Below are 115,343 nucleotides of genomic sequence, written 5' to 3'. Positions count from 1 at the left end.
ACCGGTGTGATCAAATTGGGATCGCTGAGAAAATGTGCTCTGGTCAGGTGGGAAAGACTCTCATATACCTGAAAATACCCATGTGCTCCGGAACCTCGCGCATGGACAATGCGCTCCGGTATACGTTCGTGGTCGAAATGGGTGAGCTTTTCCCGGAAGATGAAATCCTCCATCAGGGTAGGACCGCGCCGTCCGGCCTTGAGGGAGTCATCGGTGTTGTGTATGCCAACCCCCTGGTTGGTGGTGAGATAACCGCTGTCATGGCTGACTCTGTCGGCGTCGAGTCCAAGATACTTTTGATTTGATTTGCCTGTCTCCATAGAATGCCTCCTTAGAGTTTTTAGTAATAACTGTACTATTCCCTAAAACAGGTAATACATGCAAAAAAGTGCGACTCTATATAGATGATTTTATGTAAAGGCAAAGAAGCCGATTGCTTTATACAATCGGCTTCTTTCGGCAAAAATTATAATGCACCTGACTGGATTCGAACCAGCGGCCTTTCGCTCCGGAGGCGAACGCTCTATCCACTGAGCTACAGGTGCTTATGTCCGGCAAGAATAATTCTCCGGCTGCCTCAGACTATGCTATTATATACTATCTAAAAAGCAAAGTAAAGTAAGATTCACTATTTTCTTGATAAATTTCATCTGGATTTCAATTGAGGACAAAACAGGCCTCAAGGTAATAGAGATATTTTTCTTCACCTGTAGTTTAAAAATCTTTATGAGTATTTCACTTTTCCTATTGGGCGTTTTGGAGAACAGAACCTCATATGGCCGGGTTACAGGGCTTTCGAGCTTATTTGACAGAATACAGCATCCATATTTTTTACGGACCACATTTTTGTCAGCGAGACCCAGTAAATGGATTAAAATATCATAAATATTACAAAGATATTAAATCCTGTTACGAAAAAATGAAATATATAGGTTGATTTTTTCTTTTCTTTTTGGTAAAATAGGAGCAGTGAACATAGAAATATTACATAGAGCAGCATTTTACCGGGGACAATTTTCAGGGAAGCAGTGTAAGGAGACTATAATGAAGCTTAAATATAAAAAGATAATGTTATTAACTACAATGAGCACGATGGGAATTGGAATTCTTACCTTATCCGTCAGTCAGGATCGGCCCAGGGCTGAGGAAAGGGAGGCAAGAACGGCAATCAGCGCAGAGGTTCTTCCGGATGCGGAAGGAGATGTGAGTACACAACAGCTGCCGAAGGCAGCGAATACTGCTCTTGCAGCATCTCTGCTGGAAGCGACATCTACACCCACGCCGATTCCCTCTCCCACTCCAATACCGGTATATCCCATAGAGCAGGCCGGAACGTATCCGGTTATTGATACTCTTTTTGATTCTTATTATGATGCCAAGGAAAATTGTGATATTGATGCCATGAAGGAAATTTTGAGTGATCCGGAGATGGTATGCACGGAGGAGCTGCTTCAGACTAAGACGGAATATATCGAGGACTACCGCAACGTCAAGACCTATACGAAGAAGGGTATGATAGACGGAACCTATATCGTTTATGTATATCATGAGATTAAATTCACCAGCATTAATACGCCTGCTCCGGGACTTGCCAAGTTCTATGTAATAACGGACGGAGAGGGTAAGCTTAAGATTTTTTCCGGAGATATGGATTATGAAATAAGGGCATACTATGACGAGAGAGACGGAGATGAGGATGTGATTGCCCTTGTTGCCATGACGGATGAGAAGAGCACACAGGCTAAAGCAAAGGACCAGGATCTGAGCAATTTCTGGGAGAAAATTGATGCTATGACGGGCAAAGACGTCAGCGGCGAGGAAGAGACTTCTGCTGAATAATGATCCGCAAAAGCAGCGCCTTTTATCAGAAGTATAAAACTACTTCTGATAACTTATACTATCAATAGCGGAGCCGGGCTGGAATGAATTCCGGCACGGGCTTAATGGGAAAGCGGATATGCTTGATTAGTATAAGGAGTGTTGTGTATGATTGAAAATGTAGATCTGGATTTGCTGGAGAAGACCTATCAGAATGCCTCCATGGGGATCACGGCCATTGAAACCGTACTGGATAAGGTGAAGGATCAGCAGCTTAGTAATGACCTGCACAGGCAGTTGAAGGATTATCAGGAGATCGCATATAAGACAAGGCGCCAGCTGCGCATGAGCGGAGCCAAGGCGAAGGATGTTTCACGGTACAATAAAGCGGTCATGACGGGTAATGTAAAGATGAACATGCTTATTAATTCCTCGGACAGCCATATTGCCCAGATGGTAATCCAGGGCAGTACCATGGGAGTGACCCAGATGACCAGGCTGCTTCATGCGAATAAGGATGCGGATGGTTCCTGCACCAAGATAGCAGAAGAGTTTGTAAAAAAAGAAGAACGTAATATAGAGGTAATGAAGAATTATCTTTAAAGGTTATTGCTTTTTAGATAGTTATACTCTATTATTGAGAAGGATGGTAGCGTTTTACCGGTTGTGCCGGGAAGAAGCTTGTCATCCTTCTTTTAAGAGAGAAAGGAAAAGGGAAGGACAGGGTATGGCAAAGAGAACAAAACGGCTGACTGCTCAGGAAGAAGAGAAGGAAGAGGTCAGAATAAATAAATTTCTCAGCGAGGCGGGGGTTTGCTCCAGAAGGGAAGCAGACCGGTATATTGGGGAAGGAAAGGTAATGATCGATGGTGTTCCTGCGCAGATGGGCTCTAAGGTGACCAGGGATAACGCGGTTACCTTCTGCGGTAAACCGGTGCAGCAGGAAAAGAAGCTGGTGCTGATTGCCTTTCATAAGCCGGCAGGGATTGTATGCACCACGGATCATGACGAACCGGATAATATTATTGATTATATAGGCTATAATATGAGGATTTACCCCATCGGAAGGCTGGACAAGGATTCCGAAGGATTGATTCTTCTGACCAATGACGGTAACATTGTGAATAGGATTCTGCGTGCCGAGAATAATCACGAGAAAGAGTATATTGTCTCGGTCAATAAGGAGATTACGGCAGATTTTATTAAGAAGATGGGAGAGGGAGTGCCAATTCTGGACACTGTTACGAAGCCCTGCAAGGTGAAGCAGATTGATAAATATACCTTCAGCATCATCCTGACACAGGGGTTGAACCGGCAGATTCGCCGTATGTGCGAATACCTGGGGTACCGGGTGGTCTATCTGAGGCGCATACGGATTATGAATATCCTGCTGGGAAGGCTGAAGACGGGGGATTACCGCAATGTAACAGAGAAGGAGATAGAAGAGCTGAACCGTCTGCTTCGTGACAGCGGGAGCCGGCACAGGGCGTGAGAGGAGTATGGAGCGATTATGAATATCAGGAAAGAGATCGAGGAATTAAGAAGACAGATACAATATCATAATGACCGGTATTATAATCAGGATGACCCGGAAATTTCCGATTATGAATATGATCAACTGTCCCTGCGATTGCGCAAGCTGGAGGAAGAGCATCCGGAGTACGCAGATGCGGATTCTCCTACCCGGAAGGTGGGGGGGAGCGCAAAGCGGGAAGCCGGAGTCCTTGTAAAGCATAATGTTCCCATGCTTAGCCTCCAGGATGCATTTGAGCGGGAGGAAGTATACAGCTTTGTGGAGAAGGTACGGAAGGAGTATGGTGACCCGGTCTTTGTGGTGGAGAAGAAAATTGACGGCTTGTCCATAGCCCTTCGATACACGGACGGGATTCTGACCATGGGTGTGACCCGGGGAGACGGTATTATCCAGGGAGAAGATGTGACGGAAAATGTGAAAATGATCCGGGATGTGGTTACCCGGTTGAAGGAGCCGGTTCCTTATATCGAGATCCGCGGTGAGGTGCATATGAGGCTGGCGGATTTTGAAGAGGTAAATGAGCGGCTGGAGGCGGCAGGGAAGAAGCCCTTTGCCAATCCGCGCAATTGCTCTGCGGGCAGCCTTCGTCAATTAGATCCGGAGATCGTAAGGGAGCGTAAGCTGTCTCTTTTTGTATTTAATATTCAGGAGGCCAGGGGGATCGAGTTCAAGACGCATTCGGAAGGCCTGGAATGGCTGAAGAAGCAGGGAATTAAGGTGGTGGAAGGATACCGGCTCTGCAGTACGGCGGATGAGGTATGGGAAGCGATTCAGGAGATAGGAGAATCCAGAGGCAGCCTGGCATATGATATTGACGGTGCGGTAGTCAAGGTGGACAGCCTGGCAATACGGGAGCAGCTGGGTGCAACCTCTAAGGTGCCCCGCTGGGCCATTGCCTATAAATACCCGCCGGAGGCAAAGGAAAGTGTGGTCAAGGAGATACGCCTCACAGTGGGGCGCACAGGGAGAATTACGCCTACGGCCATTTTTGAGCCGATTCGCCTCTGCGGAACCAATGTGGAAAGGGCAACCCTTCACAATCAGGATCGCATTGATGAACTGGATGTGAGGGTTGGGGATACGATTTTAGTCAGAAAAGCGGGAGAGATTATACCGGAGGTTCTTTCGGTAAACAAAGAAAAACGTCCGGAAGGCACCATACCCTTCCGTATCTCTGACACCTGCCCCAGCTGCGGTGCTCCTACGGTTCGGGATGCCAATACGGCGGATACCAAATGCACCAATATCAACTGCCCGGCCCAGCTCAGCCAGCATATCATTAATTTTGTGGGCCGCAACGCCATGGATATCAAAGGCTTCGGTGAGGCTTATATTGAGGTTTTGATCCAGGAGGGGTATTTGAAGGACGTGGCGGATATCTATGATCTGAAGAATTACCGTGAGGAACTGATTGAAAAGGGCCTGATCGGAAAAGAGAAGAATACGGATAAACTGCTGAAAGCCATTGAAGACAGCAAAGAGAACGACATCGACCGTTTGATTACGGGACTTGGAATTAAAAATATAGGAAGGCAGGCAGGAGCTCAGCTGAAGAAGCGCTTCCGTTCCCTTCATGAGTTGATGAGCGCTTCCTATGAGGAACTGGTTGCCGTCGATGATGTGGGTGATATCACAGCCCGGTCCATTACAGAATTCTTTCAGCAGGAGGAGAACCGGAGGATACTGGACCGCCTGGAGAAGGCGGGAATGAATTTTACCTCATTGACGGAGGAAAGCAGTGAGAATCAAAGCTTTGCGGGAATGACTTTCGTTATTACAGGAACTCTGCCTTCTATGGGACGCACCGAGATGGAGGAGCTGGTGAAGAAGCATGGCGGCAAGGTATCCGGAAGCGTATCCAAAAAGACCGGCTATCTGATAGCGGGAGAGAACGCAGGAAGTAAGCTGACTAAGGCCCGGGAGCTGGGCGTGACGGTGTTATCGGAAGAGGATGTCCTTACAATGCTTGACAGCAGTCCGCAGCCGGAAGAATAGCTGATTGCTCTCATAGCAGGCAGAATAGCTGCTGGCCGTTGATAGAAGCGGAAAGAATAGTCGGCTTCTTGATTAATGATGGAATTTGTGTTAAGATAAGCTCTATTAACTGCTGTATTCGTGTCTTAGACTACAATAAATCTATAGAAATGGTGATGAATTATGCCCATAAAAGTACAAAGTGATTTACCGGCAAAGAAGATTCTCGAAGATGAGAATATCTTTATGATGGATGAAACCCGCGCGATGCACCAGGATATCAGGCCGCTGAAGATTGCCATATTGAATCTGATGCCGGTCAAGGAGGATACAGAGGTTCAATTGCTGCGCAGCTTATCGAATACGCCGATTCAAGTGGATGTTACCTTCCTGACCACAGGAACCTATGTGGGAACCCATACACCGACCAGCCACCTGGATCAGTTTTATCTTACCTTTGATGATATCAAAAGCCGTAGATTTGACGGTCTGATTATCACCGGCGCACCGGTGGAGCTGATGGAATTTGAAGAAGTAACCTATTGGGATGAGCTGGTCCGTATCATGGAGTGGTCCAAAACCAATGTTACCTCGACCCTGCATATCTGCTGGGGAGCGCAGGCCGGTCTGTATTACCATTATGGGATACAGAAGAGGACCTTGGATAAGAAGATGTTCGGCATCTTTGAACACCGGGTGCGGGAGAGAAAGATTCCCTTTGTCCGGGGCTTTGACGATATATTCTATGCGCCTCATTCCCGGTATACAACGGTAACCAGGGAGGATATCCTCAGCCGGAAGGAGCTGACCATACTGGCAGAATCGGAGGAGGCAGGGGTATTTATCGTAATTGCCGAAGAAGGAAAGCAGATCTTTGTCATGGGACATCCTGAATATGACCGAATCTCCCTGGATAATGAATATAAGAGGGATGTGGCAAAAGGGCTGGAAATTGCGCTGCCCAAGAACTATTATCCTGAGGACCGCCCGGAGGTCAGACCGAACCTTGTGTGGAGGGCGCATGCCAATGCGATGTATACGAATTGGCTGAATTATTATGTTTACCAGGTTACACCTTACGATTTGTAAAGAATTATTAATCCAGGCATCTGCTGTAAAAGCGGGTGCTTGATGCGCTTTTTCCCATGGTAAAGCATTGACGAGCAGTTACAATTGTTATACAATCATAGGTAAGGCAATGGGCCCTTATTCAGAAGAAGATGCTTCTGACCATAAACCGGGGCCTGATACAAGTTGGGAGAGTAGCATATATGGGACTGATGAGTGCTCTGCGAAGCAAGCCTGCGATTTTTCTGGTCTTGATGATAGCTGTTGCCTGCATCTGCATCATTGGGGTTGTTGCGGTATTGCTTTTACGGTTGGAGAATGAAAAGAAGGTTACGAAAGCGGCGGTAGAGCTTAGAAGAATTACGAACAGTATCCGGGCCGGACTGGTGCATTTTAATCTGGAGGATAATGGAAAGATACTGTACGCAAGTAACGGGTTTTACGAATTATTGGGCTACGAGAAGAATGTGGCCAGGGAAGAGAAGAAGGTAAGCCTGCTTGATTTTATTGATCCCAGGGATATTTGTGTTCTGGAGAATATTAAGAAGCAGCTTGACCAGGATTTGATTCGCTGTGATGTCCGTATGGTTGCGAAGGACGGCAAGGTTTTGTATCTGATGATGAATGGAAATTGTGCTGTGGGCAGGGACGGTAAACATACTCTATCTGTGGTTTTCCTGGACATTACAGAGCAGAAGAGGATGCAGGAGCAGATTTTGCTGGAAGGGGAACGTTACCGCATTGCTGCCGAGCTTTCGAAGAATGTTCTGTTTGAATACCTTATCAAAAGCGACGAGATGCAGCTGTCCGAGCGTTTCCGTGAGCTTTTCGGTATTCAGCCTTCGATTGCCCGTTTTTATGGTAATTGTTTGAAATGCGGAGAATTTATTCATCCGGATGATTGGGGTGTTTACCTGGAGTTTTGCGAGGAGCTGGCTGCCGGTAATAATATTATTGAGACAGAGTTTCGGATACGGGATAAGATGGGGGCTTTCATCTGGTGTCAGGTGATGGGCAAGACCATCTATGACGACGATAAGAAGCCGATTCGTGTTATCGGAAGAATGGCGAATATCGATGCCCAGAAGAAGGAACTGGAGGCCATGGAATATAAGGCCACCAGAGATCCGCTGACGGGAGTATATAATAAGGAAGTCACCATAAAGAAGATCGATAAATTCATCGCGGGAAGCAGTTCGGACCGGCATGTTCTGATGCTGGTGGATTTTGATGATTTTAAGAGTGTGAATGATACCTACGGGCATATTCTGGGTGACAAGGTTTTAATTTACGTGATCGGAAGAATCAAAGAAATCTTCTCGGAAGGTGAGATCATCGGGAGAATCGGCGGGGACGAATTTGTTGTATTCACCGGGGATATCACCAATATTGATGAAGTTCTGGCTAAGGCCAGGAAGCTGAACAGTATCCTGGATACCACATATACCAGCGGCAGCCACAGTATTCCCATATCCGGAAGCATTGGCGTGGCAGTCTATCCGGAAGCGGGAATGAATTATGAACAGCTGATGGAGCGGGCTGATCAGGCCTTATACAAGGTAAAGGAGCAGGGCAAGAATAATTTCATGGTCTATTCCTCCACGTGACGGATGGCTGCAGCTGGGGCGAATCTCGCATGCTTTATTGAAAATCTTTTCGGGAAATTGCCTTTGTAATGTATAACAGAGCGATGCAAATGACGCATACTATAAAACAGAAGCTCAGCAGTAAGAGAACTTCGTTTATATGCGTCATTTTTTTTATGTATTCGTAGCTTCTCTTCAGCAGGAAACCGGCCAGGGCAATGATGACTGCCGGCTTAACGATGGAATCCACCCCGTTCATAGAAAAACGGACATTTCGCATAACGGCGAAAGCGTCCAGGCCGGTTACGATTAGCTGACCGATCAGCAGCGCAATGAGATAGCCCTTGATTCCGCGGGAGGGAATCAGAAAGGCCACCAGCAGGATCTTGCAGAGGGAGCTGATGATGGAATTGGCAAAGGTAATATGCGCCTTGCCCAGGCCATTAATGATGCTGCTGAGGGTAGTGGTGAGGTAGATCAGGGGGCATAGCCAGGCCAGGGTCATCAGATAGGAGCCGGCCTGCTCATTATGAAAAATAGTATTTCCCAGATCCTTTCCGAATAACAGGAAAAGCCCGGTGCTGACGATGCCGATCATAAGGCTGTATTTCACTGCGACAGCGGAGGTCTTTCCGATCAGTGTGTCGTTGCTGACCGCCTGGGCTTCCGATATGGTAGGAAGAATCAGCACGGCCAATGCATTGATCAGCGCCGTAGGAAACATAATAAAGGGAATGGACATTCCGTTGAGAATTCCGAAGGTGGTCATGGCTTCCTGGGTGGTGAGGCCGAAGCGGCGCAGCATGGCGGGAATCAGAATTGCCTCAATGCTGTGAAGGATGCTGAGCAGTAAGCGGTTAGCGGAGAGCGGGACGCTGAGGCTCAGGAGGCTTTTGAGAATCTGCCTGGGGCTGTCCGTTTTTGCTCTTGGATCAGGGCCGCCCGGCAGTATCTCGCCGGGGGAACGGCCCCATAGTAAAGAGCAGAGATTGTATAGACTGGAGGCCACTTCTCCGATGACCAGGCCAAAGACGGCCAGGCCCAGTGTGACCTTAGCTTCTCCTCCTCCTGCATACAGTGCCACAAGATAGACAATTACAATGCGGACGACCTGTTCCAGCAGTTGCGTTGAGGCCGGAATCCCTGCCCTTTTTAATCCGTAATAATAGCCGTTGATGCAGGCGGTTACTCCGCAGAAGGGAAATACCACGGCGAGAATACGAAGGGCTTCGGTGCTTCGCGCTTCCATAAGGAAACGTCCGGCGATGAAATCTGCATGGAAATAGACCGTTATGGACAAAATGACTGCCAGGGAGATGGACAGAATCAGCCCGGTCCAAAGAATTTTAGATATATTTTTGGAATTCCTCCGGCCAAGCTCGGCGGCTACCAGCCGGGAGATCGAGGTCTGAATGCCGGTGGCATATATGGTATAGCAGATGGTGTAAACGGGGAAGATCAGCTGGTAGATGCCAAGGAGCTCGGCTCCCATTGAGTTGGATAGAAAGATACGGTAAAAAAAGCCGGCAAAACGGGTGGCAAAACCGGCGGCGGTCAGAATCAGAGTTCCTTTTACCAGGGTGTTCCTTTTCATCTTCCGTAATTCGCTGGCGGTTAGGGGGGTGTGATTCATGGCGGCCTCCGGATGGGATTTTTAGAGGATCAGAATTGCCCATTGATCTCTATTTATGTATATTGCAGATGGGAAGAACTTATGTTAGGACATTGACAGCCTGTGAGAGGATTAACCTAAAATTTATATGTTACAATACACCATTCTGCATTGTAACCTTAATTGATAAAAATTTATTGACAAGGAATGAGGATAGTGCTATGCTTATAACCGAGTAATTTAATAGGAATTAAAATGGTAGGATATAAATTGTTACGATTGAAGAGATCTTCTTTTGTAACCGGCATATACCGGTAGGAAAGATACCGGAGAATGGGTAAGGTGAGAGATATGAAGCTTTCTACCAAGGGCAGATACGGTTTAAGAGCGGTGCTGGATATTGCGGTGCATGCGGATGAAGAAGCTGTGGCGCTTAGTCAGATTGCTGAGCAGCAGGGAGTATCCCTGAATTATCTGGAACAGTTGATTGCCAAGCTGAAGAAGGCCGGAATTGTGAAGAGCATCCGGGGGGCGCAGGGCGGTTATATGCTGGCGGTGCCGATGGAGACATTGTCCATAGGGGATATCCTGAGGGCGCTGGAGGGAGATTTGAGTCCGGTGGATTGTTCTGAGATAAAGGATGGCGAGAGTGCTTGCAGCCACTCGGATTCCTGTGTAACAAAATATGTCTGGAAGCGTATAAGTAATAGTATAAATGACGCGGTAGATTCTATCATGCTGTCGGAGCTTGTGGAAGAGAGCAGGAAAGTACAGTGCGGGACAGGAGCCATGGATACCAAAGCGAAACAGACATGTGGTAAATAATTTTTATTTTAGGAGATGACAACATGGAGAGAAAGATATACCTTGATAATGCGGCGACAACCAAGACAAGACCCGAAGTAGTGGAGGCAATGCTTCCTTATTTCACCGAATTATATGGAAATCCGTCCAGCGTGTACGAATTTGCTACCCAGAATAAGAAAGCAGTTGACGAAGCCAGGTCTGCGATTGCTAAGGTAATAGGGGCTGAGATCAACGAGATTTATTTTACCGGCAGCGGAACAGAAGCGGACAACTGGGCCCTAAAGGCGACGGCGGAGGCTTACGCTGCGAAAGGAAATCATATTATTACTTCCAGAATAGAACACCATGCAATTATCCACACCTGTGAGTATCTTCAAAAGCATGGCGTGGATGTGACTTATGTGGATGTGGATGAGAATGGAATCATCAAGCTGGATCAGCTGGAGAAAGCCATTCGTCCGACTACAATATTGATTTCCGTTATGTTTGCCAATAATGAGATCGGCACGATACAACCGATTAAGGAAATCGGAGCGATTGCAAAGAAGCATAATATATTGTTCCATACGGATGCGGTACAAGCCTTCGGACAAGTGGAGATCGATGTAAACGATCTGGGGATTGACATGCTGAGCGCCAGCGCCCATAAGCTGAACGGGCCCAAGGGTATCGGGCTTCTCTATATCAGGAAGGGTGTGAAAATCCGTTCCCTGATCCATGGCGGTGCGCAGGAGAGGCAGAGGCGTGCGGGAACGGAAAATGTTCCGGGTATCGTTGGTTTTGGAAAAGCGGTGGAAATTGCCGCGGCAACCATGGAGGAACGTACCAGGAAAGAGCTGGCTCTGCGGGATCTGCTGATGAAGCGTGTGATGGAGGAAATTCCTTTTGTGCGCATCAATGGGGATAAACATAGGAGATTACCCAATAATGCGAACTTCAGCTTTCAATTTATCGAGGGAGAATCCCTGCTGATTATGCTGGATATGAATAATATCTGTGCCTCCAGCGGCTCTGCCTGTACCTCAGGCTCTCTGGATCCTTCCCATGTGCTTCTGGCCATTGGTCTGCCTCATGAGATCGCCCACGGTTCCCTCCGCCTGACCCTGAATGATGAGATAACGGAAGAAGAGATTCACTACACCGTTGACCGGATTAAGGAAATCGTGGAAAAGCTCCGTAAGATGTCTCCCCTCTATGAGGATTTTATGAGAAAAAGATAGGAAGACACAGGAAAGAGACAGCATTTTAAGCCAGGATAAAGGCCGGATGAAATGTAAGGAAACAGGCGGATAACTTAACATATGATTATAGTTTGGAGGAAAGATTATGTATACAGAGAAGGTTATGGATCATTTTACCAACCCTAGAAACGTGGGTGAGATAGAGAATGCCAGCGGCGTCGGAACCGTAGGCAATGCAAAATGCGGTGACATTATGAGAATTTACCTGGATATCGATGATGCGGGTATTATCAATGATGTGAAGTTCAAGACCTTTGGCTGCGGTGCGGCGGTTGCTACCAGCAGCATGGCCACCGAGCTTGTGAAGGGCAAGAATGTGGAGGATGCCCTGAAGATCACCAATAAAGCGGTAATGGAAGCTCTGGACGGTCTGCCTCCGGTGAAGGTTCACTGCTCTTTGCTGGCGGAGGAGGCAATTCATGCCGCACTCTGGGATTATGCGGAGAAGAAGGGAATTAAGATTGAAGGCCTGGAAAAACCCAAGTCGGATATCAGCGAAGAGGAAGAGGTTATTGAATATTAAATAGTAATTTCATGGCATCATGGAATTGGTATTTTGGTTGGAGGAAGCGATGGAAAAAGTAGTAGTGGGAATGTCCGGAGGTGTGGATTCCTCCGTGGCAGCCTATCTTTTAAAGGAGCAGGGCTATGAGGTAATCGGGGTGACGATGCAGATCTGGCAGGATGAAGATATCTGCACCCTGGAAGAGAACGGCGGCTGCTGCGGGCTCAGCGCGGTGGAGGATGCGAGACGGGTGGCTTCCGTGCTGGATATTCCCTATTATGTGATGAATTTTAAGCAGGAGTTTAAGGATAAGGTAATCGATTATTTTGTCGGAGAGTATCTGAGAGCACAGACTCCCAATCCCTGTATTGCCTGTAACCGCTATGTAAAGTGGGAATCCCTGCTGAAGCGTTCACTGGATATCGGCGCCTCCTATATTGCCACAGGGCATTATGCCAGTATTGAACGGCTGCCGAATGACAGATATACCATTAAGAAATCGGTAACCCAGGCAAAGGATCAGACCTATGCCCTGTACAATCTGACACAGCATCAGCTCTCCCATACCCTGATGCCGGTAGGAGCCTATGCCAAGGACGAGATTCGCCGGATTGCGCTGGAGCAGAAGCTTCCGGTGGCGAACAAGCCGGACAGCCAGGAGATATGCTTTGTACCGGATAAGGATTATGCCGGTTTTATAGCCGGTTATCTGGAAGAGAAGAATCAGGGAGCAGCTGTCCAGGATCAGGCGGCGGCTTCCGAAGTCTGCACCGGTATGGAGCCCGGCAACTATGTAAATACGGCGGGAGAGATTCTGGGAAGGCATAAGGGACTGATCCACTATACCGTCGGTCAGCGCAAGGGCCTTGGAATTGCTATGGGACAGCCTGTGTTTGTCGTGGAGCTGTGTCCCGAGACCAATGAGGTGGTACTGGGAGGTTCCGATGAGGTGTTCTCGGACAGGCTGTATGCCAACCGGCTGAACTTCATGTCCATCGAAGACCTGGAAGGAGAGCTGGAGGTAGAGGCGAAGATCCGTTACAGCCATAAGGGAGCCCGCTGTGTGATCAGGAAGACGGCTCCGGATGAGGTGCTCTGTATTTTTGAAGAGCCCCAGAGGGCAATCACGCCGGGACAGGCCGTTGTCTTCTACCAGGGAGATTATGTGGTAGGAGGCGGCACGATTCTGCCCATGGCCGGCAGGCGGTCCGGCTAGAGCTTCTCGTAGACCGGCCGGCCCTGTTCAAAGACGGCATAATACCGATAACCCAGCCCCTTCAGCAGATCGGGAATTAGATGGAAATCATAAGCCAGATGCTCCGGTTTGTGAGCATCGGAACCAATGGTGATCAGTTCTCCGCCTAATTCACGGTATCGCTTCAGTATCTCGGCCTTGGGATGGGTATAGCCGGTACCATACTTCAGACCGGAGGTATTTACCTCAATTCCCCTGCCGCAGTCAATAATCGTCCTCAGGGCTTCATCCAGGATATCGGCATAGTCCGCATAGGAATAGTCCGCCTTCTTGCCGTCGGCGGTGGGAACATAGCGTATAATATAATCCAGATGTCCATAAATATTAAAATGCTTCCGGAACAGTCTGCAGTTCTGAGAGATGGAACGGAAATAAGCCAGAAGCCCCTCCTCCTTTGTCCGGTGTTCCCAGAACCGGGGATAATAAGGATCCATATAGTCTATTACATGAGTGGAGCCAATAACAAAATCAAAATGATAGCTTCCCATCAAAGCGTCCAGCTCCGCTCCTATCTGAGGCTGCAAGCCAAGCTCAATGCCGGTCAGTATCCGGATCTGTTTTCCGTACCGTTCCTTTAGCCTTTCCAGCCGGGAGATGTATTCCTCCGGATCAAATACGAAGCAGATGTCCTCCAGATGGGGGTAGTCATAATCCATGTGATCGGTAAAACAAATCTTTTTTAAACCCAATTCAATGGCACGTTCGATTGTCTGTTCCATGGGTGTCTGAGAATCACCGGAAAAATCGGAATGTACGTGGCAGTCAGTGATGATCATCTTGTCAACTCCTTTTATTAGTATGGAAATAAAGTCTCAAGTAAATATGCTTGCATTTAGGCCGGTCGGTCAAGGAACTAATCTGCCTGGGTAATGCCCGTAATATCCGTGGGTGATACCATGGAATAGTTGGTGTAATATACAACAAAGCCGGGCTTTCCGCCGCTGGGCTTCTTAACATTCTTCTTCTGGGTGTAATCAATCTCAGCCTTGTCCGCATCCCTCGCACTGGAATAATATGCTGCAAGCCTTGCCGCTTCTTCAAAGGTACGGTCGGGCAGCTCGTTTCCGGAAGACTTCACGATAACATGGGAACCGGCCTGTTTCTTGGCATGGAACCACCAGTCCCCGCCGTCCGCGAACTGGAAGGTCAGTTCGTCATTCTGGTAGTTGTTTTTGCCGACATACATATGATAACCGTCGGAGGAAATGTAGTGAAGAGGCTTGCTCTTGCTGTTGCTCTTTCCGCGGGAAGCCTTTTTCTCCTTCTTTGCCAGAGAAGCAGTTCTTTCCTGGTTTTTTGAGCCGCTGGTAAAACGCCGGCGGATATATCCGTACTCGGTGAGCTCCTGCTTTAAAGCGGTCAGATCGGCTTCCTCCGTGGCAATATCCAGTGCCGTCTGTATGGACTCCAGGTGGGATAATTCATCCTGTGTCTCCGATAACTGGATAGTAAGGGCATCATAGGTCCGCTTCATCTTATTATATTTTTCAAAATACTGCTTTGCGTTCTCCAGAGGGGTAAGAGTAGGGTCCAGGGGAATGCTGATGTTTTCATTGCTATAATAATTCAATGCATTAAGCAGATTGGCACCCGGTTTCAGCCCATAACCGTAAGTGGTGATCAACTCACCATAGATGCGGAACTTTTCCCGTTTTTCCGTGTCCTGGAGCTGCTTATACTGTAAATCATATTTCTTGCCGGCACGGTCCAGGGCGTTGGAGACAATCTTGCGCAGGTCGGCGGATTTCTGACGGATGCGGGCCGCGGAATCCTTCGAGGCATAAAAGACCTCCAGCAGAGCGGAGATGCTTTCATAATGCTGAACCTCATGATTGGCATAGCAGGTAAGCGCCACACTGGAGAATTCCACGGGGATATTATCTTTGGATACAATGTTTGGTGTAAATTCCCCGGCTTTTACCGTCTCCATCATACGGGTAAAATTATGATACAGATGCAGTCCTGTGACCTCCGTCAGAGTCTCGGTGTAATCCCCGGCATCAATGGAGGAACGGCAGCAGATTTCATTGGCCAGCAAAGGGCTGATACCGGTGAGATTGCCGTAGATTGCCTTGGCAACCGGAAGGGATTTGACTGTGAGAGCGCTCAGGAAGGTCTCATAATCCACCGTAAGGGGATCCAGCTTTGCGGTTGTGACAGGAATAAAGTAATCCCTGCCGGGTAAAACCTCCCTTACAGAGCTTACAAACTGATTAATTCTCTTAATGCTGTCAATGATCACCATGTTCTCATCGCAGAAAATAATATTGCTGTGCTTACCCATTAATTCAATGATCAGATGCTTAATCCGCAGATCCCCCATTTCATTGAGATGCTCCAGCTTGAAATTCACGATACGTTCCAGCCCAGGCTGGGAGATGTCCAGAATCTTAGCGCCGTTCAGATGCTTGCGAAGCAGCATGCAGAAGTTGGGTGCCGTCATGGGGCTGGGTTTATTGACACCGGACAGATAGATCAGGGGAAGGCCTGCCCCCGCAGAAAGCAGAAGACGGTACTGGCCACGTTCCTGCCCCTTAACCGTGAGGATTAATTCATCCTTCTCCGGCTGGGCGATTTTACTGATCCTGCCGCCCAACAGAGTTTTTCTTAATTCATCTATTACATTAGCGATAACAACGCCATCAAAAGCCATAGCTGTAAATCTCCTTTATCAAAGTCCTTCTTATCATGAAGAATTATAGCATACTAGTCTGAAAATGAATATCATTTTTTAAGGAATAAAACCGGAATATAACCTCAGGATATAGATACTATGCAAAATTTTCATAAAAAAGTCTATTGCATTAAAGCGGAGAAGCATTTATAATAGAAAAGACAAATACAAAGGCGCATTTGTTTTTTAAGTGCGCCTTTTTTGTGTATTTTAAAAGACAAGTGAGATACTATTTTAATCAAAGGAGATTAAATATGGGATATGTTGATGAAGTAATTGAATTAGTGGTTAAGAAAAATCCTGCGGAGCCGGAATTCCATCAAGCAGTAAAGGAAGTATTGGAATCTTTACGGGCAGTAGTGGAAGCAAATGAAGAGACCTTTAGAAGAGAAGCGCTCTTAGAGCGGCTGGTTGAGCCGGACCGTCAGATTAAATTCCGGGTGCCTTGGGTGGATGACAGCGGCAAGGTTCAGGTAAACACCGGTTATAGAGTACAGTTTAACAATGCAATCGGGCCTTACAAGGGCGGCCTGCGTCTGCATCCGTCCGTCAACCTGGGTATCATCAAATTCCTGGGCTTTGAGCAGATTTTCAAGAATTCTTTAACCGGCCTGCCCATCGGCGGCGGGAAAGGCGGTTCCGATTTTGATCCGAAGGGTAAGTCGGACAGGGAAGTATTGGCCTTTTGTACCAGCTTTATTACGGAGCTTTACAAGTATATTGGTGCGGATGTGGACGTACCGGCAGGGGATATCGGAACAGGCGCAAGAGAGATCGGTTATATGTACGGCCAGTTTAAGAAGATCAAGGGCACCTATGAGGGCGTATTAACCGGAAAGGGCCTGACCTATGGCGGTTCCCTGGCAAGGAAGGAAGCTACCGGCTACGGTCTGCTGTATCTGGTGGAAGAGATGCTCAAGTGCAATGGGCAGGATATCAAGGGTAAGGTATGTGCGGTATCCGGTTCCGGCAACGTGGCGATCTATGCAATCCAGAAAGCGCATCAGCTGGGAGCTAAGTGTGTGACCTGCAGTGATTCCAATGGATGGATCTATGATCCCGAGGGCATTGATGTTGCTGCTTTGCAGGAAATTAAAGAGGTTAAGAGAGCCAGATTAACCGAATATAAGAATTACAGGCCCAATTCCCAGTACCATGAGGGACGGGGAGTATGGACGGTAAAATGTGATGTTGCCCTTCCCTGTGCAACCCAGAATGAGCTTCTTCTGGAGGATGCTAAGGTATTGGTTGCAAACGGCTGCTTCGCAGTGGCGGAAGGTGCCAATATGCCCACCACTCTGGAGGCTACGGAATATCTTCAGGAGAACAAGGTATTATTTGCTCCCGGTAAGGCGGCAAATGCAGGCGGTGTGGCTACCTCCGCCCTGGAGATGACCCAGAACAGCGAGAGGCTGAGCTGGACCTTTGAAGAAGTAGATACCAAACTGAAGCATATCATGGTTAACATCTTCTGCAATCTGGATGATGCCGCCAAGAGGTACAATGCTGCCGGTAATTATGTAGTAGGCGCCAATATTGCAGGCTTCGAGAAGGTTGCCACAGCCATGATGGCACAGGGGATCTGGTAAAATTTCAGAAATAACATAAGATAACATACGATATAAGGAAAGCTGTCTTGGATAATGCGGTGGAATCAGGAGCCGTAATATCTGTGGCAGCTTTTTTGTTGAACATAAGAGCGGTTCGCAAGACGTGCCACTCATTGTTTTTTTACTTCCCAGGAAAGTTCTCCATAAAATCTCCACAACTTGCTGTTATAGTAATTACAGAAAGCGGTTTAACAGCCGAAAATCTTTAGAAAAGGAGAAACCCATGTCTTCAAAGCTTGTTACAAGAATGCTGATGATCAGTAACATGACCTGTGCCAATTGTGAAAACATCATTGAACAGGAGCTGGGTAAGGTGCCCGGAATACACCGGATCAAAGCGAGCTATTCCAAATCTGCGGTCAGCATTACCTATGATGAGAGTATTGTCCCGCCGGAGGTGATAGAAAAGACCCTGGAACAGGCAGGCTATTTCCTGAAAAAGAATTCCAAACAGATGAAGATTGGCGCTGCAGGGAAAGCGGCTTCTTCCAAGGGACAGACCGATTATACGGATATTGCGGCGGTACTGATTGTTATACTTGCCGTGTATATGATAGCGGAACGTTTTGGCATAGCGGATATCTTCCGGGCCTTTCCCACCGCCAAGGAGGGGATGGGATACGGGATGCTGTTTCTTATCGGGATCCTGACCTCGGTGCACTGTGTGGCCATGTGCGGGGGCATCTGTCTTACCCAGTGCGTGACAAAAGATACCTCTGCTCCCCAAGGGAAAACAATGCGGGAAAAGGGGGGAGTTATGGTTTCCATACGTCCCAGTTTGTTGTATAATCTGGGAAGAGTGATATCCTATACGACCCTGGGCGGAATCGTCGGCGCGATAGGCTCGGTGGTAAGCTTTTCCGGAGTCCTGCAGGGGGCCGTGCAGCTGGCGGCAGGAATATTCATGGTAATCATGGGACTGAATATGCTGAATGTTTTCCCCTGGCTGAAGAAGCTGAATCCAAGAATGCCAAAGAGTTTTGCCCGAATGATCTATTCCAAACGGGGAAGCTCCAGTCCGCTGTATATCGGTATTTTAAATGGACTTATGCCCTGCGGCCCGCTGCAGGCAATGCAGCTGTATGCTTTGTCGACCGGGAGTCCGCTCAAAGGAGCGGCGGCCATGTTTCTCTTCAGCATAGGAACCTTTCCTCTGATGTTTGCCTTTGGAGCGCTGGGCTCCCTTATGAATAAAAAGTTCTCCGGCAGGTTAATGACCATCAGTGCGGTTCTGGTAGTGGTGCTGGGGATATCCATGTTCAGCAGCGGCGCCAGCCTGTCCGGCTTGAGACTTCCCTCCGGGCCGGGGGTCAGCGGTGAACAGGCCGGTTCCGGGGGAGTGGCAAAGCTGGAGGACGGGATACAGATTGTGACCACAGGCCTTTCCTCCGGCAGGTATGAGCCCATCGCAGTGCAGAAGGGAATTCCGGTAAGATGGGTGATACAGGCGGAGAGCGGAGATATCAACGGATGCAATAACAGCATTATTATTCCGAAACTTGGTCTGAGGAAAAAGCTTGCTCTGGGGGATAATGTAATTGAATTTACTCCGGAGGAAAGCGGGATGATTTCTTATAGCTGCTGGATGGGAATGATCCGAAGCAGAATTACGGTAGTGGATGATATTGGAGAATATGGAAAGGAAAGATAACTATGAAAAAGAATAGAATGGATCTGAGAAAACTAATTATATTGGCAGCCGGTGCAATTGTGGCAATAATGCTTTTCCTTCGCTGGCAGGAGGGCACGGGAAGCGTCAATGCTCCCGAAAAAGGGAAGACTGCCTCTAATTCTGCGGTAATCGATGACGATATTGTTATTTCTGTAAAGGATGTGACGGAAACAGCCTCCTTCTATCCGGCTAAGATCAATGGCACAGAACTGGAGGTAATTGCCGTGAAAGCTTCCGATGGTACAGTGCGAACGGCATTTAATACCTGCCAGGTATGTTACAACTCCGGTAGGGGGTATTATAAACAGGATGGGAACCGGCTGGTATGCCAGAACTGCGGAAACCGGTTTGGCATGGATGATGTAGAGATCACCAGAGGCGGCTGCAATCCGGTGCCCATTACCTCTGAATATAAAGAAACCGGCGAAGAGACAATAACCATATCTAAGGATTTTTTGACCGAGGCAACGGTGATTTTCCAGAATTGGAGCAAATAACAGGAGTGGGATGTCTATGAATCACATGGCGAAGAAGATACTGGTAGTGGAGGATGAGGAAAAAATTCTGGAGGTGGTAAAGTCCTTCCTGGAAAGTAAGGGCTTTACTGTCCTTACTGCTCCCAACGGCAGAATTGCGCTGGATATCTTTGAGCAGGAGAGCATCGGGCTGGTGCTGCTGGATCTGATGCTCCCGGAGATATCAGGGGAAGAAGTATGCCGTGCCCTGAGAAAGAAGAGCAGGGTGCCTATTATCATGCTGACCGCCAAATCCCAGGAAGAGGATCTGCTGCAGGGACTTGGGCTGGGGGCGGATGATTATATTACAAAGCCCTTCGGCTTTAAGACGCTGTATGCCAGGATTGAAGCCGTGCTTAGAAGATCCGAGGAGGATCTCTCCGGGATGTTTTCTAAAAAATCCTTCTGTAATGGTGACCTGGTCATAGATTATAGCAACCGTTATGTCAGCAAGGCGGGACGCGAGGTCAGGCTGACTCCCAATGAATATAAGCTGCTGGTTCTCCTGGCCGGACATCCCAATAAGGTGTTCACCAGAGAGGACCTGATTGCAGTTGCTTTAGGGGAGGAGTTTGAGGGCTATGACCGTACCATTGACAGCCACATCAAGAATTTGAGGCAGAAAATCGAAAGTGATCCGAAGACTCCCCGCTATGTCAAAACAATTCATGGAGTGGGGTACCGGTTTGACATTGAATAGACAGGGAGGTCCGCATGAAACGTAGCTTAAAATCCAATGTATCCTCCGCAATCCTGATTCTTGTTCTGATTACGGTGGGAATCATCAGTCTTTTAGCCAATGCTTTGATAAACAGGCGGTTCACCGATTATATCAGCAGGCAGCAGGAGCTGAAGGCCCATATCATAACCTCAAGCATCAGCCAGCAGTATGATGCATCCACCGGCCAGTGGAACATGGACTATGTTCATGCCATCGGCATGTTTTCCCTGTACGAAGGCTACATTATCAAGATATACGATCAGCAGGGAAAGACCTTATGGGATGCGCAGGCTCATGATATGGGGCTGTGCAATCAGATTATGGGGGAGATATCGGACCGGATGAGAATTGAGTATCCCCAGTTGGACGGCGAATTCACCTCTGTGTCCTATGAGCTGGAGCAGGGCGAGATGGCGGTGGGAAGTGTGAGCATCAGCTATTTCGGCCCTTTCTTTTTAAATGAAAATGAATTCAAATTCCTGTACTCCCTCAACAAGATATTGCTGGGTGTGGGAGGGATCTCCTTGCTGGTGTCCCTGTTGGTGGGACATCTTCTGGCTAAACGCATCAGTCGTCCCATATTAAAGACAGTGGAAGCTGCCGGGGAGATCGCGGGAGGCAGATATGAGGTGCGCCTGGAAGAGAAGAGCGATACCAGGGAGCTTCATTTGCTGATATCCTCTGTTAATCATCTGGCAGAGTCCCTGGAAACCCTGGAAAAGCTTCGTAAACAGCTGACAGAGGATGTGGCCCACGAACTGCGTACGCCGATTACTATATTGCAATCCCATCTGGAGGCCATGACAGAAGGATTTTGGGAGGCTACTCCGGAGCGTCTCCAAAGCTGCTATGATGAGGTGGTACGGGTCGGCAATCTGGTGGGGGATCTGGAGAACCTGGCCAGTCTGGAGAAGGATAATCTAAATCCGGACAAAAAGAAAATGGAGCTGAGGACGGTGATTGAGCAGACCGTGGCCTCCTTTGAAGCAGAGCTTCTCCATAAGGAGCTCCAAGTGACGGTGCAGGGACCCCGTATTGAATTAATGGCGGATGTCAGCCGTATCAAACAGGTGGCGGTTAATCTTCTCGGCAATGCGATAAAATACTCCGGGACGGGAGGCAAGATCACGGTCGAGCTCCTTGAACAGCAGGATATTGCCGGATTTTCTGTTACCGACAATGGAATCGGAATTCCGAAGGAAGAGCTGCCCTATATCTTTGAACGGTTTTACCGGGCGGATAAATCCCGCAACCGCATGACCGGAGGCACGGGAATCGGATTAACCATTGTACAGTCAATCGTGCAGGCACATGGCGGCAGAGTAGAGGCGGAAAGCGAGCCAGGGAAGGGAAGCACCTTCCGGGTATACTTGCCGAAGGAATAAACCGGTGATATATTAAAATAAAGATTGACATATAATAGCGTATGATATATAGTATTATTAATATCAAATATACTAATTAATAAATACTATTATGCAATGAATAATAGTATGAAGCTTTACTAGAATATCTTTCTGCATGACCTTACTGAAATGGAAATATTTTAGTTGATTTTAATTAGAAAAAAGATATGATAATATTATAAGGAAGGAGGTTGTATTATGGAACAGAAAAAATTATATCGGTCAACCAGCAATAAAATGCTTTGCGGAGTATGCGGAGGAGTTGCTGAGTATTTCAATGTGGATCCTACGATCGTCCGTCTGGCGTGGGCAGCCGTGTGCCTGTTTGCAGGTGCAGGTATTATCGCGTATATTATTGCAGCAATTATTGTGCCGGTACAGATCTAAGCAAACCTTTCACTCCTATGTTTAATAAAAAGAAACCAAGGAACCTTGAGGCCCTTGGTTTCTTTTTATTGAACATAGGAGCGGTACGCAAGGCGTGTCGCTCGTTGTTTGAGAAAGCCGGTTTATAAAACCTTCTTAATAATATCCACAATCTGCGCTGCTTCATAGGGTTTAGTCAGAAATTCAGCAGCGCCGTATTTTATCGCATCTACCATCTTACCCTTCTGGCCGGCTGCGGTAACCATAATAACCCTGGCGGACCGGTCGTGCTCCTTGATTTTTCTCAGGGCCTCCAAGCCATCCATCACCGGCATGGTAATATCCATGGTAGTAAGCTCCGGCCGGATCTCTATGTATTTCGCCAGGCCGTCCTTTCCGTCGACAGCTTCGGCAACCACCTCATGTCCGTGTTCTTCTAAAATAGCTCTTAAGATTTTCCGGGATGTTCTTGAATCATCTACAATTAGTATTTTAGCCATAATAATCCTCCTTTTTCTCGCTAACTGATACTCTGCTGCTGACGCAGCACCAATCTAGGTTATGGAAACGGTATGATCAGTAATTACTGCAAGCTCTACCTGTTCGCCGCGGATCATAATGGGTACGAGGAAGAGGCCGCCTTCTGCGGTGAGCGTTCCATTCCGATAATAGCCGGGAGGTGTCATATCAATCTGTATCTCCTCCTGACTCAGCTTTGAAGCGTAAAGGCCATTGGTGCAGTTAATAAATTCACATACGGAGTCAAAGGCGTCTTCATCCATGGCTGTAAAGTCTTCCTTAGCGAAGGGCCGGGCAATTTCAAGCAATGCCTTGTCACTTCCCGCAAGTCCCACGAAGACACTGTGATCTCCGGTCATCTGCTGGCAGGCCAATCCGGAGAAGGAGTATTCCTTTGCCGTGTACGCCTTTTTCAGCAGAAGCTCGCTGTTGATGAAACGGATGATGTTGCGGATGGCCAGAGCGGCACATTCCCCGGTAAAAGGAATTCCCGAATCCACAAATACATCGATAATTCTGTCGATATCACCGGATTTCAAGGCTTCTACGTCGGAATTGCTGTAATTGTTCTCTTGCTGATATTCTTCAAGACAGGCTTCGATTTCCTGACGGGTCAGAATACCCTGCTCCGTCGCCAGCTGTATAAAGCTGAGATAGGAATTGCCCTGGAGATTGAGCAGGTGGGTTACCTCCTCCGCCACCAGATATCCCTTATCAATGGCGATGTCACCGAAGCGCCGGTCTGTCTTCTTCTGGATTTCATTGATTTCCTCCGCCTGCTTTGCAGTGAGGAGCTTTTCAGATACTGCGATAAGACCCAATTTTGCTTTGGTTTGGTGAAGCTGCTGAACCAGACTGTCAAATTGTGATTGAGAAATCTTATTCTTGTCTAATAAGTAGTGGCATAAGTATAGTCCGAACATGATATTTCCCCTTTCATAATTTATAATAAACTTCCGGCATTCCCATACCGGGAAGAAATGTGACAGGCAGCCCTCTTTGCATCCTGTCTGAAAATCCCGAATAAAAGAATGTTTTACAACCTACTATATACCAATATACAACAAATTAAATAAAAAATATAGTATATAATTCATAATTTGAGTAAAAATTGAAAAAACATTATAACAGTTCAGACGGCAATGTCAGTTAGTTAAGACGGGGTAGGGAAGGAGGGCTTGTAAAAATTTCTTCTTTCATGATGACAATTTTAAATAACTATGATAAAGTAATGATTAATTAAGAAATGAACTGAGGAAAGGCGCGTGTATAAACATGAAGACTATGATTGAATTATTATCGGCGGAAATGAGGGAGGCCTTTGCAGAAAAAGGCTATGAGGAGAAGTTTGGCGCCGTCACTCTTTCCAACCGTCCCGATTTATGCCAGTATCAATGCAATGGAGCTCTGGCAGCTGCAAAGCAGTATAAAATGGCTCCCATCAAGATTGCCCAGGAGATTGCCGAGGTATTACAAAACAGCCGGATGATTAAGGAGGCTGTGGCAATTATGCCGGGCTTTATCAATATTAATCTGAAGGAAGAATATCTTGCAAAATATTTAAACCGCATGAAGAGCGAGGAGCGCTACGGAGTGGAGAAGGATCCTCAGCCCAGAACAGTGGTCATCGATTATGGCGGACCCAATATCGCAAAGCCCCTGCACGTAGGGCATATGCGCTCCGCTATCATTGGGGAAAGCCTTAAGAAGCTGCTGCGCTATGTAGGTCATACGGTGATCGGAGACGCGCATCTTGGAGATTGGGGAACCCAGATGGGCCTTATCATTGCAGAGGTGAAGAGGCGTCAGCCCCAGCTGGTGTATTTTGATGACAGTTATACCGGTGAATACCCGGCAGAAGCTCCCTTTAACATATCGGAGCTGGAGGAAATCTATCCTGCCGCCAGTGAGTATTCCAAGAGCAACCCTGATTTCAGGGAAGAGGCTAAGACGATAACCTATCATCTGCAAAATGGGCACAGGGGATATACCGCCCTGTGGAATCACATTCTGCAGGTATCTGTTACCGATCTTCAGAAAATATATGAGACTCTCAAGGTGTCCTTTGATCTGTGGAAGAAGGAAAGCGATGCGCAGCCCTATATCCCGGAGATGATTGAATATTTTAAGGGGAATAATTATACCAGAATCAGCGAGGGAGCGCTGGTGGTGGACGTCAAGGAAGAGACGGATACGAAGGAGGTTCCTCCGTGCATGATCTTGAAGACGGACGGCGCCGCTCTTTACAATACGACGGATCTTGCCACCATTGTGGAACGGATGAAGCTCTTTGCACCGGATCAGATCATCTACGTGGTGGACAAGAGGCAGGAGCTGAACTTTGAGATCGTATTCCGCTGCGCAAGGAAGACAAAGCTGGTGAAGGAGGATACCCGGCTGGATTTCATCGGTTTCGGAACGATGAACGGGAAGGACGGGAAGCCCTTTAAGACCAGGGAAGGCGGAGTGATGCGCCTGGAATATCTCATTAACAGTGTGACGGAGGAAGTCTACCGCAAGATCATGGAGAACAGGAGCATGGAGGAGGAAGAGGCCCGCAGGGTGGCTTCCCAGGTAGGTCTGGCGGCATTGAAATACGGTGATCTGTCCAATCAGATATCCAAGGATTATGTCTTTGATGTGGAACGCTTTACCAGCTTTGAGGGAGATACCGGACCCTATATTCTCTATACCATTGTCCGGATTAAGTCCATCCTGGCAAAATACCGGGAAAGCAATCCGGGGGCGGCAGCCCTTGATTTGCTTCCGGCTGTTTCAGCCAGTGAGCAGGGGCTGATGCTGGAGCTGACCAAATTCACGGAAATGATCCGGACGGCTTATCAGGAGCTGGCACCTCACCGGATTTGTGCCTATATCTATGATTTGGCCAATGCCTTTAACACTTTCTATCATGATACGAAGATCATTGCCGAGGAGGATAAGCAGAGACAGTCCTCCTGGATTGCATTAATTACTATGGTACAGGATATATTAACAACCTGCATAGATCTCCTTGGCTTTGAGGCCCCGGAGAGAATGTAAAAGCGTACAAAGTACGCATGCGCGGTGGAATGCGCAGACATGGAGGCAAAGCGTGTATCGTCTTATATCGAAGCTTATCATATATACAAATCTGGATCGAAAGGGCTTTCTGTATCAGCTGTCCGGGCTGATACAGGAGTTTGACAGCAGGAACCGGGAGCAGGGACTGACGGAAGAAGAGAAGGAGAGCCTGATATCCCGAATCTATGAGCTGATCCATCAGCTGCTGCAATTGGCCACCGATTATGGCTTCAATCACAATCTCTGGCATAATTATCTGGCCTATTTGCTGGTCACGGCGGAGAATCCCTTCAGTCTGACCTGCGAGAAGACAGGGGCGAAGGAAGGTTCCGTGAATCAGTTTGCCAGAAATGATTTCGGAATCTTCAAGGCACTGTTTGATTATGATTTCCTGCCCCTGGAGAGAGAGCTGGGGATTAACTGCTTTTCCATTCTTGCGAACTACCATGCCATTGAAAAAAACAGCAGCAGATATAATAAAAGTGTCAGCGAAAAGGTTCAGATATTAAGCAGCCGGATTGAGCAGGCAGGGGATGAGAACGAAGTATTTACCTGTGTGACGGATTTTTACCGGGATTATGGTGTGGGGATGTTCGGCCTCAATAAAGCCTTTCGTATCAAGAAGCCGGAAGGAGAGCTGGAACTGGTGCCCATCACCAACACCCAGGAGGTCTGGTTGAAGGATCTGGTGGGGTATGAGCTTCAGAAGAAGAAATTAACGGACAATACCAGGGCATTTATCGAGGGAAGAAAGGCGAACAATGTTCTTCTCTTCGGAGACAGCGGAACCGGCAAATCCACCTCGGTAAAAGCGCTTCTCAACGAATATTATTTGCAGGGCCTTAGAATTATTGAGATTTATAAGCACCAGTTTGAGGATCTGTCCGAAGTAATTGCCATGGTGAAGAACCGGAATTACAAATTCATAATTTATATGGATGATCTGTCTTTTGAAGAATTTGAGATAGAATATAAGTACTTGAAGGCGGTCATTGAGGGAGGGCTGGAGATCAAGCCGGATAATGTGCTGATCTATGCCACTTCCAACCGGAGGCATCTGATCCGCGAGACCTGGAGCGACCGCTCCGACATGGAGGTTACGGAGGAGCTGCACCGCTCCGATACCATGCAGGAGAAGCTTTCCCTGGTGGCGCGGTTCGGTATTACCATTAATTTCTCGGCACCCGGTAAGAAGGAATTCCAGCAGATTGTCCTGGAGCTGGCCAAACGCCAGGGGATTTCCCTGTCCCAGGAGGAATTGCTGCTGGAGGCCAACCGCTGGGAGCTGTCCCATGGCGGGATGTCAGGGCGTACAGCGCAGCAATTTATTCATTATCTGGCAGGGAAACCAGGTACGGTGATGTAAAAACCAAAGAAGAAAGTTCGATCTGAAAGGAGATGCGGTATGGAAAAGTACAGAATATTGGTAAAGGGTATTGTTCAGTATGAGGACAAATATCTGGTGGTAAAAAGATGGTTTGATGATCGTCTGGTGGAACCCTTTCAATGGGGGTTTATTGATGGTGTTATTGAGTTCGGTGAGGCTCCGGATAAGGCGGTCCTGCGCTGCATCAGCGAGCAGACGGGACTGACCGCAGCCGTGGAGCGCATTCTCTATACCTGGACCTTTACCACCGGAGATATATTTAATATCGGAATCAGCTATCTCTGCCAGGTGGGCTTTGACGATATCATCCTGTCGGAGGAGCTGACGGACGCCAGATGGATTACAAAGTATGAGTTGGAGAATTATATTGACCGCAGGATATTGGATGATGTGGAGGCCGCGGAATTATAAAGGAGTTGCCATGCGTACATTAATAAAGAATGGTTATCTGATTGACCCGGCGGCGGGCCGGGAAGGAGCTTATGATATTCTCATTGACGGCGAATTCATAAGCAGAGTGGAGAAACAGATTCCTCCCAAAGAGCTGACACAGGGGGAAGAAGTGGCTTCGGAGGAAGAATTGACCGTGATTGATGCCGGCGGCTGTTATGTGATGCCGGGTTTTATCGATCTGCATGTCCATCTTCGGGAGCCTGGTTTTGAATACAAGGAAACCATAGCCACCGGTGCCATGGCTGCTGCGGCAGGCGGTTATACTACCATCTGCCCCATGCCCAATACCAGCCCGGCGGCAGACAGCGGCGCAATGATAGAGCGGATCCGGTCGAAGGCGGAGCAGGAAGCGGTGGTTAATATTCTTCCCGTAGGCGCGGTCACTCTGGGGCAGGCGGGGAAGGAGCTGGTATCCATCGGAGAGCTTAAGGCGGCGGGAGCGGTGGCCTTAAGTGAGGACGGGAAATCGGTGATGAACAGCGCTTTGTACATGGAAGCCATGCGGCAGGCCGCCCGCCACGGGATGCCGATCTTTGCCCATTGCGAGGACAAGGAGCTGGCAGGAAAGGGAGCCGTTAACGCGGGCCGTAAGGCGGAAGAACTGGGCCTGCCGGGAATCTGCAATGCCGTGGAGGATATCATAACGGCAAGGGATATTCTCATGGCGAAGGAGAGCGGAGCACAGCTTCACCTGTGCCATATCTCCACCAGGGACAGTGCCAGGATGCTGGGGCTTGCCAAGAAGGACGGCCTGCGGGTAACCGGGGAGGTTTGTCCTCATCATTTTGTTTTGTCCGATCAGGACATTCCCGGAGATGATTCAGATTACAAGATGAATCCGCCTTTGCGCAGTCCGGAGGATGTGCAGGCGTTGAAGGAGGCTCTGAGGGATGGGATCATTGATGTGATCTCCACAGACCATGCTCCCCATTCCGCAGAAGAGAAGTCCGGATCCATGGCGGAAGCGCCCTTTGGTATTGTGGGTTCGGAGACCGCGTTTCCCCTGGTTCTGACGGAGCTGGTTGAGACGGGATATCTCAGTCCGGCCCAGATGGTGGAGAAGATGAGCGCCAATCCCGCCAGAGTGCTGGGACTTGACCGCGGCTGCCTCGATGTGGGAAAGGTGGCGGATCTGGTGATTGCCGATCCCGGAGAAGAATATTGCATTGATAAGGAGAAGTTTTATTCCAAAGGCAGGAACACGCCCTTCCATGGCCGGAAGGTAAGGGGAAGGATTGTTGCGACTCTGGTATCCGGCAAGGTTGTATATTCCTTTGAGGAGGGTATCAGGCCGTAAAATGCCGGATATTAATACAAGAATGAAAGGGAACGGTATCGTAAATGATTAATAAATTAGCGGAGAAAATAGGAAAGCTGGAGGCTCCCATTGTTGTCGGGCTGGACCCGATGCTGGAGTATATCCCCCGGCATATCCTCGAGAAAGCCTATGCTGAGAAGGGAGAGAATCTGGAGGGTGCGGCGGAAGCCATCTGGCAGTATAACCGGGGAATTGTGGACGCTACCTGTGATCTGATTCCGGCAGTTAAGCCCCAGATTGCCATGTATGAGCAATTCGGTATCGAAGGAATGAAGGCCTTTAAGAAGACCGTGGATTACTGTAAGGAAAAGGGACTGGCGGTAATCGGAGATATTAAGCGCGGAGATATCGGCTCCACCTCAGCAGCTTATGCAATCGGCCACCTGGGGAAGGTGACCGTCGGACAGAATTCCTTCCGGGGCTTTGACGAGGATTTTGTAACACTGAATCCCTACATGGGAGCGGATGCCGTCAATCCCTTCCTGGAGGTATGCAAGGAAGAGAAGAAGGGGGTATTTATTCTTGTGAAGACTTCCAATCCTTCCAGCGGTGATTTTCAGGATCAGCTGGTAGGAGACAGACCTCTCTATGAGCTGGTGGGCCGCAAGGTGGCAGAGTGGGGAGAGCAGCATATGGGTGATACCTACAGCTATGTCGGCGCGGTGGTGGGAGCCACCTATCCGGAGATGGGCCGGATCCTTCGTGAGATCATGCCCAAAGCCTTTATTCTGGTGCCCGGCTACGGAGCCCAGGGAGGCAAGGCGGAAGACCTGGTTCATTATTTTAACAAGGATGGACTTGGGGCAATTGTAAACTCCTCCCGCGGTATTATTGCGGCGTATAAGCTGAAGGGATATGAGCGCTTTGGAGAGCAGGCCTACGCGGATGCTTCCAGGCAGGCAGTCATTGATATGAGAGAAGATTTAAGGAAAGCATGGAGACAAGCGAAATAGAAGAAAATGCGCTTTGAAACGATGGATATCGATCAAAGCGCATTTTTTATAGTAAACTTCGGATTAGCACTTTTCCGGTTCCGGGTACTCCGTACCGAAGGTATCTACGGTAAGCTTTGCCATGATCTGAGGCTCCAAAGGAGCGTCGGAATAATCTGTCTTAGTCTCGGCAACCTTATTGACTGCCTCCATGCCCTCAATTACCTTGCCGAAAGCAGCATAGGAGCCATCCAGGTGGGGAGAATCCTTATGCATGATAAAGAACTGGGAGCCTGCGGAATCCGGACGCTGTGACCGGGCCATAGAGAGGACGCCTGCGGTGTGCTTCAGATTATTGGGAACATTGTTATATGAAAACTCGCCTTTGATGGAATAACCGGGGCCGCCCATGCCGGTGCCCTCCGGGTCGCCGCCCTGAATCATAAAACCGCGGATTACTCTGTGAAATTTCAGTCCGTCGTAGAAGCCCTTTTTAACCAAAGAGATAAAATTATTCACTGTGTTGGGTGCGATCTCGGGATATAATTCGATTCGAATAGTATCTCCGTTTTGCAATTCCATTGTAACGATAGGATTCGTATTTGCCATTTTCATCATTTCCTCTCAAATTAAAATTTTCCTATAACTGATCCGGACTGACGCACCGTAATGCGATCAGCCCACGCTGGTAAATATATCATAGACGGGAACCCGTGTCAAGGAGTGGCTGCATACCTCCGCTCATGTCCGGCATCTCGTAAAAAAACTTGTAGTGTACCGGGAATTAAGTTATAATGTCCAAGATAAGCAGATTAGTCCATGATGGATAGGGCATTGACATATTTATTATTCCTAATCTGCGGACATGGTATAATATCCATAGGAGAAAATGATATGCCTGTAGCGATGAAAAAATATTTTGAGATTACCGAGCAGACCATGCTGGCAAAGGATATTTACAGCATGTGGATCAAAGCGGAAGAGATTGCGGCGGCGGCAGTCCCGGGACAATTTGTCTCGCTGTATTGCGGGGACAGGAGCAGGCTCCTGCCCAGGCCCATCAGCATTTGTGAGATTGACCGGCAGCGGGGGCTGATACGCCTGGTATACCGGGTTACCGGGGCCGGAACGAGAGAATTTGCCGGGTGGAAAGCCCGGGACAGGGTGGAGGTCATGGGGCCCTTCGGCAATGGCTTTACGCTAGAAGGCAGCAAGGCGATTCTCATGGGCGGCGGCATTGGGATTCCTCCGATGCTGGAGCTGGCCGGGCAATTGAACTGTGAAAAGCAGATTGTACTGGGATACCGTGATATTACCTTTTTAGAAGATGAATTTACACCCTACGGAAGCGTTCATATAGCCACGGAGGACGGCAGCAAGGGCACCAAGGGGAATGTATTGGATGCCCTGAGGGAGAAGGGGCTGGAAGGAGATATCATCTTCGCCTGCGGGCCTACGCCCATGCTTCGTGGAATCCAGGCCTATGCGCTGGAGAAGGGAATCCGCTGTCAGTTATCCATGGAAGAGAGGATGGCCTGCGGTGTCGGAGCCTGCCTGGCCTGTGTCTGCAAGACGAAGGAAATTGATCATCACAGCAATGTCCATAATAAACGTATTTGCAAGGACGGCCCTGTTTTTTATGGAGATGAGGTGGAGCTATGAATACGAAGATAACCATTGCCGGAGTAACCTTTCAGAATCCGGTAACAACAGCCTCCGGAACCTTTGGCTCCGGGATGGAATACAGTGATTATGTGGACCTGTCCAGACTGGGGGCGGTGACCACGAAGGGCGTTTCCAGCGTACCCTGGCCGGGGAATCCGACGCCCAGGGTGGCGGAGACCTATGGGGGGATGCTGAATGCAATCGGCCTTCAGAATCCCGGTATGGAAGTATTTATCCGAAGGGATATTCCCTTCTTAAGACAATATGATACGAAGATTATCGTGAATGTGGTTGGAAAGACCACCGAGGAATATTGTGAGGTGGTAGAGCGGCTGGCGGACTGTGATGTGGATATGCTGGAAATCAATATTTCCTGCCCCAATGTCAAGGAGGGCGGAATTGCCTTCGGCCAGGATCCGGGATGTGTGGAGGCGATTACCTCAGAAGTGAAGAAGCGGGCAAAGCAGCCGATTATTATGAAGCTGAGTCCCAATGTAACGGATATTGCAGAGATGGCCCGTGCGGCACAGGCCGGAGGAGCCGATGCCCTGTCCCTGATCAATACCATGACCGGCATGAAGATTGATATTCACCGCAGAGCCTGTCTGCTTGCCAATAAGACCGGAGGGCTTTCCGGGCCTGCAATCAAGCCGGTTGCCGTGCGCATGGTGTACCAGGTGGCTCACGCGGTAGATCTTCCCATTATCGGGATGGGCGGAATCTCTACTGCGGAGGATGCATTGGAATTTCTCATGGCGGGCGCCAGCATGGTTGCGGTAGGTACGGCTAATTTCATCAATCCTTCGGCGACCATAGAGGTTCTGGAAGGGATGGAAGAATATATGAGACAGTATAATATAAAGGATATCCGGGAGATTATTGGCTGCGTACAATAGCTTCCTTGTGCAAGGGAAGAGACCATAGTAACAGTTCAGAGGGCAATGAAAATTTAAAGAATCGAATTGAAAAAACACAGCTTTTATGGTAGGATAGGAGAAGCATTTGATGCAATGCGGTGAAACGGTTGAAAAGCCCGTCAATACAGGAGGAATTAAGATAATGGAACAGTACAAACAGGAATTTATTGAATTCATGGTTGATTGCGGAGTATTGAAATTTGGAGATTTCACGACGAAAAGCGGGCGGAAAACCCCCTTCTTTGTGAATACGGGCTTTTACAGAACGGGTGCGCAGCTGAGAAAGCTCGGCGAGTATTATGCCAGAGCAATTAATGATAAGTTCGGTTTGGATTTTGAGGTCTTATTCGGGCCGGCATATAAGGGAATTCCTTTGAGTGTTGCAGCTACCATGGCACTCAGTGAGTTCTATCAGAAGGATATCAGATACTGCTCCAACCGTAAGGAAGTGAAGGATCATGGGGATACGGGAATCCTTTTGGGCTCGCCCCTTGCTGATGGTGACAGAGTAGTTATCATAGAGGATGTAACCACAGCAGGAACATCCATCGGAGAGACCATGCCGATTTTGGCGGCCCAGGCCCAGGTGAAGGTATTGGGGCTGGTGGTTTCCGTAGACCGTATGGAGCGCGGGCAGGGCAGTAAAAGCGCCCTTTCCGAAATAGAAGACAATTATAATATTGCAACAACGGCTATTGTTACAATGAAAGATGTGGTAGAGCATCTGTATAATCGTCCCTACCGGGGGAAAATTGTAATTGATGATACATTAAAATCTGCAATTGATGCATATTATGAGCAATACGGTACAAAAAATTAATAATACAGGCTGCGATGGATAAAGGAGGGATAGAGATGATGGAGAAAATCTACCACACAATGAAGTCGGTTGGCGTGTGGAATCTTGTTATGGGAATTCTGTTGGTAGTCGCAGGAATCGTATCCGGTGTTTTACTAATACTGAATGGCGCGAAGCTGCTTAAGAAAAAATCGGAGCTGTTATTTTAAGGCGAAAAGAGCATCTGTTATAACGGGGAGACTGTTTCTTCATTGAATGGAAGCAGTCTTTTTCTGTCTGTACCGGAAACAAACAGAGGCATATTCTGTTGAAAGCTGTGTTACCTTCTGTTACAATGATTATGGTGCGATATATGGGACAAGAAAGCAAATTGAAATGTTTTAGAGCAGGTGAAATTCAATGCATGATATGAGTCTGTATGAGAAAAAAATAATCAATGACAAGGACTTTCCGGTGCAGATGTTTAAAAACCGGATTCAGAGAACCGGTTTCTACTGTCCTCCTCATTGGCATGAGCATATTGAGCTTCATTATGTTCTTAAAGGGCAGGGAACCTTCTACTGCAACCACAGGCCGCTTCCCATGGAGGAAGGCAGTCTGATTATTATTAACACCAATGAGCTTCATGAGGGAATGAGCCTGACGAAGGATTTCGAGGCACTGGTTATTATCTTTGAGATGAGCTCCTTCTCCAAGGAAGTGGCTAATTGCAATGTTATCTTCCAATCCATGATTGCCTCTGATGGGAACATTAAAAAACTCATGGAAGAGATTCATTGGGAGCAGGATCAGAAGCAAGCCGGATATAAGATGGCAATGAGGGGAAAGCTGTATGAGCTGATCACTTACCTGCTCCGCAATTATGTGGTGGAAAGCCTCTCTGACCGGGCCAATATCCGCCGGATTCATAATCTGAAACGACTGAATCTGGTGCTGAGGTATATCCAGGAGAATTATACCGAGGCGGTATCGATCCGCACTCTGGCAGAAATGATCCATCTCAGTGAATACCGTTTCTGCCATCTGTTTAAAGAAAGTCTGGGACAGAGCCCCCTCCATTATATTAACGAGGTAAGGCTGAAAAAAGCCCATCATCTGTTGGAGCAGAAGGAAATGACCGTGGCAGAAGTAGCAGCAGCTGTCGGCTTTACGGATTATAATAATTTTGGCCGTTTGTTTCGAAAATATTATGGGTATGCACCGTCTAATCTGTGGGAATGATATCTCCTGTCTATAAAACAGTGGAAATTATGAAATACAGCAAGATTGTATGTATATTCAGCAAGAAATCCATAGAAAACAGAGCACTTGTATTTTACAATTCAAAGTAAGACAATATGCCTTTATAAAATGAAAAATATAGGAGGAAAGTCAATGAAATTAGGAGTGTTTACAGTTGTACTAGGCGATATGCCCCTTGATCAGGCGTGTGAGTTTTTGGCAAAAAAAGGTGTCCAGACAGTTGAAATTGGATGCGGCGGATATCCGGGTAAGGCGCATTGCGATCCGGAAGTATTATTAAAGGATGAAAAGGAGCTGGAGAAGTTCAAGGCTGTGATTGCAAAGCATAATCTTGAGATCAGCGCCCTCAGCAGTCATGGCAATATGGTTCATCCGGTCAAGGAGATCGCCGATAAATTTGACCAGGATCTGACCAATGCGATTCTCTTGGCAGAAAAGCTGGGAGTGACGATTGTGAATACCTTTTCCGGATGCCCCGGCGGCAGCCCGGAGGACAGAATGCCCAACTGGGTAACCTGTTCCTGGCCGGAGGATTATCTGCATATTCTGGAGTACCAGTGGAACGAGATCCTGATCCCGTATTGGAAGAAGAAAGCAGCCTTTGCCAGAGAGCATGGTGTTACAAAGATTGCATTTGAAATGCATCCCGGCTTTTGTGTTTACAATACCAGTACGCTGCTTAAGCTTCGGGAGGCGGTGGGACCGGAGATCGGTGCTAATTTTGATCCCAGCCATCTGATCTGGCAGGGCATGGATCCCTGCGCCAGCATCCGTGAACTGGGCAAGGCCGGAGCGCTCTTCCATTTCCATGCAAAGGATACGAAGATCGATCCCTACAACACCGCGGTGAACGGTGTATTGGATACGGGCCATTATGGCAATGAGGTGAGCCGTTCCTGGATCTTCAGAGCGGTTGGATACGGCCATGGAGAGGAATTCTGGAAGGCAATCGTATCCGAGCTGCGTATGGCAGGCTATGATCATGCCCTCAGCATCGAGCATGAGGACAGCCTGATGTCCGGCAGAGAAGGGCTGAGCAAGGCAATTGAGTTCCTGAAGAATGTATTGATTTATGAAGCAAGAGGCGAGATGTTCTGGGCATAGTCCGGATAAGACATACATGGAGGCATTTTAAGAATGAAGGGTAATAATTATAGGATTGGTATCGTTGGTTTTGGCGGCATGGGCAACTGGCACAGGGAAATCATCGGAACCATTGACGGAATCGAGTTGGCTGGAATCTATGATATTGATGAGGCCCGCAAGGCTTATGCGAAAGAAGCCGGTGTGCACAGCTATGACAGCATGGAGGAACTTTTAAATGACCCGCAGATTGATCTGGTGCTGGTGGCAACACCCAATGATCTTCATAAGCCCATTGCAATTGCGGCAATGCGTGCGGGGAAGAATGTGGTGAGCGAGAAGCCGGTAACCTTGAATTCCGCGGATTTGCAGGAGATGATAAAGGTATCGGAAGAGACCGGCAAACTGTTTACCGTACATCAGAACCGCCGTTGGGATGAGGATTATCTGACAGTAAAGAAGATATATGACGAGCAGAAGCTGGGAGAAGTGAGCCGGATTGAGTCCAGGGTTCACGGTTCCAGGGGCATTCCCGGAGACTGGAGACAGGAGAAGGAGCATGGCGGCGGCATGGTGTTGGACTGGGGCGTGCATCTTCTGGATCAAATTCTCCAGATGATGGGAAGCACGAAGCTGAAGACAGTATATGCTACCGTAACCAATATCACCAATACCATGGTGGATGACGGCTTTACGGCACAGCTTGGCTTTGAGAACGGCGTTGATGTTCTGGTGGAAGTTGGAACCAGCAATTTCATCTCCCTGCCCAGATGGTATGTGACCGGTCAGAACGGTACGGCAATCATCGAGGATTGGAATCTGAACGGCCGGATTGTACGGGCTGCCGGAAAGGACGAAGAGGATGTGGTTCCGGTTCGTACCGCGGCCGGACTGACGAAGACCATGGCTCCCCGGAGAGAGGATACCATCCACACAGAGGAGCTGGATATAGTAAAGAGCGATATCCGGGATTTCTACCGCAATGTGATGAAAGCAATCGCGGGAGAAGAAGAACAGAAGATCAAATTGCCCGAGGTAATGAGAGTAATGAAGCTGATGGAGGCTGTTTTTGAATCCTCGGATAAGAAGCAGGTTATATTTTTTGAATAAGAGCCAGACAACGATGAAAAGGCGGAGAGGAGTTTCCATATGAAAACATTACCCGTTGCGCTCCAGGTGTACTCCATTCGGGAGGAGGCAGAACAGGATTTTGCCAAGGCAATGCAGGAAGTAAAGAAAATGGGTTATGACGGCGTGGAGCTGGCAGGCCTGTATGGTCATAATCCGGAGGAAATCCGGGATATTCTCAGTGAGACAGGCTTGATTCCGATTTCGGCCCATGTGTCCTACCAGGAATTCCAGCGGGATATGCAGGGAACCGTTCATAATTATGCGGTTATTGGCTGTAAATATGCAGCTATCCCCAATTTACCGGAGGAGCAGCGCTATGGCTCGGAGCATTTTGAAGAATTCATGAAGAATATACCGGCGATCTCCCAGGCGTGCAGGGAGGCCGGAATTACACTTCTGTACCATAATCATGACTTTGAGTTCCGGAAAACGGAGGATGGGGAGTACGTATTGGATTATATGTACCGTATCCATGGCAGTGAAGTGCTTCAAGTAGAGCTGGATACCTGCTGGACAAAATTTGCCGGTGAGGAGCCTGCCGCTTATATGAAGAAATATGCCGGCAGACTGCCGATCGTGCATTTGAAGGATTACAGCCTGGAGAAAGGCTTTGAATTCCGCGCGGTAGGGAAGGGAATACTGGACTTCCCGGCTATTCTGGAGCAGGCGGCAGCAGGTTCCAGCGAATGGGTTGTTGTGGAGCAGGATGGGCACCCGCAGTATTCAGCAATGGAAGATGCACGTTTAAGCAGGGAGTATCTAAGCTCCCAGGGCTGGTAGTCCGTCCTATACGACAAATGCTCCGCAGGATGCACATGCCGCGCACAAGGCAGATATTGCCTAAAGGCAACCGCGCGGCAACGCAAGAGTCTGCAAGCGGACTCTTTATTATAATTAACGGAGGTTTGATTCATGCGAAAGGTTAAGGTGGGTATCGTTGGCTGCGGAGGCATTGCGAATCAGAAGCATTTGCCTGCGATTAAGAAGAACGGTAATTTTGAAATCGTGGCGTTCTGTGATATTGACAGAGCCAAAGCGGAGGCGGCAAAGGCCCAATTCGGTACGGAGGCTTCCCGTGTGTATACGGATTATATGGAGATGGTGAAGGAAGAAGATATGGAGGCGGTCTATGTGCTGACTCCGAACAAATCCCATTCGGCTATTTCGATAGCTGCAATGAAGGCCGGCAAGCATGTTATGTGTGAAAAGCCCATGGCAAAATCCTATGCGGATGCAAAGCGGATGCTGGACACCGCAAGGGAGACGGGCAAGCTCCTCACCATAGGCTATCAGAACCGCTACCGTCCGGATTCTCTGTATCTTAAGACTGCCTGTGACAACGGGGATCTGGGAGAGGTCTACTATGCCCGTGCCCACGCTGTGCGCAGACGCGCAGTTCCCACATGGGGAGTATTTCTCAATGAGGAGGAGCAGGGAGGAGGACCGTTAATTGATATCGGTACCCATGCCCTTGACTTAACCCTCTGGATGATGAATAATTATGAGCCGGAATCCGTAACAGGTTCCGTATACCGTAAGCTGGCCGATCAGACGGATCAGGGCAATGCCTTCGGCAATTGGAAGCCGGAGGAATTCACTGTTGAGGATGCAGCAATCGGCTTTGTAAAGATGAAGAATGGTGCGACCATACATCTGGAAGCCTCCTGGGCTCTCAACACCCTGGAGGTGGATGAGGCTAAGACCAGTCTCTGCGGCACCAAGGCCGGTGCGGACATGAAGGACGGGCTTCGGATCAACCGGGTCAAGTATGACAGACAGAGTGTGGAGAAACCCAATCTGGAGGCCGGCGGAGTTGCTTTCTTCAGCGGTGCCAGTGAGGAGGCTCCCGACATTGAGCAGAAAGTATTCTATAATGCCATTACAAAAGGGGAAGAGCTGGTGGTAAAACCGGAGCAGGCGATTGTGGTGACCCAGATTCTGGAGGCCATCTATGAGGCCGCGCGCACCGGCAAGACTGTATATTTTTAACTTGACAAAAGCAGTTTGTTGGCATATGATTTAACTCGAAAGATACTTTGACTGCAGGCTTGAATTTGCAGAAGTGAAATGGAGATTTGGAATGAACGCAGCACTTAGATGGATTAAATTTGAAGCTATTATGAACGCAATTTTGCCCGTTAAGGGGATTCGTGCGCCCAAATATAATAGCTTTCAATATAACCCTATAAGTGAATTGGAGATTTCATAGCAGATTCAAATTCAGAATATTTGAAGAGGATGAAAAAAGGACCCAAGGCTTATTCGGCTTTGGATCCTTTTTTATTGTATAGGAAAGTTCGCCCTATACAATAAAATGCTCCGCAGGATGCACATGCCGCGCATAAGGCAGGTGTTGCCTTAAGGCAACCGCGCGGCAGCGCAAGAGTCCGCAAGCGGCCTCTTTATTTCAGAAACGGAGGAAATGATGATAGAGTTAAATGTGAATAACCTGGTAAAGTATTACGGTGCCGATAAGCTGTTTGAGAATATATCCCTTGAGATTAAAACCGGGGAAAAAATAGGCTTAATCGGGCAGAATGGCTGCGGTAAATCCACCTTGATGAAGATTCTCATGGGAGAGGAAGAGTATCAGAGCGGAGAGATCAGTCTCCGCAAGGAGAATAAGCTGGGATATCTGAATCAAATTCCGGTATATGAGAAATCGGCATCTGTTCTGGAGGTGCTGCGCCTCGCCTTCGAGCCCGTGAACCGGCTTCGCAGAGAGATGGAAGACCTGGAGGAAAGAATGGGGCAGCAGGACGGAGAGGAACTGCAAAGGGTGATGGGCCAATATGCCAGGCTTTTGGAAAAGTATGAGCATATGCACGGGTATGATATAGAGACCCGGATTGATAAGGTGACGGAGGGCCTGCAGATTGACGCAGCCATGAAGGAGATGCCTTTTGAGCGGCTCAGCGGAGGGGAAAAGACCCGTGTGATCTTAGCTAAAATACTTCTGGAGGAGCCGGATATCCTGCTGCTGGATGAACCGACCAACCACTTGGATCTGGTTACCATTGAATGGCTGGAAAGCTTTCTTAAGAATTATCAGGGAGCCGCGCTTATTATATCCCATGACCGGCATTTTCTTGATACCGTAGTCGGCAGGATCTATGAATTGGAATTGGATCATATGGAGGAATATCCCGGCAATTACAGCTATTATGTTACAGAGAAAGAGCGGCGTTTTCTCGTTGAATACCGCAATTACCAGAATCAGCAGAAGAAAATAGCGCGGATGGAGAAGCAGATTGAACGGTACCGTATCTGGGGAGTTATGAGAGACAGCGAGGTGATGTATAAGCGTGCCAAGGAGCTGGAGAAACGTCTGGAGAAGATTGAGGTGCTGGACCGCCCGGTACTGGAGAAGCGTAAGATCCGCCTGAAGCAGACGGCGGTGGGAAGATCAGGCAAGATCGCCATGGAGCTGGGCGGGGTAGGGCTGTCCTATGGTCAGAGAGAATTGCTCCGTGAAATTGATCTTGTGCTATACTATCAGGACAGTGCCTGTATCATAGGAGAGAACGGGAGCGGAAAAACCACCCTGTTAAAGCTGATTCTGGGGCAATTGGAGCCCACCCGGGGAAGCGTACGGCTGGGCGCCAGTATAAAGATCGGATATCTGCCCCAGCATGTGGAGTATCCGGATGAAGAGCAGACGGTGCTGGAGTATTTCTCCCGTCTGCATGACCTTCCCCAGGGAGCCGCCAGATCCCAGTTAGCGAAGGTGCTGTTTCTTCAAGAGGATGTGAATAAGAAGATAAAATTTCTCTCCGGCGGAGAGAAGAGCCGGCTGCGGCTGTGTTCCCTTACCTTTGAGGGAGCCAATCTGCTGCTTCTGGATGAGCCCACCAACCATCTTGATGTGGATTCCAGGGAGGTTCTGGAGGAGACTCTGGCCGATTATGAAGGGACGATGCTCTTTGTATCCCATGACCGGTATTTCATCCGCAAGCTGGCGGATAAGGTAATTGTACTGCAGCAGGGAAGAACCAGGCTGTATGACGGGGATTATGATTATTATCTGGAGGAAAGCAGCAAGGAGAAGGAGGAGAAACCGGTGCAGAGAATACCGCGGAACGAGCCCAAGGAGAAAACGGTACGAACCGGCACACAGGAGAAGAACCGGGCCGGTAAGCAATCCGGAAGAAGGCTGGAAGAATTGGAAGAAGTTATCGGAGAGCTGGAGGCGGAGGAGAAGGCATTAGGAGCAATGATGGAGGAATATAATACGGACGAGGCAAAATTAAATGAGCTGTATCACAGGCAGTGTCTTGTTAAATCGGAGCTGGAATCAGCCTATGCAGAGTGGGAGATAATACAGCTTGCAAATTAGTGTGGATTTTTGAGGTTCAGCTATGATACAATGTCCAAGAGAAACGGATGGCATTATTAATACGGTCACGAGAGGGACGATATTTTGAAAACACAGGATTTCTATTATGATTTACCGGAAGAGTTGATTGCCCAGGATCCCCTGGAGGACCGCTCCGGTTCCAGGTTATTGCTGCTGGACAAGAAGAGCGGCGCTATAGAGCATAGGATATTCAAACAGATCACCCGGTATCTGCGGAAAGGGGACTGTCTTGTAATCAATAATACAAAGGTAATACCGGCAAGACTGATCGGGGAGAAGCTTCGGGGGGATACCCTGTCAGAAGTGTCCGACAAAACAGCAGAAGAGACCTCCGGTGCCAGAATTGAGCTGCTGCTTTTAAAGCGCAGGGAGAATGATATCTGGGAGACCCTGGTCAAGCCCGGCAAGAAGGCCAGGAAGGGGACAAAGATCAGCTTTGGGAACGGAATCCTGGTGGGGGAAATTATCGATGTGCTGGAGGATGGCAATCGTTTGGTTCAATTTCAATATCAGGGGATTTTTGAAGAAATTCTGGATCAGCTGGGACAGATGCCGCTGCCGCCCTATATCACCCATGAACTGGCGGACAAGAGCAGATATCAGACGGTTTATGCCAAATATGAGGGCTCCGCGGCAGCTCCTACCGCAGGGCTTCATTTTACCAGGGAGCTGCTGGCTGAGATAGAAGGGATGGGAATACCCATCGTAAACGTTACCCTGCACGTTGGTCTTGGAACCTTCCGTCCGGTCAAGGTGGAAAATGTTCAGGAGCATCATATGCATTCGGAGTTCTATCAGGTGACCCAGGAGGCCGCCGATACCATTAATGAGACGAAGAGAAAGGGCGGACGTATCATCTGTGTGGGCACCACCAGCTGCAGAACCCTGGAGTCGGCAGCCGATGAACAGGGAAGGGTTCGGCCCGGCAGCGGGGATACTTCGATTTTCATCTATCCGGGATATCAGTTTAAGATTATGGATGCGTTAATTACGAATTTTCATCTGCCGGAATCCACGCTGATGATGCTGGTATCCGCCTTGGCGGGCAGGGAGCATATTATGGAGGCTTACCGGGAAGCTGTGAAGGAGCGTTACCGCTTCTTCAGCTTTGGGGATGCCATGTTTATTTCCTAGTACGAAATGATGGATGTATAATCCGTGGTATAAGGGATCGGAATAGGAGAAGGAGGATAGGAGATGTATACAAAGCAGGAGCTAATTCATGATATTAAGAAGCTGGGCATTGAACCGACGGACACATTGCTGATTCACTCTTCTATGAAAGCCATCGGTGAGGTAGTGGGCGGGGCGGACACGGTGCTGGATGCTTTTATGGAATATATGGGGGAAGGCTTGCTGATCTTTCCCACCCATACATGGGAACAGATGGGGAGTGAATACAGGGTGTTCCGTGTGGATACGGAGCCTTCCTGTGTGGGACTTTTAACGAATTTGTTTCTAAAGAGGCCGGGGGTGATCCGTTCCTGGCATCCCACCCATTCGGTGGCGGCATATGGAAGGGATGCGCAGGAATATACCTCCGGTGAGGAGAATAGCCAGACCCCCTGTCCCAGAACCGGCTGCTGGGGGAAGCTTTATGACCGCAAGGCGAAGATATTGTTTCTTGGCTGCAGCCTGAAACGAAATACTTACCTGCACGGAGTGGAGGAATGGAACGGGATTGAGAACCGCTTGACGGAGCATTACCGTCCTTTTCAGATCTTAACACCGGATGGCAGGCTGCTGGACCGCCCTATGAGGAGACATTATAATCCTCAGGGAGATATCTCACAGAATTACGACAAGATGTTAATTCCGTTTCTGCATCATGGGATTGCCAGGGAAGGAAGAATTGGTGATGCCGAAAGTGTATTATGTGATGCAGTTGGAATGGCAGAGCTTACTTCTTCTTACCTGCAGAGAAACCCGGATCTGTTTTTGAATGGAGACCCGGTTCCTGAGGATTGGCTTTAAAGTATAAAAAAGTCTATGGACTGTTGAAAACAATTGATCAGCATGCCATAGACTTTTTGATATTATTTTTGGGGGTTAACCTTATTGCTTCATCCTGGCCAGAATACTTCTCGCCACACTGATGCCGTTGGCGGAAGCCTGCTGAAGTCCGCGGGTTACCGCAGCTCCGTCGCCGATGGCACGCAGACCGGAAACACTGGTCTCAAAGTCTGTATCTACCACTACCTTATTGGAGTAGAACTTAACTTCAACACCGTACAACAGGGTCTCGTCACTGGCAATGCCGGGGGTAACCTTATCCAGGGCAAGGATCATTTCCTTAATATCCACCATAATCCGGTGAGGGAATACCAGGGATAAATCTCCCGGAATAGCATCCTTTAAAGTGGGGATCAGGTTATTCCTGCAAAGTCTTTCCTCGGTGGTACGTCTTCCTCTCTGGAAATCACCGAAGGTCTGAACCAGAATTCTGCCGCCGCAGAGCATATTGCTTAACTGGGCGATATGCTTGCCGTACTCGATGGGAGTCTTGAAGGGCTTGGTAAAATTCTTGGATACCAGGATGGCAAAATTGGTATTATTGGTTTTGAATTCCTTGGATTTATAGGCATGTCCATTGACTACCGCCAGGTTATTCTCATAGTATTCGGTAGCTACCTCACCGGAGGGATTGGTACAGAAGGTGCGTACCTTATCGTCAAAGGTAGGAGTATAGTATACCAGCTTTGCTTCATAGAGGTTCTTATTCAGGAATTCCATAACCTCATCCCGGACCTCAACACGAACGCCGATATCTACGGTACCCACCCTTGTTTCGATCCCATGCTCCTTGCAGATCTGGTTGAACCAGTCGGAGCCTTCCCGCCCAATGGCGGAGACGATCTCCTCTGCATAATAGGTATCACCCTTGGAGGTTACGATACCCTTTGCTTTTTTATCTTCAATAATAATGTCCTTGACCATGGTATTAAAGATCATTTCAACACCGCTTTCCAGCAGGTGCTCCTGTAATCTGGTATAAATTTTATACCCTTCTTCTGTACCAAGGTGGCGGATCGGGCATTCAATCAGCTTTAAATTGGCGTTGATGGCGCGTCTTCTGATCTCACGGATTTCTGCTTCCTTATCTATGCCGTAGACATTGGTATCCGCTCCGAATTTCAGATAAATATCGTCGGATTCCTTAATTAATTCCATAGTTTTATCATAACCCAAAATATCCGGAAGATTACCGCCGACATCCGGTGAAAGGGAGAGCTTTCCGTCAGAAAATGCTCCTGCTCCGGCGAATCCGGTAGTAATTGCACAAGGTTGGCAGCCGATACATTGCTTCGTGGTTCGTTTCGGACACATTCTTTTTTCAATGGGGCGTCCTTTTTCCACCATTAGTATTTTCAGATCTTTATTTTCTTTAATTAATTCATAGGCACAAAAAATACCGGAAGGTCCGGCTCCCATGATAATAACGTCATAATTCTGCATCGACAACACTCCTTCTGACATGATATTGGTTTTTGAACCGTGCTCATTCTATCATATTATCTGATACAATACAAGATGAATTATGACTTCTTTTCCTGAGCAGGATTGCAAATGTTACAGTTCACAGTGCAGTTGGGCGGAGGACATATGCTCCCTCACACAGGACGGAAGACACATAATCGAATTTGTATGCCATAGCCGTACAAGTGTATGTTCGTCTATGGCATACAAATCCAATCATATGTCTTTCATACAGTGCATTACGGGAACATCCTGTCCTCCACCCAACTGCACTGTGAACTGTAACTTGCAAATGGAGCTGCAAACCAGTATAATAATTAATCGGTGGGCCTGTATAGATACAGGTTTTGCAATGATCCGGGAAAGGCGATGAACTCATGAAGAGGAAACAACGAAGTAACTGCTCAGTATGGTTGAGAAATCTGCCGCAGGCTATACTGAGGGAAAAGAAATGAGATGCGGGACAGGCTCAGCCGTACTTTTTCATTCACTTAATTAAGATGAAAAAGGAGAACGGTTATGAAACATTTAAGAAAAATTGCAAAGAAATATAGAATCCTTATGATGGTCTACCTCGTAATGGGGTTGGCGCATGCATTTTTGCAGAGCTTTGGCTCAAGTTATTTTCAGCAGGTGATCGACAATTTCACCAATGACACTCTGTCTGTCTGGAATATTGTTATCTATGGGGCGGCAATGATTTCACTCTATCTTGTCAGCTATCTGGATGAGTATCCGGGGCGCAAGCTGGAGCATGGGATCGGGTTGAGTTTAAAGACGGACGCTATGCGGAAAATATCCGTGATTGACTATCTTTCCTATGTGAAACTCGGAACAGGCACATTAATCCAGCGGATTGAGAACGGAGCATCGGCAGGCAGCAATATACTGTTTGGCTTCTATTTGCGGCTGGCAAGCGGATTAATTCCGGAGATGCTATTTAGTATTGCATTCATTTTTGCTATCAACCGCATTGTTATGACAACAATATTGCTTGGATACCTTGTTGTTTTTATCATTACCAATCTTTTGCTGAAGGCTTTATACAAGGTTAAGTCCAGCATCCTTGTGAACGAGGAGAAGCTGAATCATTTTCTTGTCCGCGGCTTCATGGAAATGGTTGTGTTCCGGGTAAACCGGCGCTTTACCCATGAGATAAAAAAGGCAGAGGAGGCAGCAGGAGAAATTGTGTCTTCCAAAGTGAAGATGACGTTAATTCATGAAGCGTTCTTCACTATTTTTGCAATACTCATTGGATTTATCAAAATAGGAATTGTTGTATATGGGTGGACTGCAAAATCCCTGACCATTGGTGAGATCGTTGCCTTGATTGCTCTTGTGGACAACGCTTATATACCGATCGCCATCTTTAATGTGCTTTATGTTCAATACAAGCTGGATAAGGTTGCTTTTGCAAGGTATACCGATTTTTTAGATGCGAAAGAGGATATCCATCTGACACAAGGCATCGCAGTCTCCGAAATAAAGGGAGAGATCTTGTTTTCTGAAGTAAGCTTTTGCTACAACGAACGTAAGATATTCGACAACTTCAATCTGAATATAGAACAGGGAAAGAGCATCGCTTTTGTGGGTGAAAGCGGTTCGGGTAAATCAACGGCGGTAAAACTGATGGTTGGCTTGCTGCATCCCCAGGATGGACATATTACGGTGGGAGGCTTTGATTTAAACCAAATAAATCTTAACAGCTATTATGAGAACATTGCTTATCTTCCCCAGGAACCGCCCATCTTTGATGGAACTCTGCGCGAAAATCTTGTCTTTGACGATGCGATTGGCGATAGTGCCCTGATGGAGGCAATTGGAAGAACCGGATTAGACGGCCTGTATTCCAAGCTGGAAAAAGGGTTGGACACTTCCCTTGGGGAAAGAGGGGTCAGCCTGTCCGGCGGAGAGCGCCAGCAGCTTGCCCTTGCCCGTCTATGGTTTTCCAAGGCTAAGGTTGTCATATTTGATGAGGCCACCTCAGCAATCGACAATCTTACAGAGGAAGCCGTGATGAAGAATGTCATGGATTTGCTTTTGGGAAAGACTGTGATTGCAGTTGCCCACCGGCTTGATTCCATTCGATCATTTGACCAAATTTTTGTGTTTCAGGAAGGACACATTGTTGAGCATGGTCAATTTGATGAACTGATTGAAAAACATCAATATTTCTATGAGCTATACAGCAGGTCATTGGGATAGACAATAAAGCAAAGAGGTTGCTGCAAAATGCAGCAACCTCTTTAAATATCTGAATGTTGGATTCGGCCGGATACCCAACAGGCTGGGAACCGTAAGCGGCTTGAATTTATATCAGATCCAGATGCCGGAGGGCACTTTCGATTCCCTGATCGTCCACATCCCCGGTCACATGAGTAACAATATCCTTAATAGCCTGGGGTGAATTTCCCATGGCTATGGAATGCTTGGCATAAGTCAGCATGGGGAGGTCATTTTCTCCGTCACCGAAGGCATAGGTATCTTCGTGGGAAATCCCAAGGTGGTTTATGATATATTGAATGCCGCTGGCTTTGGAATATCCTTTGGGTACGATTTCAGACAGATGTCCGTCCCGCTTGATGAAATCAAAGGTATCCTTATACTTTTCATAAAAGAGGTTTTCCTTCTGATCGTCCTCCGGCCAGATGCAGAATTTATCAAATTCAATATCGGAATCATCCCAGCTTCCGTTGGTGAAATGATGCTTTTGCTGATAGCGGATCATCTCCCGGATCAGGGGATTATCAGAGGAGGTATCGTAATATACTGCCTTGGAGCCTTCCAAGGAGGCGGCAATTTTTAATTCGCGGAGATCCCGGATCAGTTCCTGGGAAAGGGGCTTCGGCAATGTGTTCTGCATCAATATTTTTCCCCGGAATTCTATGTAAGTTCCGCAGCCGCAGATATAGCCGTCAAAACCCAGATCCAGTATGTTTTTATTAATAAAGGAGATGGGTCTTCCGGTGTTAATCATCAGAATATGGCCATTTTCCCGGGCTTGCGAAATAGCGGTTTTCGTGCTGTCAGATACTTGATGGGTGCGATGGCTTAATATGGTTCCGTCAATATCGAAAAATAAGATTTTACTGTTCATGATTGTTCTCCGTTCTTTTGCTGCTTTGATACTTTTGCCGAAAGGATTGGCGGCAATCCTTTTTTCCTATCATATCATCCCTGTTCTGCTTTGTAAAATAATAAATCTGTTACGGTGCCGCCTGCGGATGCGGCCGGACACGGTACTCCCTCATACATAGACGGCATTGCAGCACAAATCCGCACATTATTAAGAGATACCTCTTGACAAGTGAAAAAAAGTCGATTAAGATAAGTGGAAAGATAATAACGTTGAAGGTGAGTGTAGTAGAGTATATTTTCCCGCCAGAGAGAATCTGTCACCGGCTGAGAGCAGATTTGGGGTTCAGATATATTGCGAAGTTCGGCACCGGAGTTGCTTTTAAGATATCGTTACTGAAGCAAAGCTTCTGATACGGTAAAAGAGAAGCCGGAACAGCTCCGTTATGGCTGTTGAGGAGTCTGCACAGCAGGCTTAAATTTGGGTGGTACCACGATGCTTTCGTCCCTTTCGGGCGGGAGCTTTTTTTGTCGTATAGAAAGTTCATCCTATGTGACAAAATGCTCCGCAGGATGCACATGCCGAGCAAATGCACATTCTGTACAAAATGCACATCCTGTACATGGGAAGATGTTGCCTAAAGGCAACTGCGCGGCAGCGCAAGAGTCCGCTTGCGGACTCTTTATTACACAGGGTATGTTTTTTATGAAATGGCAGGCCCTCAGGGCTAGTTTGAATTATTTTAGGAGGTAGGAATATGTTAGAGAATCTGGAGCGTATGAAAGAGCAGTTTTCAAAGGAATTGAATGCTGCCAGTCGGAAAGAGGAGCTGGAGAAGATCCGGGTATCCTTCCTTGGGAAAAAGGGTTTGGTTACCGAGGCATTGAAGGATCTTCGCAACCTGGATGCGGAAGCGAAGAAAGCGGCCGGTATGCAGGTGAACATGCTGAAAAATGAGATTGAACAGGCAATCGAGGACTATCAGAAGAAGATGGAGGAGAGAGAATACCAGCGGGAGATCCAGAAGGCGGAACGTTATGATTTCTCTATTCCCTCTGATAAACCCGTGGGTTCCATGCATCCCATTACAATTGTGCAAAAGCAGATTGAGGATATCTTTAAGACCATGGGCTTCATTGTGGAGGACGGGTTGGAGATACAGACAGAGTTCAACAATTTTGAAGGAGTGAATATACCGAAAAACCATCCGGCAAGGGATATGACAGATACTTATTATCTGGAGAACGGGCAATTGCTTAAGACCCATACCTCGGCTGCCCAGAATACTATTTTAAGGAAATATGGTGCTCCTAAGCCCGGCGAACCGCTGAAGGTGCTGTTTCCCGGAAGATGCTTCCGTAATGAGAACATTGATGCCAGCCATGAGAATACCTTCTTCCAGTTGGAGGGTATGATGGTTGGAGATGATATTTCTATCTCGAATTTGATTTATTTTATGAAGGTGCTCCTCTCCGAGGTGTTTCAGAGGGATGTTAAGGTCAGGCTGCGCCCCGGCTTCTTCCCCTTCGTGGAACCCGGCTTTGAACTGGATATCAATTGTGCAATCTGCGGCGGTGTGGGATGTCCTACCTGTAAGCAATCCGGCTGGCTGGAGCTGCTGCCCTGCGGTATGATCCATCCCAATGTACTCCGGCTGGGAGGGATTGATCCGGATAAATATACCGGCTTTGCTTTCGGCCTGGGATTAACCAGACTGGCTATGATGAAGTATAACATCAAGGATATCCGCCTCTTTAACAGCGGTAATTTAAAACAATTGAAACAGTTTGCACAGTAAGCGGAGCAGATAGGAGGAGTAATATTATGTATATATCAATGAACTGGATATCCGAATTCACGGATTTATCAGGACTGGATTTAAAGGAATTGATCGGAAGATTCACCCTTGCAACAGCGGAGGTGGAAGGCATCCATGAGAAGGGAAAAGACATCAGAGGTGTGGTTGTTGGTAAAATCACAGAGATCCAGGATCATCCCAGCTCGAAGAAGCTTCATCTGGTGAAGGTGGATATCGGCAGAGAAATAGTGGATTGTGTCTGCGGTGCACCCAATGTATTTGTGGGAGCAGTGGTTCCCTTTGCAACCGTCGGAGGACAGGTGGGAGAGCTGGAGATTAAGGAAGCTAAAATAGCGGGAGAGACCAGCCGCGGAATGTGCTGCTCGGAGAAGGAGCTTGGCATCAGTGAGGACCACTCCGGCCTGATGATACTGGAGGATAAATATCCTCTGGGAACGGATATTAAGGAGATCATGCAGATTGAGGATACCATCTTTGAAGTGGATAACAAGTCCTTAACCAACCGTCCTGATCTATGGGGACATTACGGAATTGCCCGTGAGATCTCCGTTCTCACCAAGAGACCCTTAAAACCGCTGGAGGTAAAGGACACCAGCATCCATAAGGATCTGGAGGCCATTGATGTCAAGGTTGAGAATATGGAGAAGGCTTACCGCTATAGCTGTATCTCCGTCGGTAATATTACCAGGAAGCAGTCTCCCCTGAATATGCGCATCCGTCTCAGCTACTGCGGCATGAGGCCCATTAATCTGCTGGCCGACCTGACCAACTACCTGATGATGGAGCTGGGACAGCCGATGCATGCCTTTGACAATAAGAAGGTATCCGCTATTCGGGTGAAAACCAGCCCGGAGCCGGTAAGCTTTACCACTCTGGACAGTGTGGAGCGCCGGGTGGATACGGACACTTTGCTGATCTATGATGAGAAGGAGCCGATAGCGATTGCCGGTATTATGGGAGGGGAGCAGTCGGAGATAACGCAGGACACGGATTCTGTGCTCCTGGAATCTGCTAATTTTGATGCGGTATCGGTCCGTAAGTCCGCAACCAGGCTGGGACTTCGTACCGAGGCCAGTGCCAGATACGAGAAGACCCTGGATCCGGAACTGACAGTTCCCGCCATTGAGCGCTTCTTAAAACTGCTTATGGATATGGATCCCGATGTCAAGGTGACCTCCTGCCTGACGGATTGCTATGTGAGGAAGTATGAAACCATATCCATCGATTTTGACAAGACCTATGTAGATAAATATACCGGTATTGATATTTCTTCGGATCAGATTGAGGAGACCCTGACAGCCCTCGGCTTTGCAGTCACCCGCAATCAGGATGCCTTCCGTCTGGTGGTGCCTTCCTGGAGGGCAACCAAGGATGTGAGCATGAAGGCGGATATCATCGAAGAGATTACCCGGATCTATGGCTATGATAATTTTGATGTTTATTCAACTAAGAGCTACCTGGTGCCGGTTCGTCACAGTCTGGAGCGGAGCCATGAATACCGGATAAAGGAGCTGCTGACGGAGCGATATGCCATGAGCGAGGTTCACAGCTATCTCTGGTATGAGAGCAAGATGAATAAGGAGCTGGGCATTCATACGGAGCCTAATATCCGTATTATCAACTCCGTTGCCGCTGAAAATGATACGATCCGTGCCACTATGATTCCCAGCTTATTAGGCTTCGTGTATAAGAACGCGGACAGCTTCCCGGAGGTGGGGATGTATGAGATCGGCCGTGTGGCAGATGGATTGAATGCGGAAGGGCTGTGTAACGAGCGCAAGCGTCTGGCCTTTGTTGTAGCCAGCAAGAAGCTGACAGAGAAGGAAGTATATTTCCGGTGTAAGGAAATTATCTGGCAGCTCCTGCAATCGGTTAAAAATATCACGCCTTCCTTTGCACAGAAGGAGGAGCTGGCCCGGTACAATTATGTTCATCCGGTCAACAGTGCCGGAATCTATCTTAAGGAGCAGGAGATCGGGTATTTCTCCATTCTGAATCCCAGAGTGAAGAATAAGATCGATAAGAAGCTGAATGTTGCCTTTGCGGAGATTGACCTGGAGGATATGGAGAAGATTAAGGAGGAGAGCCTTCGTTATACGGAGGTTTCCAAATATCCCGGCGTTACCATTGATTTAAGCCTGTTGGCGGATAAAGCCCTGCGTTATGAGAATATTGTCAGCAGTATCAGGGAATATCCTTGTGAATATCTTCAGGGGATACGCCTGGTGGACATTTTTGAGGATGAGAAGCTTCTGGCAGGAAAGAAGAGCGTGACGGTTCGCTTGGAATTCGGCTCCATGGAACGGACGCTGGAGGGAAGCGAGATCTCCGGAATTGTGGATGGACTGTTGAATTTGCTGGCATCCAAGGGCCTGGAGATCAGAAAGTAAGAGGAAAGCCCAATCATTTTGTAATATCTGAAGCTGTCCCTGTATAAGCTTTTCTATAGGGATGCAGGCTTGCGAGAAAGGCATGATGATTGATATGGGTATCCGGCATAAAGGGACAGTACAGATAGAAACAATACGGCTCGTACTGAGACGGTTTGAGGAAACGGATGCAAAGGACATGTTCCAGAATTGGGCGGGAGATCCTGAGGTATGCAAATACTTATCCTGGGGACCGCACACCAGTGAAGAGGCTTCCAGAAAGAGAATTCTAAGCTGGATCAGCAGTTATGTCCGTTATAATTCCTACGTATGGGCATTGCAGGAGAAGAAGCGGGGAAGGGTGATAGGTTCCATCAGTGTTGAGGTCGCCAACGATATGGCGGGGCTCTGCGAAGTGGGGTATTGTCTGTCCAGAGAATACTGGAATCAAGGATTGATGACGGAAGCCCTGCGTGCGGTGATGCATTATCTATTCTATGAAATCGGCTATCAGCGCATCCAGGCAAAGCATGATGTGTTGAATGTTGCCTCCGGCAGAGTGATGCAAAAGGCGGGAATGGTATATATCAGGACAGAAGAAAAGGTAGGGCTTCGGAAAGACGGCACTTATTATGATTGTGACGTTTATATGAAAGAAGCGGAGGATATTTCGTATATGACTTGATCATCTCCAAAGCAGTCTTATATAACATAAACGGGCAAGAGCCGCTGGAAAACGGCCTTGCCCGTTATGTTTTCAAAAGCCATTTCAAGTTAAAATAAGGCAGCTTGTACATTGATTTTAATTTTAGTATAATGAAGGGGTATCGACATACATAGCACGATCTAAGGGAGATAAAATGAAGCTGGACCGCCTGATAGGCATTCTTACAATATTGCTGCAGAATGAAAAAACGACTGCGCCGGAATTGGCAAGGCGTTTTGAGGTATCACGCCGGACGATTATGCGTGATGTGGACAGCCTTTGCATGGCCGGGATTCCCATCGTTGCCACACGGGGCGGTGACGGCGGACTTGCCATTATGGAAGGGTATAAAATCAATAAAAACGTGCTGACAACGGATGAATTGCAAACCTTGATAAGCGCTTTGAAGGGAATCGATTCCGTCACGGGAACATCCGGCTTGGAATGCCTGATGGCAAAGCTTGCACCGAAAAATTCAATGGTTTCCTTAACCGACAGTATTGTTATTGACCTTTCCTCTTATTATAAGGACAGCTTGTCAGAGAAAATTGCGCTGCTTAAAGATGCGATTTCTACCCGCAGAACAGTCAGCTTTGATTATTATTATGCAAAGGGCGAGGTTCGCCGCGAGCTTGAACCGTATTTTATCCAGTTCAAGTGGAATGCCTGGTATGTTTTTGGCTGGTGTAAGTTCCGCGGGGATTTCAGGCGCTTCAAGCTGAATCGCCTTTGGGATTTGAAGATTACCGGCACAGCTTTTGTCCCGCGTCCGGTTCCTCCTGAGCAGGCCAGCGGCAATGATGCGTTTCCGGAAGAGTATCATATTAAGATTCGTATTGATAAAAGTATGCGGTTTCGGCTAATTGAGGAATACGGGCTGAATTGCTATGAAGAAACGGACAGCGATCTGATCCTGTCCCTTGGCTATACCAATAAAGACTATACCTATAGCTGGATTCTTGGGTTCGGAGATAAAGCGGAGGTATTAGAGCCGGAAGAGACCCGGCAGGAGTTCGCCAGACTGGCGGATAATATTTCAAAATTATATAAATAAACATGTCATAGTATAATTTTAAACTCTCTTTTCGGTACCTTGGGCTAACGGAATAGCACTGCGGGCTGAGCTGTAACAATTTCATTCCACTGCTTAACTCGTTATCATGAGATTCGCATTAAAAATAGGAAGAGTTTCTGGTATAAAAAGAAACATGACCCGGATAGAGCATGGCTTTATCCGGGCCATGTTTTTTTTATCAGGTTTTTTAAACAGGAAGTAATTGAAAGTCATAAATTGAACATTACATAGTCAAATAATGAATATACGTTATCTTTAAATTAATCTATTATTAAATAAGGCACGGCCCATGCTGTAGATCGTGATTATCGGAACATGATTTAGTTTCGATAATATAGGCAGCTTCTGGATTGGTAGTTAAAGGGGGAAGAGCAAGGAGGAGGAAATACTTATGAAAGGTATAAAGGAACATATCCATGGCGGAGTAAGACGTATTAGTAAGCAGAAGAGGCGGGCAAAAAATGAAGATACCAAAGAGATAAATCCCGAACAAAACAGGAGCAATAATACAGAGGTCAAGGGAAGTTTTGTTGGAATACGCGGTAAGTTAATCGGGTTTTTCTGCATCCCGGTCCTTTTAATGGTATTATTGGGCCTGATATCCTATCAGATATCAGCAAAGGAGAGTGTCCGGGCCTATGAAAAATCCGTAAGCACAAGCTTTGAGGTTGCCTCCGGCTACTTCAACGTAATCCTTCGCGGCATTGAAGCAAAATCCCTGCAGCTTGCCTTAAATGATAATCTGAAAAAGTACTATTCCGGTTATTATAAGAAAGACAAACCGGCAGAGATGGAGGTGATTAACAATGAAACAGTAAATACCCTGGGCGTGAAGGTTGCGGATCAGTTTATTGATAATATATTTATCTTTGCGGATTACGGAAGCGGAATAGCTACAAAATCAAATATTCCAAACCAATTCTATAATGAATTCCTGAGCTATCCGGAGGCATTGGAATATCAGGAAAGCGGCGAACCTCATTACTATCTGGCTTCTCATGAAGAGCTGGATAAAAACCTGAAGCTGAATTCATCTTCCTACAGCTTTTCTCTGGTTCGTTCTCTTGAAAGCTCTAACCGCAAAAAGATAGGTTACATCCTGGTAGATATCAAGAAGAGCGGAATGGAAGAGATTCTGGGGCGCTTGAAAATGGAAGAGGACGCGATCTACGGTATCGTTCTGAGAGATGACAAGGAGCTGACTGCGGGAATGATACCGGAAGGTTTTCGATTTACCGATCAGGAGTTCTTTGGCGCTGCTTTAGAAAGCTTACCGCAGGCAGAAGCAGGTCAGATCGATTATCAATATGTAGAATATAAGGGAGAAGAATACCTATATGCCTGCTCCATGATCGGAGATTCGCAGTTCATGCTGAATGCAATGATTCCTAAGGCTGCCATTATGCGGCAGACAGTGAAGCTTCGTAATATTACATTAATTGTGGTTGCAATGGCTGGTGCTGCCGCTATTCTTATCGGAACCTATGTGGCACTTGGGATCAGTAATATCATACATATCATTAATACGAAATTATCCCTGGCGGCAGAAGGGGATCTCAACGTTGAGGTAAGAACAGGCAGAAGAGATGAATTCCAGACTTTGGTTGGCGGGATTACTTCAATGATTCAGAGCATGAGGAAGATTGTTCTTCAAATTGCCGGCATCAGTAAAGAGGTATCTGAATCCGTGGGAGAGGTATCGGAGAACTCAGGGCTGATCCTGAAGGGTACCGGTGAAATCTCCATGGCGGTATCCGATATCAATGCCGGTATAACGCAGCAGGCAGAGGATACGCAGAGCTGCTTATATCAGATGGAGCATCTGGTGGAGCAGATTAATTCCATGACGGATAGCACCCATGAAATTGAAATGATGGCCGGCAGCACGAAGGCTGTAGTCGGAAAGGGTATCATCATTATGGATGAGCTTGGGGCAAAGGTAAAGGATACCAACAGCATCACAGCGGATATCACGGAGGAGATTAAATACCTGGAGCGGGAGAGCAGGAATATCGAAAGTATTGTAGCTGCAATGAATGAAATATCGGAGCAAACCAATCTCTTATCTCTGAATGCATCCATTGAAGCTGCCAGAGCAGGGGCGGCAGGAAGAGGCTTTGCCGTAGTGGCCGATGAAATAAGAAAATTAGCCGATCAATCAACGAGGTCTGCCGCTCAGATCGGCAGAATTATCGAACAGATTCAGCTATGCACAAAGAAAACGGTTGGTACTGCGAAGAGGGCTGAGGTGATCGTACAATCCCAGGAGGAGAAATTAAAGGATACAATTGCCGTGTTTGCTGATATCAACTTACACGTAGAGAGCCTTACCGGTAAACTATCCATTATTGAAGAGGATATTAAGAAAATGGAGGAAGCAAAAACAAATACGTTAGGTGCCATCGAAAACATCTCCGCAACAGCCCAGGAGACTTCCGCGGCAACCAACACCCTGGATATGACGGCTTCCCAGCAGCTGGCAGCGGTTGAGCGTCTTAATCATACCGCCAGTCAGCTTCACCGGAATATACAATCCCTGGAAGAGGCGGTTCATGTATTTAAGGTATAGAAGAAAGGTACGATTGAAAATACGGTACAAATGGGACAGAAAGGGTATTGGAGGACTATATGACAGATCAGAATATCGAATTTCATAATGTGGATCATCTCGAAAGAGTGGAGGGAATGAGTGGATTACGGCTTCACCGCTTTCCAAAGGAATTTACAAAACAGTTAGGAATAGAAGGCAACCGCAGCGGACGCTTCCGTGCCCAGCGTCCTCATGGCTGTGAACTGCGTTTTGTCACAGGGTCCAAGTTCTTTGATCTTGCTCTAACCGCTGTGGAGGGGGACAATGACATCATGATCTATTATGGTGACAGGATGCATTCGAAGCATACTCTAAAAGCAGGCAATCTAACTGTGCTTCATGTGGAGAAGCCCGAAATATATCGTATCGTTGATCCCTGCAGGTTATTGAAGGGCCGGTTTGCACCGAAGGTGTGGCGTGTTCAGTTTGGACTGAACAGTTATATGCATTTTCATTCCATTGATACCTTTGGTTTTCCGATACGGCCGCCAAGGAAGGAGGAAAAGCCGGATACTCTATGGGCTGCCTATGGTTCTTCCATTACCTGCGGCAGTGTATCCGCCCTGTATTCCAATAGTTATGTGAATCAGGCCGCAATCCGCTTGAATTATGATATTTTAAACAAGGGACTGTCCGGCTCGTGCCTGTGTGAGCCCTTTGTTGCTGATTATCTTGCTGGCCTTGAGGTTGATATACTTACTCTGGAGCTGGGTGTGAATATGATATTATTCTTTGAGGAAGACCAGTATCGCAGCAAAATTCAATATTTTCTTCAGAAGATGAAAGATAGCCGGGCCCGCAGGGTTTATATTATAGACATGTTCCCGAATAAAGGCTTGATCGCAGCGGACAAATCCTCAAGGTATTATGTTAATTATAGAAGCTTTAAGGCAATATTGAGAGAAGAGCTGAAGAAGATATCGGATCGGAGAATGGCTCTAATCCCTGGGGAAGAGATATTAAAGGATCTTGACTATCTGAGTACGGATTTGCTTCATCCCTCCGATGACGGGCATATCCGTATGGGAGAGCATCTTGCCAATTGGATTCTTTCCTACAGATGAGCAGAAAAATAAACAGATAAAAAGGAGTTTAAAATGGAGAGATATGATATTATTGTAATCGGAGGAGGACCCTCCGGAGCAGCGGCTGCCGTAGCAGCTGCCAGAAACAAAAGCAAGGTCCTGCTTATTGAGAGGGAAGGATATCTTGGCGGAATGGCTACCAATGCGTCAATTCCTGCCTTTGGACCCTATACGGACGGAAGGACTAATCTGATTGGAGGAATTGGATTAGAGATACAGGATGAATTGAAAAAGCTTAGCTTTGACAGCCCGTTTTTTGATTATAAACCGGACCGGATCAAGAACAGGGATTGGCTGCCGATTGATGCGGAGGCCTTAAAACGGGTACTGGATTCTATTGTTATGAACAGCGGATGTCATCTGCTGTTACATACTTCGGTAATTGGGGCAGAATGCAGCGGAGGAACCATAAGCTCTGTTACGATACATAATAAGAGCGGAATAGAGAAGGCGGAAGCAGATTACTTCATTGATTGCTCCGGTGATGCGGATGTGGCTGCCCTGTCCGGCGCAGGCTTTGAATACGGGGATGATCAGGGAAGGGTACAGGCCGCTACCCTCTGCTTCAAGATAGCCAACTTTCATGTGGAGCGTTTCATGGAATATGCAAAGGAGGTCAAAGAAGACGGGAATCTGTCCGTAGCCGTCAACCGGGCGAAGGCAGCAGTAGAGTTCCCTGCCGGAGAAAAGAGTGTTGCCGGAATTGCTATTCTGGCCAATGGAATGGCCGGTCTGAATTTTGGACATGTTTTTGATATCAAGCCTTTGGATCAGCAGGATCTGACCAGAGCGGAGCTGGAGGCGAGGTCTCGATTGCCGGAGTTTATGGAGTTTTTACATCGGTATGTGCCCGGAGCCGAGAATGCGGTGCTGGCAGGAAGCGGCCCTAATATTGGAATTCGTGAATCCAGAAGAATTATCGGCGAGTACAAAATGACGGAGGAGGATTACTACAACCGCGCTGATTTTGAGGACAGCATTGCTTATTACAATTATCCGATTGATATGCATGCAGCGGTGCCGGAAGAGAGCGAAGATAATCATGTCCGGTACAAAACCTCCAAGTACCGGATGGGGGAATGCTATGGTATCCCGTATCGGTGTTTATTACCCAAGGAGCTTAATAATCTTGCCGTAGCAGGAAGAACCGTCAGCAGTGACCGGGCTATGATGTCCACCCTTCGTATGATGCCGCCCTGCTTTGCAACCGGACAAGCGGCAGGAACCGCGGCAGCTTTGTGTAAGGCAGGTGCGATCAGCTTCAAGGAACTGGAGGTTCCCCAATTACGCCGGCTGCTGCATCAGCAGGGGGTATATCTAAAGGATTTCAGAGGATAATACAGGGTCAATTTTCGAACATAGCTAAGTCATTTAGTGAATTGTTCTTTTCCATAGCCCGGGATATAATGGGACTATCAAAAAGGAGGGTATTTAAAATGAAAAAAATGAAAAAGTTTTTTGCAATAGCGTTGACCTTTGCCATGGCGCTCTCCCTTTTCATGGGGTGCGGCAATCGTAAAGAGGGAACAGAAACCAAGACGGACGATAAGGGCGGTGCAGCAGCTACCGAGGCTCCGAAGGATTCTAAGCCGGCTGCAAGCGGAGAGAAAACAGTAGTCACGGTATGGACAAAGGACAGACATGATGCGGACTTTATGCAGGGCCTGGTGGATGAGTACAATGCCGCCAACACAGATAATATCGAGGTTAAGTATGAGATTTACTCAGACAATTACGTTCAGGCAGTGGATATGGCTTTCCAGAGCGGAGAAGCTCCTGATATGATGGTGGTTCAGGATGCGGTTATTAACAATTACATAAGCACAGGTAAATTTGCCGACCTCACCCCCTTCATGGATGATGAATTCAAGGCGACCTTTGCAGACAATATGATCGACGGCTTTAATGTAATTGACGGAAAATGCTATTATGTTCCTACTGCTTCCACAAGCTGCCGTTTATTCTACAACAAAGATATCTTCGCCAGAGTCGGAGTGGACAAGGCTCCTGCCAGTATGGAAGAAATGATTGAGATCGCTAAGAAGATTACCGCAGAATTATCAGGAGAAGGGATCTATGGCTTCGCTTCCAATTTCAAGAGCCCCGGTTCGGCACTCGGCCGTTCCATGACATTAGCAGAGATGAGAGAAAGCGGTAATGTCAACGGCTTTGATTTTGCAAAGGGTGAGTATGATTTCTCCGTATATGCGGACCAAATCGCGGCATGGAAGGTATTAATGTCTGAAGAATGTGCATTTCCCGGATGTGAGTCCCTTGATATCGATCCTCTCAGAACACAATTTGCAGCCGGTAAGATCGGTATGTATATGTCCTATACCCATGCGGAACCGGGAGTATACAAGAATCAGTTCCCGATGGAGCAGGAATGGGGCTGTGCCCAGCTTCCTACGACAGGCGGTATTGTAAACGGCGCTCAGAACTATCAGGCAATCAACGGCTATTTCTTCAATGCAGAGAGCAAGAACCTGGACGCAGCCTGGAAGGTATACACAGCAGTATTTGCCAATGTTCAAAATCTTGCCGATTACTATACCGCGGGTCTTGGAATCTCCTCGGTAAAGGCTGCTATTGAGCTGGCTACTCCGGATGAGGTTTATACAAAGAATCCGGATCTGTTATTAACCGCTACCGACAAGATTTATCCGAAGATTCCTTCCGCAATCAAAGCCGATGCGGTGGTTATCGAAGGACAGGATTTCTACAGTGTATTTGCAGAAATGATCCTTGGTGATTTGGATATTGCAAAAGGACTTGCAGACTTAACAGAAAGATACAATGCGGCATATCGTACGGGGATCAAGGAAGGAATTGGAACAGAGATTAAAATTCCAGGCTTTAACCCGATGAAGCCGATGGGCAATTAAGAAGGACATAATTTTATACAGACAAAAGTGCGAGTTGTCTTGAACCTTTAAGACAACTCAAACTTTTTAAAGAAAGGAACGAAAATCGGTGGGCTTAAATAATAAGGTTAAAATGTCACCCATAAAGAGAAAGAGATTAATTATCGAAAATCTGAGGTCATACAGTTTACTGCTCCCTAATCTAATTCTATTTATCGTATTCTCGGTTTATCCGGTAATCTGGACCCTGAAATATGTATTCTACCGGTACGGCGGATACGGCTCCTCTATTCCGAAGTTTACAGGTTTCGATAACATTCTTCGTGTTTTTCAGGATGAGATTTATTGGAAAGCGGTGATGAATACCCTGCGCTATGGCGGCGCTAAAATACTGTTGACGATTCCTCTTGCATTTATATTAGCGCTGCTTTTGAGCAAGAAGAGAAGAGGGAACGGTGTGTTTCAGAGCATTATTTTTATTCCTACCATTATGAGCTCTGCGGTAATGGGCCTGGTCTTCTATCTGCTGTTCAATGTTTACAGCGGGCAGATTAACCAGTATCTGCTGGATTGGAATATAATAAGCAAGCCGATTAACTGGCTGGGACAGGAGCACGCGATGAAGACGCTGGTGATCACCGCGGTATGGGGCGGGCTTGGTAATTATATGGTATATTTTATTGCCGGGCTTCAACAGATATCGGAGGAGGCATTGGAGAGCGCGCGCATCGACGGTGCAAATCGGCTGCAGACCATCTGGTATATCATTTTGCCGATGCTTGGTCCTATTTTGAAGATTATCTTAATGCTGGCAATTACGTCGGCCTTCGCGGATATGAGTAATGTCATGGTATTGACCGAAGGCGGGCCGACCAATGAAACCATGGTTATGGCGCTCTACGGATATCAATTCTTCTTCCCGATATCGGCGATTGCCTCCGTAACGCCGCAGTTTGGTTACGGAGCGGCAGTAAGCTTTATTTCAGCAATCATAGCCGGGATTATCACGGTGGGATACTTGTTCATCTCAAAAAAACTTGACGATATTTATTAGGAGGCTGACAGGATGAGTAAAAAGAAAAGATGGCTTTTATTTCTCGCCGCGTATTTGTTCGTCGGTGTTATGGTTTTATTCACCGTTTATCCGATTATATATGCAGTGCTGGGCTCCTTTAAGACGAATGCGGAATTAACCAGAGGAGCGGCCTTTTTGCCGGAGCTATGGCACTTCGATAATTATTACCTGGCTTTCGTAAAAGCAGACTTTGCAAAATATACCCTTAACAGCGTGGTTGTCAGTGTCTCGGTTATGGTCATTGCCAGTGTTACGGCTGCACTTGCCGGATATACCTTTGCAAGAAGAGATTTTATATTTAAGAAACTAATTCTGGCGATGTATGTAGGATTAATGTTTGTGGCATTGGGGTCCGTAACCCTGTATCCGACTTACATGCTTTTGGTGAAGCTGAACCTGAACAAAACCGTGGCGGGCCTAATCCTGGCATTAACCGGAGGTCAGGCCACCAATGTTATGCTCATCATGGGCTTTACAAAAAGCATACCCAAGGAGCTGGATGAGGCGGCAATCATAGACGGATGTACGGTATATGGGATCTTTTTCCGCATTCTGCTGCCCTTGATACGGCCTATTCTTGCTGTTGTGGCCCTGTTTTCCTTCCGCCATGCATGGAATGATTATATCACCACGCTGATCATGAGCATTGCTTTGCCGAATCTGAGGACCCTGACCGTTGCGGTTGTTCAATTAAAGTACTCGGTCAATGCTGCCGCGGAATGGCATATTATGCTGGCGGGAGCCTCCATTGCCATTATTCCGATTTTAGTCCTGTATCTATTCTGCAATAAGCAGTTCATTGCCGGCTTAACCTCGGGAGCGGTGAAAGGCTGATGATTTCCGGACTGAAATATGGTATCATTGCCTTGCAGGGAGATGAAGGAAACTAATCTCACAGGAGGTTCGGCCATGAGAAAAAAATTAGGAAATACGAAGTTTAAGACGAAGATAGTTCTTTTGTTCATTATATTTTTATTGGTTAACAGTACTTTTGCGGGAATGCTTTATTATAATTATGCCTATAAGGATACACTGAGGAACTTCTACCAGAGCTCAGAGGATATTGTATCCCAGATGAATGTTCATATCCATAGCCGATTGCGGGGCATTACAAGCAGGGTTTATGCTCTGAACAACAATATGAACTTCGTCAAACCCATGACGGACTTTCTGATTTCTCCGGTGAATCATAATTATGTGATCCTGTTGAGCACCGTACCGGATTCCATCAGTGAATTACAAAACAGCGATGACTATATCGATTCGGTTTATATATTTACGAAATACGGTTATTTTGAAAACTTTGTCAAGATCCGAAGGCATGATGTATGCATGGAGGACACCCAATTATATCAGTATTTTATAGAGCATCCGGACACCACCATAGGCTGGTTTCCTGCGATGGAAAGCCCTATCTTTCATGATAAGGAAATGATTATCCCTGTTGTATACCGCTTCAGGATAAGTTATCAGGATGTGTTCACCATCGTAAGCATTAATCAGGCCAAAATTACGGAATATCTGGAGAAGACTTATGAATCCTATGATAAAATATTTATTGTGGACAGGGACGGAAATAATATAGCAAACTATAGTGAGGAAGAGAACGAAATCTATTCATCCCTGGATTTTGAAGCTTTAGCGGAAAGCTATGATGTGGTGTGCGAACCAATCACTTATCGAAATAATAAATATCTGGCAACCTATACGGTGATGAAAGGCAATGGCTGGAGAATCTGTGCTTTAAAATCCACAGAATCTCTGCTGGGAAGCCTTTCAGAGCTGCGTTTGTACATAATCTATGTTCTTGGCGCAAGCTTTCTTCTATGTCTTATTACCGTAGTAATACTTGCGGGAATGCTGACAAAGCCTTTAGGGCAATTGGTGCAGATCATGGATAAGACTATAAAGAAGGGATTTCGTGTGCAGTTTAATTACCCCTATGAGGATGAGGTGGGTAATCTTGCAAAGAGCTACAATTACATGGTCAGGGAAATCGATACTCTGGTCACGGAATTAAATGATAATATAGCGGAGCTGGAAAAAGAAAAGGAAAATGTAAAAAAGGTGCAGGCATTAAAGCGGAAAGCGGAGCTTCGAGCCCTGCAGGCACAGATTAATCCGCATTTTCTGTACAATACATTGAATACGATTACCTGGCAGGCCGCGGACCAGGGTGCCGAGGAGATCAGCGTTCTGTCAAATTCCCTGGGTAAGTTCTTCCGCATCAGCCTCAGTAAGGGAAAAGAAGTGATTACAATCCAGGAGGAAGTAGAGCACGTTTGCAGTTATCTGGAGATTCAGAAGATCCGTTATAAATCCAAGATCCAGTACGAGATCTCCATTCCGGAGGAAATCCGAAGAATGTCCATTGTGAAGCTGGTATTGCAGCCCCTGGTGGAGAATTCCCTGTATCATGGAATTAAGAGGAAAGAGAATCAAGGCTGTATCAGGATATCCGCCGTATTGCAGGAGGATGGATACGGAGTTCCGGGCATTAAGATTTGTGTTGAGGATGACGGCATGGGAATTGAGAAGGAGAAGCTGGAGCAGCTGAATGAGGACCTGAGCCGGTGCATTACGGATTGCAGCTCCGGTTATGGAATCTATAATGTGAATGAACGTTTGAAGCTATATTACGGTGAAGCCTACGGCTTAACCCTTGAGAGTAAAGCAGGGGAAGGAACCAGGGCGATCATCGTAATCCCTGCGCAGGAGACGGGAGGGGAAGGGTAAATGTATCGGATCATAGTTGCGGACGATGAAGAATATGTAAGAGACCTCTTAGTGAAGGGAATTAACCAATCACAAATACCCTTTGAGGTGGTGGGGGTTGCAGCGAACGGCACTGCCGCCATTGAGCTTGTCAGGGAGTTGAATCCGGATGTGCTGATTACGGACATCTGTATGCCAGGGATCGACGGCTTGGAGCTGATAAGGATGGTCAATGACCTGGATCAGAGCATTAAGACCATTATAATCAGCGGATATGATGAATTTGCTTACGCAAAGAAGGCGATGACTCTTGGGGTAGCGGAGTATCTATTGAAGCCGTTCCTTCCTGCCGAGCTTTTCGCTGTGTTGAAAAAGATACAGGAGCAGCTGGAGAATCAAGCTAATTTATTGCGCAACATGGAGCAGATGCAAAGCCAGATTCAAAAAAATATGATGCTTGAGCAGGAACGTTATCTGCTGCAGGTTCTTCACAATAATCTGCCCGAGGAGCAGCTGCAGCAGGAGGGCGAGCGGGTTCTTCTCGATGTCCGGGCGCAATATTATTGCGTTGGGATACTGAAATATCCGATTGCCCAAAATAAAACAGAGCAGCAGGACTACTGTAAGACGGAGGAGCTTTTAGCCATTGTGAAGGATACTTATTTTCCTGCAAATCTAAGTCTTTACCTGGTCAATGAGAATAACAATCATTTGGTCCTTATTTTTTGCGGAAATCACAGCAATCAGATGCTGTTCCATAAAAGCATCCAGGAGGGCCTTGAGAAAATGAAAGACAGCATGCAGCGCTATTATCATATTAAATTTGGCTGTGCCCTTGGCAATACCTATCAGGAATGGAAGCAGATATCCCATTCCTACAAAGAAGCCCTTTCCGTGTGGAAGGGATATCTGTTCCAGACGGACAGCACCCTTCTTTATGCGGATATGCAGAAAAAGGGGCAGGAATTCAGCGGAGATGACATACAAAGTCCCAAGGAGCTGGAAAGCTCATTACTGCTTCATATTCAAATGAATCGTAAGGATATGGCAATTGCCGATCTGCAGGATATTCTGAAATATTATGCTTCCTTCGGGGTGGATATGGTGGAATTTGTGAATATATCCCTGGTGAATCTGGTGTATACCATTTCCGAGAAGCTGATGAAGGCGAGAGGGGATATTAAGGCGTGGGAAGATGAAGGAATGGTAGAATATCTGAAGAAGCATTTTACCCACGGAAGCTTGATGGAGGCCAAGCTGGTGCTGGAAGAATATATCATACGATGCTGTGAACAATATGCCCTCATCAATAAAAACCAAGGGGACAAAATTGTCCGTAATGTGAAGTTTTTAATCGAGGAAAACCTGGATAACGAGGAGTTTAATCTGGAAAATGCGTCGATGCAGCTATATTTCAGTCACAATTATATACGCCAGCTGTTTAAGCAAAAAACAGGGGAGAGCTTTGTCGAGTATCTGGGCAGAAGAAGAATGGAAACAGCAGGAGAGCTGCTGAAGAATACCAACCTGAGGATTCAGGAGGTGGCCAATAAAACCGGCTACAGCAATCCAAGGTATTTTGCCAGCTGCTTCCGTAAGTTCTATAACTGTACACCGACGGAGTATCGCGGTGAGAGTGAAGAGAAATAACTTTTCGTACATAATAACTTTTCGTGCATAAGAATAGGCAAGGAGGAAAATAGAATGGGAAGAATGCTGCCGATTTTGACATCCAGCGATGTCATATACAGATATAACGGAGGGGAGCCGGTGCTTAGCAAAAAGGACATCCCTTATGAGGCGGATTGCATCTTTAATGCAGGAGTTACAAAATATCGCGGCCAATATGTTATGGCCTTCCGCAATGATTACAACTTTGATGGGGCGGGAGCCTTCGGTGATTGCATGATTGGACTGGCCTTCAGTGAAAACGGAATTGACTGGAAGGTCCAAGAGAAGCCGTTCATTACCAAGGAGGATTTAAACGATCCCGATGTGACAAAGGTCTATGACCCAAGGCTTACCGTGATAGACGATGTGTGCTATCTTTGCTTTGCGGTAGATACCAGGCATGGTGTTCGCGGCGGTATCGCAAGGACGGAGGATTTGAGCACCATCGAGATTCTCACCCTTACAGCGCCGGATAACCGGAATATGGTACTCTTTCCGGAGAAGGTAGGCGGCCGCTATGTACGCCTGGAGCGTCCGTTTCCGGTATACTCCAGAGGAGGAGTGGATCGTTTTGATATGTGGATCTCCTTTTCGGAGGATATGAGATATTGGGGAGACACCCGGCTGCTGCTTGGGGTGGAGGATGTTCCCTATGCCAATGATAAGATTGGACCCGGCGCACCGCCGGTTAAGACGGATAAGGGATGGCTGACCTTATTCCATTCCGTCGATATTGACCGGACCAGGGGAAAGAATGGCTGGGAAGCAAAGTGGCAGAAGCGCTACTGCGGAGGAATTATGCTCCTTGATTTGGAGGACCCTTCCAAGGTCATCGGTTTATATAAGGAACCCTTGATTGCACCGGAGACTCTGTATGAAGTGGAAGAAGGGTTTCGCACCAATGTAATCTTTCCGGGCGGAATGATATTGGAGGATAATGATGAAGTGAAGATCTATTACGGAGCTTCGGACACGGTGGAGTGTCTGGCAACTGCCAGGCTGGAGGATTTATTGCCGCTTTGCAAATCCGTATAGGTAAAAGGAAAAACAGGGAGGGGTTCTGCTCGGATGGCAGAATCCCTTGGTTCTTATATTCAACCGCTTAACCCGTTGTCATAAGATTCTCATTGAAAATAGGAGGAGATTCTAGTATAATACAAGTAAGCAATGTGTAAACGTTTACTCAAATATAGAATAAAGGAGTCAAAATGAGCGAGATAATAAGAGAAGCGCAGCGTCGAATTAAGCAAATACGTCAAACTGATGTGGAAGTGCGGGTTTTAAAAGATGGCAGACCGGTGGAAAATGCTAATGTCGCTATCCGTATGAAAAATCACCAATTCTTATTTGGTGCGGTATGCTATAAATATGGCACCTATGAGACGAAAGAGAAGAACGATCTTTTTACAAAGGAGTTTGTAAAGCTATTTAATTACACTATGGTTCCATACCACTGGAGTTGGTATGAGCCAAAGCGTGGTGAATTTAATGAACCATATACGGGCAATCTGATTAAATGGGCAAAGAAAAACAATCTGAAACGAAAATTACATGCTTTGGTCTGGCATGAATTATGTCCGGATTGGGTTACCTTTGACGATGATATAACAAAGCTGTATACGGAACGAATTTCTTATCTTATGAAAAACTATGGCGAGGATTTTGATTTTATTGATGTGGTCAATGAAACGACGGTGAATAACCGTTTCGACAATCCGGTGTCACGTTGGGTCGAAAAGATGGGCCCAATTAATATGATGAAGTTTGCAACAAAGCTTGTCCGATCCTTTCAACCTGACGCAAGACTGCTCTATGGTGATTGGAATGTTCATGTGGAGGAATATTATGATTTCCTTCGTGAAATTCGTGAAAATGATGTTGATATTGATATCCTGGGAATACAAAGCCATCAGCATGTGGATCGCTGGAGTGAGGAAGAGACCATGAGAATCATGGATCGGGCAAGTGAGTTTGGCTGGCCGATTCATTTCCCGGAGAATTCTATCTGCAGCGGCAAACCCATTGGGGTAACAAATTACGGAGCAGGGGCCAGGAATCAGTGGAGTGAAACGGAGGAAGACCTGTATTCCCAGGCAGAATTTGCACGCAATTTTTATACTCTTGTTTTTAGCCATCCTGCAACGGAAGCTTTGTCATGGTTTGACTTTACGGACCACCGCTGGTTAGATGCTCCGGCGGGTGTTGTGACAGAAGACCTTAAAATAAAGCCGGTCTACAATGCCTTGTATGACCTGATTCACCGTGAGTGGCACAGCGATGCGGAGCTTGTTACCGGTTCAAGCGGAACCTGTGCAGCACGTCTGTTCTTCGGTAATTATGATATAACGGTTGAAGCGAATGGTGTCATTACAACGGCAAATCTTGATCTATTGCGTGAAAGCTTCTATTCGGGAAGTGAGAAACCAAGGATGATCGAGATACTTGTCTAATATGATGAAAAAAGGCGGATGAAGATAAACTTCATCCGTTTTTTTGAAACTTATCCTTAACTTGCGTTTTTTATCGAATATGCTATAATATTTTTATAATTTAAGAAACAGTACGAAGGAAGGGGAGGGTTATGAAAGCAGATTTACACGTCCATACCCACATATCCGTGGATTCCAGTGTGACAATGGAGGAATACTGCAGGAAGGCAATCGCGGAAGGAGTTGATTTTATCTGCTTTACAGATCATGCGGATTATAATCAGAAGGATGATGGCTATGGCCGTTATGATGCCCCGCTTTTCTTTGAGGAATTTAATCAGGTGAAGAAGGAGTTTGGGGAGCAGCTGGTGCTGCTGGCAGGAATAGAGTTCTCGGAGCCGCATTTATATCCCGAAGAGCTGCAGAGTATTTCCCAATACCCTTATGATATGATTATCGGAAGTATTCACTGGGTGAATGATATGTTTCCGGGACAGGAGGTACGCAAGCTGTACTCTGCGAAGCAGTATTACGGCTGGTATTGGGATATGGTCTATGAGACAGTGTCCTACGGCCATTTTGACTGCCTGGGACATATGGACTTTCCAAAGCGCTATTACAGTGAGCTGGTATATGATATCTCCAAGCTGGAGAAAATCCTTGGGAGAATGGTTGAGCGGGGGATTGTGCCTGAGATCAACACCTCGTCCCTGCGGAAGGGCTTGTCCGCCGCCTTGCCGGATGAGGAGCTTCTGAAGCTGTATAAGGAATGCGGCGGAAGGAGGGTCACCATTGGTTCGGATGCCCATGTCTGTGGCGATCTGGCAGCAGGAAATGCATATGCCAGGGATTTGATCAGAAGAATGGGATTTGAGGAGGTTATCTTCCGCAGAAGACAGCCGGTGGCGATTTAACCATATTGCAAAAATACAGAAAGAGGATGAAATTCAGAATGAAAAAAATGTTGAAGGAATTTAAACAATTTGCCCTAAAAGGAAACATGATTGATCTGGCAGTCGGTATTATTATCGGAGGTGCCTTCAGCGGTATTGTCAACTCCCTTGTCAATGACGTTATTATGCCGCTTCTGACTTTGCTTACGAAGAGAATTGACTTTAATAATTTATTTATTTCATTGAATGGTGTGCACTATGAGACTCTGGCGGAGGCGAAGGAGAAGGGAGCAGCTACCATCAACTACGGTACCTTCCTTTCCGGTGTGCTTAATTTTCTGATTATGGCATTCGTTGTGTTCATCATGGTGAAATGGATGAATAAACTGAAGAAGCCGGAGCCGGCTGCAGCCCCTACGGTAAAGCAGTGTCCCCATTGTATGTCGGAGATTAATATCAAGGCAACGAAATGTCCTCATTGTACTTCGGATCTTCAGTAAAGCAATTTTCGGGAGAAGGAAGGATGAACCCGGGTACTATATAAGATGGTATCCGGTTTGTTTTTTGCATGAGGCCAGACACAAGAAAAGAAAGGAGAGGAAAGGGATGTGTAATATAATGGAGGGATACCGGGCAGGTGTCAATTTAGGGGGATGGATATCCCAGTTCAAAGAGGGGACGAAGGAACATTTTGATACCTTTATCCGGGAAGAAGATCTGGAGCAGATTGCATCCTGGGGAATGGATCATGTCAGATTGCCCATTGATTATACCGTGCTGGAAGATGACGGAAAGCCCTTTCAATATAAGGAGGAGGGATTTGCCTATATAGACCGGTGTATCCGATGGTGTGAGGAAAGAGGGATGAATATTATTCTGGATCTTCACCGTGCGCCGGGCTATGCCTTTCATTCGTTGAAGGAGAACCGGCTTTTTGAAGACGGGGAGCTTCAGGAACGGTTCTTGTCTCTTTGGAGAACCTTTGCCGAACGTTACCGGAGATATGGCGGCAATGTGGTGTTTGAGCTGTTAAATGAGATTGTGGAGCCGGATTCTCTGCGCTGGAACCATTTGAGCAGACGGACCGTGGAGACCATCCGTGAAATTGATAAGGAAAGGATCATTATTGTAGGAGGAAACCGCTACAACAGTGTGAATACCCTGAAGGAGCTGGAGCCTGTTCAGGATGAGAGGCTGGTCTATACCTTTCATTTTTATGAGCCCCATATCTTTACCCATCAGAAGGCCGGCTGGGAGCCGCCTATGAGGGAATTGGATTTTGCTGTGCCCTACCCTTCCGGCGAGGAGGATTATCAGAAATACAGACAGCTGTCAGCAGAGTTCCGGAGACAACTGGACTTTGAGGAGAGAATTGGAAAGGAGGAGATCCGCAGATATCTCCAGCCTGCGTTGGAGTTCATGAAGGAGCGCAATGCCCCCCTCTATTGCGGGGAATATGGGGTAATTGTCCATGCGCCCATGGAAAGCAATCTCCGCTGGCATAAGGATGTATGCGATATTCTGATGGAGTATGGAATTGGCAGGGCAGTGTGGACCTATAAGCGAATGGACTTTCCTCTGGTGGACCGGAATTCCCGGATCAGGGACGAAGAATTGATTCGGATTGTGAGCAGGAAGCAGATTTAGCTTGTGAAATTATTTCGTGATTGCTATAATGAAGGCGTATTCTATGTTCATGAACTAATGTCATCGGTATCAGGACTAGAATATCGGAAAACAGCATAAAATAATCAGCAACAGTAAACAGAGTACAGTATGAATATGGGAGGTCCTTATGCTTCGCAGATTTTATCCGAAGAGATTAGCGCCGTCATCTTATGATATTGAATATGAGAAACTATACGAGGAAGGTTATCGCGGGATTTTATTTGATATAGACAATACTTTGGTGGAACACGGAGCAGATGCCAGCGAGCGTGCGGTACAATTATTGAAACGGCTTAAGAAAATTGGTTTCCAGATCTGTCTGATCTCCAATAACAGCGAAGAAAGGGTTCGGCGTTTTAATGAGAGGATCGGTGCAAACTATATCCATAAAGCGAGGAAGCCCTCCATGAAGAATTATATCCGGGCCGTCAAGCTGATGGGGACCCGGATTGATAATACCGTATTTGTGGGGGATCAGCTCTTTACCGATGTATATGGTGCGAACAGGGTGGGAATGATGACCTATCTTGTAAAACCGATTCATCCGAAGGAGGAGATCCAGATTGTATTAAAGAGAAAGCTGGAGCGGATTGTGCTTTATTTCTATCAAAGAGATGTAAAAAACGGAAAAGTAAAACAGGAATAGCAGCGGGCAGAATCAACGCAGGAGAGACTATGAGGCAGAATATAATATTAATCGGATATATGGGCTGCGGAAAGACAAGCGTTGGGGTAAGGCTGTCCAAGCGCCTGTCGTATCATTTCCTGGATACGGATGCTGTGCTTGAGCAGAGAGAAAAAGATACGGTCAGCCATATCTTTGCCGCTCGCGGAGAGGAATATTTCCGTAACCTGGAGACGGAGCTGTTGAAAGAGCTGCTGCCGGGAGCGGACCGGACGGTGCTGGCCACAGGAGGAGGACTGCCGCTTAGGGAACAGAACGCCGCGCTTTTAAGGGAAATGGGCTTTGTGGTATATCTGAAGGCATCGAAGGAGACTACCCTGCAACGTCTGAGGGGTGATATGACCAGACCGCTGCTCCAGGGCGAGAATTTGGATCAGCGGGTCGAGAGGATGCTGGTCAGCCGGATGCCCTTTTATGAAAGAGCGGCCCATGCCGTTATTGTGACCGACGGCAAATCAGCGGATGAGATTGCCGAACTGATACGGGAACTGTACAACCATGATAAAGGGAAACGGGAATGGAGGCAAGAGTAAGGGATGAGAATATTGGTGGTCAATGGACCGAATTTAAACTTTCTGGGAATCCGGGAAAAAGGAATCTACGGGACGCAGGACTATTATGATCTGCTGAATCTGCTGGAAGAGAAGGCCGGGGCAAGAGGAATTGATTTAGAAACCTTTCAAAGCAACAAGGAAGGTGAGATCATTGACCGTTTACAGAAGGCCTATCATGACAAAGTAGATGGGATCGTGATTAATCCCGGTGCCTATACCCACTACAGCTATGCCATCCGCGATGCTTTGGCGGTTTTTACGGTACCGAAGATTGAGGTACATATCTCCAATATCCATCAGAGAGAAGAGTTCCGTCACACCTCCGTCACGGCGCCGGTATGCACGGGTCAGATTGCAGGGTTGGGACTTCAGGGATATTTACTGGCAATTGATGCAATTCTTGCTATGAGCGGTGAACAGGTATAGCAGTACATGATCAGGAAGTGACAGGATGTACGGCGAGCCTTAATCATAAATTAAAAAATAAACTCAGGAAGGGACAGGTAGAGAAGATGGACAACTATAAAAAAGTACAGGAAATATTACAGAGGCTTTCTCTTGATGCGATATTGATTTCCAATGGCAACAATATGCGCTATATCAGCGGGTTTGCAGGAGAGACGGGATATCTCTATATCTCCGGGAGCAGACACGCGGTTATTACGGATTTCCGGTACACCATACAGGCGGAGCTTGAGGCGGAGGGCTATGAAGTCATAACCATCGGAAACGGCGGGTATGGGGAGACTCTGAATGAGGTTCTGCAGGCAGAGGGAGTTAAAAGGCTGGGCTTTGAGGCGGAGGATATGCTGTTTGCGGATTATACCCGCTTGAAGGAGAAGCTGAAGGTACAGGAGATGGTTCCGGTTGGCAGTGAGGTAACTGCATTGCGCCGGATTAAGACCCCCAGGGAACTGGAATGGATTAAGAAGGCGGAAGCCATCGGCGATATGGTATTTACGGAAATATTAGATTATATCAAGCCCGGAATGACAGAACTGGAGATAGCGGCCAGGATTGAGTATCTGCTGAAGGTGAAGGGGGCTTCGGGGTGCAGTTTTCCGGCAATTGTAGCCTCCGGTGTGAACTCCTCCATGCCTCATGCGGTGCCCTCGGCTAAGAAGGTAGAGGCCGGCGATTTCCTTACCATGGATTTCGGCTGTGTATATGAAGGATATTGTTCCGATATGACCAGAACCATTGTAATCGGAAAGGCTTCCGAAAAGCAGAAGGAGGTATACAATACCGTTCTGAAGGCCCAGCTGGCTGCTCTGGATTACATCAGGGCAGGTGTGAAGGGCAAGGAAGTGGATAAGATTGCCAGGGATATCATATACCAGGCCGGATATGAGGGGTGCTTCGGACACGGCCTTGGTCACAGCGTAGGCTTGTACATCCATGAGAATCCCAGATTATCCATGCTGGAGGAGGATATCATTGAGGCCGGTATGACAGAGACAGTAGAGCCGGGCATCTATATTAAGGGCTTTGGCGGGGTAAGAATTGAAGATCTGGTTGTGGTTACCCAGGACGGGCATGAGAACTTTACCTTCTCTGAGAAAAAATTAATCGAATTGTAGGGTGCAGCCGAAAAAAAATGTTGCAAATTAGTCCGGGTTATTATAGACTAAAGAGTAGTCAATTTTAAGGAGGAGTTTTGTATATGATTTCAGCAGGCGATTTTAGAAACGGTCTGACAATAGAGATGGACAATAATGTATATCAGATTATTGAATTTCAGCATGTAAAACCGGGAAAAGGCGCAGCATTTGTAAGAACGAAATTAAAGAATATTAAAAGCAGCGGCGTAATTGAGAAGACCTTCCGCCCTACGGAGAAATACCCCCAGGCGCATATCGAGAGAAGTGACATGCAGTATTTATATTCCGATGGAGAGCTTTTCCATTTCATGAATGTAGAGACCTTTGATCAGATCGCTATGAATGAGGATGCTGTAGGCGATGCTTTAAAATTCGTAAAAGAGAATGAGATGGTTAAGATGCTTTCCCATGGCGGACATGTATTTGCCATCGAACCTCCGTTATTTGTAGAACTGGTGATCACCGATACCGAGCCGGGCTTTAAGGGCGATACCGCAACGGGTGCCAACAAGCCTGCAGTGGTTGAGACAGGAGCTACCGTATATGTTCCTTTATTCGTTGAGCAGGGCGACAAGATTCAGATTGACACCAGATCCGGCGAGTATATGAAGCGTGTGTGATTAAGCGGCATTTCAGAAATAGCGCAAATTCAGGGGGATTTTAGGATTTCCAAGGATTTGCGCTATTTTAAGATTTGCAGCCCTGATGGTGGGCGATTTGGAAGAAGGGAAGGTTTTTATGGAACAATTTTCAAAAAAAGATAGAAAAGAGCAGTATAAAACCCGTCTGGTAACCGGCGGAGTGTATTGCATTGAATGCAGCGGCAATGGTCGTAAGTGGATCAAATCAACACAAGACCTGGCCGGACAGAAGAATAAGTTTGAGTTTTTTGTTTCCACCAATTTATGTCCGGAACCGGGAATGAATTCGGAATGGAAACAGTACGGGGCAAATTCCTTCTCCTTTACGATTCTGGAGGAGATTAATAAAGGAGAGACACAGACCGATCAGGAATTTGCAGAGGATATCCATACGCTTTATGATATGTGGTTGGAAAAGCAGTCTGCAGCCGGGGACGGGCAACAGTGAGGAGAGTTCTATTGGGAAAGAACTTTATTGAAGCTTCAAGGCTTCCAGCAGATAACGATAGGTATCCTCGATTACAGAATCCTCCAGCTTCTGATCCAGAAAATATTCGATTGCCTGCTTTGCTTGAGCAACCAGCATAATGAGACCGGTCACGCCCTTCATTCCCAGCTCTTTCGCCTGCATGGTGAGTCTGGTTTCCAATGGATTAAAGATGGCATCCGCAACAGCCGTACACTGTGTGAAAGGGACCAGATCAATGGGAGATGCCTCTGTCTTTGGATACATTCCCAGGGGGGTGGTATTAACAATGACCTGAGCGTCAGGATGGTTCTGCAGGCAGTCCTCATAGGAGATGGTGTCTTCCGCGCGCTGGCGGCTCACCGCCAGTACCTGGGATGCGCCGAGATGACGCAGCACCGCGCGAACGGTGCGGGAAGTGCCTCCGCTGCCTAAAACGAGGCATTTCCTGTTGTTTATTGCAATATTATAATATTCCAGCATATACTGAAAGCCGAAGAAATCAGTATTATATCCGATATAGCGCCCGCCGCGTTTTACAATGGTATTCACGGCACCGATTTCCCTGGCCAGGGGGTCCAGCTCATCCAGATAAGGAATGACAGCCTGCTTGTAGGGAATGGTCACGTTAATTGCGGTAAAATCCTTCCGTTCCATAAAGTCTGCAAATTCTTCTTTCGATAAAGGAATTAAATCATAGGTATATTCCGCAATCCGCTCATGAATTAGCTTGGAGTAGCTATGTCCTAACTTCTCTCCGATTAAACCGTATCTCATCGTCTCATCCTTTCTATTTCCATCTATCCTGTAAATATCCGATATCTTGAACAGCTGATATTCTGAATAACCCATATCTTAAACAATTCATATTTCGCTATGTCGAATGCTTAATAAACAGAATAATATAGATGACACTAATATGCAAATCATTTTTCGGGAAATATGCGGATAATATATTTATAGCTGTTTTTTATCTTTATCTATACGGGAAGGATATGATATGGTTTATTTGCATTTAGATAATGGTATAGGGGATCCCTATCAGTAAACCTGGAGGAAGTATGTCGTTAAATTGGATTGACGCAAATGAATTTTCATTTAATAGCTTTTTACTTATGGAGAGATTTCATATTCAGTATGTGTGCAACGAAGCCCGGAGTTGGGAAGAGCTGAAAACACATTTGGGAATTGCGCTGCGGAATAATCCGGCAGTCAAATGGTATTTTGTACATAAATGCCCGGAATGTAAACCTGTTGTGGATGAAGTGACAGCCAATGTCCCTTTTGAGATGAGGGAGGCCGATGTTCGGAAATCAGAAGTATTTGTCTTGCAGACCTTTGAGGATTTTGTCGTGTATTGCTATCCCGAAATCATGGATACCAGCTGTAATTTCATTTATGCCTGGAGCAAGGAGAGGTTGCTTGAGCTGGCGGATTTTACCGGTAAGGTAGCGCTTGATGTGGGAAGCGGGTCGGGCCGTCTCGCCTTTGCTGCAGCAGAAAAGGCAAGCCATGTATATGCCAGCGAACCGGTGGATACGCTGCGTGAATACCTGCGGGATAAAATAGCCTCTGATAAAATAAAAAACGTCACAGTTGTGGATGGGAGAGCAGATGCGCTTCCATACCCGGATAATTCATTCGATATTGTGATGTCAGGCCATGTGGTTGGCGATGATTATGAGAATGAGCTGGCTGAATTGACCAGAGTGACGAAAAACGGCGGCTATATATTGGACTGCCCCGGTGAGGATGACAGGAAGAATAGCTCCCAGGATGTGTTGTTAGAACATGGATTTGAGGAGTTTTACTACGAAAGTACATTAGGCGGGGATGTTTATCGCTATCGTAAACAAGTTTTTAAATAACCCTGGCCGGTAATAGGCAGAGGATGGGGCTTGGGTATCTGCATCAATAATTTCTACAGAAAGTTTATTGCATTTTACTATGGGATGGGTTACTATTACAATAAAATTATTTTTAACTTATCTTGTAAGAGAGAATATGGAGGGGAGAATGAAAAAAATATACCGTATATTGATGATAATGCATGCTTTTGTAGGAGTTGGTGCGATAGGAGGAGGGATGATGGCGATCCTTAATCCGAAGGGACCCGCCGGATTGCCTGCGGATACATTGCAGAATTCCCCCTTTAGCAATTACCTGATACCGGGAATCATTCTTTTTGCCGTGGTCGGTATCGGGAGTTTATTTGCATCCGCGGCCATTTTATTAAAGTTTAAGTATCAGGGTTATATAAGCGGTGTTTTTAGCGGGGCATTGGTAATATGGATCATTGTACAGTGCATGATGATCAGGATGGTGGGCTTTCTTCATGTCCTATATCTGGTCATAGGGCTGGCAGAGGCCTTCTTATCTTTTTTGGTGTTGTTAAACCAGCAGATGTTTCCGGCGGGTATCGTCTTTCAGATCACGAAGTATGCAAGGGAGAGATTCCCGGACAATAAGCTGGTCAGACAGATAGCAAAGATCGAGGGAAGCATTCGTGAGCAGAAGGCGTTATAACAGAACGGGTTATTGTGTGGATTGCAGGACTTTATCATGATCCGGGGGCAATTGATGAAGGATAGAATCAAGGTAATCCTTGTAGGAAAACAGCTGGGTTATTAGATGACTCAGAGAATAATAACACTAATATGCAACTCATTTCTTAAGGAAGAAGTAAAAATAAATTCCTTACGGATGGGTTGCATATTTTTATGTTCCTGGGAATATCTTGTTTTAAGCGGAAGGTGGATAAGCCGTATGTTACTTGCGGCTTACCGGCCGGAGGCGAAAGGAGGGGAAGGATGATGGGCGCAAAAGACGAGCTGTTGAAGATATTATCTCTGAAGCTGCGTACGGTATTCGGCAAGCTGAGCATTAATTTTGAACGGCTTCAGGAAATTCGGCTTCGCATCAATGGACCGCTTTTGGTCATCTATTGCAATAAGGAGGCTTTTATCACCGAGGAGGCCAAATTAGCGGACAGCCCCGCAGGAGCAATTCTGGTTACCAGGAATGAGATCCGGGAGACCATGGAATACATCAGCAACTACTCGTTGTACGCCTTTGAGGAGGAGATCCGGCAGGGCTTCATTACTATAAACGGGGGACACCGTATCGGGATTGCAGGCAAGATTATCGTAGAAGACGATATGATCAAGACAATGAAGCATATTTCCTTCATTAATATCCGCCTGGCGCATCAGGTCAGAGGCTGTGCGGACCGGGTTCTGCCCTATGTAATTGACCGTCAGATGCAGGGAATCTACCATACTCTGATTATCTCGCCGCCGCGATGCGGTAAGACAACCCTCCTGAGGGACATCATCCGGCAATTGTCCAACGGCAGCAGTCTGCTGCCGGGAATCAGCGTCGGAGTAGTGGATGAACGTTCGGAGATCGGTGCCTGCTATATGGGGACGCCGCAGAATGAGCTGGGAATACGGACGGATATTCTGGATTGCTGCCCCAAGGCCAAGGGAATGCTGATGCTGATCCGCTCCATGTCGCCCCAGGTTATCGCGGTGGATGAGCTGGGCTCCAGGGAGGAGCTGGAGGCGGTGGATTACGTAATCGGCTGCGGCTGCAAGCTGATTGCAACGGTTCATGGAAGCTCTATTGAAGATGTGAGAAACAAGCCGGTATTGGGAAAGCTGCTGGAGAAGCGGTTATTTGAACGTTATCTCATATTAAGCAATGTCAAAGGAATCGGACAGCTGGAAGAGGTCTACGATGTGGATTGGAAGCAGCTGTATCATTCATGAAAGGGAGAAAATACGGCGGAGGTCGATCTTCTGTGCCATATGAGGATTGCGGCAGGTCATAGAGCATGGGAAGGGAGGACAAGATTGAAAGAAATGGAATATATAGATGGAAGGGGGGCCGAGTCCATGCCAGCACTTTCATGGCGATTTGTGTGGGGCGGGGCATGGACATAAACAGGTATGAACATTATGAAGGGAATTGGTTGTGTTATGGTGATATTATCCTCTGCCGGAATTGGCTTCTACTTCAGCAGTGAGATGAAGAGCCGGATCGAGGATTTAAAGGAGCTGAAGAAATTAATCGGACTTCTGAAGGGAGATATCCGGTATGGGAATACTCCGCTCCCCGAGGCGATCAGTGCAATTGCGGGAAGATACCGGGGCAGCTTCCGTTCTTTCTTCTGCAGGACCAGCGCCAGATTGATGGAACTATCGGGACAGACCTTCACGGAGATTTGGAAAAATGCAGTGGAGCAGGAGCTGGTAAAAACCTCTCTTTCCAAAAAGGACAGGTTGGCTCTGATATCCTTTGGTGAAAACCTGGGATACCTGGATAAGGATATGCAGATGAATACCTTTGAGCTGTATCTGTCACAACTGGAGGAGGAGATAGGGGAACTCACGAGAACAGTAAAGGAGCGCTCCTACCTCTACAACAGCCTTGGAATTATGGCAGGGGTTTTTATTTCGATTGTTATGATATAGCGGAGGCTTATCATAGGCTAATAAAAAACAGCGCTGTGCGCTGGGTTGGAGAGGCATATGGACATCTATTTTATTTTAAGGATAGCATTGGTTGGAATCATGGTTTCCATATTAAATCAGATATTGAAACAATCGGGCAGGGATGATCTGGCCTTTCTTACCAGTCTGGCGGGGCTTGTGCTTGTATTGCTATGGCTGCTGCCTCACATAACGGAACTATTTGTTACCATACAGCAGCTCTTCCAGGTGGTATAGCCTCCCGAAGGGAGAAGATCTTTTTGTCCGGAACGATGCGGACGAGCCCCATGCTTCATGGGGGTGTCAGAATGGAGGATTTCTTAAATGATTCGGATTGCTGTAGTGGGATTGGCAGCCGTTGTACTGGCAATTCTTTTTAAAAAAGGGAAGGAAGAATATTCGCTTTACATCAGTATCGGCACCAGTATTCTGATTCTGCTCTGGGGCATCAGCAAGCTGGAGATCATCTTTGATACCATTGACCAGCTTCAGAATTACATCCAGATGAATAAATCCTACGTTACCATACTGATTAAAATTATCGGAATTACCTATGTGACGGAGATATCTTCCTCCCTCTGCAAAGACTCAGGCTACCAGGCGATTGCGGAGCAGATTGAATTGGTGGGAAAGCTCACAATTCTGGCAATCAGTATGCCGATTATGCTTGCCATCCTGGATACTTTGGACAACCTGCTGACAGCTTAGCAGAAAAGCGGCTTATAACGAGAAAGGCATGGTTATTTGTATGTATGATAAAAAGAGGTACATAGCAATAATAAAAACAGCGGTAAAGCTTCTGCTGATAGCAGTTCTGTTATTCCTGGGGGAGACAGAAAGAGCAGAAGCATCGGCACCGGTAAAGGTGAACCTCTCCTCCTCCCTGACAGATGGAACCGGTTATGGCAGTTCCATGCCGGGCGACCCGGCTGACGACATGGATTATACGGAAATCCAGGAGGTTATTAAGGATATTATGGGCAAAGGAAACCAATTTGATTTCGGAGCCTATGTAAATAAACTGATCAAGGGAGAAGCGCCCTTCTCCCTATCGGCAATTGTCAACGAAATTCTCACAGGGGTGAAAGGGGAGGTGAAAGCAAATCTTTCTACTTTTGGAAGCTTAATCACCATCGCTTTGATCGCCGCTCTTTTTACAAACCTGTCCCTTGCCTTTAAAAACAATCAGGTGTCTGAAACCGGATATTATGTTACCTACCTTCTGTTGTTTGCACTGCTGATCAGTACCTTTATTACGGCTTCCCAGATCGCGTCGACGACGATCCATTCCATTCTGGATTTCATGAAGGCCCTGGTACCGACCTATTTCATGTCCGTTGCATTTACCACGGGTTCCGCAACCTCCATGGTATATTATGAAACAGCCCTGATGCTGATCACGCTGGTGGATTTTATTTTAATCAGGCTGATTATTCCCATGATTAATTTTTACCTTGTTATTGTGCTGGCCAATAATCTATCCAAGGAGGACATCCTGTCCAAGCTGGCGGAATTAATCGCCACGGCGGTCAGCTGGATGCTGAAAAGTCTGTTGGCGGCTGTAATCGGCGTCAATGCCATCCAGGGACTCATTGCACCCGTGATTGACCAGGTGAAGCGTTCCGCTGTGATCAGAGCAACGGAAGCCATTCCCGGGATCGGTGATGCTCTGGGAGGAGTGACAGAGACCCTCCTGGGTGCGGGGGTGCTGTTGAAAAATGCAATCGGAGTTGCCGGATTGGTCGTGCTGATCATCATTGCAGCCGTACCATTTTTGAAGCTGCTGGTGGTGGCGGCGGTCTATAAGGTGGGCAGTGCGGTTCTGCAGCCGGTTTCGGATAAACGGTTCATCGAATGCATCAGTGCCTCGGGCAAATCGGCGGCAATGCTGCTCCAGGCAATCTTTGTCGGAACGGCTCTCTTCCTGCTGTCCATCACCATCGTTGCGGTTACCACCGGGAGCATGCTGTAAAAAAGGAGGGAAGCATGGCAACCATTTATCAATGGATAAGAAACATCGTTGTGTACATGATGCTGAATACGATTATCATGAACCTGCTGGGCGACAAAAGCTATAAAAAATATGTGGGCATCGTATCCGGTATGATTCTGGTGCTGATTATACTGTCACCGCTGATGAATTATATGGATCTGGGGGACATGCTGGATTATTACCTGCAGGCGAATGATTTTGCAGTAGAAGCTTCGGAATTCAAGAGCGATTTGCGCCGTATGGAGGAAACACAGACGGATGCCATCTTTGCCGAATACAAGGAAAGAATTCGGCAGCAGATAGAAGGGATACTGGCGGAGGAGAAGGTAAAGCTGCTTAAGGCGGATATCACCATAGACCGGGAACCCACCAGCCCTACCTTCGGAGAGATCATGGAAATGAGCATTACTGCAAGAAAGGAAAAGGAGGAAGAGGAAGGCAATACAGGCCGTCTTGCGATTGACCAGATCGAGATTTCACCAATCAGCATTGGCGAGCAGGAAAAAGCCAAAAAACCGCCCTCCCCGTTGGAAATTAATATAAAAAATAGACTCTCGGACTTCTATAATATGGAACAGGTTAATATAAATATTACTATAGAATGATGAAAGCGTCAAAGACACTTCGATTTCATCATGGAATGATTAGAAGTCACGGGGGAATATCTTAGAGAATGGAGCCGTTATGGAGGAAAAGAAGAAGATATCCCTGAAACAAATAGGCCTACCGAGATTAATCATGCTGTTCATGGCGGGCATATTAATCATTTTTTTGTCATTTCCAAGCGTATTTGGTATATTTCGTGCTCAGGATAAAGACGAAGAGAAAGAGAAAGCCCAGATCCAGCAAAATGATACGAATACGACAAGCTATGCCTGGAATACCTATATATCAGAAAAGGAAAATAAGTTAAAGGCAGTCCTGAGAAAAGTATCCGGCGTCGGAGAGGTAGAGGTTATGATTACTGTAAAGGGTACCCAGGAACGGATTCCACTAAAGGATAGTTCTTCTACACAGGAAAGCTTAAACGAAGATGACGGGGAGGGCGGAAGCAGAATAGACAATAGTGCCAGACGGGAAGAGAGTACTGTTCTGGTTACAAACGAGAACGGAAATTCAGTGCCTTACATATTACAGGAACTTGAACCGGAGATAGAGGGTGTCGTTGTGATTGCGGAGGGCGGAGATAATCCCGCGATCAAAATGGACATTATGGAAGCGGTGGAGGTATTATTTAACGTACCTGCGCATAAGGTTAAAGTAATGAAAATGAAGGATGGTATCAAATGATCAGGAGGTCTAAAATGAAAAATATATTTAAAAAGAATCACATCATAATCACGGCGTTAGCCATTATGATCGTAATTGCCGGCTATCTGAGCTTTACCAATGATGATACGGCCGACAAGAAAGGTACGCTGCAGACCGATGCCACAGGTTCCGGCGACTATGAAGAATTCACGGCTTTAGACGGGATGGATCTGGTAACGGAAACCGGCACCACCGGGGTGACCGGTGACAAAACGACGGACGATAAGGATGACACTGTGCTGGATGATGCCGATGCGGCGGATAAGGCGGCAGAAACCACAGGGGATGATGAGAATGACGAGGCCATTGATACCAATAGCGCCTTGGAATCGGATGAACTGGGAGATATCTCTGATGAGGATATACTGGCCAATGCCAAGGATGTAACCGATAATGGCGAGCTTAACCTGGAGGAAGGGGTTCCGGGAGAAGCGGTTCTTGCCAATGCAGCCAGCCAGATCGATTCCAGCTATTTCATAACCAATAAGTTTGAAAGGGAACAGCTGCGGGCGAAAATCAGAAGCTATTACATGGATATCATTAACAGTAAGGAATTATCGGAGGAACAGAAGCAGACTGCGCTGGACGGCATGATGGAGTTCACCGATATCATGGCGAAGGAGAAGAAGGCGGAGATGAAGCTGGAAGCAAAGGGCTTTGCTGATTCCATCGTGTTCATGAACGATGGCGCGGTGGATGTGGTGGTTAATTCAGAATCCTTAACCGACCAGCAGCTTGCAATCATCGAGTCAATTGTAAAGGATGAAACGGGGGTTTCCGTTGAAAATATTGATATTGATCCGGTTGTATTTTCTGAGTAACAGGAATAAATATCCGACAGCTGAAAAGTGGGGCTTCTGCTAATGTGCGGAGGCCCTCTTTTGATACCAATATTTATCAAGACTGTTATAATATGTAAACAACATGTAAATGCTTATAGTGTAAGAAGTCCGGAAGCTTTTAAAATGAATGTTTACATCCATTAGCAGTATTGGTATAATAACTCTAAGAAATAAATAACACAAAGATAACGAAATGTAAATTATGAAATGCTCTGAGGAGGTAATGATTGTGAATAAAGAACTGGAAAGTAAAAACACATACACAATACAGGAAAACGGCAAAGTCGGTGAGGTACAGATAGCGGACGAGGTGGTAGCAACCATTGCAGCCCTAGCGGCCACAGAGGTGAAGGGTGTATCGGCAACCTCCGGAAATGTTACCAATGAGCTTGCAGGAAAGCTGGGATATAAAAACCTGTCCAAGGGAGTTAAGGTAATGGTGAGCCCGGATGCGGTAGCGGTGGATATGGCATTAACCCTGGATTATGGATATGGCATTCCTGAGACTGCGAAGCAGGTGCAGGAGAAGGTAAAGATGGCGATAGAGAATATGACCGGCTTGCAGGTAAGTGAGGTCAATATCCGCATTGCCGGTGTGAACATCGTAAAAGAGTAAAACCCCGCTGTGAACATGAGAGCGGCTTGTGAAGTATGTCGATCGTTGTTAAACATAAGAGTGGTTCGCATGGTGTATCACTCGTTGTGGACATAAGAGTGGTTCGCATGGCGTACCACTCGTTGTCTATTCATAGACGCAGAATTTTGCTGAAGATAGCGGTAGCAAATCAGGAGGAAATATTGTGACAAGAAGAGAGATTAGAGAACACATTTTTCTGATGTTATTCCGTAAGGATTTTCATGAGGAAAATGAATTAAATGAGCAGACTGAATTATACATCTCCGAGCTGGAAGAGCCTACTGTGGAGGAATATGGATATCTGACCTCACGCTTCCAGGCAGTGATAGGAAAGCTGGGGGAGATTGACGGCATTTTATCCGAGGCCTCCAGCGGCTGGAAGCTGAACCGTATGGGCAAGGTGGATCTGACCATTCTCAGGCTGGCGGTGTATGAGCTGCGCTTTGACGAGGAGATTCCGGATAAGGTTGCCATTAATGAGGCCGTGGAGCTGGGCAAGAAATTCGGCGGTGACGATTCGCCGGGCTTTATTAACGGAGTGCTTGCCAAGCTGGCATAGATCAGGATATTGGAGGATATATGGGACAGGCATACTCTGTTACTGAGATCAATCAGTACATTAAGAATTTGTTTATGAGAGATAAGATACTGAGCTTTATTCAGATAAAAGGCGAGGTATCCAATTGCAAATACCACACCTCCGGGCATATCTATTTCACATTGAAGGATGCCCAGGGGCAATTGGCTTGTGTAATGTTTGCCGGACAGCGCAGGGGCCTTAACTTCCGCCTGGAGGAAGGGCAGAGCGTTATTGCATCCGGCAGCATCAATGTGTACGAGCGGGATGGTAAATACCAGCTTTATGCCACCGGGATTGTCCTGGACGGGCAGGGAATGCTGTATGAGAAGTTTGAAAGGCTGAAGAGACAATTGGAGGAGGAAGGGCTGTTCGACAGGGAGCACAAGAAGCCGATCCCCCCCTATCCCAGGAAGGTAGGCATTGTAACAGCCTCCACGGGAGCTGCGATCCAGGATATTGTAAATATATCAAAAAGGCGCAACCCTTACGTACAGCTGGTGCTGTATCCCGCTCAGGTACAGGGACAGGGAGCAGCCGAGAGTGTTGCAAGAGGAATTGCGGTACTGGACAGACTTGGGGTGGATACCATTATTGTAGGCCGGGGCGGCGGCTCCATCGAGGATTTGTGGGCCTTTAACGAAGAGCTGGTTGCAAGGGCGATCTATCGCTGCAATACGCCAATCATTTCAGCCGTGGGGCATGAGACGGATATTACCATAGCGGATTTTGTTTCTGATCTCCGGGCACCGACTCCTTCCGCCGGAGCTGAACTGGCTGTCAATGATTATCAGCTTTTTCAGGACACCCTTAGAGAATACGGCAGGAAGCTGGCAAGAGAGCTTACCCAGAAGCTGAAGGCGGCCAGGAGCAGAACCGATCAGCTGAGGCTGCGTCTCTTCTACGCAAGCCCCGCCTATCAGATTAAGCAGAAGAGACAATATCTGATGGATGCGGAGCAGAAACTGCGGCAGGGAATGACCGGAAAGCTGAGGGACAGACGGTACCGGCTGGAGCTGCTGATTGCACGGTTGGAAGGGCTTTCCCCCCTGTCAAAGCTCAGTAAGGGCTATGCCTTGATTGCGGGTGAGGACAATAAGCCGGTTACAAGCATTCATAAGGTGAAGAAGCAGGATCGATTGACGATTTCTCTTCTGGACGGAGATATCCTGGCCAGAGCGGAAGATCTGCTGGAAAAAGAGCGGCTGGTATGAGGAAGAATACTTTACATAAGTTTTTATAGATGGAGGAAACAATGGAGAATAACGAGAGGAAGCTGGAAGAAAACTTTGAGGAATTGAACCATGTTCTCGAGGAATTGGAGAAACCGGAGATCACCCTGGAGGATTCCTTTGCTTTATATCAGAAAGGAATGCAGCTTTTAAAAACCTGTAACGATTCCATCGACAGGGTGGAGAAACAGTTGATGATTTTAAGCGAAAATGGAGAAGCCAATGAACTTTGATCAGGAATTGAAGCAAAGAGTGAAGCAGGTTGAGGATATTCTGGGGTATTATGCACCAAGGGAAGAAGGATACCAGAAGCAGATCATGGAGGCTATGAATTACAGTCTGATGGCAGGCGGAAAGCGTCTGAGGCCAATTCTTATGCATGAGACCTACCGGCTGTTTAGCGGGGAGGCACAGGCACCGGCGGAAGAAGAGTATAACGGACACAGCAAGCGTCCCGTTATCGGGCCGTTCATGGCTGCCATTGAGATGATACACACCTATTCCCTGGTACACGATGACCTTCCCGCCATGGATAATGATGATTACCGCAGAGGAAGAGAGACAACCCATGTAAGATACGGAGAGGCGATGGGCATTCTGGCAGGGGATGGCCTGCTGAATTATGCCTTTGAAACAGCTGTGAAGTCCTTTGATGACATTGCGGACGAGCCGGCCGCTGCGGCGGTACAATACAGGCGGAGGGCGGAGGCACTCCGGGTGCTGGCGGCCAAGGCCGGCATCTATGGCATGATCGGAGGGCAGGTAATTGATATGGAAGAGGCTCCGAAGGAGACCTCACGCAACCATTTAGATCATATGTATCGTCTAAAGACGGGAGCCCTTGTGGAAGCAGCCATGATGATCGGGGCAATTCTGGCCGGAGCCTCCCGGGAGGAGATTGACCGGATAGAGCAGATCGCCGGGGATATCGGCCTGGCCTTCCAGATCCGGGATGATATCCTGGATGTAACCAGCAGTGCCGCAAAGCTGGGAAAACCCGTGCACAGTGATGAGAAGAATGAGAAGACCACTTATATATCCTTTATGGATCCGGATACCGCAGGCAGGGAAGTAGCCCGCATCTCTGACCGGGCAATGGAGGCGTTTGCAAGCCTCCAACGTCAGAACGAATTCTTGCGTCAGCTGATTGCGATGCTGGTGAACAGGGAAAGCTAACCATAACAGGCCGAAGCTAATATTGAACTATTCAGGAATGAGGTGATAACTTGCCGAAGATATTGGATACTATAAATCAGGCAAATGATATTCATGAGATAAAGGAGCAGGATTATGACAAGCTGGCGGAGGAGATCCGCGGCTTTTTAATACAGAATATAAGCAAAACAGGCGGTCATCTGGCTTCCAACCTGGGGGTCGTGGAACTGACGATAGCTCTGCACCGGTTTCTTTCCTTTCCGCAAGACAGGCTGGTATGGGATGTGGGGCATCAGGCTTATACCCATAAGATACTGACGGGAAGAAAGGAATTGTTTCCGACCCTTAGACAGATGGATGGCATGAGCGGCTTTCCGAAAAGTGAGGAGAGCGAATGCGATTCCTTTGATACAGGGCACAGCTCCACCGCGATTTCCGCGGGGCTGGGTCTGGTGAAGGCCAGGGATTTGAACGGGGAGGAGCATAAGGTAGTGGCTGTTCTTGGGGACGGCGCTCTGACCGGCGGCATGGCTTTTGAAGCATTGAATAATGCAGGCAGGCTTAAGACCAATTTTATGATAGTGCTGAACGACAATAATATGTCTATCTCAGAAAATGTGGGAGGAATGGCGAATTATCTTGCCAAGCTTCGCACCAGCTCAAAATATACGGGCTTTAAAGAAAACATGGAGAATACGCTGAATCTCATGCCTGGTTTGGGCAAGACCGTTGTCAACAAGCTCAAGAGGTCTAAGGATGCCATTAAGTATTTTATGCTTCCCAGCATGTTCTTCGAGGATATGGGGCTGACCTATATCGGGCCCATTGACGGACATAATATCCCATCCATGCTTGAGGCCTTTGCAGCGGCTTCCAGGGCGAAGAAGGCGGTAGTGGTTCACGTAATTACCAGGAAGGGTAAGGGGTACCGTCCGGCAGAAAGATATCCCAGCCGGTTTCATGGCGTGGATCCCTTTGATATAGAGAGCGGAAAGCCGATGAAAACAGAAAGCGGCATTTCCTATACCAAGGTGTTTTCCGATGCGGTTCTGAAGCTTGCCGGGAAGGATGACAAAATTGTTGCCATCACTGCCGCTATGCCTTACGGAACCGGGTTGACCGATTTTAACAAATATTATCCCGACCGTTTCTTTGATGTGGGAATTGCGGAAGAACATGCGGTAACCTTTGCGGCAGGTCTTGCCATGGGCGGTTTTAAACCGGTGGTGGCAATTTACTCCACCTTTTTACAAAGGGCATACGATCAGATTATTCATGATGTGTGCATTAATAACCTGCCGGTGATTTTCGCCATTGACCGTGCGGGAATCTCAGGAAGAGACGGTAAGACTCATCAGGGAACCTTTGATCTGTCCTTTCTCTCCCATATTCCCAATCTGGCGGTAATGGCGCCGAAGAACGGCTGGGAACTGGAGGAGATGCTGCGCTTTGCCGCATCCCGTTCCGGCCCCTCGGCTATCCGCTATCCCAAGGGAGAGGTGTATTCCGGCTTGGATGAATTCCAGAAGCCGTTGGAGCTTGGCAAGGCGGAGGTGATCGAAGAAGGTGACGGCATTGCTGTTCTGGCGGTGGGAAGCATGGTTAAGACCGGGGCTGAAGTGGCGGAAGCGCTGAAGCAGGAGGGAAAGAAGGCGACTCTTGTGAATGTCCGTTTCATATCGCCCATGGATGTTCAGATTTTAGAACAGCTGTCTTCCAGGCATAATTTATTCATAACAATGGAAGAGAATGTGAAAACCGGCGGGTATGGGCAGAGGGTTGCCGATTATCTTTGCGAAGCAGGGAAAAGGGATATCCGGCTGATTAATATCTCTGTTCCGGACCTCTTTATTGAACATGGCTCGGTCAGTGAGCTTCACAAAAGATTTGGATTAGATGCACAGAGTATCCTGAAACGGATCAAGCAGGAAACAGAACGGAAGGCATGGGAGTTATCTTGAAAGAACGATTGGATGTATTAATGGTAAATAGAAATCTGGCAGAGTCAAGAGAAAAGGCAAAGGCCATTATTATGTCCGGCAATGTCTTTGTTGACGGGCAGAGGGAGGATAAGGCGGGAAGCACTTTTCCTGCCGAGGCCTCCATCGAAGTGAAGGGGAATCCTCTGAAATATGTCAGCCGGGGAGGCTTGAAGCTGGAGAAAGCCATAGAGAGTTATCAGCTCTCCCTGGAGGGGAAGATCTGCATGGATGTCGGCTCCTCGACAGGGGGGTTTACCGACTGCATGCTCCAGAATGGGGCAGCCAGGGTCTATGCGGTGGATGTGGGAACCAATCAGCTTGCCTGGAAGCTCCGTCAGGATCCGAGAGTAATTTCGATGGAAAAGACCAACATTCGTTACCTTACGCCGGAGGAGCTGGAGGATGTGATTGCTTTTGCCTCTATTGATGTATCCTTTATCTCGCTGACCAAGGTGCTCCTTCCGGTGCGGGAGCTGCTGGCTGCGGGGGGAGAGGTGGTATGCCTGATTAAGCCCCAGTTCGAAGCGGGACGGGATAAGGTGGGTAAGAAGGGGGTAGTGCGGGATCGGAAGGTGCATGAAGAGGTCATTCGTCTGGTCAGCTCCTATGCCGCTTCCATTGGTTTTCTATGCCTTGCCCTGGATTTCTCCCCAATTAAAGGGCCGGAAGGGAATATTGAATATTTATTATATTTACAAAAACAAGGTCAAGTACCCGGCGGTCTGCCCTGTGTTCAACCGGAACTCTCGCGGCGGGAAGAGGAAGCAGGGGGAAAGCTTTCCAGACTCGGCAGTATGGTGGAAGAGGTGGTTACAGAAGCCCATAATACTCTTTCGATAGGATGAAATTTAAAGATCAGATTGATTTTCGAATAATTATTAAGCTGCTTTAAAGTTTATGCATAATAGGATTGAAATTTATGGAATTCTGTGATAAACTTTTATATTGCATGAAGCAGGGCAGTCATTTGAGGAGAATAATAGTCAGATGGACAAGTTTTTGATTATAACCAATAGAGAGAAGGACCCGGATCTGCGGGTGACCAATAAAGTGGCTGCTTATATAGAGAAGGCGGGAAAGCAGGTTGTGCTCTCCAGAGTATCTTCGGTAATGGAGAATGACGGACATGTCACTGTTCCGGAGGATATTGACTGTGCAATTGTGCTTGGAGGCGACGGTACGATCATACAGGCGGCAAATGACCTGATGACTTATAATATACCTATTCTCGGAGTAAACATGGGAACTCTGGGATTTTTGGCTGAGATTGAGGAGCACAATGTCCCGGAAGCGCTGGAACGATTGTTTCAGGATGACTACCAGGTTGAGAATCGGATCATGATGGAAGCGAAGGCGGCCCATAGCGCCAGGTCTCTGCAAAGTGCCGGTGAAGCCGCGGGTTACGCCCTTAACGATATTGTAATAGCCAGAAAAGGTTTTTCAAGAATTATCAGCCTGGGGATCTATGTGAATGATGCTCTGGTAGATAATTTCCGGGGGGACGGAGTGATTATTTCCACTCCCACCGGTTCCACTGCATATAATCTGTCAGCAGGAGGACCCATTGTGATGTCCCAGGCCAGTGTTATGGTAATTACCCCTATCTGTCCGCATTCGCTGAGTCCCCGAAGCATCATTGTGTCGGCGGAGGATACGATTAAGGTAGTGATAGGGAAGAGCAAGAAGACACAGGAAGCGGAAGCCATTGTGACCTTTGACGGCAGCAGGGTGATGGAGCTGGGAACGGATGATATCATACTGATGAAGAAGGCAGAATATGATACGAAGCTGATCAAGCTGAATCATGCCGGAATTTATGAAATTCTCAGATCAAAGCTTGGTAAGAGCGGAGATTAGGAAAGACAGGAACCACTCAATATGAGGTGCCATGGAGGGAAAGATGAAGATCAGCAGACAGAGTAAAATCATTGAACTCATTAATAAGTACGATATTGAAACCCAGGAGGAACTGGCGGAACGTCTGATGAAGGATGGCTATAATGTTACCCAGGCAACCGTGTCCAGGGATATCCGAGAGCTTAAGCTTACCAAGGTGGCGGTTGATGGTGGAAGGCAGAAGTACATTGTGCTCCAGAAGACAGAGCCGGGAATGAGTGAGAAATATATCCGTGTATTCCGGGACGGTTTTCTTTCCATGGATATGGCCCAGAATATTTTGGTGGTAAAGACGGTATCCGGTATGGCTATGGCCGTGGCGGCGGCCCTGGATGCACTGCAGATGAACAGTATTGTAGGCTGCATCGCAGGGGATGATACGATCCTGTGTGCCATCCGCACCGCAGAAGAGACAGTTCAGGTTATGGAGAAGCTGAGCAAGCTGTTGAATGCGGAATAGCACTTTTTATTAATAGTATAAATTAAAGGAGAGGATTAAGATGTCAGGACATTCGAAATTTGCGAACATCAAACATAAAAAGGAAAAGAATGATGCTGTAAAAGGCAAGATATTTACCAAGCTGGGCAGGGAGATTGCGGTTGCGGTGAAGGAAGGCGGGGCAGATCCCAACTCCAATAGCCGTCTTAAGGATATCATCGCTAAGGCAAAATCCAACAACATGCCCAATGATACCATTGACCGCAGCATTAAGAAGGCTGCCGGGGATGCCAATGCCGTTAATTATGAGACCGTTACCTATGAGGGCTATGGCCCCAACGGCACGGCAATCATCGTGGAGGCTCTGACAGACAATAAGAACAGAACAGCGGGCAATGTGCGCAATGCCTTTACCAAGGGCAACGGCAATGTAGGCTCCCAGGGATGTGTGTCCTTCATGTTTGACCGCAAGGGGCAGATTATTATTGACAGGGATGAATGTGATATGAAAGCGGATGATCTGATGATGCTCGCTCTGGATGCGGGTGCCGAGGACTTTGCGGAGGAAGAGGACAGCTTCGAGGTGGTGACAGCTCCCGATGATTTCAGTGCGGTAAGAGAGGCCCTGGAGAAGGCTGGAATCCCCATGCTTCAGGCAGATGTTACCATGATCCCCCAGACCTGGGTGGAACTGAAGGAAGAGCAGGATATCAAGATGATGAACCGTATCCTGGATCTGCTGGACGAAGACGACGATGTGCAAGAGATCTGGCACAATTGGGATGAGTAAGTTAGGATAACTGACAGATATACTGGAGGGATATTTTTACAAACATTATGAAAATGGAAACCGCAGTAACATAAAAAATCAAATAAAACATATGATTCATATGAGGAATAGCTATCCTGGGAGGTCATATGGATTTTCAACAAAGCAGGACTTATCAGAATCTGCAAACTGCCTTTGGTTATGAGTTACAGTCACAGGCCAGATATGATATATTCGGTGTAAAAGCGAGCCAAGAGGTCTTGTTGGGAATTGGTTTTACGTTCGAAACCATATCAAGAAATAACAGATTTATCGCGGAAAGATTGCGCAATCTTATCAACGGCGGTGAAAGGAATACGGAACAAAACTTAGCGGAGGCTGTGGAAAATGAAGACTATGCCGGAAACACCATGTACCGGGAATTCTCACGGATTGCCAGGGAAGAGGGATATGGAGATATCTCCGCACTATTCAGCGGCATCGCTAATATTAAGCTAAACCACCAGCTGACATTTCAAACATATTTAGCTGAAATACAGACCGATACCCTGTTTTGTAAAAGCGAAGAAAAATTATGGATTTGTTTGGGCTGCGGCAATATCTTAAGCGGCTTGTGCGCTCCTGAAATTTGTCCGATTTGTTTTTATCCTCAGGGTTACTATGAACTCTATGTATGTATACGGTAAAAATGCGGCAATGTCAATACGGATACAATGTTGACGCGAAAAAGCCCTGTATTACAAGGACACGGAAAAAGTCCGCTTCTCGCTTGAGGAGTGGATTTTTTACATTTCATACAACTTTTAACGAATATGAGGTACTAATTCATGTGGAAGTATACTGCCGAAAATGATTATCCAAATATAAGTTTACATGATTGCTGCATTTCAAATGTGTTTATTGACAATAAGGATATCGTTTTTGAATTTGATGACTTTACGTACGGATAAATCTGAAATTCGCTTTAAAGATATTGACGCTGATTTTACTCGAATATATTATTTTAAAACCTACCATCTATTTAAGAAAGTCATTTTTACAAAACGAATAGAATTAACAATCGAACAATTCGCTGCTAAAATTAATAACGGTGATTGGAAATTTGAATTTGTTGAGGAATTATATGCTTGGAGCAGGGCGGGCTTTGAAGGCTATGTTTGGTTCGACAGGAAACCGTATGAATATGAATGTCAGATACGGATATTCTTTAATACAATGATCTACTCATGGAACAAGATTTGTGAAGACAGACCTTGGTAGTAAGGTCCTCTGTTGACTTCCTGTTTTTGGTATAGCTTAAAAGGAATTATTGAACTTATCTGTATTGTAATATATAATAAAATAAATGTAAATTCGCTTATGGTATCAACAATGGAGGTAAACGAATGATTAATTTACAGACCGAACGGACAATGATAAGAGATCATTGTTATGAAGATTTACCAACACATCATGCCCTTTTTAGCGATAAGAGGGCAATGTATTATTTGCAGGACATAGCAACTAACACGATTGAAGAATCGAAGATAAATCTTCAAAATGCCATACATGAGATAGATAAGATAGACAGGAAGCTATACTTTCTACGTATCGAAGATAAATATTCACAAGAGCATATAGGCGAAATGGGTTATACTGTAATAGAGTTTACTCCGTTAGGTAAATTGGTTGGGATGGGTTACTTTATCAGACCAAAGTTTTGGGGTAAAGGATATACCACGGAAGCCCTCCGGGAAGTAATCCGTTTCGCTTTTGAAGAAAACGGAGTTTTCAGAATTTCATGCGGATGTATGAAAGATAACATAGGTTCTGAAAAAGTTATGATTAAATGCGGGATGACGAAAGAAGCTGATTTCAATTCTTTTGTCTGGCATGACGGGAAATTGAAAGATAGAGTCGAATACAGAATACTAAAATCCGAGTGGGAAGGGGGAAAGTTATGAACACGGAAAACTTTACAGGCAAAGCGGAAGCTTATGCCATAGGACGCCCGGGCTATCCGAAAGAGGCGATGGAATATATTTGCTCGCTTGTACCGCAGGATGCCGTATTTGCCGACATCGGTGCAGGGACGGGAAAATTCACGGTGACGTTGGCGGAGCGCGGTTACTCTGTGTTTGCCGTTGAACCCAACGCAGATATGAGCGGGCAGCTGGGTACTACCCTTGCACCTTTTCCAAACGCAAAGATGATAGATGGCACAGCCGAAGCGACAACGCTTCCCGAACACAGCGCTGATGTTATCACCGTCGCTCACGCGCTGCACTGGTTTAATCCGGATGCGTTCCGCGCAGAATGTCACCGAATTATCAAACCCGGCGGAATGGTCATTGCCATTTACAACCTTGCACCGGGTGGGGAGATGATAACGATTAGCAAGCAGGCGGTCGATGCTTTTTTTACAAAGCCGACGATTCGTGAATTTCCCAATCCAATGGATTATACGCGGGACAGGTGGTTAGCTTATATCGCATCCCAGGACAACAATCCGTTGCCAACCGACCCTGGATATGACGAGCATATCGCTGCAATAAATGCGATGTTTGACCGTGACAGTATAGATGGTTTGTTACGCTGCGACAGGATAACGAAGGTGTACAGCGAACGAATGGTGTAAGCCTGCTAACCAAGGGAGAGTTTTTTATGATACTTGGAAATAAATCCGTTATTGGTAATGACTGAGCGGGGGATTTACAATGGGTAATTAGTACTTATATGGTCATTTATGATAAATATGTGGATATCACTAAAAATGGTCCAAAATTTAGTAACAAAGGACGAAAATGTAATTCTATTACTTTTAATGATTGAAAAAGTCACAGCTATCATATAAAATTGCATTTGTACTGAAAAACAAACATTGGAGGAATGACCAACATGAAGTACCAGAGGACAAAATTGTTAAAAGTAATTGTTTCTTTCCTGCTGGTGATGGGGCTGCTGCTCCCGTCACAATTACCGGCAGCGAGTGTTCAGGCAGCGGCCAAGACAACGATTGATTCAGAGATGATGATCGGTACCGGAAGCACCTGGAGCGAATTTGGCGTCTATCAGAAGGATGCTAAATATGTGCTGGAAGTAAGTAATCCGGTGAAGAAAGCCACCTATAGCTTTAAGTCCAGCGATGAGAAAGTGCTGAAGCTGAAGGCCAGCGGAACGAAGGTATATCTTACAGGACTGAAGAAAGGCTCCGCAACGATTACCTGTTCCCAGAAGCTAAACGGTAAGACAACCAAGGTAGGAACCTGCAAGGTTACAGTAGTGGATCCGAGTCTGTACGCGGAGGAATACGACGGACTGCCGCTGGGTACGGCAAGCGGTATGTTTATCTATTACGAATGCCGTAATAACGATGCGACCTATACCTTTACTTCCAGTGATAAGAATTTCTCTATGAAGGAGAAGGTGGTAAAGTCAGAGTTAATGAATGGCTATTACCCCGAGCAGACCTATACGGCGAAGAAAGCAGGTACTTATACTGTTACGGTAAAAGAGACCTACAATAAGAAGACCAGAACCGTCGGCAAGCTGAAGTTTGTTGTGAAGAAGGCCTCTGTGGCGAAGGAATATGGGATAGATGCCGGAGAGATAATAGGAGCATTTTCTTTGGTTAATAATGCACGGGCTGATGTGAAATATTATTTTGAGGCAGATGATACCGGAGTGGTTATAGTAAAAGCGGATGGAGATGGATTTATTCTGGAAGCTAAGAAGCCCGGAACCGCGACAGTGAAGGTTTATGAGAACGCATCCAGTGCAGCCAAGGATAAACTCATCGGAAGCTGTAAAGTGACTGTGAAGGAGCTGAAGGCAGAGGACCTGAGCTGTGATTTGTCCTCGGATGAGACCTATGTCGGAGATGATGCAATCATCCTCCACGTATACAAGGAACCCTATAATGCACCGGAAGCAATTACCGTAACCTCTTCGGATTCCAGCATTGCAGAAGTGGGAGAGCTGGACGAGGACGGCAGAGTTGAGATTACACCTGTAGGTGAGGGAACAGTAAAGATTACCATAACCTGCGGTGAGATTACGAAGACGGAGACCATTACCGTCTATGCGGACGAAGATGCCATGTATGGCTGGTAGGAGCCGTTGATGGGGTTTTTGGTTCTCTTTGGAAGATAATAGAATATGAGTGAAAGCACAGGGGCCATCCCTTCAGCGCTGGAATATGCGGTGAAGGGATGGTTTTTTATCGGGTAGGATCCTGTTATAATGAGCATTAACAAAAAGGCGGTTTCTCAGGGACGCCTTTTTGTCGTTATGACCAAATGAAAACAGATTTCAAGGGAAAAACACATTGACATATCATATAAGGATATATATAATATATCATATAAGTTTGTGCAAAATGATATAAGAAAGGAATACAGACAGATGAATACTAAAATCCCTCCAATTTTACTGAGACGGGCCGACGAACTGGAGAAGTATTACCGGGAGAAGATGCCTTCGGCGGCACCTCTCATAAAGCAATGTTTTTTAAATACCATAGAGACAACGGTAAAGCAATTGGAAGATGGAAGTTATTTTGTCATTACCGGTGATATACCGGCTATGTGGCTGAGAGATTCTTCCGCCCAGTTGAAGCATTATATTAAATACAGCAAGGAGGATGAGCAGCTGGGGGCAATGATCGAAGGCGTGATTGAGAAGCAGGCGCAGATGGTATTGATTGATCCCTATGCCAATGCATTCAATGAGAGTCCCAACGGACAGGGACATAAGGACGAGACGGCGCTGAATGCTTCTGTCTGGGAGAGAAAATATGAAGTGGACTCCCTGTGCGCCCCGCTGTATCTCTTGCATACATATTGGAAGGAGACAGGGAAGAAGAGCTTATTCACGGAACAGATCCGGACGATGATCCGAACCATTCTTCGGGTGTTCCGTATTGAACAGGATCACAATTCCTCTGATTATACCTTTCGCAGATATAACTGTCCGGAAACAGATACCCTCAGCAATGACGGCAAAGGTGCGCCGGTTGCAATAACCGGTATGACCTGGTCGGGTTTTCGTCCGTCGGATGACCGGTGTGTCTATGGGTATTTAATACCGGCCAATATGATGGCGGTACAGGCGCTGGGCTATGCCTCCGAAATCTGTGCCAAAGGCTACCATGATATGGAACTGGCGCAAGAATGTGAAGCTCTGGCAGGAGAGATCAGGGAAGGAATCAACCGTTTCGGGCTGGTAGAGCATCCGGAATACGGAATGATATATGCGTATGAGGTGGATGGAAAGGGCAATTATGTATTAATGGACGATGCGAATTCACCAAGCCTGCTGTCCATGCCCTATTTGGGATATTGCGGCTGTGAGGATGAAGTATATTTGAATACAAGAAAATATATCCTGTCCAAGGAAAATCCCTACTATGCGGAAGGGGTTTATGCCGAAGGAGTAGGAAGCCCTCATACTCCCGAGGGATTTGTATGGCATATCGGTATTACGATGCAGGCATTAACTTCCGCCGATTCCAAAGAAGTTTTAGAGTGCGTCGAGATGCTTACCCGGACCCATGCGGGAACGAATTACATGCATGAATCCTTTGATCCGGATTCTCCTGAAGTATTTACCAGGGAATGGTTTGCGTGGGCGAATTCCCTGTTTGCGGAATTAATGGATAAGTTGTGCAGGGAAGGATTTTTTGAAGAGAAATTATGTCGGGAAAAGGAGCTGGAGAAATGTTGTTCTTAGAAGAAAGAATAGGGAAACTGCTCTCGGAACTGGAGAGGTATATTATCAGCAATGAGATTTCATTGCAGGAGTATGAGGCGGCCGGACTGTCGGAACCAATCCATGATATTACGGATGATTCTCTGAGATGGCATAAGGTGAGCGGATCCGTCCGGTGCGGAGGAGAAGGAAAGTACGATTACTACAGAACCAGATTTACGGTCCCGGAAGAAATGGCAGGGGAGGTGATGATTTACTGGTGGAAAACTCACAGAGGCACCCGGCAGGATACCACGAATCCCCAATGCTGTTGTTATATCAACGGACAGTTCGTACAGGGGCTGGATGACAATCACGAAAGAATTATTTTAACGGATCATGCGGTTCCTGGAACGGAATATGAGATCTGTCTGAGGGTGTACACCGGGCAGGAATATTTCTGGTCTTCCCTGGATTCCTCCATCGCGGTTCTGGAGACAGAGACGGAGAAGCTTTATTACGATCTGAAAGTGCCCTATGAAGCAGCCAGACTCTTGAAGAAAGAGGATGATTACATAACTATAATCAGGGGTCTGAATGATGCGGTGAACCTTCTTGATTTCCGTCAGGGATATTCGGAGGAATTCCGTCAGTCGGTAAGAGAGGCGGAGCGGTATATCCAGGAGGAATTTTATCAGAAGAAATGCCATAATAACGGACCGGTTGTATATTGCGTCGGCCATACCCATATTGATATTGCCTGGCTGTGGACAATTAAGGTGGCCAAGGATAAGGCGGTTCGAAGCTTCGGTACAGTGATTGAATTCATGAAGCGGTACCCGGAATACAAGTTTATGTCCAGCCAGCCGCACCTGTATAAAGCAATTAAGGAAATGCAGCCGGATTTATATGAAGAGATCAAGGAGAGAATCCGCAGCGGACAGTGGGAAGCGGAAGGCGGTATGTTTGTAGAAGCGGATTGTAATCTTCCCAACGGTGAATCCCTGATCCGTCAGATTGTAAAAGGAAAGCAGTTCTTCCGCCGGGAGTTTGGCGTGGATAATAAAGTGCTCTGGCTTCCGGATGTCTTCGGATATTCTGCGGCGCTCCCCCAGATCATGAAAGAATGCGGGCTTAAGTATTTCATGACAACAAAAATCAGCTGGAATGAGATGAATAAGATGCCCTATGACTCCTTCCGGTGGAAGGGAATTGATGGGACAGAGGTCTTGACTCATTTTATCCCTTCCAGTGATTATGACAGATTGCAAGTCAGTGATAACCGCTTTACCACCTACAATGCCATGCTGGAGCCAAAGCAGGTAAAAGGAGCGTGGAGCCGTTATCAACAAAAGGATAAAAATCAAGAGGTGCTCATGGCTTATGGTTTTGGTGACGGAGGCGGCGGCCCGACCAAGAATATGCTGGAGCACCAGAGGCGTCTGGAAAAAGGTATTCCAGGGTGTCCGGTGACGAAAACAGCTACCAGCCGGGAGTTTTTTGAAAAGCTGGAGGAAGCCGGCACAAAAGCGAAATTCCCCAGATGGGACGGTGAGCTGTATCTGGAATATCACCGCGGAACCTATACCTCGATGGGAAGGAATAAGAAATTCAACCGGAAAGCAGAAGTGCTTCTTCAAAATCTTGAATTAACAGGCTTCACAACAAAGCTTCTGATGGGCAGTACTTATCCGAAGAAGGAGCTGGAGGGACTGTGGGAGACCTTGCTGAGGAACCAATTCCATGATATTTTGCCGGGCTCCTCCATTCTTGAGGTATATCAGGATTCGAAGAAGGAATATGACGGCCTTTTTGCAGAAGGAAGAAAGCTGCTGAAGGAACGTCTGGAACAGGTGACGGAAGCAGTCCGGGTTCCTGCCGGCAGTGTGATAGTGTATAACATGAATGGTTTCCGATCCTCCGGATATGCGGTTGTCGTGGCAGAAGAGAATCTGGAAGGCTGTTATATCCTGGATGAGGAACAGAGCTATCCGCTGCAGAAGGTCGGCGACATGGAATACCTGGTAAAAGCGGATGAGATCCCTGCCATGGGTTATAAGGCGTTCCAACTGGTTCGGGATAAGAAGGCGCCGGAGAACCAGGTGTCCGTAAGCAGAGAATGCCTGGAGAATCGTTATATCCGTATTTTATTTAATGAAAAGGGATACATGGTATCTATTTACGATAAGCAGGCGGACAGGGAGATTTTGCAAAAGGATAGGCCGGGGAATGTTTTGATGACCTATGAGGATATTCCCCATAACTGGGATGCCTGGGATATCAATAATTATTATATGGAGAAATCCTGGGAGATAGGGGATGTATCAGAAATCCAGATCGAGGAAGGGGTTCACCGCTGCGGGATTGTAATTAAGCGGAATTATCTGCAGTCCACAATTGTGCAGAGAATTTACCTCTATCAGGATAGCCCGGTGGTTGAAGTGAAGAATGAGATTGACTGGAAAGAAAGCCATCTTCTTTTGAAGGCGCTGTTTCCGGTGGATATACACAGCTCTGAAGCGACTTTCGATATCCAGTATGGTAATGTAAAACGCCCCACTCATTACAATACCTCATGGGATTATGCCAAATTTGAGGTTTGCCATCATAAATGGGTGGACCTATCCGAAGATGATTATGGGGTAAGTATAATCAATGACTGCAAATATGGGTGTAATGTCCATGAGGGGATCATTGGCTTATCCCTGATCAAATCCGCTACTTCGCCGAATCCGGAGGCGGATAAGGAATACCATGAATTCACCTATGGAATTTATCCTCATAGGGGAGACTGGAAGAAAGCCTATGTGGCAAAAGAGGCATACCAGCTCAATAATCCCCTGTTTGGCTGCGTGAAAGAAACGGAGGGCGGGAGCCTGCCAGGTAATTATGGCATATGTTCCGTCGATGCGGATAATGTCATGGTGGAGTTGGTGAAGGAACCGGAGGATGGACAGGAGAATGCTGTTATTATCCGTTTGTATGAATATTTTAACCGAAGAACCAGGGTGAAGCTCCGGTTTTCCCATCCTGTGGCGGAGGCAGTGGATTGCAATATGCTGGAGGAGAAGAAAGCCTGCCTGGAGATTACAGACAATGAAGTGATCTTTGAGATTATGCCTTATGAAATAAAAACCATTCGTATTATTAAAGAATAAAAACGGAAGGAATAGAAATACAACATAAAATAGAGATTGGTATATCAAATATTACAAATTAAAAACCATTTGAAATACCAGTCTCTATTTGTGAAAAAGTTTACCATAAAAATACCGGATCATGAAAACGGTTTGTATATTAATAACATAAAAATAACTGTAAAAAAAATATATAAAAAATATTATGTGATTTATAACAAAATGAATTGACATATCATAGAATGGTATGTATAATATATATATCATTATAAAAGGGTGGCGACATCAGAACATTGCTGAGCGCACTTCCAATAACTTTATTCCAGCCTGTTTAGGAGACACGAAATGATGAAAAAGAAGAAATTGGTTATTGGTATGACTATTGTCGTAATTGCTATAATTGCCGTGATTGTGGTTTTGGCTGTGAGTTCCGCCAATAGCAGATCCACAGGCAGCAATAGCAATAGCACGGACAAAGCTTTGATTAAGCCGATCAATGCTTTTCAAAGAATTCCAATTGAGAGCTTCAATGAAAGGGAAGGCGTGATTGTGGAAGACTGCTCGGAGGATAACAGCCAGAGTATCGGCGGCGTCAGAGACGGTCATTATACGGCATATTATAATGTCGATTTCGGTGAGGAAGGGGCTGTTAAAGCTGTTTTTCGCGTAGCGGCCATGATGGCCGGGGGCGATATTGAGATTCGTCTGGACGGGATTGACGGTGAGCTGATCGGAACCTGTAAGGTTGTCACAACCGGCCCCAACTGGGAAACCTGGGTGAATGCCGGCTGTGATATATTGCCGACAACCGGAGTTCACGATGTTTATCTGATTTACCGAGGGGAAGATTATCTGTTTAATATTAATTGGTTTCGGTTTGCCAAAGACAATGGCAAGGAGATGAGGAGCGTTGCGTTGAGCAATTACTCACCCAGGGTTGGGGATCAGCTGACGGCCACCATCTCACCTGCCAATGCCATTGTTTCATATGAATGGCTTGTAGAGGAAGAGGTCGTAAGCATTGCCGAACATTACATAATACAGCCCAGGGATGCGGGGAAGACCCTGCAGGTCCGATTGAAGGGATTGGGATATACCACGGGTGAGCTGGTAAGCGAAGCTACCCGCCAGATACTGTCCGTTGATTATGAATTTAATGTGGAAGAAGCTGCTTATGAAAGCTTTTCCAGCTTTATTGACGAGTATTATTATTACAGTAAAATGAATAAATTTGGTTTGTTCCTGGGAACGGAATTCTGGGATCAGGCGGAGATATATGAGATCGTAATCGATGCTTACGAGAACACGGGGGACCCCAGATACAGGGATATGATATATGATATCTTTCGGGGATTTAAGCTGCACAATGGGGAGAACTGGGCGCACAATGAATACAATGATGATATTATGTGGATGGTGATTGCCTGTTCCAGAGCCTATTTGCTCACTGGGGACCCGGTATTTGCGGAAATTGCCCGGAGCCATTTTGATCTGGTATGGGACAGGGGCTGGAGCGATGATTTGGGCGGCGGGATTTGGTGGCGTACTGACAACCAGACTAAGAATTCCTGTATTAATGGCCCGGCAGTCATAGCGGCCTGTCTTCTGGCTGAAGCCCTGGGAGAAGATGCTTATTATGATAAAGCGGTGCAGATTATGGACTGGCAGGCAGAGCACCTGTACGATGCTGCTTCAGGTCAAGTGTATGATGCATACGATATTCATGGTTCAAAGAACCACTGGGCTTCTACCTATAACCAGGGAACCTTTATCGGAGCCAATATGCTGCTGTACGAACACACCCGGGATGAGCTGTATTATAACCGTGCCCGGTTGGCAGCCGATTATACCATCAATACCATGTATCAGGGCGGAGTTATGAATAATGAAGACAGCAGCGGAGATTTAATTGGGTTTAAAGGAATTCTCTGCCGCTGGATCTACCGGTTTGCCGTAAGATACAATCAGACAGATATTCTGGAATGGCTGAAGTATAACGGAGCCGTTGCATGGAACAACAGGAATAAAGCCGGTCTTATCTGGACGACCTGGAATACAAAAACCAGCGATACGGTTAAATATGATGTATTCGGAGCATCCTCGGCAGTTTCGCTTTTAAATAACAGCAGGACTAAGACAAGCGCAATGCTGGATGGATCTCAGCGAATTGAGATAGAAGCCTTTGATACCTGCAAAGGTATCGTAACAAAAGAGTGCTCCGAAGGGGGCAGGAGTGTGGCCGGTATCCGGAACAATGATTATACCGTGTATTACAATGTGGACTTCAAAGAGGGAGGCTTTACAAAAGCGTCTTTTCGGGCGGCTTCGGCGCGGCAGGGCGGAACCATAGAGATCCGCCTGGGAGGAGTGGACGGCGAGATCCTTGGAAGCTGTGAGATCAATACCACCGGAGGGTGGGATGTTTGGGAAACGTTTACTTGTGATGTAACAGATGTCAGCGGTATCCAGGAATTATATCTGGTATACAAAGGCAGCGATGATGATCTGTTTAATCTAAATTGGTTTGAATTAGTCCGGTAAGGAACAAATTCAGCCGCAAAAAAAGAAAGGGAGATTAGGTATGAGGATGGCAGTGAAGAAAAAAATTGGCGCTTTATTGATTTGTTTACTGGTATTTGGTTTGATTGGATGCGCTAAAGATACCGGTAAAGAGCCGGTGGACAGCAATGCCGTATTAGACGATAATACAGGTGATGCAGTACAGGATGAAACACCGGCAGAGGAAGCGCCGGAAGAGGAGGCGCCGGCAGAGGAGGCACCGGCAGAAGAAACACCCGCGGATGCTGAGGCTGAACCGGAAGAGGAGCCGGAAGCAGTGGTAAAAGAAAAGAATGCAAAAGATGTAATTAAATTTGCTGAAAATGATTTATTAGAAGGACTGGTAGTGGAAGACGGCTCCGATGAAGATGGGGGGCAGACAGTTGGCGGCGTTAATAACGGTGACTATATTGCTTTCTATCAGGTGAATTTCGGAAACGGCGGTTTTTCCAAGGCTTCCTTCCGGGCGGCCTCCTGGTATGAGGAAGGCGGAGATGTTGAAATCCGTATCGGCGGCGTTGAGGGTCAGCTGGTTGGAACCTGTCATATTCCGGGAACCGGTGATTGGAGCATCTGGCAGACCTTTGACTTTGAGGTGGCGGATCTGGCATCGATTGAAGGAGTTCAGGACGTTTATATGGTATTTACCAATGGCGGTGAATGGTTATTCAATCTCAACTGGTTCCAGTTTGCAAAAGGGCCCCATGATGCGGCAGCAGTCATTGAAGCAGAAGATTATACGGACGGCTTTGATCTGGTTGTGGAAGCCAATTCCGATACGGAAGGCGCTATGGGAATCGGCGGCATTAACAACGGCGACTATACTGCGTATCATATTAACTTCGGTGACGGCGGATATAATAAGGTGACCTTCAGAGTAGCTTCCTGGTACATGGAAGGCGGAGAGGTTGAGATCCGCTTGGGCGGCATTGACGGAGATCTGGTGGGAGTTTGTAAAGTGCCCGGTACCGGTGATTGGAATATATGGGATTCCGTTACCTGTGAAGTGGAAGGTCTTGCATCTCTCACAGGGGAACAGCTGGTATATCTGGTATATACCAACGGAGGAGACTGGCTGTTTAATATGAACTGGTTCCAGTTTGAAAAATAAAAAAGGGGGATGAATAGGAAGATGAAGAAAATAATTAGCTTACTTTTAGTATGTGTCATGATATTAGGTCTGGCCGCCTGTTCTCAAGATGGAGATAAGGATAAGAAACCGGAGACACCGGACCAGGTGACTGAGGCTCCCGGCAGTGAAGAGGTGACCCCCGATGCAGAGGGCGAAGGCGAGCCCGAGGATGATACGGATCTTAATGCACCTCCGGTAGTGGATCTGGACGGTTATGAATTTGTGGTGGCAGATGTGAATGAGAACCGTTGGTTTCCCAAGGAAGGAAGCTCCGAAGTTGCCAACGCCATTATTGAAAGAGTAAAATGGGTTGAAGATACCTATAATTGCAAGATTACATACAGAAATCATAATGAGACAGAGTTTTCCGATGCAGTATTATCCGGTGATAAATATGCGGATATTATCATCTGCCCCACCTGGGAGATCGGAAGACATGTAAACGGCAAAAGGGTAATGGATATTACCAATGTTCCCGGCCTGAATTTTACAAAATCTTATTGGGTTGATTATAATAATATCCAGCTGCTTGCTTATGGGGATCGTATCTATGGAATGGGCGCTCCCTTTGCCAGCCAGAACGATGAAGTCTTCGTAATGTTCTTTAATAAAGCGATCATCGAGGAATTGAATCTGGAAAGCCCCTATGCTCTGGTTGAAAGAGGGGAATGGACCTTTGATAAATTCCTGGAATACCAGAGAGCGGCTGCGAAGGACCTGAACGGTGACGGTGTCATGGATGAGAATGACCGTTATGGACTTGCTACCGGTCATGACTGGGATGTCTCAGTGGTTTTATATCTGGCTTCCGGTAATAAAGTCATTAAGCAGGAAGCGGACGGGTCCATTACCTTTGGCGTTAATACTCCCGAAGCCTTTGAGGCGATTAATACCATTAAGCAGATGGTAGCAGTTGGCGATACCTTCTATCCGAAGCCGGAAGGCTCCGATATGGATGCCTATGTGGAAGCTTTTGCGGAAGGGAAATCCCTTTTTTATACCTATTCCAGAGGCAGGGGCGTGGCAGACAAGATTTATGAAATGGAAGATGACTTCGGTATTGTTCCCATTCCCATGGGCAACAACACCAATACCTATCAGTGCTGGGTAAGCCATGATGCGCCCAGTATGGCGGTGCCCATTACCAATCCGGATATCGAGAAGACGGGTATTGTGATCGAAGCATTGGCTTATGCGGCCCAGAAGGAGAATGATATTGCGTTTGAGGAGTATGTGCTTACAAAGCTGAGAGATGATGAATCTGCAGAAATTCTGAAGCAGGTAAACCAATATGCGGTATCCGATCTTTGCTTCATCGGACAGCAGATGGTAGGCTCCATCTACTCCGGCTTAAATATTATTCCCAATACATGCTTTTATCAGCCGACGAACGAGGTAGCATCCATGGTTGCCGAGGTTGAAATTGCGGTAGAAACAGGCATTGAAGAATTTGTTCAAAAGATGCAGGGCATCTATGAGGCTGAGACAGGAGAGACTGAGGCAGCAGAATAAATTAATGGAATGATTAAAGCGTTACAAGGTTTTTGACGCTTTAATCATCAAAATGAGGGATTCAAATCACTGATTTGTGAGGCGCGGGCCTCAGTCATATTGAGAGGTTTGAATCCCTCTCCTTGAGTTGGCAGGCATTGAAGAAAGGCATGGTTATTGGCATGGGATTGAAGATGAAAAGGTTGGCCGGTATGGTTTTTCTGCTTTCCGCGTTCTGCTTTATATTATTTTCCATAAAGGGCAATAGAGCACAGGCTGACAGTAAAGAAACGCCGGAGGAGAAGAGTCTGAATTATTACGGGGGAGATACCTACTCCGGGTACCTGGCAATGCACCAGAATGCCGGCGCCGGTGCGGATGTCCATAGAATTCCGGCAGATCATTATTCGGAAGCCGCCGGAGAGATAAGCAAGGCGGACGGCCCGATAGATAAGACGCCCGGCAGCGGCGCATATGAAAGTATTATTTATACCGGAGAGGAAAGCAGTGTTTCATGGCAGGTGACCATTGAAACAGCGGGAATGTATCATATTTCAATTGACTATCTTCCGGCTGAAGGTAATGACAATAGTATGGAACGAAATATTTACATAGATGGGAAGATACCCTATAACGAAGCACAATTTATCACATTTTCACGGGTTTGGGCTGATGAGGATGAGATCAGACAGGATGTGAACGGCAATGACATCCGCCCCAGACAGATAGAAGCGCCGGAATGGAGAAGTGTTTATCTTTACGATGCATCCAGATATTATAATGAGCCTCTGGAATTCTATCTGGAGAAGGGGACCCATACCATAACGCTGGAAGCGGTTCGTGAGCCGATGTATATCGGGCAGATCACGGTTGGCAGGAGGAAGGAATTACCGGACTATGCCCAGGTAAAGGCGGAATATGAGAAGAAGGGTTATAAAGCTGCTTCGGCCAAACCCATTAAGGTGCAGGCAGAGAATATGCACCGGAAATCAGATTACACCCTGTATCCCGCGACTGACCGTACCTCACCTGCAACGGAGCCCCAGGATGTGGCTGCAGTAAAATTGAATACAGTCAGTGAAAGCAAGTTTAAACTGGCCGGACAATGGGTCAGCTGGAAGCTGGATGTCCCGGAGGACGGGCTGTACACCATAGCGCTCCGCTATAAACAGAGCATTCTGTCCGGTGTATATTCCAACAGAACACTGAGGATAGACGGCGAGATACCCTTCGAAGAAGCAAAATCGCTGGCCTTTCGATACAGCAGTGACTGGATCGTGGAGAACTTCGGTAACGGGCAGGAGGACTATTTGTTCTATCTGGCGGCAGGAGAACATGAGATCAGCCTGGAAGTAACCCTGGGAGAGCTGGCCTCCTCCATTGCCCAGGTAAATGACAGCCTGACGGTATTAAATGAGATATACCGGAATGTATTGTTAATTACCGGTGCGGAGCCGGATATTTACAGGGATTATAATTTTCACCGGCAGATCCCGCGGATCATAAACCTGATGGGAGAGCAGGCGGAGGTAATTGCCGGAATATCAAAGCAGCTGGAAGAAATCGTGGGCCGTAAGGGAGAACAGACGGTCATTCTGGATAAATTGCAGAGCCAGCTGGAAAGAATGCATAAGAATCCCAGGCAGATAGCCAGTAATTTTACCGCGTTCAAGGACAATATCGGTAATCTGGCAAGCTGGATTTTAACCATCAGCGAACAGCCCTTATCCATTGATTATATTTATGCGGCTCCCTCCGGGAATAAACTGCCCAATGCGGAGCGGGGATTCTTTGCTAATCTGTGGTACGAAATAAAAAGCTTTGTGATGTCCTTCTTTGTTGATTATGCTGCTTTGGGACTGACGGGAAGTGATGATAACACGGAGGCTGCGGCATCCGTAGAGGTCTGGATTACATCGGGAAGGGATCAGGCCAACATACTTAGGCAGATGATTAACGACAGCTTTACCCCGGAGAAGAGGATCCACGTTGATCTAAAGCTGGTAAATGAAGAAAGCTTACTGCCCTCTGTTCTGGCAGGGCAGGGACCGGATGTTGCCCTGGGCAATCAGGTGGGCATGCCGATTCAATATGCAATTCGGAATGCGGTGGTCAATTTGGATGAATTTGAAGGGTTTGATGAAGTGAAACAGCGCTTTCACGAAAGTGCAATAGTTCCCTATGAATTTGAGGGAAAGACCTATGCCATACCGGAGACCCAGACATTTCCCATGATGTTCTACCGGAAGGATATTTTTGCCCAGTTGGGAATCGAAGTTCCCCAGACATGGGATGATTTTTATAAAGCAATTGCGGTTCTGCAAAGGAATAACCTGGAGATCGGTTTTCCCAAGGGCTTTGCAGGAACACAAATTTTCTTATATCAAGGCGGGGGATCCCTATATAACCCTTCCTTATCTGCATCAACCCTGAACGGAGATCAGACCATTGATGCCTTCCAGGAAATGATAGAATTATTTACAACCTACAAATTCCCCCGGGATTATAATTTTTCTAACCGTTTCCGTACCGGTCAGATGCCTCTGGCGATTCAGGATTATACAGAATACAATATACTGACTGCTTTTGCCCCGGAGATTAAGGGATTATGGGGATTTGCACCCATACCGGGAATTCTGGAGGAGGATGGGACCATCAACAGGGCGGCTGCAAGTGTGGGAACCTGTGCAATGGTTCTCTGGGGGGCCGAGGACAAGAATGCCTCCTGGGAGTTTTTGAAGTGGTGGACCTCTGCGGAAATCCAGGCAAGATTTGCCCAGGAGATTAAATCGGTTCTGGATAAGGCCGCAATGTATGCTACCGCCAACAGGGATGCCATCAAGAGTCTGCCATGGACCAAAGAGGAATACAGCAATCTATTGATGCAATGGAACCATATCCAGGGGACACCGGAGGTTCCAGGCGGGTATTATGTATCAAGAAGTGTGGAATTTGCCTCCAATATCGCCTATGAGACCGGGGACGGTGAGGTGCTGATGGATTATGCAAAGGAAACCAACGAAGAGATTAAAAGAAAACGAGCAGAGTTCGGGCTTGAATGATAAGGAGGAAATGAGTTGAAACAATATACAAGAACGAAATTATGGCATGAGATAAAGCGGAATAAGAAGAGTTATTTATTTGTGGCTCCCTATATGCTGATGTTCTTCTGCTTTACCGCATTGCCGGTTATCATTTCCATATATTTGAGCTTTACCTCGTTCAATGTGCTGGAGCCTCCCGTATTTATCGGATTGGAGAACTACATAAGACTCTTTCTCAAGGACCGGATCTTTATGGATGCCGTAGGAAATACCTTTATCATGGCGGTCATCATTGGTCCGGTGGGATATCTTATTTGTTTATTCCTGGCATGGATGCTGAACGAGCTGCCCAAGCTGTGGAGAACCATCTTAACCCTGGTTTTTTATGCACCGTCCCTATCCGGTAATGTCTACTTTATTTTCCAGTATCTGTTTAATAATGATGCCCAGGGATATATGAATGCCGTATTAATCCGTTATGGTATCATACAAGCTCCGATTCTATGGTTCCAGAATGAAAAGTATATGATGGGACTGATTATTGGAATTGCCCTGTGGACCAGTGTGGGGACAACCTTTCTGTCCTTTATTGCCGGGCTTCAGGGAATTCCCGATTATCTGTATGAAGCGGCGGCAATTGACGGAATTAAAAACCGCTGGCAGGAGCTGTGGTATGTAACACTGCCGTCCATGAAGCCCCAGCTTATGTTCGGTGCGGTCATGAGCATTACCGGAGCCTTTGGGGTAGGAAGTATTGTCACGGCCCTGGCCGGATTGCCTTCCACCAACTATGCGGCTCATACGGTTTTCAACCATCTGGAGGATTATGGCCGGGTGCGTTTTGAGATGGGTTACGCCTCAGCCATAGCAACCATACTTTTCGTCATTATGATAGGCTCCAATAAAGTGATACAAAAGGTTATTTCGAAGGTGGGTGAGTAAGATGGCAAATAAGAAAAAAATAAAGCTTTCGAGACGTACGCGGGGGGTAAAACGGTCTTACGCCACCGATATGGGAATGTATCTGCTGCTGATGCTGTTTGGAGTTATTATGGCATTGCCCCTGGTATATGCAGTCAGTAATTCGATGAAGCCTCTGGAAGAATTCTTTTACTTCCCTCCAAGACTTTTTGTAGAGAATCCCACTGCAAAGAATTTTACGGATCTATTCCGTCTGATGTCCGATTCCTGGGTACCCTTCGGAAGATATATTTTTAATACCGTGTTCATTACGGGGGTGGGGACCGCCGGCCATGTTTTTGTTGCATCTCTTTGTGCCTTTGCCATGTCAAAGCATGAGTTTCCGGGCAAGACGATTTTATTCAGCATGGTTGTATTATCCCTGATGTTCAATTCGGCGGTAACGGCTATTCCCAGCTTTTTGATTTTTACCAAGCTGAATTGGATTGATTCCTATAAATCAATTATTATTCCGGCGTTCTCTTCCGCCCTGGGTCTGTACCTGATGAAGCAATTCATGGATCAGATGGTTCCGGACAGCATTTTAGAAGCAGCGAGAATCGATGGAGCAAAGGAGCTGTATGTATTCTGGAACATTGCCATGCCCATGGTAAAGCCGGCGTGGCTGACCTTAATTATGTTTTCCGTCCAAGGCCTGTGGGGAATTGGCTCCAGCGTCTATATCAGAAGCGAGGAGCTGAAAACGGTGAACTATGCACTCTCCCAGATTATGAGCGGCGGGATAGCGAGAGCGGGTGCAGCTGCAGCGGCACAGGTACTGATGATGATTGTTCCGATCCTTATCTTCCTGTTTACGCAGTCTAATATTATTGAGACCATGTCCACATCTGGTATGAAAGATTGATAGGGAGGAAGCAGGATGTTGAAAAAGAAACATATTTTTCTATTCATAGGAATGGTGCTGTTCCTGGTGATGACAGGCGGTGCGGTGAAAGCTTATGCCTATGTGCCTTATGAAACCTATACCTATGATGCCTTGGGATGGTTTTTTATATCGCCCCATGCCTATGAGCCGGAGGGAGTAATGAATGCCTACGACCTTGGCCTGGAGACCGCTTTAAATTCACCGGGGGATATTACAACCGATGATCAGGGATATATCTATATTGCAGATACGGGCAACAGCAGAATTCTTGTACTGGATGAAAATTATCAGCTGGTACGGAACATAAGCAGCTTTCTGGATGAGAACGGAGAGGAGCAGACCTTTAACCAGCCGGGGGGTGTTTTTGTATCCGGTGACCGCAGTCTCTATGTGGCGGATTCCAAAAACAGCAGAATTGTTGTATTGGATGCGGAGGGTAAGCTCATAAGCATCCTGCCGCCTCCCGCTTCCGATGTATTGCAGGGATTGATCTATGAACCGTCGGCCGTGGCTGTGGATGAATACGGCCGGATTTATGTAATTGCCAGGAGCACTAATATGGGTGTAATCTCCCTGGAAGAAGACGGAACCTTTGTAGGGTTTATAGGGGCCGAGAAGACCAGGGGAAACTTTATGGATATTATATCCGATCTGTTCCGGACCGAGGCTCAGAAAGCCCGCTCCGCTCAAAATGTACCGACGGAATATAATAATATAGCCATTGATAAAGAGGGGTTTCCCTATGTAACCTCCAGTGCCCTGGAGGCCGGTGCGCAGTACGGCTCCATGATGAATAATGATACCTCCGCAACACCCATAAAGAAGCTGAATCCCGCCGGGGTTGATGTATTAAGAAGAAACGGCGCTTTTGGCCAGGGAGGTGACATAGAATTTATCGGGGATGTTTCCCGGTTTATTGATGTGGCCATCGGAGAAGACGGTACCTACAGTGTTTTGGATTCTACCAGAAGCCGGGTGTTTACGTATGACATCAATGGAAATCTTCTCTATGTATTCGGAGGCTCCGGCACTCAGGCGGGAGTATTCAGGAGGCCGGTGGCTCTGTGTTACCATGGCAGTGATCTTCTGGTTCTGGATGCCACCACCGGCGCGGTTACCATATTTACCAGAACCGCATACGGCGATAGTATTGCCCAGGCCTTAAAATACCAGAATGAACGGAATTATACGGCGGCAGCACTTCAATGGCATAAGGTATTGGAGCTGAATTCTAATTTTGAACAGGCTTATTCCGGTGTTGCCTCTTCCTATATGCGGTTGGAGCAATACGAGGATGCTATGGTTAACTATAAGCTGGGGAATAATCTGAAGGGTTATCGTAAGGCCTTTACCGAATACCGGAGGGAGCTGATGGCGGACTACTTCCTTTTAATTCCCGTGGGAATGCTTCTGATTGTCCTGGGTCTTGGGTTTCTTATCAGGAGAGTTAAGAAAATAAACAACGAAGGCTGGGGAAAGCATGGCAAACGAACCTTGAAGGAGGAATTGTGCTTTTCCTACTACACCATGTTCCATCCCTTTGACGGTTATTATGAGCTAAAGAGAGATAACCGGGGAACCATGAGGGGCGCACTGGTCATCTTCGGGCTGGCTATCTTTAATTATTTATTCAACCAGTTTGCCAGCGGTTATATGGTAACCGGCATGATCTGGAGAAAGATCAGCCTGTATGATGCGTTTATGTCCGTGGGCTTTTTGGTTATCTTATGGACCGTTGCCAACTGGGCGCTGACTACCTTAATGGATGGCAAGGGGAAGATGCGTGATATCTTCATCGCTACGTCATATTCCTTGATGCCTATGATACTCCTGGGAATACCGGCGACTATATTATCCAACTTTGTTACCTCGGGGGAACTGCAATTCGTATTTTTCATGAATAATTTGGGATTATATTGGACTGTATTTCTGATTTTCTTTGGAGTGCTTACCACCAACGAATATACCCTGGGTAAGAATACGCTTACCACCCTGCTGTCACTGGTTGGTATGGGCTTCATCGCTTTTATCGGAGTTCTGTTTATCAATGTGTTAAGTGAAATGTGGGAATTCGGAAGAACCATTGTCTTTGAAATTATTTATAGAATTTAGGAGGGATGAATATGCATATGGTAAAGGGAAGAAAGAAGATAATCCTTAGCGTTGCCGTAATTGCTGTCATTCTTGCCGGTATACTGGTGATATGGGGCTTATCTTCAAAGACAGTGCTGCAGGGGGTGCCGCGGCCTGACCGGACGAAGCGGGATACCCTGGGAAAATACAAGGATATCGCGCCGGGCAGCGGTCTGGAGCCGGCGGCAGAGAATGATGTACTTAAACTATATTTTGACAATGAAACCGGCGGTATCGCCGTGGAAGATAAGGGCAGCGGTGAGATGTTTTATTCCTCCCCGCAGAATGCCATGGAGGATGCCAAAGCATCCGATACCATGAAGAAGCAATTAAGCTCGCCCCTTCTGCTGACCTATTTTAATCTGAACTCAAAAACGACGACCATTTTTGACAGCTATACCAATGCTTTTCTATTGAACCAGATATCCTGGGCAAAGATTGAGAAGGGCATCCGGGTTAATATGGTTCTGGGAAGAGAGGAAGCCTCTAAGCTTTTACCAGAGCAAATCAGCGCGGCAAGCTTTGAGGAGCTGGCGGCCCAGGTAGAGGAAAGCAGCGGAGGAAGCGCGGCCAAGAGAATGAAGGCTTTCTATCTGCTGTACCGTATGGAGGAGGCGGATGAGGAACAGAAGGCGAAATATCCCGGTCTTAACCATACGGATCTCTATTCTTTAAAATCCTCCATTACCGACAGAGATAAAAGAACCCTGGAGGAGTATTACAAAAAGGCAGGATATACCTATGAGAAGATGGAGCAGGAATATGAAGAGCTGGGATTTGTCTCGGCAGCGGAGAGCTTCCCCTGCTTTAAGACTTCCATTGACTATGTTTTAGAGAATGCTTCTCTCGAAGTTATTCTGAATACCGGTGAGCTGGAATATGACAGCAGCCAGTTCTATTTGACCTATCTGTCTCTCTTGCCATACTTTGGAGCTTCCGGGGGAGAAGAGGACGGCTATGTATTTCTTCCTGATGGTTCGGGCACTCTCATTGATTTTAACAATGACGGAAGAAAAAACACCTTTCTTACCCGGGGTAAGGTCTATGGTTATGATGCTGCCGAGAGCAATGCGGATAGGGGAAGCATCAAAAATGAGTTTCGTTATCCGGTATTCGGGATCAAAACAGAGAACAAGGCCATCATGGGAGTGATTACCGAAGGGGATGCCCTATCCGGTATCAATTGTGAATTGGGAAATATCAGTCATTCCTATAACACCGCCTATGGGGACTTTATGCTTCGGTATAACGATAAATTTATGGCCTCCAACGCCTTTGAACAGGACCCCTGGATTGTCTATGATAAAAAGGGTTATGACGGCATTATCGCAATGAAATATTATTTTCTTACCGGGGAGGATGCGAATTATACAGGTATGGCTAAGGCTTACCGATCCCACCTTCTGGAGGAAGGAAGCATTGCGAAGATAACGGATCAAAGGGAAGTTCCCTTTATGCTGGAGACCATCGGCACGGTTAAGAAACCGGTCAAGACTTTGGGCATACCCCATGTAGCCAATGTTGCCATAACCTCCTTTGAGGATGCCGGGAAGATGATGGAATATTTTCTGGATCAGGGCGTATCCAATCTGAAGCTGCGGTATCGTGCCTGGTATAACGGGGGCTACTATCATTCGGCTGCTTCCGATATGAAGGTGGAGAGTGCAGTCGGCGGCAAGAAGGGGTTGAAGGAGCTGGCTGCCAGGGCGGAAGAACTCAATGTGGAATTATATCCGGACGTGGACTTCCTCCTTCATGACTATAACACCCGGTTTGATAATTTTAATGCCAACAGGGACGGAGTGCGTACTTTGTTTCAAAAGACCGGATATTATCCGCAGTTTATCGCACCCCTCCTGAAAATGGGTAACTGGTATTACAGTGTGAATCCCCAGGTGGTATTGTCTTATTACGAGAGCTTTACCGTAGATTATAACAAAATGGGAATTGACGGCATATCCCTTGGCAGCGCCGGTGAGGTCTTGAATTCCAATTATAAAAACAGTAATTATGTCAACCGGGAGGACTCGAAGAATATTACCATGGAGATGCTGAAGCGGGCACAGGATCAATACAGCAATATTCTTGTGGACGGCGGCAATGCCTATACCCTTGGCTTCACCGATTATATTCTGAATCTCCCGACAACGGACAGCGCCTACCTTATCGCCGACCGAAGCGTTCCCTTTATACAGATTGCATTGAACGGTTATATTGAGTATTCGGGAACCGCCATTAATTTATCCAGTGACTGGAGGAAAGAGCTTCTGACCTGTCTGGAATACGGAACGTCTCCCTACTTCCTGTTATGCTATAATG

General features: G+C 46.9%; 101 protein-coding genes and 1 tRNA gene (2 of these 102 running past the window's edge). 91 read left to right on the top strand and 11 right to left on the bottom strand.

Features of this window, described 5'->3' with window-relative positions; all coding sequences use genetic code 11:
• Together HNQ56_RS09550 and HNQ56_RS09545 are read right to left on the bottom strand one after the other, a co-directional pair.
• Positions 1 to 320, bottom strand: the 5' portion of a protein-coding gene (locus HNQ56_RS09550; RefSeq protein WP_429144991.1) for a catalase. Its footprint begins 1,738 nt before the window's first position; only the first 320 of its 2,058 coding nucleotides appear in the window; its start codon is at positions 318 to 320; its stop codon lies beyond the left edge, outside the window.
• 152 nt (positions 321 to 472) lie between these two features.
• Positions 473 to 545, bottom strand: a tRNA-Arg gene (locus HNQ56_RS09545).
• A gap of 499 nt (positions 546 to 1,044) precedes the next feature.
• Between HNQ56_RS09545 and HNQ56_RS09540 the strand changes: the two genes are divergently transcribed.
• The 6 genes from HNQ56_RS09540 (at position 1,045) to HNQ56_RS09515 (ending at position 8,001) form a co-directional block, all read left to right on the top strand.
• The gene (locus HNQ56_RS09540; protein WP_429144990.1) at positions 1,045 to 1,839 is read left to right on the top strand and encodes a nuclear transport factor 2 family protein; all 795 of its coding nucleotides are present in this window, start codon (positions 1,045 to 1,047) and stop codon (positions 1,837 to 1,839) included.
• A 147-nt stretch (positions 1,840 to 1,986) separates the two neighbouring features.
• Complete coding sequence (locus tag HNQ56_RS09535) at positions 1,987 to 2,421, top strand: hypothetical protein (protein ID WP_429144988.1); 435 nt, start codon at positions 1,987 to 1,989, stop codon at positions 2,419 to 2,421.
• Between the two features lie 124 nt (positions 2,422 to 2,545).
• On the top strand, positions 2,546 to 3,310 hold the full coding sequence (locus HNQ56_RS09530) for a pseudouridine synthase (protein WP_429144986.1): 765 nt from the start codon (positions 2,546 to 2,548) through the stop codon (positions 3,308 to 3,310).
• A gap of 18 nt (positions 3,311 to 3,328) precedes the next feature.
• Positions 3,329 to 5,347: an NAD-dependent DNA ligase LigA gene (gene ligA / locus HNQ56_RS09525; protein ID WP_429144984.1), complete on the top strand. Its 2,019-nt coding sequence runs from the start codon at positions 3,329 to 3,331 to the stop codon at positions 5,345 to 5,347.
• Between the two features lie 162 nt (positions 5,348 to 5,509).
• Complete coding sequence (gene metA / locus HNQ56_RS09520) at positions 5,510 to 6,415, top strand: homoserine O-acetyltransferase MetA (protein WP_429144982.1); 906 nt, start codon at positions 5,510 to 5,512, stop codon at positions 6,413 to 6,415.
• Positions 6,416 to 6,597: 182 nt separating this feature from the next.
• Positions 6,598 to 8,001, top strand: a complete 1,404-nt coding sequence (locus HNQ56_RS09515; RefSeq protein ID WP_429144980.1) for a sensor domain-containing diguanylate cyclase — start codon at positions 6,598 to 6,600, stop codon at positions 7,999 to 8,001.
• 34 nt (positions 8,002 to 8,035) lie between these two features.
• Here HNQ56_RS09515 and HNQ56_RS09510 read toward each other — a convergent pair whose 3' ends face one another.
• Positions 8,036 to 9,613 (bottom strand): putative polysaccharide biosynthesis protein, encoded by a 1,578-nt coding sequence (locus tag HNQ56_RS09510; protein WP_429144978.1) that lies wholly within the window; start codon positions 9,611 to 9,613, stop codon positions 8,036 to 8,038.
• Positions 9,614 to 9,943: 330 nt separating this feature from the next.
• Here HNQ56_RS09510 and HNQ56_RS09505 point away from each other — a divergent pair, with 330 nt between their 5' ends.
• The 4 genes from HNQ56_RS09505 to mnmA all read left to right on the top strand — a co-directional run bounded on the left by HNQ56_RS09505 (position 9,944) and on the right by mnmA (position 13,361).
• The gene (locus HNQ56_RS09505; protein WP_429145006.1) at positions 9,944 to 10,417 is read left to right on the top strand and encodes an RrF2 family transcriptional regulator; all 474 of its coding nucleotides are present in this window, start codon (positions 9,944 to 9,946) and stop codon (positions 10,415 to 10,417) included.
• A 23-nt stretch (positions 10,418 to 10,440) separates the two neighbouring features.
• Positions 10,441 to 11,619 (top strand): cysteine desulfurase NifS, encoded by a 1,179-nt coding sequence (gene nifS, locus HNQ56_RS09500; RefSeq protein WP_429144976.1) that lies wholly within the window; start codon positions 10,441 to 10,443, stop codon positions 11,617 to 11,619.
• Positions 11,620 to 11,725: 106 nt separating this feature from the next.
• Complete coding sequence (gene nifU, locus HNQ56_RS09495; protein WP_429144974.1) at positions 11,726 to 12,163, top strand: Fe-S cluster assembly scaffold protein NifU; 438 nt, start codon at positions 11,726 to 11,728, stop codon at positions 12,161 to 12,163.
• A gap of 49 nt (positions 12,164 to 12,212) precedes the next feature.
• Positions 12,213 to 13,361, top strand: a complete 1,149-nt coding sequence (mnmA, locus tag HNQ56_RS09490) for a tRNA 2-thiouridine(34) synthase MnmA (RefSeq protein WP_429144972.1) — start codon at positions 12,213 to 12,215, stop codon at positions 13,359 to 13,361.
• On the opposite strand, the gene HNQ56_RS09485 is transcribed toward mnmA, so the two are convergent.
• On the bottom strand, positions 13,358 to 14,176 hold the full coding sequence (locus tag HNQ56_RS09485) for a histidinol-phosphatase HisJ family protein (protein ID WP_429144970.1): 819 nt from the start codon (positions 14,174 to 14,176) through the stop codon (positions 13,358 to 13,360). The two genes, mnmA and HNQ56_RS09485, sit on opposite strands and share 4 nt — an antisense overlap.
• 77 nt (positions 14,177 to 14,253) lie before the next feature.
• A complete protein-coding gene (locus HNQ56_RS09480) occupies positions 14,254 to 16,053 on the bottom strand; it encodes an Rqc2 family fibronectin-binding protein (RefSeq protein ID WP_429144968.1) in 1,800 nt (599 codons plus the stop codon).
• Between the two features lie 275 nt (positions 16,054 to 16,328).
• Between HNQ56_RS09480 and gdhA the strand changes: the two genes are divergently transcribed.
• From gdhA to HNQ56_RS09450, 6 genes are all read left to right on the top strand, one after another.
• A complete protein-coding gene (gene gdhA / locus HNQ56_RS09475; protein WP_429144966.1) occupies positions 16,329 to 17,663 on the top strand; it encodes an NADP-specific glutamate dehydrogenase in 1,335 nt (444 codons plus the stop codon).
• 244 nt (positions 17,664 to 17,907) lie between these two features.
• Positions 17,908 to 19,335: an urease accessory protein UreH domain-containing protein gene (locus tag HNQ56_RS09470; RefSeq protein ID WP_429144964.1), complete on the top strand. Its 1,428-nt coding sequence runs from the start codon at positions 17,908 to 17,910 to the stop codon at positions 19,333 to 19,335.
• Positions 19,336 to 19,337: 2 nt separating this feature from the next.
• Complete coding sequence (locus HNQ56_RS09465) at positions 19,338 to 19,853, top strand: Fe-S-containing protein (protein ID WP_429144962.1); 516 nt, start codon at positions 19,338 to 19,340, stop codon at positions 19,851 to 19,853.
• Between the two features lie 16 nt (positions 19,854 to 19,869).
• Positions 19,870 to 20,571 carry a response regulator transcription factor gene (locus tag HNQ56_RS09460; protein ID WP_429144960.1) on the top strand — a complete coding sequence of 234 codons (702 nt, stop codon included), beginning with the start codon at positions 19,870 to 19,872 and terminating at the stop codon, positions 20,569 to 20,571.
• Between the two features lie 14 nt (positions 20,572 to 20,585).
• Positions 20,586 to 21,977 carry a sensor histidine kinase gene (locus HNQ56_RS09455; protein WP_429144958.1) on the top strand — a complete coding sequence of 464 codons (1,392 nt, stop codon included), beginning with the start codon at positions 20,586 to 20,588 and terminating at the stop codon, positions 21,975 to 21,977.
• Between the two features lie 219 nt (positions 21,978 to 22,196).
• Positions 22,197 to 22,385, top strand: a complete 189-nt coding sequence (locus HNQ56_RS09450; protein ID WP_429144956.1) for a PspC domain-containing protein — start codon at positions 22,197 to 22,199, stop codon at positions 22,383 to 22,385.
• Between the two features lie 122 nt (positions 22,386 to 22,507).
• Here the strand turns inward: HNQ56_RS09450 and HNQ56_RS09445 are convergent, their stop codons facing one another.
• Together HNQ56_RS09445 and HNQ56_RS09440 are read right to left on the bottom strand one after the other, a co-directional pair.
• On the bottom strand, positions 22,508 to 22,864 hold the full coding sequence (locus tag HNQ56_RS09445; protein ID WP_429144954.1) for a response regulator: 357 nt from the start codon (positions 22,862 to 22,864) through the stop codon (positions 22,508 to 22,510).
• Between the two features lie 54 nt (positions 22,865 to 22,918).
• A complete protein-coding gene (locus HNQ56_RS09440; protein WP_429144953.1) occupies positions 22,919 to 23,806 on the bottom strand; it encodes a chemotaxis protein CheX in 888 nt (295 codons plus the stop codon).
• A 352-nt stretch (positions 23,807 to 24,158) separates the two neighbouring features.
• On the opposite strand from HNQ56_RS09440, the gene argS reads away from it, so the two are divergent.
• The 5 genes from argS to pyrF are packed head-to-tail and all read left to right on the top strand — an operon-like array spanning position 24,159 to position 30,057.
• Positions 24,159 to 25,925 carry an arginine--tRNA ligase gene (gene argS, locus HNQ56_RS09435; protein WP_429144951.1) on the top strand — a complete coding sequence of 589 codons (1,767 nt, stop codon included), beginning with the start codon at positions 24,159 to 24,161 and terminating at the stop codon, positions 25,923 to 25,925.
• A 52-nt stretch (positions 25,926 to 25,977) separates the two neighbouring features.
• Positions 25,978 to 27,312, top strand: a complete 1,335-nt coding sequence (locus tag HNQ56_RS09430; protein WP_429144949.1) for an ATP-binding protein — start codon at positions 25,978 to 25,980, stop codon at positions 27,310 to 27,312.
• A 39-nt stretch (positions 27,313 to 27,351) separates the two neighbouring features.
• On the top strand, positions 27,352 to 27,744 hold the full coding sequence (locus HNQ56_RS09425) for an NUDIX domain-containing protein (protein WP_429144948.1): 393 nt from the start codon (positions 27,352 to 27,354) through the stop codon (positions 27,742 to 27,744).
• A 10-nt stretch (positions 27,745 to 27,754) separates the two neighbouring features.
• The gene (locus tag HNQ56_RS09420) at positions 27,755 to 29,083 is read left to right on the top strand and encodes a dihydroorotase (protein ID WP_429144947.1); all 1,329 of its coding nucleotides are present in this window, start codon (positions 27,755 to 27,757) and stop codon (positions 29,081 to 29,083) included.
• 44 nt (positions 29,084 to 29,127) lie between these two features.
• On the top strand, positions 29,128 to 30,057 hold the full coding sequence (gene pyrF / locus HNQ56_RS09415; protein ID WP_429144945.1) for an orotidine-5'-phosphate decarboxylase: 930 nt from the start codon (positions 29,128 to 29,130) through the stop codon (positions 30,055 to 30,057).
• A 63-nt stretch (positions 30,058 to 30,120) separates the two neighbouring features.
• On the opposite strand, the gene HNQ56_RS09410 is transcribed toward pyrF, so the two are convergent.
• Positions 30,121 to 30,645: a peptidylprolyl isomerase gene (locus HNQ56_RS09410; RefSeq protein ID WP_429144943.1), complete on the bottom strand. Its 525-nt coding sequence runs from the start codon at positions 30,643 to 30,645 to the stop codon at positions 30,121 to 30,123.
• Positions 30,646 to 30,930: 285 nt separating this feature from the next.
• Here HNQ56_RS09410 and HNQ56_RS09405 point away from each other — a divergent pair, with 285 nt between their 5' ends.
• From HNQ56_RS09405 to HNQ56_RS09350, 12 genes are all read left to right on the top strand, one after another.
• Positions 30,931 to 31,698, top strand: a complete 768-nt coding sequence (locus HNQ56_RS09405) for a dihydroorotate dehydrogenase electron transfer subunit (RefSeq protein ID WP_429144941.1) — start codon at positions 30,931 to 30,933, stop codon at positions 31,696 to 31,698.
• Positions 31,695 to 32,597, top strand: a complete 903-nt coding sequence (locus HNQ56_RS09400) for a dihydroorotate dehydrogenase (RefSeq protein WP_429144940.1) — start codon at positions 31,695 to 31,697, stop codon at positions 32,595 to 32,597. Before HNQ56_RS09405 ends, HNQ56_RS09400 begins: the two co-directional genes overlap by 4 nt.
• Before the next feature lie 163 nt (positions 32,598 to 32,760).
• The gene (pyrE, locus tag HNQ56_RS09395) at positions 32,761 to 33,438 is read left to right on the top strand and encodes an orotate phosphoribosyltransferase (RefSeq protein ID WP_429144938.1); all 678 of its coding nucleotides are present in this window, start codon (positions 32,761 to 32,763) and stop codon (positions 33,436 to 33,438) included.
• A 35-nt stretch (positions 33,439 to 33,473) separates the two neighbouring features.
• Positions 33,474 to 33,626, top strand: a complete 153-nt coding sequence (locus HNQ56_RS09390) for a hypothetical protein (protein WP_429144936.1) — start codon at positions 33,474 to 33,476, stop codon at positions 33,624 to 33,626.
• Positions 33,627 to 33,816: 190 nt separating this feature from the next.
• Positions 33,817 to 34,638, top strand: a complete 822-nt coding sequence (locus tag HNQ56_RS09385; RefSeq protein ID WP_429144934.1) for an AraC family ligand binding domain-containing protein — start codon at positions 33,817 to 33,819, stop codon at positions 34,636 to 34,638.
• 153 nt (positions 34,639 to 34,791) lie between these two features.
• Positions 34,792 to 35,763: a sugar phosphate isomerase/epimerase family protein gene (locus HNQ56_RS09380; protein WP_429144932.1), complete on the top strand. Its 972-nt coding sequence runs from the start codon at positions 34,792 to 34,794 to the stop codon at positions 35,761 to 35,763.
• Positions 35,764 to 35,796: 33 nt separating this feature from the next.
• Positions 35,797 to 36,852, top strand: a complete 1,056-nt coding sequence (locus tag HNQ56_RS09375) for a Gfo/Idh/MocA family protein (RefSeq protein ID WP_429144930.1) — start codon at positions 35,797 to 35,799, stop codon at positions 36,850 to 36,852.
• Positions 36,853 to 36,891: 39 nt separating this feature from the next.
• Complete coding sequence (locus tag HNQ56_RS09370; protein ID WP_429144928.1) at positions 36,892 to 37,653, top strand: sugar phosphate isomerase/epimerase family protein; 762 nt, start codon at positions 36,892 to 36,894, stop codon at positions 37,651 to 37,653.
• A gap of 132 nt (positions 37,654 to 37,785) precedes the next feature.
• The gene (locus HNQ56_RS09365) at positions 37,786 to 38,862 is read left to right on the top strand and encodes a Gfo/Idh/MocA family protein (protein WP_429144926.1); all 1,077 of its coding nucleotides are present in this window, start codon (positions 37,786 to 37,788) and stop codon (positions 38,860 to 38,862) included.
• A gap of 436 nt (positions 38,863 to 39,298) precedes the next feature.
• Positions 39,299 to 41,209 carry a ribosomal protection-like ABC-F family protein gene (abc-f, locus tag HNQ56_RS09360; protein ID WP_429144924.1) on the top strand — a complete coding sequence of 637 codons (1,911 nt, stop codon included), beginning with the start codon at positions 39,299 to 39,301 and terminating at the stop codon, positions 41,207 to 41,209.
• Positions 41,210 to 41,293: 84 nt separating this feature from the next.
• The gene (gene queA, locus HNQ56_RS09355; protein WP_429144922.1) at positions 41,294 to 42,364 is read left to right on the top strand and encodes a tRNA preQ1(34) S-adenosylmethionine ribosyltransferase-isomerase QueA; all 1,071 of its coding nucleotides are present in this window, start codon (positions 41,294 to 41,296) and stop codon (positions 42,362 to 42,364) included.
• Positions 42,365 to 42,427: 63 nt separating this feature from the next.
• The gene (locus HNQ56_RS09350) at positions 42,428 to 43,204 is read left to right on the top strand and encodes an AAC(3) family N-acetyltransferase (RefSeq protein WP_429144921.1); all 777 of its coding nucleotides are present in this window, start codon (positions 42,428 to 42,430) and stop codon (positions 43,202 to 43,204) included.
• Between the two features lie 81 nt (positions 43,205 to 43,285).
• Here HNQ56_RS09350 and HNQ56_RS09345 read toward each other — a convergent pair whose 3' ends face one another.
• Positions 43,286 to 44,707, bottom strand: a complete 1,422-nt coding sequence (locus HNQ56_RS09345; protein ID WP_429144920.1) for an NAD(P)/FAD-dependent oxidoreductase — start codon at positions 44,705 to 44,707, stop codon at positions 43,286 to 43,288.
• A gap of 519 nt (positions 44,708 to 45,226) precedes the next feature.
• Between HNQ56_RS09345 and HNQ56_RS09340 the strand changes: the two genes are divergently transcribed.
• Positions 45,227 to 46,912 carry an ABC transporter ATP-binding protein gene (locus HNQ56_RS09340; protein ID WP_429144918.1) on the top strand — a complete coding sequence of 562 codons (1,686 nt, stop codon included), beginning with the start codon at positions 45,227 to 45,229 and terminating at the stop codon, positions 46,910 to 46,912.
• 106 nt (positions 46,913 to 47,018) lie between these two features.
• Here HNQ56_RS09340 and HNQ56_RS09335 read toward each other — a convergent pair whose 3' ends face one another.
• Entirely contained in the window at positions 47,019 to 47,804 is a 786-nt protein-coding gene (locus HNQ56_RS09335) for a Cof-type HAD-IIB family hydrolase (protein WP_429144916.1), read from the bottom strand.
• 736 nt (positions 47,805 to 48,540) lie between these two features.
• Between HNQ56_RS09335 and pheS the strand changes: the two genes are divergently transcribed.
• The 23 genes from pheS to HNQ56_RS09220 all read left to right on the top strand — a co-directional run bounded on the left by pheS (position 48,541) and on the right by HNQ56_RS09220 (position 74,671).
• A complete protein-coding gene (gene pheS, locus HNQ56_RS09330) occupies positions 48,541 to 49,581 on the top strand; it encodes a phenylalanine--tRNA ligase subunit alpha (RefSeq protein ID WP_429144914.1) in 1,041 nt (346 codons plus the stop codon).
• A 26-nt stretch (positions 49,582 to 49,607) separates the two neighbouring features.
• Entirely contained in the window at positions 49,608 to 51,992 is a 2,385-nt protein-coding gene (pheT, locus tag HNQ56_RS09325) for a phenylalanine--tRNA ligase subunit beta (RefSeq protein ID WP_429144913.1), read from the top strand.
• A gap of 82 nt (positions 51,993 to 52,074) precedes the next feature.
• Complete coding sequence (locus HNQ56_RS09320; protein ID WP_429144911.1) at positions 52,075 to 52,656, top strand: GNAT family N-acetyltransferase; 582 nt, start codon at positions 52,075 to 52,077, stop codon at positions 52,654 to 52,656.
• 175 nt (positions 52,657 to 52,831) lie between these two features.
• Positions 52,832 to 53,731: a helix-turn-helix transcriptional regulator gene (locus HNQ56_RS09315; RefSeq protein ID WP_429144909.1), complete on the top strand. Its 900-nt coding sequence runs from the start codon at positions 52,832 to 52,834 to the stop codon at positions 53,729 to 53,731.
• Between the two features lie 412 nt (positions 53,732 to 54,143).
• Entirely contained in the window at positions 54,144 to 56,321 is a 2,178-nt protein-coding gene (locus tag HNQ56_RS09310; RefSeq protein WP_429144907.1) for a methyl-accepting chemotaxis protein, read from the top strand.
• Between the two features lie 59 nt (positions 56,322 to 56,380).
• On the top strand, positions 56,381 to 57,406 hold the full coding sequence (locus tag HNQ56_RS09305; protein ID WP_429144905.1) for an SGNH/GDSL hydrolase family protein: 1,026 nt from the start codon (positions 56,381 to 56,383) through the stop codon (positions 57,404 to 57,406).
• Positions 57,407 to 57,439: 33 nt separating this feature from the next.
• Positions 57,440 to 58,765 (top strand): FAD-dependent oxidoreductase, encoded by a 1,326-nt coding sequence (locus tag HNQ56_RS09300; RefSeq protein ID WP_429144903.1) that lies wholly within the window; start codon positions 57,440 to 57,442, stop codon positions 58,763 to 58,765.
• Between the two features lie 98 nt (positions 58,766 to 58,863).
• A complete protein-coding gene (locus HNQ56_RS09295) occupies positions 58,864 to 60,312 on the top strand; it encodes an ABC transporter substrate-binding protein (RefSeq protein WP_429144901.1) in 1,449 nt (482 codons plus the stop codon).
• Positions 60,313 to 60,424: 112 nt separating this feature from the next.
• Complete coding sequence (locus tag HNQ56_RS09290) at positions 60,425 to 61,345, top strand: carbohydrate ABC transporter permease (protein WP_429144899.1); 921 nt, start codon at positions 60,425 to 60,427, stop codon at positions 61,343 to 61,345.
• Positions 61,346 to 61,357: 12 nt separating this feature from the next.
• Positions 61,358 to 62,200 (top strand): carbohydrate ABC transporter permease, encoded by an 843-nt coding sequence (locus HNQ56_RS09285; protein ID WP_429144897.1) that lies wholly within the window; start codon positions 61,358 to 61,360, stop codon positions 62,198 to 62,200.
• Positions 62,201 to 62,275: 75 nt separating this feature from the next.
• Positions 62,276 to 64,102: a cache domain-containing sensor histidine kinase gene (locus tag HNQ56_RS09280; RefSeq protein WP_429144895.1), complete on the top strand. Its 1,827-nt coding sequence runs from the start codon at positions 62,276 to 62,278 to the stop codon at positions 64,100 to 64,102.
• Positions 64,103 to 65,731 carry a response regulator gene (locus HNQ56_RS09275; RefSeq protein ID WP_429144894.1) on the top strand — a complete coding sequence of 543 codons (1,629 nt, stop codon included), beginning with the start codon at positions 64,103 to 64,105 and terminating at the stop codon, positions 65,729 to 65,731.
• Positions 65,732 to 65,785: 54 nt separating this feature from the next.
• On the top strand, positions 65,786 to 66,787 hold the full coding sequence (locus HNQ56_RS09270) for a glycoside hydrolase family 130 protein (RefSeq protein ID WP_429144892.1): 1,002 nt from the start codon (positions 65,786 to 65,788) through the stop codon (positions 66,785 to 66,787).
• A 173-nt stretch (positions 66,788 to 66,960) separates the two neighbouring features.
• The gene (locus HNQ56_RS09265; RefSeq protein WP_429144890.1) at positions 66,961 to 68,202 is read left to right on the top strand and encodes an endo-1,4-beta-xylanase; all 1,242 of its coding nucleotides are present in this window, start codon (positions 66,961 to 66,963) and stop codon (positions 68,200 to 68,202) included.
• Between the two features lie 131 nt (positions 68,203 to 68,333).
• Positions 68,334 to 69,095 carry a histidinol-phosphatase HisJ family protein gene (locus tag HNQ56_RS09260; RefSeq protein WP_429144888.1) on the top strand — a complete coding sequence of 254 codons (762 nt, stop codon included), beginning with the start codon at positions 68,334 to 68,336 and terminating at the stop codon, positions 69,093 to 69,095.
• Positions 69,096 to 69,133: 38 nt separating this feature from the next.
• A complete protein-coding gene (gene mscL, locus HNQ56_RS09255; protein WP_429144887.1) occupies positions 69,134 to 69,574 on the top strand; it encodes a large conductance mechanosensitive channel protein MscL in 441 nt (146 codons plus the stop codon).
• Positions 69,575 to 69,680: 106 nt separating this feature from the next.
• A complete protein-coding gene (locus HNQ56_RS09250; protein WP_429144885.1) occupies positions 69,681 to 70,721 on the top strand; it encodes a glycoside hydrolase family 5 protein in 1,041 nt (346 codons plus the stop codon).
• A gap of 148 nt (positions 70,722 to 70,869) precedes the next feature.
• A complete protein-coding gene (locus HNQ56_RS09245) occupies positions 70,870 to 71,388 on the top strand; it encodes a YqeG family HAD IIIA-type phosphatase (protein WP_429144883.1) in 519 nt (172 codons plus the stop codon).
• A 29-nt stretch (positions 71,389 to 71,417) separates the two neighbouring features.
• Positions 71,418 to 71,960 carry a shikimate kinase gene (locus HNQ56_RS09240; RefSeq protein ID WP_429144881.1) on the top strand — a complete coding sequence of 181 codons (543 nt, stop codon included), beginning with the start codon at positions 71,418 to 71,420 and terminating at the stop codon, positions 71,958 to 71,960.
• A gap of 3 nt (positions 71,961 to 71,963) precedes the next feature.
• The gene (gene aroQ / locus HNQ56_RS09235; protein WP_429144879.1) at positions 71,964 to 72,407 is read left to right on the top strand and encodes a type II 3-dehydroquinate dehydratase; all 444 of its coding nucleotides are present in this window, start codon (positions 71,964 to 71,966) and stop codon (positions 72,405 to 72,407) included.
• Positions 72,408 to 72,493: 86 nt separating this feature from the next.
• A complete protein-coding gene (locus tag HNQ56_RS09230; protein WP_429144877.1) occupies positions 72,494 to 73,561 on the top strand; it encodes a M24 family metallopeptidase in 1,068 nt (355 codons plus the stop codon).
• A gap of 83 nt (positions 73,562 to 73,644) precedes the next feature.
• Entirely contained in the window at positions 73,645 to 74,202 is a 558-nt protein-coding gene (efp, locus tag HNQ56_RS09225; protein WP_429144875.1) for an elongation factor P, read from the top strand.
• Positions 74,203 to 74,320: 118 nt separating this feature from the next.
• Positions 74,321 to 74,671, top strand: a complete 351-nt coding sequence (locus HNQ56_RS09220; protein ID WP_429144873.1) for a GIY-YIG nuclease family protein — start codon at positions 74,321 to 74,323, stop codon at positions 74,669 to 74,671.
• Between the two features lie 24 nt (positions 74,672 to 74,695).
• Here HNQ56_RS09220 and HNQ56_RS09215 read toward each other — a convergent pair whose 3' ends face one another.
• Positions 74,696 to 75,541, bottom strand: a complete 846-nt coding sequence (locus tag HNQ56_RS09215) for a shikimate dehydrogenase family protein (protein WP_429144871.1) — start codon at positions 75,539 to 75,541, stop codon at positions 74,696 to 74,698.
• 263 nt (positions 75,542 to 75,804) lie between these two features.
• Between HNQ56_RS09215 and HNQ56_RS09210 the strand changes: the two genes are divergently transcribed.
• The 34 genes from HNQ56_RS09210 to HNQ56_RS09045 all read left to right on the top strand — a co-directional run.
• On the top strand, positions 75,805 to 76,557 hold the full coding sequence (locus HNQ56_RS09210) for a class I SAM-dependent methyltransferase (RefSeq protein WP_429144869.1): 753 nt from the start codon (positions 75,805 to 75,807) through the stop codon (positions 76,555 to 76,557).
• Positions 76,558 to 76,705: 148 nt separating this feature from the next.
• Entirely contained in the window at positions 76,706 to 77,215 is a 510-nt protein-coding gene (locus tag HNQ56_RS09205) for a hypothetical protein (protein WP_429144867.1), read from the top strand.
• Between the two features lie 287 nt (positions 77,216 to 77,502).
• The gene (gene spoIIIAA / locus HNQ56_RS09200) at positions 77,503 to 78,459 is read left to right on the top strand and encodes a stage III sporulation protein AA (protein ID WP_429145004.1); all 957 of its coding nucleotides are present in this window, start codon (positions 77,503 to 77,505) and stop codon (positions 78,457 to 78,459) included.
• A 189-nt stretch (positions 78,460 to 78,648) separates the two neighbouring features.
• Positions 78,649 to 79,164 carry a stage III sporulation protein AB gene (locus HNQ56_RS09195; protein ID WP_429144865.1) on the top strand — a complete coding sequence of 172 codons (516 nt, stop codon included), beginning with the start codon at positions 78,649 to 78,651 and terminating at the stop codon, positions 79,162 to 79,164.
• 57 nt (positions 79,165 to 79,221) lie between these two features.
• The gene (spoIIIAC, locus tag HNQ56_RS09190) at positions 79,222 to 79,419 is read left to right on the top strand and encodes a stage III sporulation protein AC (protein WP_429144863.1); all 198 of its coding nucleotides are present in this window, start codon (positions 79,222 to 79,224) and stop codon (positions 79,417 to 79,419) included.
• An 87-nt stretch (positions 79,420 to 79,506) separates the two neighbouring features.
• On the top strand, positions 79,507 to 79,890 hold the full coding sequence (locus tag HNQ56_RS09185) for a SpoIIIAC/SpoIIIAD family protein (RefSeq protein ID WP_429144861.1): 384 nt from the start codon (positions 79,507 to 79,509) through the stop codon (positions 79,888 to 79,890).
• Between the two features lie 40 nt (positions 79,891 to 79,930).
• Positions 79,931 to 81,154: a stage III sporulation protein AE gene (locus tag HNQ56_RS09180; RefSeq protein ID WP_429144859.1), complete on the top strand. Its 1,224-nt coding sequence runs from the start codon at positions 79,931 to 79,933 to the stop codon at positions 81,152 to 81,154.
• Between the two features lie 14 nt (positions 81,155 to 81,168).
• On the top strand, positions 81,169 to 81,780 hold the full coding sequence (locus HNQ56_RS09175; RefSeq protein WP_429144857.1) for a stage III sporulation protein AF: 612 nt from the start codon (positions 81,169 to 81,171) through the stop codon (positions 81,778 to 81,780).
• A gap of 79 nt (positions 81,781 to 81,859) precedes the next feature.
• On the top strand, positions 81,860 to 82,465 hold the full coding sequence (locus tag HNQ56_RS09170; RefSeq protein ID WP_429144855.1) for a stage III sporulation protein AG: 606 nt from the start codon (positions 81,860 to 81,862) through the stop codon (positions 82,463 to 82,465).
• Positions 82,466 to 82,479: 14 nt separating this feature from the next.
• Positions 82,480 to 83,307, top strand: a complete 828-nt coding sequence (locus HNQ56_RS09165) for a SpoIIIAH-like family protein (RefSeq protein ID WP_429144853.1) — start codon at positions 82,480 to 82,482, stop codon at positions 83,305 to 83,307.
• Positions 83,308 to 83,551: 244 nt separating this feature from the next.
• On the top strand, positions 83,552 to 83,944 hold the full coding sequence (locus HNQ56_RS09160; RefSeq protein WP_429144851.1) for an Asp23/Gls24 family envelope stress response protein: 393 nt from the start codon (positions 83,552 to 83,554) through the stop codon (positions 83,942 to 83,944).
• 184 nt (positions 83,945 to 84,128) lie between these two features.
• Entirely contained in the window at positions 84,129 to 84,524 is a 396-nt protein-coding gene (nusB, locus tag HNQ56_RS09155) for a transcription antitermination factor NusB (protein WP_429144850.1), read from the top strand.
• A 20-nt stretch (positions 84,525 to 84,544) separates the two neighbouring features.
• Positions 84,545 to 85,756 carry an exodeoxyribonuclease VII large subunit gene (gene xseA, locus HNQ56_RS09150; RefSeq protein WP_429144848.1) on the top strand — a complete coding sequence of 404 codons (1,212 nt, stop codon included), beginning with the start codon at positions 84,545 to 84,547 and terminating at the stop codon, positions 85,754 to 85,756.
• Positions 85,757 to 85,797: 41 nt separating this feature from the next.
• Positions 85,798 to 86,007, top strand: a complete 210-nt coding sequence (gene xseB, locus HNQ56_RS09145; RefSeq protein ID WP_429144846.1) for an exodeoxyribonuclease VII small subunit — start codon at positions 85,798 to 85,800, stop codon at positions 86,005 to 86,007.
• On the top strand, positions 85,997 to 86,950 hold the full coding sequence (locus HNQ56_RS09140; protein WP_429144842.1) for a polyprenyl synthetase family protein: 954 nt from the start codon (positions 85,997 to 85,999) through the stop codon (positions 86,948 to 86,950). The genes xseB and HNQ56_RS09140 overlap by 11 nt, the downstream gene beginning before the upstream one ends.
• 50 nt (positions 86,951 to 87,000) lie before the next feature.
• Positions 87,001 to 88,890, top strand: a complete 1,890-nt coding sequence (gene dxs / locus HNQ56_RS09135; RefSeq protein WP_429144840.1) for a 1-deoxy-D-xylulose-5-phosphate synthase — start codon at positions 87,001 to 87,003, stop codon at positions 88,888 to 88,890.
• On the top strand, positions 88,887 to 89,756 hold the full coding sequence (locus HNQ56_RS09130; RefSeq protein WP_429144838.1) for a TlyA family RNA methyltransferase: 870 nt from the start codon (positions 88,887 to 88,889) through the stop codon (positions 89,754 to 89,756). The genes dxs and HNQ56_RS09130 overlap by 4 nt, the downstream gene beginning before the upstream one ends.
• 142 nt (positions 89,757 to 89,898) lie before the next feature.
• Positions 89,899 to 90,768 carry an NAD(+)/NADH kinase gene (locus HNQ56_RS09125; RefSeq protein ID WP_429144836.1) on the top strand — a complete coding sequence of 290 codons (870 nt, stop codon included), beginning with the start codon at positions 89,899 to 89,901 and terminating at the stop codon, positions 90,766 to 90,768.
• A gap of 43 nt (positions 90,769 to 90,811) precedes the next feature.
• Positions 90,812 to 91,267: an arginine repressor gene (gene argR / locus HNQ56_RS09120; RefSeq protein WP_429144834.1), complete on the top strand. Its 456-nt coding sequence runs from the start codon at positions 90,812 to 90,814 to the stop codon at positions 91,265 to 91,267.
• 40 nt (positions 91,268 to 91,307) lie between these two features.
• Positions 91,308 to 92,036 (top strand): YebC/PmpR family DNA-binding transcriptional regulator, encoded by a 729-nt coding sequence (locus HNQ56_RS09115; protein WP_429144832.1) that lies wholly within the window; start codon positions 91,308 to 91,310, stop codon positions 92,034 to 92,036.
• A 128-nt stretch (positions 92,037 to 92,164) separates the two neighbouring features.
• Positions 92,165 to 92,701 carry a rubrerythrin family protein gene (locus HNQ56_RS09110; RefSeq protein ID WP_429144830.1) on the top strand — a complete coding sequence of 179 codons (537 nt, stop codon included), beginning with the start codon at positions 92,165 to 92,167 and terminating at the stop codon, positions 92,699 to 92,701.
• A gap of 699 nt (positions 92,702 to 93,400) precedes the next feature.
• On the top strand, positions 93,401 to 93,958 hold the full coding sequence (locus HNQ56_RS09105; protein WP_429144828.1) for a GNAT family N-acetyltransferase: 558 nt from the start codon (positions 93,401 to 93,403) through the stop codon (positions 93,956 to 93,958).
• Positions 93,955 to 94,632, top strand: a complete 678-nt coding sequence (locus tag HNQ56_RS09100; RefSeq protein WP_429144826.1) for a class I SAM-dependent methyltransferase — start codon at positions 93,955 to 93,957, stop codon at positions 94,630 to 94,632. The genes HNQ56_RS09105 and HNQ56_RS09100 overlap by 4 nt, the downstream gene beginning before the upstream one ends.
• A gap of 260 nt (positions 94,633 to 94,892) precedes the next feature.
• Positions 94,893 to 96,107, top strand: coding sequence for an Ig-like domain-containing protein (locus tag HNQ56_RS09095; RefSeq protein WP_429144824.1), 1,215 nt, complete (start codon positions 94,893 to 94,895; stop codon positions 96,105 to 96,107).
• 291 nt (positions 96,108 to 96,398) lie between these two features.
• Positions 96,399 to 97,724: a glycoside hydrolase family 125 protein gene (locus HNQ56_RS09090; RefSeq protein WP_429144822.1), complete on the top strand. Its 1,326-nt coding sequence runs from the start codon at positions 96,399 to 96,401 to the stop codon at positions 97,722 to 97,724.
• Positions 97,712 to 100,840 carry an alpha-mannosidase gene (locus HNQ56_RS09085; RefSeq protein WP_429144820.1) on the top strand — a complete coding sequence of 1,043 codons (3,129 nt, stop codon included), beginning with the start codon at positions 97,712 to 97,714 and terminating at the stop codon, positions 100,838 to 100,840. Before HNQ56_RS09090 ends, HNQ56_RS09085 begins: the two co-directional genes overlap by 13 nt.
• 327 nt (positions 100,841 to 101,167) lie before the next feature.
• Positions 101,168 to 103,360, top strand: coding sequence for a carbohydrate-binding protein (locus tag HNQ56_RS09080; protein WP_429144818.1), 2,193 nt, complete (start codon positions 101,168 to 101,170; stop codon positions 103,358 to 103,360).
• 52 nt (positions 103,361 to 103,412) lie between these two features.
• Positions 103,413 to 104,489 carry a carbohydrate-binding protein gene (locus tag HNQ56_RS09075; RefSeq protein ID WP_429144816.1) on the top strand — a complete coding sequence of 359 codons (1,077 nt, stop codon included), beginning with the start codon at positions 103,413 to 103,415 and terminating at the stop codon, positions 104,487 to 104,489.
• Positions 104,490 to 104,510: 21 nt separating this feature from the next.
• Positions 104,511 to 106,022, top strand: a complete 1,512-nt coding sequence (locus HNQ56_RS09070; RefSeq protein WP_429144814.1) for an ABC transporter substrate-binding protein — start codon at positions 104,511 to 104,513, stop codon at positions 106,020 to 106,022.
• 173 nt (positions 106,023 to 106,195) lie between these two features.
• Positions 106,196 to 109,063, top strand: coding sequence for an extracellular solute-binding protein (locus tag HNQ56_RS09065; protein WP_429144812.1), 2,868 nt, complete (start codon positions 106,196 to 106,198; stop codon positions 109,061 to 109,063).
• 15 nt (positions 109,064 to 109,078) lie between these two features.
• Entirely contained in the window at positions 109,079 to 109,987 is a 909-nt protein-coding gene (locus HNQ56_RS09060; protein ID WP_429144810.1) for a carbohydrate ABC transporter permease, read from the top strand.
• 1 nt (position 109,988) lies between these two features.
• Positions 109,989 to 110,870: a carbohydrate ABC transporter permease gene (locus tag HNQ56_RS09055; RefSeq protein WP_429144808.1), complete on the top strand. Its 882-nt coding sequence runs from the start codon at positions 109,989 to 109,991 to the stop codon at positions 110,868 to 110,870.
• A 15-nt stretch (positions 110,871 to 110,885) separates the two neighbouring features.
• Positions 110,886 to 113,003, top strand: a complete 2,118-nt coding sequence (locus tag HNQ56_RS09050) for a YIP1 family protein (RefSeq protein WP_429144806.1) — start codon at positions 110,886 to 110,888, stop codon at positions 113,001 to 113,003.
• Positions 113,004 to 113,014: 11 nt separating this feature from the next.
• A protein-coding gene (locus tag HNQ56_RS09045) for a DUF5696 domain-containing protein (protein WP_429144804.1) crosses the window boundary here: on the top strand, positions 113,015 to 115,343 show its 5' portion. It continues 287 nt past the right edge of the window; 2,329 of the gene's 2,616 nt are visible here — the first part of the coding sequence; the start codon lies at positions 113,015 to 113,017; its stop codon lies off the right edge, out of view.

Origin of the sequence: Anaerotaenia torta (assembly GCF_050433395.1) — a bacterium.
GTDB lineage: Bacteria > Bacillota > Clostridia > Lachnospirales > Lachnospiraceae > Mobilitalea > Mobilitalea torta.
This window is presented reverse-complemented; position numbering and strand designations above follow the sequence as displayed.

Bases quoted from the DNA above. Each gene is read 5' to 3' on its own strand.
- HNQ56_RS09455 (WP_429144958.1), top strand. From the start codon at position 20,586: ATGAAACGTAGCTTAAAATCCAATGTATCCTCCGCAATCCTGATTCTT.
- argS (WP_429144951.1), top strand. From the start codon at position 24,159: ATGAAGACTATGATTGAATTATTATCGGCGGAAATGAGGGAGGCCTTT.
- HNQ56_RS09410 (WP_429144943.1), bottom strand. From the start codon at position 30,645: ATGGCAAATACGAATCCTATCGTTACAATGGAATTGCAAAACGGAGAT.
- argR (WP_429144834.1), top strand. From the start codon at position 90,812: ATGAAGATCAGCAGACAGAGTAAAATCATTGAACTCATTAATAAGTAC.
- HNQ56_RS09210 (WP_429144869.1), top strand. From the start codon at position 75,805: ATGGAGAGATTTCATATTCAGTATGTGTGCAACGAAGCCCGGAGTTGG.
- HNQ56_RS09350 (WP_429144921.1), top strand. From the start codon at position 42,428: ATGTATACAAAGCAGGAGCTAATTCATGATATTAAGAAGCTGGGCATT.
- HNQ56_RS09345 (WP_429144920.1), bottom strand. From the start codon at position 44,707: ATGTCAGAAGGAGTGTTGTCGATGCAGAATTATGACGTTATTATCATG.
- HNQ56_RS09055 (WP_429144808.1), top strand. From the start codon at position 109,989: ATGGCAAATAAGAAAAAAATAAAGCTTTCGAGACGTACGCGGGGGGTA.
- HNQ56_RS09405 (WP_429144941.1), top strand. From the start codon at position 30,931: ATGCCTGTAGCGATGAAAAAATATTTTGAGATTACCGAGCAGACCATG.
- HNQ56_RS09185 (WP_429144861.1), top strand. From the start codon at position 79,507: ATGATTCGGATTGCTGTAGTGGGATTGGCAGCCGTTGTACTGGCAATT.
- HNQ56_RS09370 (WP_429144928.1), top strand. From the start codon at position 36,892: ATGAAAACATTACCCGTTGCGCTCCAGGTGTACTCCATTCGGGAGGAG.
- HNQ56_RS09470 (WP_429144964.1), top strand. From the start codon at position 17,908: ATGTCTTCAAAGCTTGTTACAAGAATGCTGATGATCAGTAACATGACC.
- HNQ56_RS09380 (WP_429144932.1), top strand. From the start codon at position 34,792: ATGAAATTAGGAGTGTTTACAGTTGTACTAGGCGATATGCCCCTTGAT.
- HNQ56_RS09275 (WP_429144894.1), top strand. From the start codon at position 64,103: ATGTATCGGATCATAGTTGCGGACGATGAAGAATATGTAAGAGACCTC.
- HNQ56_RS09445 (WP_429144954.1), bottom strand. From the start codon at position 22,864: ATGGCTAAAATACTAATTGTAGATGATTCAAGAACATCCCGGAAAATC.
- HNQ56_RS09175 (WP_429144857.1), top strand. From the start codon at position 81,169: ATGGCAACCATTTATCAATGGATAAGAAACATCGTTGTGTACATGATG.
- pheS (WP_429144914.1), top strand. From the start codon at position 48,541: ATGTTAGAGAATCTGGAGCGTATGAAAGAGCAGTTTTCAAAGGAATTG.
- xseB (WP_429144846.1), top strand. From the start codon at position 85,798: ATGGAGAATAACGAGAGGAAGCTGGAAGAAAACTTTGAGGAATTGAAC.
- HNQ56_RS09505 (WP_429145006.1), top strand. From the start codon at position 9,944: ATGAAGCTTTCTACCAAGGGCAGATACGGTTTAAGAGCGGTGCTGGAT.
- ligA (WP_429144984.1), top strand. From the start codon at position 3,329: ATGAATATCAGGAAAGAGATCGAGGAATTAAGAAGACAGATACAATAT.
- HNQ56_RS09425 (WP_429144948.1), top strand. From the start codon at position 27,352: ATGGAAAAGTACAGAATATTGGTAAAGGGTATTGTTCAGTATGAGGAC.
- HNQ56_RS09195 (WP_429144865.1), top strand. From the start codon at position 78,649: ATGAAGGGAATTGGTTGTGTTATGGTGATATTATCCTCTGCCGGAATT.
- HNQ56_RS09400 (WP_429144940.1), top strand. From the start codon at position 31,695: ATGAATACGAAGATAACCATTGCCGGAGTAACCTTTCAGAATCCGGTA.
- HNQ56_RS09290 (WP_429144899.1), top strand. From the start codon at position 60,425: ATGTCACCCATAAAGAGAAAGAGATTAATTATCGAAAATCTGAGGTCA.
- HNQ56_RS09515 (WP_429144980.1), top strand. From the start codon at position 6,598: ATGGGACTGATGAGTGCTCTGCGAAGCAAGCCTGCGATTTTTCTGGTC.
- HNQ56_RS09050 (WP_429144806.1), top strand. From the start codon at position 110,886: ATGTTGAAAAAGAAACATATTTTTCTATTCATAGGAATGGTGCTGTTC.
- HNQ56_RS09105 (WP_429144828.1), top strand. From the start codon at position 93,401: ATGATTAATTTACAGACCGAACGGACAATGATAAGAGATCATTGTTAT.
- HNQ56_RS09335 (WP_429144916.1), bottom strand. From the start codon at position 47,804: ATGAACAGTAAAATCTTATTTTTCGATATTGACGGAACCATATTAAGC.
- pheT (WP_429144913.1), top strand. From the start codon at position 49,608: ATGTATATATCAATGAACTGGATATCCGAATTCACGGATTTATCAGGA.
- HNQ56_RS09465 (WP_429144962.1), top strand. From the start codon at position 19,338: ATGAAAAAGAATAGAATGGATCTGAGAAAACTAATTATATTGGCAGCC.
- HNQ56_RS09315 (WP_429144909.1), top strand. From the start codon at position 52,832: ATGAAGCTGGACCGCCTGATAGGCATTCTTACAATATTGCTGCAGAAT.
- nifS (WP_429144976.1), top strand. From the start codon at position 10,441: ATGGAGAGAAAGATATACCTTGATAATGCGGCGACAACCAAGACAAGA.
- HNQ56_RS09295 (WP_429144901.1), top strand. From the start codon at position 58,864: ATGAAAAAAATGAAAAAGTTTTTTGCAATAGCGTTGACCTTTGCCATG.
- HNQ56_RS09245 (WP_429144883.1), top strand. From the start codon at position 70,870: ATGCTTCGCAGATTTTATCCGAAGAGATTAGCGCCGTCATCTTATGAT.
- HNQ56_RS09165 (WP_429144853.1), top strand. From the start codon at position 82,480: ATGAAAAATATATTTAAAAAGAATCACATCATAATCACGGCGTTAGCC.
- HNQ56_RS09340 (WP_429144918.1), top strand. From the start codon at position 45,227: ATGAAACATTTAAGAAAAATTGCAAAGAAATATAGAATCCTTATGATG.
- HNQ56_RS09240 (WP_429144881.1), top strand. From the start codon at position 71,418: ATGAGGCAGAATATAATATTAATCGGATATATGGGCTGCGGAAAGACA.
- HNQ56_RS09510 (WP_429144978.1), bottom strand. From the start codon at position 9,613: ATGAATCACACCCCCCTAACCGCCAGCGAATTACGGAAGATGAAAAGG.
- HNQ56_RS09280 (WP_429144895.1), top strand. From the start codon at position 62,276: ATGAGAAAAAAATTAGGAAATACGAAGTTTAAGACGAAGATAGTTCTT.
- xseA (WP_429144848.1), top strand. From the start codon at position 84,545: ATGGGACAGGCATACTCTGTTACTGAGATCAATCAGTACATTAAGAAT.
- HNQ56_RS09160 (WP_429144851.1), top strand. From the start codon at position 83,552: ATGATTGTGAATAAAGAACTGGAAAGTAAAAACACATACACAATACAG.
- nifU (WP_429144974.1), top strand. From the start codon at position 11,726: ATGTATACAGAGAAGGTTATGGATCATTTTACCAACCCTAGAAACGTG.
- HNQ56_RS09365 (WP_429144926.1), top strand. From the start codon at position 37,786: ATGCGAAAGGTTAAGGTGGGTATCGTTGGCTGCGGAGGCATTGCGAAT.
- spoIIIAC (WP_429144863.1), top strand. From the start codon at position 79,222: ATGGACATCTATTTTATTTTAAGGATAGCATTGGTTGGAATCATGGTT.
- HNQ56_RS09485 (WP_429144970.1), bottom strand. From the start codon at position 14,176: ATGATCATCACTGACTGCCACGTACATTCCGATTTTTCCGGTGATTCT.
- HNQ56_RS09450 (WP_429144956.1), top strand. From the start codon at position 22,197: ATGGAACAGAAAAAATTATATCGGTCAACCAGCAATAAAATGCTTTGC.
- HNQ56_RS09300 (WP_429144903.1), top strand. From the start codon at position 57,440: ATGGAGAGATATGATATTATTGTAATCGGAGGAGGACCCTCCGGAGCA.
- HNQ56_RS09090 (WP_429144822.1), top strand. From the start codon at position 96,399: ATGAATACTAAAATCCCTCCAATTTTACTGAGACGGGCCGACGAACTG.
- HNQ56_RS09260 (WP_429144888.1), top strand. From the start codon at position 68,334: ATGAAAGCAGATTTACACGTCCATACCCACATATCCGTGGATTCCAGT.
- spoIIIAA (WP_429145004.1), top strand. From the start codon at position 77,503: ATGGGCGCAAAAGACGAGCTGTTGAAGATATTATCTCTGAAGCTGCGT.
- HNQ56_RS09250 (WP_429144885.1), top strand. From the start codon at position 69,681: ATGTGTAATATAATGGAGGGATACCGGGCAGGTGTCAATTTAGGGGGA.
- HNQ56_RS09440 (WP_429144953.1), bottom strand. From the start codon at position 23,806: ATGTTCGGACTATACTTATGCCACTACTTATTAGACAAGAATAAGATT.
- HNQ56_RS09100 (WP_429144826.1), top strand. From the start codon at position 93,955: ATGAACACGGAAAACTTTACAGGCAAAGCGGAAGCTTATGCCATAGGA.
- mscL (WP_429144887.1), top strand. From the start codon at position 69,134: ATGAAAAAAATGTTGAAGGAATTTAAACAATTTGCCCTAAAAGGAAAC.
- HNQ56_RS09215 (WP_429144871.1), bottom strand. From the start codon at position 75,541: ATGGGTTATTCAGAATATCAGCTGTTCAAGATATCGGATATTTACAGG.
- HNQ56_RS09110 (WP_429144830.1), top strand. From the start codon at position 92,165: ATGGATTTTCAACAAAGCAGGACTTATCAGAATCTGCAAACTGCCTTT.
- HNQ56_RS09230 (WP_429144877.1), top strand. From the start codon at position 72,494: ATGGACAACTATAAAAAAGTACAGGAAATATTACAGAGGCTTTCTCTT.
- HNQ56_RS09305 (WP_429144905.1), top strand. From the start codon at position 56,381: ATGACAGATCAGAATATCGAATTTCATAATGTGGATCATCTCGAAAGA.
- HNQ56_RS09265 (WP_429144890.1), top strand. From the start codon at position 66,961: ATGAGCGAGATAATAAGAGAAGCGCAGCGTCGAATTAAGCAAATACGT.
- HNQ56_RS09115 (WP_429144832.1), top strand. From the start codon at position 91,308: ATGTCAGGACATTCGAAATTTGCGAACATCAAACATAAAAAGGAAAAG.
- HNQ56_RS09095 (WP_429144824.1), top strand. From the start codon at position 94,893: ATGAAGTACCAGAGGACAAAATTGTTAAAAGTAATTGTTTCTTTCCTG.
- HNQ56_RS09390 (WP_429144936.1), top strand. From the start codon at position 33,474: ATGATGGAGAAAATCTACCACACAATGAAGTCGGTTGGCGTGTGGAAT.
- HNQ56_RS09480 (WP_429144968.1), bottom strand. From the start codon at position 16,053: ATGGCTTTTGATGGCGTTGTTATCGCTAATGTAATAGATGAATTAAGA.
- HNQ56_RS09180 (WP_429144859.1), top strand. From the start codon at position 79,931: ATGTATGATAAAAAGAGGTACATAGCAATAATAAAAACAGCGGTAAAG.
- HNQ56_RS09170 (WP_429144855.1), top strand. From the start codon at position 81,860: ATGGAGGAAAAGAAGAAGATATCCCTGAAACAAATAGGCCTACCGAGA.
- HNQ56_RS09385 (WP_429144934.1), top strand. From the start codon at position 33,817: ATGCATGATATGAGTCTGTATGAGAAAAAAATAATCAATGACAAGGAC.
- efp (WP_429144875.1), top strand. From the start codon at position 73,645: ATGATTTCAGCAGGCGATTTTAGAAACGGTCTGACAATAGAGATGGAC.
- HNQ56_RS09140 (WP_429144842.1), top strand. From the start codon at position 85,997: ATGAACTTTGATCAGGAATTGAAGCAAAGAGTGAAGCAGGTTGAGGAT.
- pyrE (WP_429144938.1), top strand. From the start codon at position 32,761: ATGGAACAGTACAAACAGGAATTTATTGAATTCATGGTTGATTGCGGA.
- HNQ56_RS09320 (WP_429144911.1), top strand. From the start codon at position 52,075: ATGATGATTGATATGGGTATCCGGCATAAAGGGACAGTACAGATAGAA.
- metA (WP_429144982.1), top strand. From the start codon at position 5,510: ATGCCCATAAAAGTACAAAGTGATTTACCGGCAAAGAAGATTCTCGAA.
- abc-f (WP_429144924.1), top strand. From the start codon at position 39,299: ATGATAGAGTTAAATGTGAATAACCTGGTAAAGTATTACGGTGCCGAT.
- pyrF (WP_429144945.1), top strand. From the start codon at position 29,128: ATGATTAATAAATTAGCGGAGAAAATAGGAAAGCTGGAGGCTCCCATT.
- HNQ56_RS09080 (WP_429144818.1), top strand. From the start codon at position 101,168: ATGAAAAAGAAGAAATTGGTTATTGGTATGACTATTGTCGTAATTGCT.
- HNQ56_RS09540 (WP_429144990.1), top strand. From the start codon at position 1,045: ATGAAGCTTAAATATAAAAAGATAATGTTATTAACTACAATGAGCACG.
- HNQ56_RS09270 (WP_429144892.1), top strand. From the start codon at position 65,786: ATGGGAAGAATGCTGCCGATTTTGACATCCAGCGATGTCATATACAGA.
- HNQ56_RS09285 (WP_429144897.1), top strand. From the start codon at position 61,358: ATGAGTAAAAAGAAAAGATGGCTTTTATTTCTCGCCGCGTATTTGTTC.
- HNQ56_RS09530 (WP_429144986.1), top strand. From the start codon at position 2,546: ATGGCAAAGAGAACAAAACGGCTGACTGCTCAGGAAGAAGAGAAGGAA.
- HNQ56_RS09535 (WP_429144988.1), top strand. From the start codon at position 1,987: ATGATTGAAAATGTAGATCTGGATTTGCTGGAGAAGACCTATCAGAAT.
- HNQ56_RS09420 (WP_429144947.1), top strand. From the start codon at position 27,755: ATGCGTACATTAATAAAGAATGGTTATCTGATTGACCCGGCGGCGGGC.
- HNQ56_RS09070 (WP_429144814.1), top strand. From the start codon at position 104,511: ATGAAGAAAATAATTAGCTTACTTTTAGTATGTGTCATGATATTAGGT.
- HNQ56_RS09125 (WP_429144836.1), top strand. From the start codon at position 89,899: ATGGACAAGTTTTTGATTATAACCAATAGAGAGAAGGACCCGGATCTG.
- gdhA (WP_429144966.1), top strand. From the start codon at position 16,329: ATGGGATATGTTGATGAAGTAATTGAATTAGTGGTTAAGAAAAATCCT.
- HNQ56_RS09085 (WP_429144820.1), top strand. From the start codon at position 97,712: ATGTTGTTCTTAGAAGAAAGAATAGGGAAACTGCTCTCGGAACTGGAG.
- HNQ56_RS09460 (WP_429144960.1), top strand. From the start codon at position 19,870: ATGAATCACATGGCGAAGAAGATACTGGTAGTGGAGGATGAGGAAAAA.
- HNQ56_RS09375 (WP_429144930.1), top strand. From the start codon at position 35,797: ATGAAGGGTAATAATTATAGGATTGGTATCGTTGGTTTTGGCGGCATG.
- HNQ56_RS09220 (WP_429144873.1), top strand. From the start codon at position 74,321: ATGGAACAATTTTCAAAAAAAGATAGAAAAGAGCAGTATAAAACCCGT.
- aroQ (WP_429144879.1), top strand. From the start codon at position 71,964: ATGAGAATATTGGTGGTCAATGGACCGAATTTAAACTTTCTGGGAATC.
- HNQ56_RS09310 (WP_429144907.1), top strand. From the start codon at position 54,144: ATGAAAGGTATAAAGGAACATATCCATGGCGGAGTAAGACGTATTAGT.
- HNQ56_RS09065 (WP_429144812.1), top strand. From the start codon at position 106,196: ATGAAAAGGTTGGCCGGTATGGTTTTTCTGCTTTCCGCGTTCTGCTTT.
- mnmA (WP_429144972.1), top strand. From the start codon at position 12,213: ATGGAAAAAGTAGTAGTGGGAATGTCCGGAGGTGTGGATTCCTCCGTG.
- HNQ56_RS09205 (WP_429144867.1), top strand. From the start codon at position 76,706: ATGAAAAAAATATACCGTATATTGATGATAATGCATGCTTTTGTAGGA.